The 87,473-nt window shown below is 67.8% G+C and carries 86 protein-coding genes and 1 pseudogene (1 of these 87 only partly in view); 53 read left to right on the forward strand and 34 right to left on the reverse strand.

The window, feature by feature from the left end; genetic code table 11:
• Positions 1–403, forward strand: the 3' portion of a protein-coding gene (locus ACQI5H_RS10255) for a CPBP family intramembrane glutamic endopeptidase (RefSeq protein ID WP_427079272.1). The gene continues 320 nt to the left of window position 1, outside the view; only the last 403 of its 723 coding nucleotides appear in the window; its start codon lies off the left edge, out of view; its stop codon occupies positions 401–403.
• Positions 404–411: 8 nt separating this feature from the next.
• Here ACQI5H_RS10255 and ACQI5H_RS10260 read toward each other — a convergent pair whose 3' ends face one another.
• Positions 412–1,221: an enoyl-CoA hydratase gene (locus ACQI5H_RS10260; protein ID WP_427079273.1), complete on the reverse strand. Its 810-nt coding sequence runs from the start codon at positions 1,219–1,221 to the stop codon at positions 412–414.
• 90 nt (positions 1,222–1,311) lie between these two features.
• Here ACQI5H_RS10260 and ACQI5H_RS10265 point away from each other — a divergent pair, with 90 nt between their 5' ends.
• A complete protein-coding gene (locus tag ACQI5H_RS10265; RefSeq protein ID WP_427079274.1) occupies positions 1,312–2,394 on the forward strand; it encodes a CaiB/BaiF CoA transferase family protein in 1,083 nt (360 codons plus the stop codon).
• Positions 2,395–2,438: 44 nt separating this feature from the next.
• Positions 2,439–3,191, forward strand: coding sequence for a 3-hydroxyacyl-CoA dehydrogenase (locus tag ACQI5H_RS10270; protein WP_427079275.1), 753 nt, complete (start codon positions 2,439–2,441; stop codon positions 3,189–3,191).
• Between the two features lie 130 nt (positions 3,192–3,321).
• Here ACQI5H_RS10270 and ACQI5H_RS10275 read toward each other — a convergent pair whose 3' ends face one another.
• The gene (locus tag ACQI5H_RS10275) at positions 3,322–3,453 is read right to left on the reverse strand and encodes a hypothetical protein (RefSeq protein ID WP_139329413.1); all 132 of its coding nucleotides are present in this window, start codon (positions 3,451–3,453) and stop codon (positions 3,322–3,324) included.
• A gap of 303 nt (positions 3,454–3,756) precedes the next feature.
• Between ACQI5H_RS10275 and ACQI5H_RS10280 the strand changes: the two genes are divergently transcribed.
• Positions 3,757–6,087: an MMPL family transporter gene (locus ACQI5H_RS10280; RefSeq protein WP_427079276.1), complete on the forward strand. Its 2,331-nt coding sequence runs from the start codon at positions 3,757–3,759 to the stop codon at positions 6,085–6,087.
• A 15-nt stretch (positions 6,088–6,102) separates the two neighbouring features.
• Complete coding sequence (locus tag ACQI5H_RS10285) at positions 6,103–6,747, forward strand: class I SAM-dependent methyltransferase (RefSeq protein WP_427079277.1); 645 nt, start codon at positions 6,103–6,105, stop codon at positions 6,745–6,747.
• A 12-nt stretch (positions 6,748–6,759) separates the two neighbouring features.
• Here the strand turns inward: ACQI5H_RS10285 and ACQI5H_RS10290 are convergent, their stop codons facing one another.
• Entirely contained in the window at positions 6,760–7,473 is a 714-nt protein-coding gene (locus ACQI5H_RS10290) for an NAD-dependent deacylase (RefSeq protein WP_427079278.1), read from the reverse strand.
• A gap of 37 nt (positions 7,474–7,510) precedes the next feature.
• Here ACQI5H_RS10290 and ACQI5H_RS10295 point away from each other — a divergent pair, with 37 nt between their 5' ends.
• Positions 7,511–7,888, forward strand: coding sequence for a GntR family transcriptional regulator (locus ACQI5H_RS10295; protein ID WP_427079279.1), 378 nt, complete (start codon positions 7,511–7,513; stop codon positions 7,886–7,888).
• 43 nt (positions 7,889–7,931) lie between these two features.
• Here the strand turns inward: ACQI5H_RS10295 and ACQI5H_RS10300 are convergent, their stop codons facing one another.
• Positions 7,932–8,453 (reverse strand): DUF1697 domain-containing protein, encoded by a 522-nt coding sequence (locus tag ACQI5H_RS10300; RefSeq protein WP_427079280.1) that lies wholly within the window; start codon positions 8,451–8,453, stop codon positions 7,932–7,934.
• Between the two features lie 32 nt (positions 8,454–8,485).
• On the opposite strand from ACQI5H_RS10300, the gene ACQI5H_RS10305 reads away from it, so the two are divergent.
• Genes ACQI5H_RS10305 through ACQI5H_RS10315 form a run of 3 tightly spaced genes read left to right on the forward strand, consistent with a single transcriptional unit; the run spans position 8,486 to position 9,588 of the window.
• Entirely contained in the window at positions 8,486–8,929 is a 444-nt protein-coding gene (locus tag ACQI5H_RS10305) for a PPOX class F420-dependent oxidoreductase (protein ID WP_427079281.1), read from the forward strand.
• Positions 8,930–8,965: 36 nt separating this feature from the next.
• The gene (locus ACQI5H_RS10310) at positions 8,966–9,142 is read left to right on the forward strand and encodes a DUF5302 domain-containing protein (RefSeq protein ID WP_139329411.1); all 177 of its coding nucleotides are present in this window, start codon (positions 8,966–8,968) and stop codon (positions 9,140–9,142) included.
• Positions 9,143–9,195: 53 nt separating this feature from the next.
• Entirely contained in the window at positions 9,196–9,588 is a 393-nt protein-coding gene (locus tag ACQI5H_RS10315; protein ID WP_427079282.1) for a VOC family protein, read from the forward strand.
• A 95-nt stretch (positions 9,589–9,683) separates the two neighbouring features.
• Here ACQI5H_RS10315 and ACQI5H_RS10320 read toward each other — a convergent pair whose 3' ends face one another.
• Together ACQI5H_RS10320 and ACQI5H_RS10325 are read right to left on the reverse strand one after the other, a co-directional pair.
• Positions 9,684–10,217, reverse strand: coding sequence for a hypothetical protein (locus ACQI5H_RS10320; protein WP_427079283.1), 534 nt, complete (start codon positions 10,215–10,217; stop codon positions 9,684–9,686).
• Positions 10,214–10,855: a TetR/AcrR family transcriptional regulator gene (locus tag ACQI5H_RS10325; RefSeq protein WP_427079284.1), complete on the reverse strand. Its 642-nt coding sequence runs from the start codon at positions 10,853–10,855 to the stop codon at positions 10,214–10,216. Before ACQI5H_RS10325 ends, ACQI5H_RS10320 begins: the two co-directional genes overlap by 4 nt.
• 166 nt (positions 10,856–11,021) lie before the next feature.
• Between ACQI5H_RS10325 and ACQI5H_RS10330 the strand changes: the two genes are divergently transcribed.
• Positions 11,022–11,600 (forward strand): HhH-GPD-type base excision DNA repair protein, encoded by a 579-nt coding sequence (locus tag ACQI5H_RS10330; protein WP_427079285.1) that lies wholly within the window; start codon positions 11,022–11,024, stop codon positions 11,598–11,600.
• Complete coding sequence (locus ACQI5H_RS10335) at positions 11,597–11,743, forward strand: hypothetical protein (protein ID WP_007169078.1); 147 nt, start codon at positions 11,597–11,599, stop codon at positions 11,741–11,743. Before ACQI5H_RS10330 ends, ACQI5H_RS10335 begins: the two co-directional genes overlap by 4 nt.
• Here ACQI5H_RS10335 and ACQI5H_RS10340 read toward each other — a convergent pair.
• Positions 11,740–12,171: a MarR family winged helix-turn-helix transcriptional regulator gene (locus ACQI5H_RS10340; RefSeq protein WP_427079359.1), complete on the reverse strand. Its 432-nt coding sequence runs from the start codon at positions 12,169–12,171 to the stop codon at positions 11,740–11,742. The two genes, ACQI5H_RS10335 and ACQI5H_RS10340, sit on opposite strands and share 4 nt — an antisense overlap.
• Before the next feature lie 51 nt (positions 12,172–12,222).
• On the opposite strand from ACQI5H_RS10340, the gene ACQI5H_RS10345 reads away from it, so the two are divergent.
• Positions 12,223–12,837 (forward strand): TIGR03086 family metal-binding protein, encoded by a 615-nt coding sequence (locus ACQI5H_RS10345; RefSeq protein WP_427079286.1) that lies wholly within the window; start codon positions 12,223–12,225, stop codon positions 12,835–12,837.
• A gap of 4 nt (positions 12,838–12,841) precedes the next feature.
• On the opposite strand, the gene ACQI5H_RS10350 is transcribed toward ACQI5H_RS10345, so the two are convergent.
• Positions 12,842–13,882 (reverse strand): hypothetical protein, encoded by a 1,041-nt coding sequence (locus ACQI5H_RS10350; RefSeq protein ID WP_427079360.1) that lies wholly within the window; start codon positions 13,880–13,882, stop codon positions 12,842–12,844.
• A 19-nt stretch (positions 13,883–13,901) separates the two neighbouring features.
• On the reverse strand, positions 13,902–14,594 hold the full coding sequence (locus tag ACQI5H_RS10355) for a hypothetical protein (RefSeq protein WP_427079287.1): 693 nt from the start codon (positions 14,592–14,594) through the stop codon (positions 13,902–13,904).
• A 94-nt stretch (positions 14,595–14,688) separates the two neighbouring features.
• On the opposite strand from ACQI5H_RS10355, the gene ACQI5H_RS10360 reads away from it, so the two are divergent.
• A complete protein-coding gene (locus ACQI5H_RS10360) occupies positions 14,689–16,017 on the forward strand; it encodes a mannosyltransferase (RefSeq protein WP_427079288.1) in 1,329 nt (442 codons plus the stop codon).
• Here the strand turns inward: ACQI5H_RS10360 and ACQI5H_RS10365 are convergent.
• The gene (locus tag ACQI5H_RS10365) at positions 16,014–16,298 is read right to left on the reverse strand and encodes a 4a-hydroxytetrahydrobiopterin dehydratase (protein WP_427079289.1); all 285 of its coding nucleotides are present in this window, start codon (positions 16,296–16,298) and stop codon (positions 16,014–16,016) included. The genes ACQI5H_RS10360 and ACQI5H_RS10365 overlap by 4 nt on opposite strands.
• A gap of 73 nt (positions 16,299–16,371) precedes the next feature.
• Here ACQI5H_RS10365 and ACQI5H_RS10370 point away from each other — a divergent pair, with 73 nt between their 5' ends.
• The 9 genes from ACQI5H_RS10370 (at position 16,372) to ACQI5H_RS10410 (ending at position 29,029) form a co-directional block, all read left to right on the forward strand.
• Entirely contained in the window at positions 16,372–16,872 is a 501-nt protein-coding gene (locus ACQI5H_RS10370) for a nitroreductase family deazaflavin-dependent oxidoreductase (protein WP_427079290.1), read from the forward strand.
• A 294-nt stretch (positions 16,873–17,166) separates the two neighbouring features.
• Positions 17,167–17,421: a hypothetical protein gene (locus ACQI5H_RS10375; RefSeq protein ID WP_427079291.1), complete on the forward strand. Its 255-nt coding sequence runs from the start codon at positions 17,167–17,169 to the stop codon at positions 17,419–17,421.
• Positions 17,422–17,474: 53 nt separating this feature from the next.
• Positions 17,475–17,879 carry a (deoxy)nucleoside triphosphate pyrophosphohydrolase gene (locus tag ACQI5H_RS10380; protein ID WP_427079292.1) on the forward strand — a complete coding sequence of 135 codons (405 nt, stop codon included), beginning with the start codon at positions 17,475–17,477 and terminating at the stop codon, positions 17,877–17,879.
• 402 nt (positions 17,880–18,281) lie between these two features.
• Positions 18,282–21,956 (forward strand): nitrate reductase subunit alpha, encoded by a 3,675-nt coding sequence (locus ACQI5H_RS10385; protein WP_427079293.1) that lies wholly within the window; start codon positions 18,282–18,284, stop codon positions 21,954–21,956.
• Positions 21,956–23,629 (forward strand): nitrate reductase subunit beta, encoded by a 1,674-nt coding sequence (gene narH / locus ACQI5H_RS10390; protein ID WP_427079294.1) that lies wholly within the window; start codon positions 21,956–21,958, stop codon positions 23,627–23,629. The genes ACQI5H_RS10385 and narH overlap by 1 nt, the downstream gene beginning before the upstream one ends.
• A gap of 2 nt (positions 23,630–23,631) precedes the next feature.
• Entirely contained in the window at positions 23,632–24,297 is a 666-nt protein-coding gene (gene narJ, locus ACQI5H_RS10395; RefSeq protein ID WP_427079295.1) for a nitrate reductase molybdenum cofactor assembly chaperone, read from the forward strand.
• Between the two features lie 11 nt (positions 24,298–24,308).
• Entirely contained in the window at positions 24,309–25,037 is a 729-nt protein-coding gene (gene narI, locus ACQI5H_RS10400; RefSeq protein WP_427079296.1) for a respiratory nitrate reductase subunit gamma, read from the forward strand.
• Between the two features lie 136 nt (positions 25,038–25,173).
• Entirely contained in the window at positions 25,174–27,060 is a 1,887-nt protein-coding gene (gene typA, locus ACQI5H_RS10405; protein ID WP_427079297.1) for a translational GTPase TypA, read from the forward strand.
• Positions 27,061–27,106: 46 nt separating this feature from the next.
• A complete protein-coding gene (locus tag ACQI5H_RS10410; protein WP_427079298.1) occupies positions 27,107–29,029 on the forward strand; it encodes an ABC transporter family substrate-binding protein in 1,923 nt (640 codons plus the stop codon).
• A gap of 7 nt (positions 29,030–29,036) precedes the next feature.
• Here ACQI5H_RS10410 and ACQI5H_RS10415 read toward each other — a convergent pair whose 3' ends face one another.
• Positions 29,037–29,648, reverse strand: coding sequence for a TetR/AcrR family transcriptional regulator (locus ACQI5H_RS10415; RefSeq protein WP_427079299.1), 612 nt, complete (start codon positions 29,646–29,648; stop codon positions 29,037–29,039).
• 87 nt (positions 29,649–29,735) lie between these two features.
• Between ACQI5H_RS10415 and mshB the strand changes: the two genes are divergently transcribed.
• From mshB to ACQI5H_RS10435, 4 genes are all read left to right on the forward strand, one after another.
• Positions 29,736–30,638 carry an N-acetyl-1-D-myo-inositol-2-amino-2-deoxy-alpha-D-glucopyranoside deacetylase gene (gene mshB, locus ACQI5H_RS10420; protein ID WP_427079300.1) on the forward strand — a complete coding sequence of 301 codons (903 nt, stop codon included), beginning with the start codon at positions 29,736–29,738 and terminating at the stop codon, positions 30,636–30,638.
• A gap of 92 nt (positions 30,639–30,730) precedes the next feature.
• Positions 30,731–31,192 (forward strand): hypothetical protein, encoded by a 462-nt coding sequence (locus tag ACQI5H_RS10425; RefSeq protein ID WP_427079301.1) that lies wholly within the window; start codon positions 30,731–30,733, stop codon positions 31,190–31,192.
• Positions 31,193–31,292: 100 nt separating this feature from the next.
• Positions 31,293–33,914 carry a bifunctional FO biosynthesis protein CofGH gene (locus ACQI5H_RS10430; RefSeq protein ID WP_427079302.1) on the forward strand — a complete coding sequence of 874 codons (2,622 nt, stop codon included), beginning with the start codon at positions 31,293–31,295 and terminating at the stop codon, positions 33,912–33,914.
• 30 nt (positions 33,915–33,944) lie between these two features.
• Positions 33,945–34,718, forward strand: a complete 774-nt coding sequence (locus tag ACQI5H_RS10435) for a maleylpyruvate isomerase N-terminal domain-containing protein (protein ID WP_427079303.1) — start codon at positions 33,945–33,947, stop codon at positions 34,716–34,718.
• 19 nt (positions 34,719–34,737) lie between these two features.
• Here ACQI5H_RS10435 and ACQI5H_RS10440 read toward each other — a convergent pair whose 3' ends face one another.
• Entirely contained in the window at positions 34,738–35,061 is a 324-nt protein-coding gene (locus ACQI5H_RS10440; protein WP_076057822.1) for a hemophore-related protein, read from the reverse strand.
• Positions 35,062–35,496: 435 nt separating this feature from the next.
• Here ACQI5H_RS10440 and fdxA point away from each other — a divergent pair, with 435 nt between their 5' ends.
• The 4 genes from fdxA to ACQI5H_RS10460 all read left to right on the forward strand — a co-directional run bounded on the left by fdxA (position 35,497) and on the right by ACQI5H_RS10460 (position 40,750).
• Positions 35,497–35,823: a ferredoxin gene (fdxA, locus tag ACQI5H_RS10445; RefSeq protein ID WP_427079304.1), complete on the forward strand. Its 327-nt coding sequence runs from the start codon at positions 35,497–35,499 to the stop codon at positions 35,821–35,823.
• 26 nt (positions 35,824–35,849) lie between these two features.
• Positions 35,850–36,962 (forward strand): succinyldiaminopimelate transaminase, encoded by a 1,113-nt coding sequence (dapC, locus tag ACQI5H_RS10450; protein ID WP_427079361.1) that lies wholly within the window; start codon positions 35,850–35,852, stop codon positions 36,960–36,962.
• Positions 36,963–37,090: 128 nt separating this feature from the next.
• Positions 37,091–39,469, forward strand: coding sequence for an amino acid permease (locus ACQI5H_RS10455; protein WP_427079305.1), 2,379 nt, complete (start codon positions 37,091–37,093; stop codon positions 39,467–39,469).
• A gap of 36 nt (positions 39,470–39,505) precedes the next feature.
• Entirely contained in the window at positions 39,506–40,750 is a 1,245-nt protein-coding gene (locus tag ACQI5H_RS10460; RefSeq protein WP_427079306.1) for an alpha/beta hydrolase fold domain-containing protein, read from the forward strand.
• A gap of 6 nt (positions 40,751–40,756) precedes the next feature.
• On the opposite strand, the gene ACQI5H_RS10465 is transcribed toward ACQI5H_RS10460, so the two are convergent.
• From ACQI5H_RS10465 to cysD, 3 genes are all read right to left on the reverse strand, one after another.
• Complete coding sequence (locus tag ACQI5H_RS10465) at positions 40,757–41,875, reverse strand: YeiH family protein (protein ID WP_427079307.1); 1,119 nt, start codon at positions 41,873–41,875, stop codon at positions 40,757–40,759.
• Between the two features lie 176 nt (positions 41,876–42,051).
• On the reverse strand, positions 42,052–43,968 hold the full coding sequence (cysC, locus tag ACQI5H_RS10470; RefSeq protein ID WP_427079308.1) for an adenylyl-sulfate kinase: 1,917 nt from the start codon (positions 43,966–43,968) through the stop codon (positions 42,052–42,054).
• Entirely contained in the window at positions 43,968–44,888 is a 921-nt protein-coding gene (cysD, locus tag ACQI5H_RS10475; protein ID WP_427079309.1) for a sulfate adenylyltransferase subunit CysD, read from the reverse strand. Before cysD ends, cysC begins: the two co-directional genes overlap by 1 nt.
• A gap of 214 nt (positions 44,889–45,102) precedes the next feature.
• Between cysD and ACQI5H_RS10480 the strand changes: the two genes are divergently transcribed.
• Entirely contained in the window at positions 45,103–46,020 is a 918-nt protein-coding gene (locus tag ACQI5H_RS10480) for an NHL repeat-containing protein (protein ID WP_427079310.1), read from the forward strand.
• A gap of 25 nt (positions 46,021–46,045) precedes the next feature.
• Here ACQI5H_RS10480 and ACQI5H_RS10485 read toward each other — a convergent pair whose 3' ends face one another.
• A complete protein-coding gene (locus tag ACQI5H_RS10485; protein WP_427079311.1) occupies positions 46,046–47,632 on the reverse strand; it encodes a PucR family transcriptional regulator in 1,587 nt (528 codons plus the stop codon).
• Positions 47,633–47,715: 83 nt separating this feature from the next.
• Between ACQI5H_RS10485 and pruA the strand changes: the two genes are divergently transcribed.
• Both pruA and ACQI5H_RS10495 read left to right on the forward strand, forming a co-directional pair.
• A complete protein-coding gene (gene pruA, locus ACQI5H_RS10490; RefSeq protein WP_427079312.1) occupies positions 47,716–49,347 on the forward strand; it encodes an L-glutamate gamma-semialdehyde dehydrogenase in 1,632 nt (543 codons plus the stop codon).
• Positions 49,347–50,315 carry a proline dehydrogenase family protein gene (locus tag ACQI5H_RS10495; protein ID WP_427079313.1) on the forward strand — a complete coding sequence of 323 codons (969 nt, stop codon included), beginning with the start codon at positions 49,347–49,349 and terminating at the stop codon, positions 50,313–50,315. The genes pruA and ACQI5H_RS10495 overlap by 1 nt, the downstream gene beginning before the upstream one ends.
• 71 nt (positions 50,316–50,386) lie before the next feature.
• On the opposite strand, the gene ACQI5H_RS10500 is transcribed toward ACQI5H_RS10495, so the two are convergent.
• The 6 genes from ACQI5H_RS10500 to ACQI5H_RS10525 are packed head-to-tail and all read right to left on the reverse strand — an operon-like array spanning position 50,387 to position 54,768.
• Positions 50,387–50,989, reverse strand: a complete 603-nt coding sequence (locus tag ACQI5H_RS10500; RefSeq protein ID WP_427079314.1) for a TetR/AcrR family transcriptional regulator — start codon at positions 50,987–50,989, stop codon at positions 50,387–50,389.
• Positions 50,986–52,155 (reverse strand): lipid-transfer protein, encoded by a 1,170-nt coding sequence (locus tag ACQI5H_RS10505; RefSeq protein ID WP_427079315.1) that lies wholly within the window; start codon positions 52,153–52,155, stop codon positions 50,986–50,988. Before ACQI5H_RS10505 ends, ACQI5H_RS10500 begins: the two co-directional genes overlap by 4 nt.
• A complete protein-coding gene (locus ACQI5H_RS10510) occupies positions 52,152–52,616 on the reverse strand; it encodes a MaoC family dehydratase (RefSeq protein ID WP_427079316.1) in 465 nt (154 codons plus the stop codon). The genes ACQI5H_RS10505 and ACQI5H_RS10510 overlap by 4 nt, the downstream gene beginning before the upstream one ends.
• On the reverse strand, positions 52,613–53,029 hold the full coding sequence (locus ACQI5H_RS10515; protein ID WP_427079317.1) for a Zn-ribbon domain-containing OB-fold protein: 417 nt from the start codon (positions 53,027–53,029) through the stop codon (positions 52,613–52,615). Before ACQI5H_RS10515 ends, ACQI5H_RS10510 begins: the two co-directional genes overlap by 4 nt.
• Positions 53,029–53,577: a MaoC family dehydratase gene (locus tag ACQI5H_RS10520; protein WP_427079318.1), complete on the reverse strand. Its 549-nt coding sequence runs from the start codon at positions 53,575–53,577 to the stop codon at positions 53,029–53,031. The genes ACQI5H_RS10515 and ACQI5H_RS10520 overlap by 1 nt, the downstream gene beginning before the upstream one ends.
• Positions 53,578–53,589: 12 nt before the next feature.
• A complete protein-coding gene (locus tag ACQI5H_RS10525; RefSeq protein ID WP_427079319.1) occupies positions 53,590–54,768 on the reverse strand; it encodes a cytochrome P450 in 1,179 nt (392 codons plus the stop codon).
• Between the two features lie 211 nt (positions 54,769–54,979).
• Between ACQI5H_RS10525 and ACQI5H_RS10530 the strand changes: the two genes are divergently transcribed.
• Entirely contained in the window at positions 54,980–56,449 is a 1,470-nt protein-coding gene (locus ACQI5H_RS10530; protein ID WP_427079320.1) for an aldehyde dehydrogenase family protein, read from the forward strand.
• A gap of 1 nt (position 56,450) precedes the next feature.
• Here ACQI5H_RS10530 and ACQI5H_RS10535 read toward each other — a convergent pair whose 3' ends face one another.
• Both ACQI5H_RS10535 and ACQI5H_RS10540 read right to left on the reverse strand, forming a co-directional pair.
• Entirely contained in the window at positions 56,451–56,858 is a 408-nt protein-coding gene (locus ACQI5H_RS10535) for a VOC family protein (RefSeq protein ID WP_427079321.1), read from the reverse strand.
• Positions 56,858–57,400: a carboxymuconolactone decarboxylase family protein gene (locus ACQI5H_RS10540; RefSeq protein ID WP_427079322.1), complete on the reverse strand. Its 543-nt coding sequence runs from the start codon at positions 57,398–57,400 to the stop codon at positions 56,858–56,860. Before ACQI5H_RS10540 ends, ACQI5H_RS10535 begins: the two co-directional genes overlap by 1 nt.
• Before the next feature lie 127 nt (positions 57,401–57,527).
• On the opposite strand from ACQI5H_RS10540, the gene sigI reads away from it, so the two are divergent.
• From sigI to ACQI5H_RS10570, 6 genes are all read left to right on the forward strand, one after another.
• A complete protein-coding gene (gene sigI / locus ACQI5H_RS10545) occupies positions 57,528–58,421 on the forward strand; it encodes an RNA polymerase sigma factor SigI (protein WP_427079362.1) in 894 nt (297 codons plus the stop codon).
• A 133-nt stretch (positions 58,422–58,554) separates the two neighbouring features.
• Entirely contained in the window at positions 58,555–58,926 is a 372-nt protein-coding gene (locus ACQI5H_RS10550; RefSeq protein WP_427079323.1) for a nitroreductase family deazaflavin-dependent oxidoreductase, read from the forward strand.
• A gap of 10 nt (positions 58,927–58,936) precedes the next feature.
• Complete coding sequence (locus tag ACQI5H_RS10555) at positions 58,937–59,818, forward strand: alpha/beta fold hydrolase (protein ID WP_427079324.1); 882 nt, start codon at positions 58,937–58,939, stop codon at positions 59,816–59,818.
• A 29-nt stretch (positions 59,819–59,847) separates the two neighbouring features.
• A complete protein-coding gene (locus ACQI5H_RS10560) occupies positions 59,848–60,756 on the forward strand; it encodes an alpha/beta fold hydrolase (protein ID WP_427079325.1) in 909 nt (302 codons plus the stop codon).
• A 33-nt stretch (positions 60,757–60,789) separates the two neighbouring features.
• Complete coding sequence (locus tag ACQI5H_RS10565) at positions 60,790–62,205, forward strand: acyl-CoA synthetase (protein WP_427079326.1); 1,416 nt, start codon at positions 60,790–60,792, stop codon at positions 62,203–62,205.
• A gap of 160 nt (positions 62,206–62,365) precedes the next feature.
• Positions 62,366–63,685 carry an MFS transporter gene (locus ACQI5H_RS10570; RefSeq protein ID WP_427079363.1) on the forward strand — a complete coding sequence of 440 codons (1,320 nt, stop codon included), beginning with the start codon at positions 62,366–62,368 and terminating at the stop codon, positions 63,683–63,685.
• A gap of 1 nt (position 63,686) precedes the next feature.
• Here ACQI5H_RS10570 and dapD read toward each other — a convergent pair whose 3' ends face one another.
• Complete coding sequence (dapD, locus tag ACQI5H_RS10575) at positions 63,687–64,640, reverse strand: 2,3,4,5-tetrahydropyridine-2,6-dicarboxylate N-succinyltransferase (protein WP_427079327.1); 954 nt, start codon at positions 64,638–64,640, stop codon at positions 63,687–63,689.
• Positions 64,641–64,684: 44 nt separating this feature from the next.
• On the opposite strand from dapD, the gene dapE reads away from it, so the two are divergent.
• A complete protein-coding gene (gene dapE / locus ACQI5H_RS10580; protein WP_427079328.1) occupies positions 64,685–65,761 on the forward strand; it encodes a succinyl-diaminopimelate desuccinylase in 1,077 nt (358 codons plus the stop codon).
• A 12-nt stretch (positions 65,762–65,773) separates the two neighbouring features.
• Here dapE and ACQI5H_RS10585 read toward each other — a convergent pair whose 3' ends face one another.
• Entirely contained in the window at positions 65,774–67,906 is a 2,133-nt protein-coding gene (locus tag ACQI5H_RS10585; RefSeq protein WP_427079329.1) for an AAA family ATPase, read from the reverse strand.
• A gap of 59 nt (positions 67,907–67,965) precedes the next feature.
• Between ACQI5H_RS10585 and ACQI5H_RS10590 the strand changes: the two genes are divergently transcribed.
• From ACQI5H_RS10590 to ACQI5H_RS10620, 7 genes are all read left to right on the forward strand, one after another.
• Positions 67,966–68,529, forward strand: a complete 564-nt coding sequence (locus ACQI5H_RS10590) for a TIGR00730 family Rossman fold protein (RefSeq protein ID WP_427079330.1) — start codon at positions 67,966–67,968, stop codon at positions 68,527–68,529.
• A 47-nt stretch (positions 68,530–68,576) separates the two neighbouring features.
• Positions 68,577–70,352: a long-chain-acyl-CoA synthetase FadD6 gene (fadD6, locus tag ACQI5H_RS10595; RefSeq protein WP_427079331.1), complete on the forward strand. Its 1,776-nt coding sequence runs from the start codon at positions 68,577–68,579 to the stop codon at positions 70,350–70,352.
• 146 nt (positions 70,353–70,498) lie between these two features.
• The gene (folP, locus tag ACQI5H_RS10600; RefSeq protein WP_427079364.1) at positions 70,499–71,323 is read left to right on the forward strand and encodes a dihydropteroate synthase; all 825 of its coding nucleotides are present in this window, start codon (positions 70,499–70,501) and stop codon (positions 71,321–71,323) included.
• Positions 71,320–72,294, forward strand: a complete 975-nt coding sequence (locus tag ACQI5H_RS10605; protein ID WP_427079332.1) for a glucosyl-3-phosphoglycerate synthase — start codon at positions 71,320–71,322, stop codon at positions 72,292–72,294. The genes folP and ACQI5H_RS10605 overlap by 4 nt, the downstream gene beginning before the upstream one ends.
• 33 nt (positions 72,295–72,327) lie before the next feature.
• Positions 72,328–72,714 (forward strand): DivIVA domain-containing protein, encoded by a 387-nt coding sequence (locus ACQI5H_RS10610; protein ID WP_427079333.1) that lies wholly within the window; start codon positions 72,328–72,330, stop codon positions 72,712–72,714.
• Between the two features lie 5 nt (positions 72,715–72,719).
• Positions 72,720–73,301, forward strand: coding sequence for a DNA-3-methyladenine glycosylase I (gene tag, locus ACQI5H_RS10615; RefSeq protein ID WP_427079365.1), 582 nt, complete (start codon positions 72,720–72,722; stop codon positions 73,299–73,301).
• Between the two features lie 166 nt (positions 73,302–73,467).
• Entirely contained in the window at positions 73,468–73,635 is a 168-nt protein-coding gene (locus tag ACQI5H_RS10620) for a DUF3117 domain-containing protein (RefSeq protein ID WP_003406247.1), read from the forward strand.
• Between the two features lie 25 nt (positions 73,636–73,660).
• Here the strand turns inward: ACQI5H_RS10620 and glgA are convergent, their stop codons facing one another.
• Entirely contained in the window at positions 73,661–74,824 is a 1,164-nt protein-coding gene (glgA, locus tag ACQI5H_RS10625; protein ID WP_427079334.1) for a glycogen synthase, read from the reverse strand.
• 178 nt (positions 74,825–75,002) lie between these two features.
• Between glgA and glgC the strand changes: the two genes are divergently transcribed.
• Positions 75,003–76,217: a glucose-1-phosphate adenylyltransferase gene (gene glgC / locus ACQI5H_RS10630; RefSeq protein WP_076064043.1), complete on the forward strand. Its 1,215-nt coding sequence runs from the start codon at positions 75,003–75,005 to the stop codon at positions 76,215–76,217.
• A 1-nt stretch (position 76,218) separates the two neighbouring features.
• Here the strand turns inward: glgC and ACQI5H_RS10635 are convergent, their stop codons facing one another.
• The 6 genes from ACQI5H_RS10635 to ACQI5H_RS10660 form a co-directional block, all read right to left on the reverse strand.
• Positions 76,219–77,916 carry a CocE/NonD family hydrolase gene (locus tag ACQI5H_RS10635; RefSeq protein ID WP_427079335.1) on the reverse strand — a complete coding sequence of 566 codons (1,698 nt, stop codon included), beginning with the start codon at positions 77,914–77,916 and terminating at the stop codon, positions 76,219–76,221.
• A gap of 18 nt (positions 77,917–77,934) precedes the next feature.
• Complete coding sequence (locus ACQI5H_RS10640; RefSeq protein WP_427079336.1) at positions 77,935–78,609, reverse strand: methyltransferase family protein; 675 nt, start codon at positions 78,607–78,609, stop codon at positions 77,935–77,937.
• Between the two features lie 13 nt (positions 78,610–78,622).
• Positions 78,623–80,266, reverse strand: a complete 1,644-nt coding sequence (locus ACQI5H_RS10645) for an ABC transporter permease (RefSeq protein ID WP_427079337.1) — start codon at positions 80,264–80,266, stop codon at positions 78,623–78,625.
• Positions 80,263–81,204 (reverse strand): ATP-binding cassette domain-containing protein, encoded by a 942-nt coding sequence (locus ACQI5H_RS10650; protein WP_427079338.1) that lies wholly within the window; start codon positions 81,202–81,204, stop codon positions 80,263–80,265. Before ACQI5H_RS10650 ends, ACQI5H_RS10645 begins: the two co-directional genes overlap by 4 nt.
• Complete coding sequence (locus ACQI5H_RS10655; RefSeq protein ID WP_427079339.1) at positions 81,194–81,832, reverse strand: TetR family transcriptional regulator; 639 nt, start codon at positions 81,830–81,832, stop codon at positions 81,194–81,196. Before ACQI5H_RS10655 ends, ACQI5H_RS10650 begins: the two co-directional genes overlap by 11 nt.
• 85 nt (positions 81,833–81,917) lie before the next feature.
• A complete protein-coding gene (locus ACQI5H_RS10660) occupies positions 81,918–82,592 on the reverse strand; it encodes an O-methyltransferase (protein ID WP_427079340.1) in 675 nt (224 codons plus the stop codon).
• A 216-nt stretch (positions 82,593–82,808) separates the two neighbouring features.
• Between ACQI5H_RS10660 and sigE the strand changes: the two are divergent.
• From sigE to tatB, 4 genes and pseudogenes are all read left to right on the forward strand, one after another.
• Positions 82,809–83,572, forward strand: a pseudogene (gene sigE, locus ACQI5H_RS10665) (RNA polymerase sigma factor SigE); the annotation flags it as partial.
• Between the two features lie 127 nt (positions 83,573–83,699).
• Positions 83,700–84,092: an anti-sigma E factor RseA gene (gene rseA, locus ACQI5H_RS10670; protein ID WP_427079341.1), complete on the forward strand. Its 393-nt coding sequence runs from the start codon at positions 83,700–83,702 to the stop codon at positions 84,090–84,092.
• A gap of 132 nt (positions 84,093–84,224) precedes the next feature.
• Complete coding sequence (htrA, locus tag ACQI5H_RS10675) at positions 84,225–85,739, forward strand: serine protease HtrA (protein ID WP_427079342.1); 1,515 nt, start codon at positions 84,225–84,227, stop codon at positions 85,737–85,739.
• Positions 85,740–86,114: a Sec-independent protein translocase protein TatB gene (tatB, locus tag ACQI5H_RS10680; RefSeq protein ID WP_427079343.1), complete on the forward strand. Its 375-nt coding sequence runs from the start codon at positions 85,740–85,742 to the stop codon at positions 86,112–86,114.
• Between the two features lie 4 nt (positions 86,115–86,118).
• Here the strand turns inward: tatB and ACQI5H_RS10685 are convergent, their stop codons facing one another.
• Entirely contained in the window at positions 86,119–87,276 is a 1,158-nt protein-coding gene (locus tag ACQI5H_RS10685; protein WP_427079344.1) for an Mrp/NBP35 family ATP-binding protein, read from the reverse strand.
• Positions 87,277–87,473 lie beyond the last annotated feature (197 nt).

The raw sequence follows: 87,473 nt of genomic DNA on the forward strand, positions 1-87,473 counted from the left end.
CGGCCTCGCCCTTGGCGCCGTCTTCGTGTTGGGTGGCTTCATCGCCCGGGAGATTCCGCCCGTCGCCGGGTTGATCAACCGGGTGCTCGCGTTCGCCCATCATGGATCGCTGTGGGCGATCGTGGCGATCACTTTGATCAACGGCGTGGCCGAGGAGGTGTTTTTTCGCGGCGCGCTCTACAGCGCGTTGGGCCGCCACCATCCGGCGGTCATTTCGACGCTTTTGTACACGGCCGCGATCATGGCCAGTGGCAACGCGGTGCTCGGCTTCGCGGCGATCGTTCTCGGGACCGTGTGCGCGCTGGAGCGTCGGGCCAGCGGCGGCGTGCTGGCCCCGATACTGACCCACCTCGTGTGGGGGTTGATCGTGGTGCTCGCGTTGCCCCCGCTGTTCGGCGTGTGACCGTCGGCTCAGCGGTCGGAGAAGTCGGGCGTGCGGCGCTGCTGGAATGCCGTTGCGCCCTCGACGAAGTCGGGTGATCGCAGCAGCACCGACTGGCCGCGGTATTCGCACTCGAGCGCGTTGTCCAGTTCGGTCAATGTGGCCGCGTTGATGGCGTGTTTGGTCTTGGAGTACGCAACGACGGGTCCCGCCAACAACTTCGAGATCACCTTGTCGACCTCGGCGTCGAACTCCTCGGCGGGATAGACCGCGGTGACCAGCCCCGCGGCCAGCGCCTCGGCGGCCGGCAACCGCTCGGCCAGCAGCGCCATGCGCATCGCGCGGATACGACCGATCGCGGCCGCGATCAATGCGGACGCTCCGCCGTCGGGCATCAACCCGATCTGGGTGAAGGCAAGCATGAAAAACGCTTTGTCAGAAGCCAATACGAGATCGCAGGCCAGGGCCAGGGAAACGCCGACGCCGGCCGCCGGGCCCTGGACGACGGCGACGACGGGCCGCGGCAGCGTGGTGATGGCGCGGATCATCCGGTTGACCTCCAGGACGATTTCGTCGGGCGGCATTCCGCCGCCGGACATGTCGTCGGCGCTGATGCCCGCTCCGGAGCAGAAGCCGCGACCGGCGCCGCCCAGCCGCACCACCTTGACCTCCGGGTCGTCGGCCGCACATTCCATCGCGTCGGCGAGCGCGGTGATCACCGGAACGGAGAGCGAGTTCAGGCTGTCGGGACGATCGATGGTCACCGACAGCACTCCGTCGGCCAGCGTGACGTCAAGACCTGCTACGGGGGTCAGCGTGTCGAGCACGGATTGCGACATGGGCACACCCTAGGTGACCGGGGTGCGCGGCCGAGAATCGCGGCTGCGAAGATGCGAACGACGTCAAAGCAGACGAAAGGTCGGTGGATCATGGCGGGACCGCTGAGTGGACTACGCGTTGTCGAGCTGTCGGGGATCGGGCCGGGCCCGCACGCCGCCATGATCCTGGGGGATCTGGGCGCCGACGTCGTCCGCGTCGACCGCCCGTCGGGCGCACCGGGCGGCGTGGTCAAGGACGCGATGAGCCGCAACCGGCGCATCGTGACGGCCGACTTGAAGTCCGACGAGGGACGCGAACTCGTGCTCAAGCTCGTCGCCAAGGCCGACGTGTTGATCGAGGGCTACCGTCCCGGCGTCACGGAGCGCCTAGGCATCGGCCCCGAGCAGTGCGCCGCGGTGAACGAGCGGCTGATCTACGCCCGGATGACGGGTTGGGGTCAAACCGGGCCGCGCAGCCAGCAGGCCGGCCACGACATCAACTACATCTCGCTGAACGGGATCCTGCACGCCATAGGCCGGGCGAACGAGCGGCCGGTGCCGCCGCTGAACCTCGTCGGCGACTTCGGCGGCGGCTCGATGTTCTTGCTGGTCGGCATCCTGTCCGCACTGTGGGAGCGACAGCGTTCCGGCAAGGGTCAGGTCGTCGACGCGGCGATGGTCGACGGGTCCAGCGTGCTGATCCAGATGATGTGGCAGATGCGCGCCTCCGGCATGTGGACCGACGAGCGTGGCACGAACATGCTCGACGGCGGTGCGCCCTATTACGACACCTACGAGTGCGCCGACGGCCGCTACGTCGCGGTCGGCGCGATCGAGCCCCAGTTCTATGCGGCCATGCTGGCCGGCCTCGGCCTGGATACCGCCAACCTGCCGCCGCAGAACGACACGACCCGCTGGCCCGAGCTGCGGGCGGCGCTCACCGAGGCGTTCGTGGCCCACGATCGCGACCACTGGACGAAGGTGTTCGCCGATTCCGACGCCTGCGTCACGCCGGTGCTGGCCTTCGGTGAGGTGCAGACCGAGCCGCACATCACCGAGCGGAACACCTTCTACGAAGTCAACGGCGCGCTACAGCCGTTGCCCGCTCCGCGGTTCTCGCGCACGGCACCCGGTACCCCGCGGCCCGCGTCGCCGGTGGCCGACGTCGAGGCCGTGCTCAGCGACTGGGTATAGTCCCCAACCAACTGGTTGGCGGAATGCGATAGGGAAGGACTCGGATGGAGATCAAGGATGCCGTAGCCGTCGTCACCGGGGGAGCGTCGGGTCTGGGCCTGGCCACCACCAAGCGGCTGCTCGACGCCGGCGCACAGGTGGTGGTGCTGGACCTGCGCGGCGAAGACGCGGTTAGCGAGCTCGGCGATCGGGCGCGGTTCGTCGAGGCCGACGTCACCGACGAGACGGCCGTCAGCGGCGCGCTCGACACCGCCGAGTCGCTGGGGCCGCTGCGCATCAATGTCAACTGCGCGGGCATCGGCAACGCCATCAAGACGCTGTCGAAAGACGGCCCGTTCCCGCTGGACGGGTTCAAGAAGGTGATCGGGGTCAACCTGATCGGCACGTTCAACGTGCTGCGGCTGGCCGCCGAGCGCATCGCCAAGACCGAACCAATCGGAGAAGAGCGCGGCGTCATCATCAACACCGCCTCGGTTGCCGCGTTCGAGGGCCAGATCGGGCAGGCCGCCTACTCGGCTTCCAAGGGCGGCGTGGTCGGCATGACGCTGCCGATCGCGCGCGACCTGTCGCGCGAGCTCATCCGTGTGGTGACCATCGCGCCGGGATTGTTCAAGACGCCGCTGCTGGGTTCGCTGCCCGAGGAGGCGCAGAAGTCGTTGGGCAAGCAGGTGCCGCACCCGGCCCGGCTGGGCGATCCCGACGAGTACGGTGCCTTGGCCCTCCACATCATCGAAAATCCGATGCTCAACGGCGAGGTAATCCGCCTCGACGGCGCCATCCGCATGGCGCCCCGCTGAGGTTCACGGGCAAAAAGAAAGCCCCCCGCATGCGGAGGGCTGTCTGGGAATCAAGAACGAAGTTATCGACGGAACCATCGAGTAATGGCGGGTTCGGCCATCAGTAGCCGCGCGAGCACGCTCATGGCGGTCAGCTTGCCGTAGGCAGCGGGTGCGAGTCTTCGAACTGCTCGGAGGTCTCACCTTCCACCAGCATGTCGCCGTGGTAAAGGGCCTCGAAGTCAGCCTTGATGACGTCGGCACTCGAGTCGTCGATCCACATGAGGATGAGCGTATGGGCCACCATTAAGGAATCTTTGAGTCACGATTCGGAAAATGGTGGCAATTTACTCGCCGGTAGGTTCGCCCGACGTCGGGCGACGGATTGGGCCAGGCAGGGGGCTTACCTGCGGCCCAGTTTTCTTTCTAGACTCTTAGTATCGCGCAGGTTTTGCACTGCGTTGAACCATGTGGGCGGGCGTATGCGTGCCTACAGAAGGTGTCGTTTGACACCGGTAACCCTGCCGGATGGTTGCCGCGGCTCTGGGTGCGGGCGAGCGTTGCCCTGCCCGGCGGAAGGACGATCATGCTGCAGGCGACCGCTCGGCTGGCCATCGCGGCACCGCGCCGCATAGTCGGAATTGGCATTCTGGTCTTTATAGCCGCCGCGATCTTCGGCGTTCCCGTCGCCAAGAGCCTGGCGCCCGGCGGTTTCCAGGATCCCGACTCGGAGTCGGCCCACGCCATCGCCGTGTTGACCGACAAGTTCGGGCAGAGCGGTCAGCAAATGCTGATCCTCCTCACGACGCCCGCGGGTGCCGACAGCGAAGCGGCCCACAGGGTGGGCGCCGAACTCGTCGACAAGTTGCAGCGGTCGCCGTTGGTGTACAACGTCTCCTCGCCCTGGACGGGAACTGCCGCAGGGGGCGATCTGGTCAGCCAGGACGGCAAATCGGGCTTGATCGTGATCAATCTCAAGGGCGGCGAAACCAACGCGCAGCAGAACGCCCAGACCCTGTCCGACGAATTCGTCCACGACCGCGACGGCGTCAGCGTCCGCGCGGGTGGCTCGGCGATGCAGTACGCCCAGATCAACAAACAGAACCAGGACGACTTGGTCGTCATGGAGGCGATCGCGATCCCGCTGAGTTTCCTCGTGCTGATCTGGGTGTTCGGCGGTCTGCTCGCGGCGGCGCTGCCGATGACCCTCGGCGCGCTGGCCGTTGTCGGCTCGATGTCGGTGCTGCGGCTGATCGCGCTCGGCACACAGGTGTCGGTTTTCGCGCTCAACCTGAGCACCGCGTTGGGCCTGGCGTTGGCGATCGACTACACACTGCTGATCGTGAGCCGCTATCGCGACGAGCTGGCCGAGGGCGGTGACCGAGACCAGGCACTCATCCGGACCATGGTCACGTCGGGCCGCACGGTGCTGTTCTCCGCGGTCACCGTCGCCCTGTCGCTGTCGGCGACGGCCCTCTTCCCGATGTACTTCCTGAAATCGTTCGCCTACGCGGGGGTGGCGACCGTGGGCTTCGTCGCGGCCGCGTCCGTCGTGATCACCCCGGCCGCCATCGTGCTGCTGGGCCCGCGACTGGACTCGTTGGACGCCCGCAAGCTGGTGCGTCGCGCGCTGCCTAAAAAGATGAGGCGCCCGGATCCGGTGCACAAACCGGTCAGGCAGCTGTTCTGGTATCGGTCGAGCAAGTTCGTGATGCGCCGCTGGCTGCCCCTCGGCCTGGCCGTCGGCGCCCTGCTGCTGGTGCTGGGGCTTCCGTTCATTTCGGTGAAGTGGGGGTTCCCGGACGACCGGGTGCTGCCGCGTTCGGCGTCCGCGCATCAGGTCGGTGACGAGTTGCGCACCAATTTCGCGCACGACTTTTCGACGTCGGTGCCCGTCGTCATTCCCGACGCCGCCGGCGCGAGCCCGGCCGACCTGGACCGGTACGCCGCGGACTTGTCCCGGGTTTCCGAGGTGTCGGAGGTATCGGCGCCGGGTGGGACGTTCGTGAACGGAAACCGGGTGGGCCCGCCGGCGGCGGCCACCGGCATGGCCGACGGCAGCGCCTTCCTGACGGTGAGCAGCGCGGCGCCGCTGTTTTCGGCGGCCTCGGACGCGCAGTTGAAGAACCTGCGAGCCGTGCCCGGTCCAGCCGGCCGACCCGTCGAGCTGGCGGGCGTCGCGCAAGTCAACCGCGACAGCGTCGACGCGGTGACGGATCGGCTTCCGCTGGTGCTGGGCCTGATGGCCGCCGTGACCTTCGTGTTGCTGTTCCTGCTCACCGGCAGCGTGGTGATGCCGGTGAAGGCCTTGATGTGCAACGTGTTGTCGTTGACGGCGGCATTCGGCGCGCTGGTGTGGATCTTCCAGGACGGCCACCTCGGCGCGCTCGGAACAACCCCGAGCGGCACGCTCGTCGCAAACATGCCGGTGCTGTTGTTCTGCATCGCATTCGGCCTGTCGATGGACTACGAGGTGTTCCTGATCTCCCGGATCCGCGAGTACTGGCTGCTGTACCGGCCGGCGAAGCCAATCGCCAAGCTGGCGCACGCAGCCAACGACGAGGCGGTGGCGCACGGCGTGGCCCGCACCGGGCGCGTGATCACCGCGGCCGCGCTGGTGATGTCGATGTCGTTCGCCGCGCTGATCGCCGCGCACGTGTCGTTCATGCGGATGTTCGGCCTGGGCCTGACCCTGGCGGTCTTCGCGGACGCGACCCTGGTGCGGATGGTGCTGGTTCCGGCGTTCATGCATGTGATGGGTCGGTGGAATTGGTGGGCGCCTAAGCCCTTGGTGCGGCTGCACGAGCGGTTCGGCATCAGCGAGGGGACGACGAAAGATGTCCAACTCGAACCCGTCGGGGTCGCGGCACAGCACAATGGTCACGAGGTCACGGAGTCGGTGACCAACGTCGGTTAGGGAGGGACTGCGAACATGACGGCTACGGCGCCGGCATCCACCGTCGACAATCCGTTCTTCGCCCGGATCTGGCCCCTGGTGGCCGCCCGCGAGGTCGAGGCGGTGCGGTCCCTGCGCCGGGAGAACCTGGCCGGGTTGTCCGGCCGGGTGTTGGAAATCGGTGCGGGCATCGGGACGAACTTCGCGCTCTACCCGGATTCCGTCGACGAAGTGGTGGCCGTCGAGCCCGAGCCGCGGCTGGCCGCGCGGGCCCGCAAGGCGGCCGCCGCCGCGGCCGTCCCGGTCGTCGTGACCGGCGAGACCATCGAGGCGTTCGGCGGCGCGACGCCCTTCGATGCGGTCGTGTGCTCGCTGGTGCTGTGTTCGGTGGAGGACCCCGCGATGGTGCTGGGGCGGCTGCATTCGTTGCTGCGGCCGGGAGGCGAGCTGCGCTATCTCGAGCATGTGGCCAGCGCCGGTGGGCGGGGCCGGTTGCAGCGTCTTGCCGATGCGACCCTGTGGCCCAGGCTGTTTGGGAACTGCCACACCCATCGCGACACCGAGCGCGCGATCATCGACGCCGGGTTCAAGGTGCAGAATTCTCGGCGGGAGTGGACGCTGCCGGTGTGGGCGCCACTTCCGGTGTCGGAGTTGTTATTGGGCCGGGCGCGCCGCGCCTAGCGTTCTGCGCCGTTAGCCCAGCAGGGCGGGCAGTCGCTGCAGCAGCTCCGGCAATGCCTGGCTCGCGGTCTCGCGCAGGCTGAGGGTGGCGGCGCCGCTGAGCGGCGTGGGTTCGGGGTTGACTTCGATCACGGCCGTGCCGCGGGCCAGCGCCAGTTCCGGCAGGCCGGCCGCCGGGTAGACGATCGCCGAGGTCCCCACCACCACCATCACGTCGGCGGCCTCGGTCGCCTCGAGCGCCCGCTGCCACGGCTCGTCGGGCAACGGCTCACCGAACCACACGATGTCGGGCCGAATCAGGCCGCCGCAACCGCAGACCGGCGGCTGGATCTCCAGCGCCGGTTCCGGCATCTCGGGCAATGCCTCCGTATACGGCATATCGCAACGCGCACAACGGAATTCGAAAAGGCTCCCGTGCAGATGATGCACGGTGGCGCTACCGGCGCGCTCGTGCAAGTCGTCGACGTTCTGCGTGACGACGCTGACCTCGACATGGTCCTGCCAGTCGGCAATGGCACGGTGCCCCGCGTTGGGTTCGACGTTGGCCACCAGGTAGTGGCGCCACAGATACCATCCCCAGACCCGTTCGGGGTTGTTGCGCCACCCTTGCGTGCTGGACAACTCGTAAGGATCGAAGCGGGCCCACAACCCGTTCTTGTCGTCGCGGAATGTCGGCACGCCGCTCTCCGCGGAGATACCCGCGCCGCTGAGCACCGTCACTCGCATCCCCCCAAGATAGCGGTGCCTGGGTGATACTGGATACGTGGAGCTGGCGGACTGGTTGAAGGTCGACCTGAAGGCGCGCAGGCCGTTGTTCGAGCAGCTCAGGACGCAGGTCATCGACGGAGTCCGCGACGGCGCGTTGCCGCCCGGCACCCGGCTGCCGACCGTGCGTGAGCTGGCCGGCCAACTCGGCGTGGCCGTCAATACCGTGGCCCGCGCCTACCGGGAACTGGAAACCGCGGCCATCGTCGAAACCCGGGGCCGCTTCGGCACTTTCGTCGCTCGCTACGACCCGACCGACGCGGCGATGGCGGCCGCGGCCCGGGAATACGTCCGAGTGGCCCGGGGACTGGGCCTGGACAAGGCCGACGCGTTGCGCTACATCGAGGACGTGCCCGACGATCAGGACTCCGGCTAGCCGATCGCCGGAAACCTCTTGGCGCACTGGGCCATTGGGCCGGTCATCGCAAGACCTTCTCCAGCGTGCGCAGGTTGCGGGTGGTCGTCGACGATTTGTAGCGCGGCTTACCCATCGTCTTGCCGATGGTGCTGTCCAGGGTGCTGCCCTTGGGCACCTGCCAATAGACGACGCCATCGCCGCGGCTGATCTTCTCGTCGGACCCGGCTTTGCCGCTCAGCGCGGCGAGTTCGCCGAGCACCGCCGCGTCGGCGACGAACGTGACATAGGACTGATAGCCCTCCACTTCGCGCTTGAAGGGATAGGCGTCGACGATGCCGCGCACCGTCTCGATGTCGTAGGTCAGCACCCAGGCGTCGTAGCCGAACCCCTCGCGGAGGGCGGATTCGGCTTTCTTGCGCACCGCGGCGACCTTGGCCGAAGACTCCAGCAGCACATTGCCGCTGGCCAGGATGGTGCGCACGTTGTCGAATCCCGCGTCGGTCAAGGCGGCCGCGACTTCGGCCATCTTGAGGTTGACACCGCCGACGTTCACACCCCGCAGGAAGGCCGCGTACTTGGTCATAGTGCGATTTCACCACGACGTAGGCTTTCGACATGGGACGCCAAGTCTTCGACGACAAATTGTTGGCCGTGATCAGTGGGAACTCCCTCGGGGTATTGGCCACCATCAAGCGTGACGGGCGCCCACAGCTGTCGAACGTGAGCTATCACTTCGATCCCCGCGAGCTAGCCGTGCATGTATCCATCACCGAGCCGCGCGCCAAGACCCGCAACCTGCGCCGCGACCCGCGCGCGTCGCTGTTGGTCGACGCCGACGACGGATGGTCGTACGCCGTTGCCGAGGGCACGGCGGAACTGACACCCCCGGCGGCCGCGCCCGACGACGACACCGTCGAGGCGCTGATTGCTTTGTATCGCAACATCGCCGGAGAACATCCGGACTGGGACGAGTTCCGCGAGGCGATGGTCACCGATCGGCGGGTGTTGCTCACGCTGCGGGTCTCGCACGTGTACGGCATGCCGCCGGGCAAGCGATAAAACGACGAGCCAGGCGCGGGGGGCTAAGCTGCGGTCATGGCCGAATCGAACTCTCAGCAAGAGGACGAGACCAAGCGCAGGTTCCGCGAAGCGCTCGACCGCAAGAAGGCGAAGTCGTCGGGCGGATCCGACCACAAGGACGGCGGCGATAAGCAGCCGCGGGCGCACGGTCCGGCCGAGAGCCGCCGGGAATTCCGCCGCAAGAGCGGCTAGAGCCGAAGGTAGCCCGCTCTGGCCAGCACTCGGCCCCTGAGGAGGAATGAATCATGGCGATCGCGTCCACCGAAATGGCCAGCGTGCGTTATCTCGTCGACGACGTCGCGCGAGCGACCGATTTCTACACCAGCCATCTCGGATTCGCCTTGGGCCATAACGCCGCACCGGCTTTCGCCGAAGTCACGCGGGGACCGTTGCGGTTGTTGCTGTCCGGACCCACCAGTTCCGGAGCGCGTCCGATGCCCGACGGCGCCACACCGGTGCCGGGTGGCTGGAATCGCATTCATCTGATCGTCGATGACATCACTGCAGAGGTTGCGCGGCTCCGCGCCGCCGGGGTCACTTTTCGCAACGACATCGTCAAAGGCCCTGGTGGGCAACAAATCCTGTTGCTAGACCCGGCAGGTAACCCGGTCGAGTTGTTCCAGCCCGCCGGCCGCTAGGGAGGCAAGCCGGTGCCGGTCGTTCTTCGGTCCGCCAACGCAGAAGTGTCATCATCGAAATCCTCCGGGTCAGCCTCTGACGGTCAGCGATTCACTCATTGGGGCCGCGTTGGGGTGGTTGCCGGCTGGTATCGGAAGTAGGCGACCACCGCCCAAACCAGGCACACAAAGATCGCCGCGAAACAGATGCCGCGCACGTAAACGCCCCAGAGGGTGAAGGTTTGGAACGCGTCGTGCAAAGCGGCGGTGTCGGTGTCGCTGAGCTGGCCCACGTGCATCATCACCGGCGCCGCGATGATGGTGGTGGCGATGGCGCCGATCGCACTCAGCGCCGCGAGATAAATCGGCAGTCCGGCTTGCCGGGGGGCGGATCGATCGAGGCGATAGGCCAACGCCGCGGCAAAAACCAGTGCCCAGCATGAGATCCCGCCGATCGAGTAGACGATAAGGCCGTTGTGCAGATCTGCGTGGCGACTGTAGTTGGCCCATGCCTGCACGCCCAGGTCGCGCCACGCGGGAGTGGCGACGACGGCCCGATCCAGGAGTGAACCGAACAGCCCGGCGACCACGGTGGCAGCAATGATCAACATGGGAGTGACCGAGATGCGGGGCAGCGGTTGTGTTGTCATACGGTGCTTCTCCTTGCCGTTCTTCGTGTCGTCGCTGCGGTCTTGGGCTCGGCTTCGGTGACCACGAGTTTGGCGGGTGCCGCAGTCAGTCCGGCTACCAATGCCGTGATCGCGTCGTCGAGTTCGGCAGCTGGCGCGTCGGTTAGCCGCCACATCACTACGGTCGACAGCAGCATCCGCGCCACCGAATGCGGGTTGTGCTCGTGGAGTTCACCGGCCTCGATGCGGGCGCGCAGGTAGCGCGCCAGCAGTGTCTGAGCCTCGCTGTTGAGCGCATCCATCCGCCTACGCATCTCCGGGTGGGTCTGCGAGGTCGCCATCACCACCCGCACGAGATCCGCCCGCTCGGTGAGCAGCTCATACATCTGGCGCACGATCAGCGGCAGCACCTCGACCGCGGGCGCTGTCGGCGGCACTGTCAGCATTCGCCGCAGCTGCGGAAGGAAGCCGTGCCGCTCCACCACCGCCGCCAGCAATGCTTCTTTGCTTTCGAAGTAGTGATAGATCAGCGCAGGGGCCACCCCGGCGGCTCGACCGATCTTCTTGATACTGGCCGCATCCACCCCTTCCTGGGCGAACACCGTCAACGCGGCACGCACCAGACGATCCCGACGTGACGTCGTCGATGTAGCAGCCACTCTGGATCCCTGATTGATCGTTCAATCAATATTGTGGCACCGGCGAAGCTAGGCATGCAATGACGAACGTGAGCCAGATTGCCGCCGGGTGGCTGCGTACGTGTGCGGTCGCAACGACACTGCACGGAGCCTTCACCGTCCCCAGGCCTTGTGGTTGAGTGTGTCTGTGAAGCTCTGCTTGGCGCAGGAACCCGAGGCCGATCGACTTCTGTCGTCGAACCCGTTCGCGTTGCTGATCGGCATGCTGCTCGATCAACAGGTGCCATTCGAGACGGCCTTCGCGGGGCCGAAGAAGATCGCGGACCGACTGGGCGGCCTGGATGCCGGCCAGATCGCCGCCTACGACCCGGACAAGTTCGCCGCGCTGTGCGCGGAAAGGCCTGCGATACACCGCTTTCCGGGGTCGATGGCCAAGCGCATCCAGACCCTTGCCCAGATCATCGTGGATCGCTACGACGGCGACGCGGCCGGGTTGTGGAAGGCCGGTGAGCCCGACGGGAAGGAGCTGCTGCAGCGGCTCAAGGCGCTGCCCGGCTTCGGCGAGCAGAAGGCCAAGATCTTCCTGGCGCTGCTGGGCAAGCAATACGGCGTGACGCCGCCGGGCTGGCGGGCCGCGGCCGGGGAGTTCGGCAAGGCCGGCGCCCACCTGTCCGTCGCCGACATCGTCGACGCGCAATCAATGGGCAAAGTGCGGTCCTACAAGAAGCAGATGAAGGCAGCAGCGAAGGGAAAGGCGGCAACGTGAAGACACACCTGACGTGTCCGTGCGGCGAAGCCATCGTCGGCAAGGACGAGGACGAGCTGGTCGAACTGACCCAGGCCCACCTTGCCAGCGTTCATCCGGGCCTGGAGTACGACCGCGACGCCATTTTGTTCATGGCGTACTAGCCGCCATCCGCGGCCGACAGCTGACGCAGCACGCGCAGAAAATGGCGGCGATCGTCGGCCGATAGCTTCCCCAGCCAGCGTTCTTCGCCGAGCTGGATGTCTTTCTGCGCCGCATCTTTCGCGGCACGGCCCGCTTCGGTGAGCGCAAGCAGTCGCACACGCCGATCGTCCGGATCGGGACGGCGCTCGATATAACCCTGGTTCTGCAGGTCGTCGAGTGTTGGGATGATGCGTGTCTTGTCGGCGCCGATCGCCTCCGCGAGCGTGGCCTGGCTGCGTATCGCCGAGCGATCAAGCGCGCTTAGCACGATGTAGCCCCACATCGACAATCCGTGCGCTTCCAGCACGGGGACCTCGGCGGCGATCATTTCGCGGACCAGCGGCGCCATCATCGCTGCGAGATCGGGACGCCTTGCCCTCGGTGCCATGCGGGCAGCGTAGCCGTTGACAGATAATATGCAGACGCATACGGTAAGCGAATGCATACTATTCCTGATGTCCGACCTTTTCACCGAGCCGCCGTGCTGGCGTCGGTCGACGTCGTCGCAGAGGTCACGCGCGACGATCTGCGCCGGCCGACGCCGTGCGCCGGCTGGAACCTCCTCGACCTGCTCGCCCACATGACGGTGCAGCATCAGGGATTCGCGGCGGCCGCGCGTGGCTGCGGCGACAGCCCGGCCATCTGGGCGCCGGACCGGGTGGCCGACGCCGTAGCTGCCGATCCCGGCGGTACCTACGCGGCTGCCGCTGCCGAGGTGCTCGAGGCGTTCGCCGCCGACCGGGTGCTCGGCGCGACCCTCGCGCTGCCCGAGTTCGGCCCCGGGGCGACCTTCCCCGGCGCGATGGCGATCGGCTTCCATTTCGTGGACTACGTGGTCCACGGCTGGGACGTCGCCCGGAGCATCGACGCGCCTTATGTGCTCCCGGACGATGTCGTAGCTGCCGTGCTACCGCTCGTGTTCGTCGTTCCAGACGGCGAGTTCCGCACCATGGACGGCGCTCCGTTTGGTCCCGCCATCTCTGCGCCTGACGGCGCAACCGACCTCGACCGCATTCTCAGCCACCTCGGCCGCTCACCCGACTGGAAGTCCTAGAGCCCTAGGGCACCACCGTCGAGCCGATGGTGGGCATGAACTGGCACTGCTTTTCCTTGGTAGTGACCTGCCCGAAGATCGTCGACATGATGCTGCCCGACCCGGTGTCGGCTATCGCTGTCAAGGTGGTCGGCCCGTCCGGGTTGATGTCGGTGCGCGGCTTGAGGGTGACGCTCCCGGACTTCCCCGTGGTCAGGTTCACCCAGGTGACGTTCAACGGCAGCTTCTGCACCTCGGCGGGCCCGGGGGTTCCGACGGCGGTGAACACATAGGCGGTCTGGCCGGGCGCGGGGCCGGGTGTCGGAATCTTGGCCGGCCCGGCCACCGAGAGCGCGGTCGCGATCGAACTGCTGCCGTCCGCAAGGCAATTGGTGCCGATCGAGGGGTACATGAAGTCCTGCGTCGGCGGGGCGTCAGGGCCGAAACCGGGAGCCGCCGCGGGCGCGGCAGGCGCAGCAGCCGCTGCCGGTGCGGGGTCGGGGGCCGGCGCCGCTGCGGCGTCGGGCGCCGGTGAGGCCGGTGCCGCCACGGGCGCTGGCGATGCCGGTGCTGCCACCGGCGCGGGCGGGGTGGCGCCGGGGCCCGCGGCGCGGGCGGGATCGACGCCCGTCGGCAGGTGCGCCTGCACGCCGGGCACTACGCCTTCCGGTGGCACGTGTGGCACCGGTCCGGCGTCTGGCGCGGTGACGGCTTCCGGCGCGCCCGGCTCGCGGAGGAATTGGTTCACCGACGCGGCCACGTTCTTGGACTCGGTCGGTGCGGTCGGATTGTGGGTGAATGCCTGTGCCGCGGCCATGAGCAGTTGCGTCGCTTGCGCGGGATTGCCGGCGGCTTGCTGGATGATCGGACTCAGCTCCGACAGCGCCGGCAGGCCGGGCAGCTGCTGAGCGGAATTCGGTTGCGGGGTCGGCTGTGGCGCCGCCGGGTCGGCCGCCGCGCCCGGGCAGAGCCCGAGCGCGGCAACCGATGCCGTGGCGACAGCGGCCAAACCTTTGGACAGATTCCAAGTGCTAGCCACGGTGTCCTCCGGTCCTGGGTAGTGGATTAGCTGTCTAGTGGGCTGCTCAGGGCAGGGCGGAAAGCAGCGACGGCGGGGTAAGCGCTGCCGGCGCTGCCGGTGCTGCCGCTGCTGGCGCTGCCGCTGCCGGTGCACCCGGGACGCCGCCGTTGGCCAGCGCCGACAGGTCGCCCGGAAGCGAAAGCTGCGGTGGCACATTCAGCGGTAAGCCCGGCAGCGCCGGCATGTTCACCCTCGCCGCCGGAGTCGCCGGCGCCGCCGGAACGGCCGGAGTTGCCGGCACGCCCGGGATCGAAACCGGCAGACCCGGAATCGTCGGAGTCGCCGGAACGGCGGGCGCCGCCGGTGCCGACGGTGCCAACCCTGGGATCGAGTTGAGCCCGGGGAGTGCGGAGGTGGCCGCGGGGGCTAGGGGTGAGGTGGCTGCCGGCGCCGTGATCCCGGGAAGGGACGGGATAGCAGCCGGAGAGGAAGCCGCGGGCGCGGCCGCGGCCGGGGTCAGTCCCGGAAAGGTGATACCGGGAGCCGCCGGTGTGGCCGGCGGGGTCGCCCCGAGTGCGGTCGCGAGGTTTTGCAGAATCTGCGGCGCGTTGGCTGCAGAAGCGATCAGCTGCTGCGGAATGTTGGGTACCGGGTCCACCGGCACGGGGTCGGCGTGGGCGATACCGCCCGTGAGTAGCGCGGCGGACGAACCGACCAGAACGGCGGATGCCCGCATGTAAGTCCAGATGGTTGGCATGACTCTCCCTGAGTTATCGACGACAGGTCCCGGCCTGAAGGTACGTTGATGCTGGTGTGACTCAAGTGACACGTGTGGCATTTATTCGATCGTTATGGATACGTGTGACGGCGGTGATCGAGCGTCTGCATCGATCGCTAAAGTCGGGCGGATAGACGCCACCTCGGCCGCCCCGGCGGCATCGAACACCCGGCGGCTGGCGAATCTGCTCGTCTCGGCCGCGCCGGTGCTGCTAGCCGTCAGCGTCGCCGCGCGACTCGCCTGGACATACCTGGCACCCCACGGCGCAAACTTCGTCGACTTGCACGTCTACCTCGGCGGCGCGGCGGCTATCGACCCTCCCGGCAGCCTGTACGGCTACACCTACGCCGATCAGACGCCGGACTTCCCGCTGCCGTTCACCTATCCGCCGTTCGCGGCCGTCGTCTTCTACCCGCTACACCTACTGCCGTTCGGCTTCGTGGCTTTCCTGTGGCAGATCGCGACGATCGCGGCGTTGTACGGCGCGATTCGGATCAGCCAACGGATGTTGGGGACGGCCGGCGGCGCGAGCAGCCGCCGCGTGGCGATGGCGTGGACGGCCGTCAGCATCTGGATCGAGCCGTTGCGCAGCACCTTCGACTACGGGCAGATCAATGTGCTGCTGATGATCGGGGTGCTGTGGGCCGCCTGCACCCCCCGGTGGTGGCTATCGGGACTGTTGGTCGGCCTGGCGTCGGGAATCAAGCTGACTCCCGCGATCGCCGGTGTCTACCTCCTCGGCGTCCGGCGCGTTGGCGCGGCCTTGACGTCGGCGGTCGTCTTCCTTGGCACCGTCGGGATATCCGTGCTCGTCGTCGGCGATCAGGCGCGCTATTACTTCACCGACCTGCTGGGCGACGCGCGCCGGGTCGGACCCATCGCCACCTCGTTCAATCAGTCCTGGCGTGGCGGCATTTCGCGGATCCTGGGCCACGACGCGGGCTTCGGTCCGCTTGTGCTGGCCGCCATCGCCGTCACGGCGGTCCTGGCCGTCCTGGCGTGGCGCGCGCTGGACTCCTCCGATCGGCTCGGCAAGCTGCTGGTGGTCGAGTTGTTCGGGCTGCTGCTCTCGCCGATTTCGTGGACCCATCACTGGGTGTGGTTGGTCCCGCTGATGATCTGGGCGATTCACGGGCCGGTGCGCCGACGGCCCGGCGCATCGATCGTGGGCTGGGGTTGGTTGGCGCTCACCATCGTTGGCGTGCCGTGGCTGCTGAGCTTCGCGCAGCCGACCATCTGGCAGCTCGGCCGTCCGTGGTATCTGGCGTGGGCGGGGCTGGTGTACATCGTGGCCGCGCTGGCGACCCTGATCTGGATCGCCGCCACCGGCCGCCGCACCGATCGGTCCGTCGGGCAGCCTTCTTCGCAACCCGCCGAGCGGGCCGCGTCGTCGCCGGGTTAGTCCGCCACGATCCCGTCGATATCGTGCGCCATGTCGATGTCGTTCTTGGTGATACCGCCCTCGGAATGCGTCACCAGAGCGAAAGTCACTGTCCGCCAACGAATATCGATATCCGGGTGATGATCCTTGCTTTCCGCGTGTTCGCCCACTCGACGCACCGCGTCGATGCCGGCCAGAAAGCTCGGAAACTTTATCGACCGGCGCAGGGCGCCGTCGGCACGCTCCCAGCCGTCGAGGTCGGGCAGTGCGGCGTCCACTTGCTCATCCGTTAACACAGCCATACCCCGAACATACTCCGCGCGCCAACCGTTGTTCGGGGTCGTAACGGCGCTGGGTTTGGGCAAGAATGTGACCATGCCCCAGCGGTCGTTCGACGATGCCAGCGCCTTCCATCGGGTGATGCGAACCTTTGCGGCCACGAAAGTCGGTGTGGCCCTTCTCCGGCCGACCGCGAACCGCCTCGACCAATTCATCACCAAGGCCACCGGCGGCCGACGGAGTTTCGCCGGGATCGCCACCGGCGTGCCGGTCGTCATCCTCACCACGACGGGCGCCAAGTCCGGCGAACCCCGCACCGTCGCGGTGTACGGAATCCCGCATCCCGACGGCCTTGCCCTCATCGCCTCCAACTGGGGTGGCGCAAAACACCCGGCCTGGTATCACAACCTGAAAGCCAACCCCCAAGCCACGGTGTCCATCGAGGGCGACACCTGGCAGGCCACCGCACGACGCGCGACGCCACGCGAGCGAGACGAGATCTGGGCCAGAGGCGTTGAGCTGTATCCCGGCTGGGCGAAGTACGAAGCGCGGGCCGGCGATCGCCACATCGAGGCGTTCGTCCTCACCCGGCAGTGACCAACGCGCGCATTCGCCACGCGTAGCCGCCTGCCCGTTTCTCTCGTAAATGCGTTGCGGCGCAGGCCCGTTTGCCCTGCTTGTCCCGTGACACTTTGCGTTTTCTCAGGATTCGGAACCATCTCGCTGCACGGGCGTCGAACCAATCAAAAGCATGAAGCGTCTATGTAAACGGTCAATCGCGTTGCACACCAACAAAGGACACGAAATGGTGGGTTCATGGGGTGTGGCCCGGCAACGGAGCATCCGGGCGAGGCGAACTGATCCACCGAAGACTTTACGAAAGAGGGTGACATGACGACCCATCATCACCGGGTGATCACCAAAATTATCGTCGGCGCCGCCATCGTTCTCGGCGTCGGCGTCGGGGGTGCGGCGACCGCCCGGGCCGACTCGAATCCGGCCGGCACCGACCCGAATCCATTCGGCGCGCTCAGCTGTGGCTGCCAACAGACGGCTCCACCCGGGGGCCCGGCGATGGAGGGACAGCTAGAGCAGGGAATCTGGGCGGGTCTCACGGCCACCCCGGCCAACCGCAACATCAGATAGGCGCGGCCGCCAGTCGACCTGCGCGTCTGACGGACGGTATACCGTCACTGGCCATGCCGACCCAGATCGTCGTTGCCGGGGCCGTCATCGCCGGCTCGACGCTCCTGGTGGCGCAACGCGTCCGGCCGCCGGAGCTGGCCGGCCGCTGGGAGCTGCCCGGCGGTAAGGTGGCGCCCGGCGAGACGGAGCGCGTCGCGCTGGCCCGCGAGTTGGCCGAGGAGCTGGGTCTCGACGTCAGCGATGTGGCGGTGGGCGACCGCCTCGGCGACGACATTCCGCTGGACGGCATGACGACGCTGCGGGCTTATCGCGTGCGGCTGCTCGGCGGGGAACCGCACCCGCACGATCATCGGGCGCTGCGCTGGGTGACGGTGGACGAACTGCACGACGTCGATTGGGTGCCGGCCGACCGGGCCTGGCTGACGGATCTAATGGGAGCGCTCCGAGCAAGCTCCTGACGAGTCCACAGTTTCTCCGCAGGGAACGTACAGCGCTATTGCAGCAGACACGCGTGAAACTGGAAGCTAACAAGCTCAAATAGACCCTAACCTCGATTTGCATGCCGGTAGCGATCCCGATGGTTGCCCCGACGGCGTGGGCGCTGTTTCCACGCCGTGATCCGGCGTCCGCGAATACAGAAACCCCACGTCGATGGCAGTAATTTTTACTCACAGGCCCCGCGTGGTCGATGTGGTAGGACGGTCATCCGGGACCTACGCTGAGGGTCGATTGCCGCCCAGAGCGCGGGTCGCCGGCGCCGTCGGCAATGTTTTTGCCGATTCTGCGGATCGCGCGGGCCGACTACTGCATTCGAACCCAGCAGCGAGGCGCGCCGTTGGTTTGAGTAGGGGGTTTACCGTTTGACTGCCACACCTCACGTTGGTGGACCGCTCGAGGAGCTGTTGGAGCGTAGTGGGCGTTTCTTCACGCCCGGCGAGTTCTCCGCCGATCTGCGCACCGTCACGCGCGAGGGCGGCCGCGAAGGTGATGTGTTCTACCGCGATCGGTGGAGCCACGACAAGGTGGTCCGCTCCACGCACGGGGTCAACTGCACCGGATCGTGCTCGTGGAAGATCTACGTCAAGGACGGGATCATCACCTGGGAAACCCAGCAGACCGACTACCCCTCGGTGGGCCCGGACCGCCCCGAATACGAGCCGCGTGGCTGCCCCCGCGGCGCGTCGTTCTCCTGGTACAGCTATTCGCCCACGCGGGTGCGCTATCCGTATGCCCGGGGCGTGCTGGTCGAGATGTTCCGTGAGGCGAAGGCGCGGCTCGGTGACCCCGTGCTCGCCTGGGCGGATATCCAGGCCGACCCGGAACGTCGTCGCCGCTACCAACAGGCCCGCGGCAAGGGTGGGCTGGTTCGGGTGAGCTGGGCCGAGGCGACCGAGCTGATCGCCGCGGCCCACGTGCACACCATCAAGACATACGGCCCTGACCGGGTCGCGGGCTTCACGCCGATTCCGGCCATGTCGATGGTCAGCCATGCCGCGGGTTCGCGATTCGTTTCGCTGCTGGGCGGGGTGATGACCTCGTTCTACGACTGGTACGCAGACCTGCCGGTGGCCTCGCCGCAGGTGTTCGGAGACCAGACCGATGTGCCCGAGTCCGGCGATTGGTGGGACGCATCGTATTTGATGATGTGGGGCTCCAATGTCCCGATCACCCGAACCCCCGACGCGCACTGGATGGCCGAGGCCCGCTACCGCGGCACCAAAGTCGTTGTGGTCAGCCCGGATTACGCCGACAACACCAAGTTCGCCGACGAGTGGATGCGCTGCGCCGCCGGCACCGACGCCGCGCTGGCGATGGCGATGGGCCACGTGATACTCACGGAATGCTATGTGCGCAAGCAGGTTCCGTTCTTCGTCGACTACGTTCGCCGCTACACCGACCTGCCGTTCCTGATCAAGCTGGAGAAGCGCGGCGACTCGCTGGTGCCCGGGAAGTTCTTGACCGCGGCCGACATCGGTGAGGAAGTCGAGAATGCGACGTTCAAACCCGCGCTGGTCGACGAGGTCACCGACCGGGTCGTCGTGCCGCACGGCTCGCTGGGATTCCGGTTTGGTGAGGATGGCGTCGGGAAATGGAACCTCGACCTGGGCCCGGTCGTCCCGGCGCTCAGCGTTGCGGGCACGCAGGACGTCCAACTCGTCGAGCTGCCCAGCTTTGACACCATCGACGGCCACGGGGAGACGGTGCACCGCGGCGTTCCGGTGCGCCGGGCCGGCGAGCACCTGGTGTGCACCGTGTTCGACCTGATGCTGGCCCATTACGCGGTGCAGCGCGACGGCCTTCCCGGCGAATGGCCGACGGGTTACGACGACCCCAGCCAGCAGAACACCCCGGCCTGGCAGGAACCGATCACCGGGGTGCCGGCCGCGCAGGCGATCCGCGTCGCCAAGGAATTCGCCCGCAACGCAGAGGAATCCGGTGGGCGTTCCATGGTGATCATGGGCGGTGGCATCTGTCACTGGTTCCACAGCGACGTCATGTACCGCTCGGTGCTGGCGCTGCTGATGTTGACCGGGTCGATGGGCCGCAATGGCGGCGGGTGGGCGCACTATGTCGGTCAGGAGAAGGTGCGCCCGTTGACCGGCTGGCAGACCATGGCGAATGCCACCGACTGGGCGCGGCCACCGCGGCAGGTACCCGGCGCGTCGTACTGGTATGCGCACACCGACCAATGGCGCTACGACACCTACGGGGCGGACAAGCTGTCGAGCCCGTTGGGCCGCGGCAAGTTCGACGACCAGCACACGATCGATCTGTTGGCCTCGGCGACGGCGATGGGCTGGAGTCCGTTCTATCCGCAGTTCGACCGCTCCAGCCTCGACGTCGCCGACGAGGCAACCCAGGCCGGGCGCGACGTCAGCGAGTACGTGGCCGAACAGCTCGCCCAGCGAAAGCTGAAGCTATCGATCACCGATCCCGACGATCCCCTCAACTGGCCGCGAGTGCTGTCGGTCTGGCGGTCGAACCTGATCGGCTCGTCGGGCAAGGGCGGCGAGTACTTCCTCAAACATCTGCTGGGCACGGACTCCAACGTGCAATGCGAGGCCCCCGCCGACGGCGTGCGGCCCGTGGATGTGGCCGCCCACAGGGAAATTCCCGAGGGCAAGCTGGATTTGATGATGTCGATCGACTTCCGGATGACGTCGACGACACTGGTGTCGGACGTGGTGTTGCCCGCCGCGACATGGTACGAGAAGAACGACCTGTCCAGCACCGACATGCACCCCTACGTGCACGCGTTTTCCCCCGCGATCGACCCGCCGTGGGAAACACGGTCGGACTTCGACGCATTCGGCGCCATTGCCCGTGCCTTCAGCGCCATGGCCCGGCAACATCTGGGCACGCGCAACGACGTCGTGCTGACCGCACTGCAGCACGACACGCCTGATGCGATGGCGTACCCCGATGGCGCCGAACGCAATTGGCTGCATACCGACGAGGTGCCGGTACCGGGCAGGACGATGAGCAAGCTCACCGTGGTGGAGCGCGACTACGCCGCGATCTACGACAAATGGGTGACCCTGGGCCCGCTCGTCGAGAAGTTCGGCATGACCGTCAAGGGCTACACCGTCCATCCCTTCCGCGAGATCGGCGAGCTGGCCGCGAAGTTCGGGGTGATGAATTCCGGTGCGGCAGCAGGCCGTCCGGCGATAACCACGGCGACGCGGATGGCCGACGTCATCCTCGCCCTGTCCGGGACGTGCAACGGGCGCCTGGCCGTCGAAGGTTTCCTCGAGCTGGAGAAGCGCACCGGTCAGCGGCTGGCACACCTGGCCGAGGGGAGTGAGGAAAGGCGGATCACTTACGCCGACACCCAGGCTCGCCCGGTCCCGGTGATCACCAGCCCGGAGTGGTCCGGTAGCGAGACCGGTGGCCGCCGCTATGCGCCGTTCACGATCAACATCGAGCACCTCAAGCCGTTCCACACGCTCACCGGGCGGATGCACTTCTATCTCGCCCACGACTGGGTGGAGGAGCTCGGCGAACACCTGCCCGTGTACCGACCGCCGCTGGACATGGCGCGGCTGTTCAACCAGCCCGAGCTCGGATACGACGGAATCGGGCTCACCGTGCGCTATTTGACGCCGCACTCGAAGTGGTCGTTCCATTCGACCTACCAGGACAACCTGTACATGCTCTCGCTGTCTCGCGGTGGCCCGACGATGTGGATGAGTCCGGGCGATGCGGCGAAAATCAAAGTGCGCGATAACGATTGGGTCGAGGCGAGCAACGCTAACGGCATCTATGTGTGCCGGGCCATCGTCAGCCACCGCATGCCCGACGGCGTGGTGTTCGTCTACCACGTGCAGGAGCGCACGGTCGACACGCCGCGCACCGAGACCAACAACAAGCGCGGCGGCAACCACAACGCGCTGACTCGGGTGCGGATCAAGCCCAGTCACCTGGCCGGTGGCTACGGCCAGCACGCGTTCGCGTTCAACTACCTCGGCCCCACCGGCAACCAGCGCGACGAGGTGACCGTGGTGCGCCGTCGCAGCCAGGAGGTGACCTACTAGTGAAGGTCATGGCGCAGATGGCGATGGTGATGAATCTCGACAAATGCATCGGCTGCCACACCTGCTCGGTGACTTGCAAGCAGGCGTGGACCAACCGCGCGGGCACCGAGTATGTGTGGTTCAACAACGTGGAAACGCGTCCGGGAGTGGGCTATCCGCGCACCTACGAGGACCAGGATCGGTGGCGCGGCGGGTGGGTACGCGACAAGAGGGGCCGGTTGCGGCTGCGCGATGGCGGCCGCATCAACAAGTTGCTGCGTATCTTCGCCAATCCCAAGCTGCCCACCATCGACGACTACTACGAGCCGTGGACCTACGACTACGAAAACCTGACTCAGGCCCCGGCCGGGGACACCTTCCCGACCGCCGCGCCGCGCAGCCAGATCACCGGCGAACCGATGAAGGTTTCCTGGGGATCGAACTGGGACGACAACCTCGCCGGCTCGCCGGAGATCGTGCCCAACGACCCGGTTTTGAAGAAGGTCAGCCAAGAGGTCAAGCTCAAGCTCGAAGAGACCTTCATGTTCTACCTGCCGCGGATCTGCGAGCACTGCCTGAACCCGTCGTGCGTTGCCTCCTGCCCGTCGGGTGCGATGTACAAGCGCAGCGAGGACGGCATCGTTCTCGTCGACCAGGACCGCTGCAGGGGCTGGCGGATGTGCGTGTCCGGATGTCCTTACAAGAAGGTGTATTTCAACCACAAGACCGGTAAGGCGGAGAAGTGCACCCTGTGCTATCCGCGCATCGAGGTCGGCCTGCCCACGGTCTGCTCGGAAACCTGCGTGGGACGCCTGCGCTATCTGGGGCTGGTGCTTTACGACGTGGACCGTGTGCTGGAGGCGGCGTCGGTGGAACACGACACGGACCTCTATGAGGCGCAGCGCCGAATCCTGTTGGACCCCAACGATCCCGAGGTGATCGCCGCGGCGCGGGCCGAGGGCATCTCGAGCGAGTGGATCGAAGCCGCGCAGCGCTCACCGGTGTATGCGCTGATCAACACCTACCGGGTGGCGCTTCCCCTGCACCCGGAATACCGGACCATGCCGATGGTTTGGTACATCCCGCCGCTGTCGCCGGTGGTCGACGCGGTCAGCCACGACGGCCACGACGGCGAGGACCTCGGCAACCTGTTCGGCGCCCTCGAAGCGCTTCGCATCCCCATCCAGTACCTGGCCGAGCTGTTCACCGCGGGCGACACCGAAGTGGTCGCCGGGGTGTTGAAGCGGCTGGCCGCGATGCGGTCCTACATGCGCGACATCAACCTCGGCCGTGAGACGCAGCCGCACATCCCGCATGCCGTCGGGATGACCGAAGAACAGATCTACAACATGTACCGGCTGCTCGCGGTCGCCAAATATGAAGAGCGCTACGTGATTCCGACGTCGTACGTGGCGGACGTGCCCGCCGCCGCGATGGCCGACGAGATGGGGTGCTCATTGTCGTTCGAGGGTGGACCGGGCATGTACGAATCCGGCCCGTTCGGGGAGGGCAGCGGCGCGCCGGTCCCGATCGCCGTGGAGACCTTCCACGCCCTGCAACAGCGCCAGACGGGTGCCGCCGCCGGGACCGGTGGCACGGGCGGCGGCGGCCGCTCCAGGATCAACCTGCTCAACTGGGACGGCCACGGCGCACCCGCGGGCCTGTTTCCGGATTCCAACGAAGATCCGGGGTAGCGATGAGGTTGTTGCCCAAGATCTCCGACCGCGGGACCTCCCGCGAGATGCAGGACCGACTGGTGTGGCAGGCGGCCTCGCTGCTGCTGGCCTATCCCGACGATGGGCAGGCGCAGCGGTTGGCCACCGTGAGCGAGCTGCTGGACCACATCAGCGGGCCCGCGGCGGCGATGCTCGAACGGACGCTTGTCGCGCTGCGCGCAAGCGACCCGATGACCGCTGCGGCGGAGTATGTCGAGACCTTCGACTTGCGCCGCCGCGCCACGATGTACCTGACCTACTGGACCGCCGGCGATACCCGTAACCGCGGCAGGGAGATGCTGGTGTTCGCCAGCGCATACCGGGACGCGGGTGTCGAGCCGCCGCGCAAGGAGTCCCCGGATTACCTGCCCGTCGTGCTGGAATTCGCCGCGACCGTCGATCCCGAGGGCGGCCGGCGGCTGCTCACCGAGCACCGGGTCCCCATCGACGTATTGCACGGGGCGCTGGCGCAAGCCGAGTCGCCGTACCGGAACGCCGTCGCGGCGGTTTGCGAAACGCTGCCGGGCGCAACCGATCAGGAGGCGCGCCGAGCGGAACGGCTGGCGAAGGCCGGTCCTCCCGCGGAAGCCGTTGGGCTGCAACCGTTTACCCTGACCGTCCCGCCGAAGCGCACCGAAAGAGGCTGACCGTGGTTCACATGAAATTGGTCGAGATCTTCTGGGACGATGTGCCTTACGTCGCGCTGTCGGTCGCGGCGGTCGGCACCTGGTGGCGGTACCGCTACGACAAGTTCGGGTGGACCACCCGTTCGTCGCAGCTTTACGAGTCGAAGTTGCTGTCGATCGGCAGCCCGCTGTTTCACTTCGGCAGCCTGCTGGTCATCATGGGCCACGTCATGGGGCTGTTCATTCCGGAATCGTGGACCCGCGCGATCGGGATGAGTGATCACATCTATCACCTGCAGGCATTGCTGCTCGGTGTGCCCGCCGGCTTTGCCACCCTGATCGGCATCGGGTTGCTGATCTACCGGCGGCGCAGATACGGGGCGGTGTTCTTGGCCACCACCCGCAACGACAAGCTGATGTATCTGGTGCTGGTGTGCGCGCTGGTGGCGGGGCTGTGCTGCACCCTGGCCGGTGCCACGCACTTCGGCGAGCTGCACGACTACCGGCAGAAGGTGTCGGTCTGGTTCCGCTCGATCTGGATCCTCGATCCGCGCGGGGATCTGATGGCGCACGCGGCGTTCTATTACCAAATCCACGTGCTGATCGCGCTTGTGCTGTTCGCGCTGTGGCCGTTCACCCGCCTGGTGCACGCCTTCAGCGCGCCGGTGGCCTACCTGTTCCGCCCCTACATTGTCTACCGCAGCCGTGAACTGGCCGACAAAGAACTGATCGGCGCCGCACCGCGCCGCCCCGGCTGGTGAGTGCGCCCGGGCTCCGGGTGTGCGGCTAGGGCGACGCCACCGCACACTCAACGGCGTCACCGCACACTCAACGCCGCGGAGCGGTCCAGCGTCCGCCAGTTCGCTATCTGAAGCGCCCGCTGCCAGAATCACCGACGTGCCATTTCGCAATGTCGCCATCGTCGCCCACGTGGACCACGGCAAGACCACGCTGGTCGACGCGATGCTGCGGCAGTCCGGCGCGCTGCATGAACGCGGTGAAGTGCAGGAACGTGTGATGGACACCGGCGACCTGGAACGCGAAAAAGGCATCACCATCCTGGCCAAGAACACCGCCGTGCACCGCCACGACCCGGATGGGACCGTCACGGTCATCAACGTGATCGACACCCCGGGCCACGCCGATTTCGGCGGAGAGGTGGAGCGCGGGCTGTCCATGGTGGACGGGGTGCTGCTGCTGGTCGACGCGTCCGAGGGCCCGCTGCCACAGACGCGGTTCGTGCTGCGCAAAGCGCTGGCCGCCCACCTCCCGGTGATTCTCGTGGTCAACAAGACGGACCGGCCCGACGCGCGCATCGACGAGGTCGTCGAGGCCAGCCACGACCTGTTGCTCGACGTCGCCTCGGATCTCGACGACGAGGCCGCCGCGGCCGCGGAGCACGCCCTGGGCCTGCCCACGCTGTACGCGTCCGGGCGCGCCGGGGTGGCCAGCACCACGCAGCCGCCCGACGGCCAGGTTCCCGACGGGTCGAACCTGGACTCGCTGTTCGAGGTCCTGGAAAAGTACGTGCCGGAGCCCAAGGGCGACCCGGACGCGCCGCTGCAGGCTCTGGTCACCAACCTCGACGCGTCGAGCTTCCTGGGCCGGCTGGCGCTGATCCGCATCTACAACGGGCGCATCCGCAAGGGCCAGCAGGTCGCGTGGATCCGCGAAGTGGACGGCCAAGAGACGACGGCAACCGCGAAGATCACCGAGCTGCTGGCCACCGAGGGCGTCGAACGCAGCCCGACCGACGAGGCCATCGCGGGCGATATCGTCGCCGTGGCCGGCCTACCGGAGATCATGATCGGCGACACGCTGGCCGACTTGGCGAATCCCGTTGCGCTGCCGCGGATTACGGTCGACGAGCCGGCGATCTCGGTGACCATCGGCACCAACACCTCGCCGCTGGCGGGCAAGGTGTCCGGGCACAAGCTGACCGCGCGGATGGTGCGCAACCGGCTGGACGCCGAATTGGTCGGCAACGTGTCGATCCGCGTGGTCGACATCGGCGTTCCCGACGCGTGGGAGGTGCAGGGGCGCGGCGAGCTGGCCCTGGCCGTGCTGGTCGAACAGATGCGCCGCGAGGGCTTCGAATTGACGGTGGGCAAGCCCCAGGTGGTCACCAAGACCATCGACGGCAAGCTGCACGAGCCGTTCGAGGCCATGACCATCGACTGCCCGGAGGAGTACGTCGGGGCGGTTACGCAACTGATGGCCGCGCGCAAGGGCCGCATGGTGGAGATGGCCAACCACACCACCGGCTGGGTGCGCATGGATTTCGTCGTTCCCAGCCGCGGCCTGATCGGCTGGCGCACCGACTTCCTGACCGAGACCCGCGGCACCGGCGTCGGCCATGCGGTGTTCGACGGGTACCGGCCGTGGGCGGGGGAGATCCGGGCCCGGCACACCGGGTCGCTGGTGTCCGATCGTTCCGGCACCATCACGCCGTTCGCGCTGCTGCAGCTCGCCGATCGCGGGCAGTTCTTCGTCGAACCCGGGCAGGACACCTATGAAGGCATGGTCGTCGGAATCAACCCGCGCCCAGAGGATCTCGACATCAACGTCACCCGCGAGAAGAAGCTCACCAACATGCGGTCATCGACCGCCGACGTCATCGAGACGTTGGCCAAGCCGCTCGAGCTCGATCTGGAGCGGGCCATGGAATTCTGCGCGCCCGACGAATGCGTCGAGGTGACTCCCGAGGTCGTGCGAGTGCGAAAGGTCGAGCTGGACGCCACCTCCCGGGCCCGCGGCCGGGCGCGGGCGAAGGCCAGGGGTTAGGCCGCTCGTGGTCGGGCGCGTTGCTGGGCGGGTGCTCGATACCCTGATGGGCGTGCCGAGACGCCCCCGCCGTTTCTTCGCGAAGCTCGGCGTGATGGTCTCGCTGGCCGGGTTGGCGCTGGCGGCGTGCACGGTCAGCCCGCCGCCGGCGCCGCAAAGCACCGATACGCCGCACAACTCGGCGCCGCCGCCGCAGCGGCCCACCCAGATCATCATGGGCATCGACTCGATCGGCGCCGGGTTCAACCCGCATCTGCTGTCCGATCTGTCCCCGGTGAACGCGGCGATCAGCTCGCTGGTGCTGCCCAGCGCATTTCGGCCGGTGCCCGATCCCGGGACGCCGACGGGTTCGCGCTGGGAGATGGATCCCACGCTGTTGGTGTCGGCGGAGGTGACCAACCAGAACCCGTTCACGGTCACCTACAAGATCCGGCCCGAGGCGCAATGGACCGATAACGCCCCGATCGCCGCCGACGACTTCTGGTACCTGTGGCATCAGATGGTCAGTCAGCCCGGGGTCGTCGATCCCGCCGGCTACGACCTCATCACCGGCGTGCAGTCGCTCGAGGGCGGCAAGCAGGCGGTGGTGACCTTCGCGCAGCCCTACCCGGCGTGGAAGGAGCTGTTCAGCGACATCCTGCCCGCGCATATCGTCAAGGACGTGCCGGGCGGTTTCGCGGCCGGCCTGGCGCGGGCGCTGCCGGTCACCGGCGGACAGTTCCGCGTCGAGAACATCGACCCGCAGCGCGACGAAATCCTGATCGCCCGCAACGACCGCTACTGGGGTCCGCCGGCCAAGCCGGCGCTGATCCTGTTCCGCCGGGCCGGGGCGCCGGCGGCGCTGGCCGATTCGGTGCGCAACGGCGATACCCAGGTGGCCCAGGTGCACGGCGGGTCCGCGGCCTTCGCGCAGTTGTCCGCCATCCCCGATGTGCGGACGGCGCGGATCGTCACACCGCGGGTCATGCAGTTCACGCTGCGCGCCAACGAGCCCAAGCTGTCCGACACGCAGGTCCGCAAGGCGATCCTGGGGCTGCTCGACGTCGACCTGCTCGCCGCCGTCGGCGCCGGCAGTGACAACACCGTCACGCTGGCGCAGGCCCAGATCCGCTCGCCCAGCGACCCGGGCTATGAGCCGACCGCGCCTCCCGCGATGACGACGCCCGCGGCGCTGGCGTTGCTGACGGCGTCGGGTTACCAAATCGAGAGCAGCACCTCGGCGTCGCCGGTGCCGCCGCCGCCCAGCGCGACGCCGCCGGTGAGTACTGGCCCGCCGGAAGTCATTCGGGGGCGGATCAGTAAGGACGGCCAGCAGCTGTCGCTCGTCATCGGGGTGGCCGCGAACGACCCGACCGCGGTCGCGGTGGCCAACACCGCCGCCGACCAGCTGCGCAACGTCGGCATCGCCGCGACGGTGCTGGCGATGGACCCGGTGACGCTGTATCGCGATGCGCTGAACAACAACCAGGTGGACGCGATTGTCGGATGGCACCAAGCGGGCGGAAATCTGGCGACCCTACTGGCCTCGCGCTACGGCTGCCCCGCACTGCAATCGACGACGGTGCCGACCGCCAACACGCCCACCAATGCGGCCTCCACCGGTCCTTCCGGCCCTGCCGGGCCCACGTCGTCCGCCGGGCCGAGCCCCACCGCCACGACGCCGACGTCGACCCCGCCCAGTCGGGCACCCGACCCCGGCGCGCTGGTGCAGGCGCCGTCGAACCTCACCGGAATCTGCGATCGCAGCATCCAGTCGAACATCGACGCCGCCCTCAACGGCACCAAGAGCATCAACGACGTGATCACGGCGGTCGAACCGCGTTTATGGAACATGTCGACCGTGCTGCCGATCCTGCAGGACACGACGATCGTCGCGGCCGGCCCGAGCGTGCGGAACGTCAGCCTGTCGGGCGCGGTCCCGGTCGGCATCGTCGGCGACGCCGGCCAATGGATCAAAACCGGGCCGTGACGACCTTCTAGTCGACGGCTGCCGCCGGTGCCCGCGCCGGGATCACGGTGTCGACGATGAGTGCCAGCTCCCGCCGATTCGGGGGCTCCCCGGTGAGCAGGAAGTGTTGGTTGATCAACGCCGGTCCGATCCGGGCGGTCAGCGGGGTGATCGTTGCCGGGTCGATGTCGCCGGAGTCGACGGCGGCTTGCAGGATCGACTCGATGATTTTCAGCCGCGGGCTCACGACGGCGTCGGCGAAGATGGCCCGCATCTCCGGTTCGTGGAGCAACTGCTGGACGACGTAGAGGCCGGGAAAGTCGGTCTTGCCGGCGAGCATGTCGCGGTGGGAGGTGAACATCGCCAGCAGGTTGTCTCTGGCCGGGCGGCCCGAGCGCGGCTCGGGGACCGGCGGCAACGCGAAAACCAGCGCGGCGTGTACCAGCTCGCACTTGGTGGCCCAGCGGCGGTACAGCGCCGCCTTGCCGGTGTGGGCGCGCGCCGCTATCCCTTCCATCGTCAGCCCGCCGTATCCGACTTCGGTCAGTTCGGCCAACGTGGCCTCGTAGAGGGCACGTTCCAGGACTTCGCCCCGGCGGCGGCTGCGGCTGCCGTTGCGGGCTGGTGTGAGCTGCGGCATTCCTCGATAGTAGCCGTTCGCGTTCCTATTCACCGCGGCCAGGTGGAACATCGGCTATCGACACGGTGCCGCGGGTAGGGTGCGTCCATGCCTGAGACCCCGCGGCTGCTGTTCGTCCACGCGCATCCCGACGACGAGAGCCTCAGCAACGGGGCCACGATCGCCCACTACGCCGCCCGCGGCGCACAGGTCAGCGTCGTCACCTGCACGCTCGGCGAGGAGGGCGAGGTCATCGGCGACCACTGGGCCCGCCTCGCCGTCGATCATGCGGACCAACTCGGCGGCTACCGAATCGGCGAGCTAACCGCGGCGCTGCGCGAGCTCGGCATCGGCAGGCCGGTCTATCTCGGCGGCGCGGGCCGCTGGCGCGACTCCGGGATGGAAGGGACGGCAAAGCGGCGACAGCAGCGGTTCATCGACGCCGACGAAGGCGAAGCGGTCGGGGCGCTGGTCGCGATCATTCGCGAGCAGCGACCGCACGTCGTGGTGACCTACGACCCCAACGGCGGCTACGGGCATCCCGACCACATCCGTACTCACACGGTCACCTCGGCCGCCGTCGCGGCGGCGGGGACCGGCGACTACCCCGGCGAGCCATGGACCGTCCCGAAGTTCTATTGGGCGGTCATCGCCGCGAGCGCGTTCGTGGCGGGCTGGCGCGCCCTGCGGCCCGATGATCTGCTGCCCGGGTGGACGATCCCGCCCGCGGAAGAGTTCGACTTCGGATATGCCGATTCCGACATCGACGCCGTGGTGGAGGCCGGCTCGGACGCACTCGCGGCCAAGTCGGCGGCGCTCGCCGCGCACGCCACCCAGGTGGTCGTCGGCCCGACCGGCCGGGTGTGTGCCCTGTCGAACAACATGGCGCTGCCGATACTGGCGCACGAGCACTACGTGCTGGCCGGAGGATCCGCGGGGGATCGCGATGACCGCGGCTGGGAGACGGATCTGCTCGCGGGACTGGGTTTCAACGGATTCGGCACGCGGTAGGCTGCCAACCAGGCAGCCACGGAAGGAATTCGCATGGACCCCGACCTGGACCCTAACCTGCAGCACTGGCAGGACCGCCTCGACAGCCTGCAGTGGGTACTCGGCTCCATCCTCTCCAATATCGACAGCGTCCCGACCTGACCGAAACCAAGCCGCGCGCCGCGTCTGTCGAAGACAGCGGCACGACTGACCCCGCTATTCGCGTCGTTGTCCTGGCGCTGTTGGCTGTCGACGGGGTGTTGTCCGCGCTAGCCGGGGCCCTACTGCTGCCGTTCTATATCGGCACCGTTCCATTGCCCATCAGCGGATTGATCAGTGGGCTGGTGAACGCCGCCCTGGTCTGGGCCGCGGGGCGCTGGACGAGTTCGCCACGGGTGGCCGCGTTGCCGCTGTGGACGTGGCTGCTCACCGTGGCCGCGATCAGCATGGGCGGCCCCGCCGACGACGTCATCCTGGGCGGCAAGGGGTTGATGGCATACGGGGCGTTGATCCTGATCGTGCTGGGCGTGGTGCCGCCGGTATGGGTGCTGTGGCGGTACAGCGTGCACCGCTGAGCGTTGTGGAGATTCCGGCCGGGAATGCGAGCGCGAGCCGGGCGGCGCCTGGCGCTACTGTTGCGCAAAGGGCACCCGCCATGGTTGCCAAGCTTCCAAAATGTTGGGACGCGCGGATGAAATTCGATCGTGGGGAAGTTACACAAACGTGCCACTGACACCGGTGCCTCCGGAGCCCACCGCTCTGCCCAGCCCCGTCATTCCGCCCAAGGCCAATCGGTCGGCGCTGCGGCGGGTGTTGCGGCGGGCCCGGGACGGGGTCGCGCTGAACATCGACGAGGCGGCCGTCGCGATGACCGCACGCGGAGCGGACCTGGCGGACTTGTGCGCCAGCGCCGCGCGGGTGCGTGACGCGGGACTGGAGTCGGCCGGTCGGCATGGCCCCGGCGGCCGGTTGCCGATCACCTATTCGCGGAAGGTGTTCATCCCGGTCACCCACCTATGTCGGGACAGCTGCCACTACTGCACGTTTGTCACGGTGCCGGGCAGGCTGCGCGCCCAGGGCGCCGGCATGTATATGGAGCCCGACGAGATCCTCGACGTCGCCCGCCGCGGGGCCGAACTCGGTTGCAAGGAAGCGCTATTCACGCTGGGGGACCGGCCCGAGGACCGCTGGCCCGAGGCCCGCGACTGGCTCGGTGAGCGGGGCTACGACTCCACCCTGTCCTACCTGCGGGCGATGGCGATCCGGGTGCTGGAGGAGACCGGGCTGCTGCCGCACCTGAACCCCGGGGTGATGAGCTGGTCGGAGATGTCGCGGCTGAAGCCGGTGGCACCGTCGATGGGCATGATGCTCGAGACGACGTCGCGGCGGCTGTTCGAGACGAAAGGGCTTGCGCACTACGGCAGCCCGGACAAAGACCCGGCGGTTCGCTTGCGCACGTTGACCGATGCGGGCCGGCTGTCCATTCCGTTCACCACTGGGCTGCTGGTGGGCATCGGGGAGACGCTGCCCGAACGGGCCGATACCTTGCACGCGATTCGCAAGTCGCACAAGGAGTTCGGGCATGTCCAGGAAGTGATCGTGCAGAATTTCCGGGCCAAGGAACACACCGCGATGGCCGGCTTCCCCGACGCGGGGATCGAGGACTACCTGGCGACGGTGGCGGTCGCGCGATTGGTGTTGGGTCCCGGCATGCGCATCCAGGCGCCGCCGAATCTGGTGTCGCGTGAGGAGTGCCTGGCACTGGTGGGCGCCGGGGTCGACGACTGGGGCGGGGTGTCGCCGTTGACGCCCGACCACGTCAACCCGGAACGGCCCTGGCCCGCGTTGGACGAGCTGGCCGCCGTCACCGCCGAAGCCGGATACGACTTGGTGCAGCGATTGACCGCGCAGCCCAAATACGTACAGGCGGGGGCCGCGTGGATCGACCCACGGGTGCGCGCACACGTTGTGGCGCTGGCCGATCCGGCCACCGGCCTGGCCCGCGACGTCAACCCCGTCGGCATGCCCTGGCAGGAGCCCGACGACGTGGAGTCCTCCGGTCGGGTCGACCTCAATGCGGCGATCGACACCGAGGGCCGCAACAGCGAGTCGCGCAGCGATCTCGAGAGTGCGTTCGGCGACTGGGAATCGATCCGCGCGCACGTGCACGAGCTCGCCGCGCACGCGCCCGAGCGGATCGACACCGACGTGCTTGCCGCGCTGCGGTCGGCCGAACGCGATCCCGCCGGGTGCACCGACGACGAGTACCTGGCGTTGGCGACGGCCGACGGTCCCGCGCTGGAAGCGGTTGCCGCACTGGCCGATTCGCTACGTCGTGACGTGGTCGGCGACGACGTGACGTTCGTGGTGAACCGCAACATCAATTTCACCAACATCTGCTATACCGGCTGCCGATTCTGCGCGTTCGCGCAGCGCAAGGGCGACGCCGACGCGTACTCGTTGTCCACCGACGAGGTCGCCGACCGCGCCTGGGAGGCGCATGTCGAGGGCGCCACCGAGGTCTGCATGCAGGGCGGGATCGACCCTGAGCTGCCGGTCACCGGGTACGCCGATCTGGTGCGCGCCGTCAAGGCCCGCGTCCCGTCGATGCACGTGCACGCGTTCTCCCCGATGGAGATCGCCAACGGCGTGACCAAGAGCGGGTTGAGCGTCCGCGAGTGGCTGATCGGCCTGCGGGAGGCCGGGCTGGACACCATCCCCGGCACCGCCGCCGAGATCCTGGACGACGAGGTGCGTTGGGTGCTCACCAAGGGCAAGCTGCCGACGTCGATGTGGATCGAGATCGTGACCACCGCACACGAGGTGGGGCTGCGGTCGAGCTCGACGATGATGTACGGGCACGTCGACAGTCCCCGGCACTGGGTCGGCCATCTCAACGTGTTGCGCGAAATCCAGGACCGCACCAGCGGTTTCACCGAGTTCGTGCCGCTGCCGTTCGTGCACCAGAGTTCGCCGCTGTATCTGGCCGGCGCCGCCCGTCCCGGGCCCACCCATCGCGATAACCGGGCGGTGCACGCGCTGGCGCGGATCATGTTGCACGGCCGCATTTCTCACATTCAGACCAGCTGGGTCAAGCTCGGTGTCGCACGCACACAGGTGATGCTCAACGGCGGCGCCAACGACCTGGGCGGCACGCTGATGGAGGAGACGATCTCGCGGATGGCCGGCTCCGAACACGGCTCGGCGAAAACGGTGGCCGAACTGACCGCGATCGCCGAGGGCATCGGCCGCCCCGCCCGACAGCGCACCACCACGTACTCTCCGCTCGCCGCGTAGGTGTCGGGGGCAGCGGGTATACCCGAGGCCGTGAAACGACAGATCGATACCGACCGATTCCCCGAATGGCAGCCCTTCGCGGACGCCGTGCAACAGCGCAGCCCCGATACCGGGACCTGGTGTGAAGCCTGGACGGTACGCGACATCGTGGCCCATCAAGCCGGCAACGCCGAGGAGCTCGCCCGGGTGCTGGGCGCACATCTGGAGGGCGAACCCGTCGGCACACGCGGTTTCGAAGAACGGGAAGGCCCCTTGCGCGCGCTCAACGATGCCGACCTGTGGGATGCCCTGCTGGACCGCATGGCCAACTTGAACGAGGTCGTCGTCGCCGCCGAGGGGGTTCCCGCCGACACCGATGTCGCCTGGACCGGACGCACCATGAAGGTGCCCTGGTTCGCCGAGCACATGCGCGAGGAGCTCGTCCTGCACGGCTGGGACATCACCGGCGACTGCGATAAGAGCGTCGCCTTCCAGACCGCGCTGGCGGAGCCGTGGATGACGACGCACAGCGTCGTCGCGGTGGGACGCCCGCTGCTCGCCAAGGGCGCCAAGGAGCTTGGAGCGGGGGAGCGAATCGAGGCCCGGCTGCGAGTTCCCGAAACCGACGACGTCGTCCTCAGCGCGGACGCGGACCACACCACGGTCGGATTCGCCGACGCGGTGGGTCCGGCCACGCTCGAAACCGATGCGGCAGCACGGGTTTTGCTGCTGTGGGGCCGCCGACCCGGCGACCCGTCCAGGATCTGCAGCCGCGTCGGCGCCGAAACCTTAGGTCGCGTGCGCCGACTACTCAGCGGCTACTGAACTATCTGGGCCTGTCGGCTCAGTAGTTGTTGCAGACGCCGGCGACGTTCTCGATGGTGCCCATGAACTGGGCGGCCTGCGGCATCGCCCGGATCTGCGCGGCCATCTGCTGGCGCTTCGGCGGCGGCGCGGCGAGGAACTGACGCAGGTAGTTCTGCGCCACCGGCGATGAGTTCAATTGCGCGGCAGTTGCCGGATCCGTGGCGTTAAGCGCCGCCATCACCTGCCCGTAGTTGCAGGTCGTGTCGACGATCGGATCTGCGGATGCGACCCCGGTGGCAGCGCTCAGCGCCACTGCCACGCCGCCAACTGCGGCTGCCAACTTGCCCAACGACAGCGTCATCATTTCTATGGACACCTTCCCCAGTTAGTGCACCGCTGTTGACGGCGACGACATCTCTGCCCAGCGGTTTGCCGTCCTCTGCGAGGCTACCAGGCACCGTGGGCGTTCCCTTTCGCGTGACTATTCGTACGCCGCCGACGGAATGTAACTATCGGCAGGTCACCGGCTTGGCGGCGTTCGTCATCGCCGTTGAACGCTATACCAACTCACAGTTTTGACCCCGCGACTTGGGCACGGACCGCGGCCATGCTTTGCTATGGCGACTAGGTTTATAGAACGCCAGTCCTCCAGTGCCTCCCCGGTGGTTGACGTGTATGTGCAACGTCTAGTATCAGTAACCGAAAGCTTTGCGTATTGCGGGGCATGGAGCGCCGCGGCGAGGCAAACGGCAGCCCACACCGAGCAGTACATGGAGGAGACCTTGAGGAGACGTCCGTGACGTACACGATCGCCGAGCCTTGCGTCGACATCAAGGACAAGGCATGCATCGAGGAGTGCCCCGTCGACTGCATCTACGAGGGCGCTCGGATGCTCTACATCCACCCCGACGAGTGCGTCGACTGTGGGGCCTGTGAACCGGTCTGCCCCGTCGAAGCGATCTACTACGAAGACGACGTGCCCGAGCAATGGAGCCAGTACACCCAGATCAACGCGGACTTCTTCGGTGAGCTGGGTTCGCCGGGCGGCGCGGCCAAGGTCGGCATGACCGAGAACGACCCGCAGGTGGTCAAGGATCTGCCGCCGCAGGGCGAAGGCGACTGAGCGGGCCGGTGCCGCGTAAGCCCGGGATGGCCCGGCTTGTTTCGGCTTCCCTGCCGGAATTCCCCTGGGACACCTTGGCCGACGCGAAGGCGCTGGCCGGGGCCCATCCCGACGGCATCGTCGACCTGTCCGTCGGCACCCCGGTCGACCCGGTCGCCCCGGTGATCCGGGAGGCGCTGGCGGCCGCCAGCGCGGCGCCGGGATATCCGGCCACCGCCGGGACCTCGAGCCTGCGGGAATCGGCGGTCGCCGCGCTTGGCCGCCGCTTCGGCATCACCGGCCTGAGCGAGTCGGCGGTGCTGCCGGTGATCGGGACCAAAGAACTCATCGCCTGGCTGCCGACCCTGCTGGGTCTGGGCGCCGCCGACGTGGTTGTGGTGCCGGAGCTGGCGTACCCCACGTATGAGGTCGGCGCGCGCGTGGCCGGAGCGCAGGTGCTCCGCGCGGACTCGCTGACCCAGCTCGGCCCGCAGTCACCGGCGTTGTTCTACCTGAATTCGCCGAGCAACCCGACCGGGCGTGTGCTCGGCCTCGACCACCTGCGCAAGGTGGTCGGATGGGCGCGCGAGCGGGGCGTCATCGTGGCTTCCGACGAGTGCTACCTGGGATTGGGCTGGGACGCCGAGCCGTTATCGGTGCTGCACCCGTCCGTCTGCGACGGCGACCACACCGGGCTGCTGGCGGTGCATTCGCTGTCCAAGAGTTCGTCGCTGGCCGGTTATCGGGCGGGTTTCGTCGCGGGGGATCCGGGGCTGGTCGCCGAACTCCTGGCGGTGCGCAAGCATGCCGGGATGATGGTGCCGACGCCGGTGCAGGCCGCCATGGCGGCCGCGCTGGATGACGACGTCCACGACAAGCTGCAGCGCGAGCGATACGCCCGTCGGCGGGCCGCGCTGGCGCCGGCGCTGCGCTCCGCCGGTTTTGTCATCGACCTTTCCGAAGGCGGCCTGTACCTGTGGGCCACCCGCGGCGAACCCTGCCGGGACAGCGTCGCGTGGTTGGCGCAGCGCGGCATCCTGGTGGCACCCGGCGAGTTCTACGGCCCCGGCGGTGCGCGGCACGTGCGCGTCGCGCTGACCGCCACCGACGAGCGCATCGCGGCGGCGGTGGGCCGGCTCACCGCACCGCCCGGGTCCTGATCGTCGTCGCGTCCGGTTCGCCGATATGGCCGTCCGCCTGCCGTGCGGACGGGGTGGGCGGCAGAATGCATCGCAGGCGTTACCCAAGTGCTTCCTAAGTGTTTCGACCTCGGGTAAGGAATGTGGTTGTGACAACTTCTTCGGCCAAGCCGCGCATCCCACTGACGGTAGGTGACGTCGCGAAGCGAGTTTTTCTGGGAAAGCCGCTGATTACCGAGGAGCTGTCAAGCGAAAAACTGTCTAACCCGGTTGCGCTCGGCGCACTTTCGCCGGATGCGATCTCGTCGACCGCGTACGGTCCGGAGCAGATCCTCATCGAACTGTTGCCGCATGCCGGGTTGGCGGCGTTCGCGTTGCTGCTTCCCGTCACCGGCGTCATCCTGCTGATCCTGGTATTGGTGGCCGCGTCGTATCGGCAGGTCGTCATGGCCTACACCCGAGCCGGCGGTTCCTACATCGTGGCGCGGGAGAACTTCGGGCCCCGGGTGGCGCAGGTCGCGGCCGCGGCGCTGTTGATCGACTACGTCGTCACCGTCGCCGTGCAGTCGGCGGCCGGGACGGTCGCGGTAGTGTCGGCCATCCCGGTGTTGGGTCCCTACAGCCTGGAAATCACGGTCGCCGTAGTGCTTTTCATCTGCTACGCGAACCTGCGCGGCTTGAGGGAAGCGGGCATGCCGTTCGCGGTGGCGACCTATGGGTTCGTCGTCATGATCGGCCTGACCATCGTGGTCGGCGTAGTGCGCGTAATATTCGGCGATTTGCCGGTATACGATCCGCATCAGCTGCCGGGAACGGTGCCGGTCCACCAGGGCAACGGATTGGTAATGGGCGCAACAATTTTGGTGTTGCTGCGTGCTTTCGCCAATGGGGGTTCGTCGCTGACCGGGGTGGAGGCGATCTCCAACACCGTCGACGTCTTCCGAAAGCCGCAGGGCCGCAACGCACGTCGGGTTCTCACCGCCATGGCGTGTATTCTCGGGTTCCTGCTGGCCGGTGTCGCCTATCTCGCGTATGTCACTCACTCCACGCCGTATCTCACGGAGTATCCGTCGGTCTTGTCGCAGGTCGGCCGCGCGGTCTTCGGCAAGGGACCAATCGGCGACATCTTCTTCGTCCTCGTCCAAACCGCAACCGCCGCAATCTTGTTCACCGGTGCGAACACGAGTTTCAACGGATTCCCGGCGTTGGCCAGTTTCGTCGCCGAAGACCGATTCCTGCCGCGACAGCTGACGAAACGCGGTCACCGCCTGGTGTTCTCGAACGGAATCATCGCGCTCACCGCCCTGTCGGTGGCGTTGCTGCTGACGACCGGCGGTTCGGTCAACGCGCTGGTCCCCTTCTACGCGATCGGGGTATTCACGGGATTCTCGATGGCCGGCTACGGCATGACCAAACACCATCTGACCCACCGGGAGCCGGGCTGGCGATACCGCTTGGCGATCAACCTGTCGGCGGCCATCCTGTCGACGATCGTGGTCGGCATCTTCGCGGTCGCCAAGTTCACCGAAGGCGCGTGGCTGGTGGTCGTCGTCTTCCCGGTGCTGGTCTTCATCCTGATACGGCTGAACCGCGAATATCGCGCGGAGGCAGCCATTCTCGAGATGTTCCGCACCGACCGCCCCGAGCTGGTGAAGTACGCCCGGCACCGGGTGTTCGTGTTCGTGAACTCGGTTGACCTCGCGGTGCTCGAGGCGCTGCGCTACGGCAAGGGACTGCGGTCCGACGAGCTCATCGCCGTGCATTTCATGGTGGACGCCGCCCACGCCGCGCAACTGCGAAAGCGTTGGGATCACTACGAACTCGACACCCGGCTCCGGGTCGTGGACTGTCCGGATCGGCGAGTCAACCGGGCCGCGCAGATGCTGGTCGCCAAGGCACGGCAAGAACAACCCGACACCAACGTGACCGTGCTGTTGCCGCGCCGCACGTATGCGCCACTGCTGGGGCGCCTACTGCACGACCGCACCGCCGACAAGATCTCCCGGGCGGTCAGCCTGATCCCCGACGCCGCCGCCACGATCGTGCCCTACGACGTGCAATCCCGGATCAAGGAGGCATTCCCGGAACGCTTCGAACAACGGATCGGGCGCGAACTCGACAAGGTCGAAGCGTGGGTTTCCGAGGAGGAGGACTCCGACGTCGACGCCTACGAACATCCCAAGCCCGAGCGGCCGCCCTCGGTGATCACCGTGGCGGGCCTCATCCCCGGACAGCGCGCCACCTTCGAAGGCCGCGTCAGTCAGGTCGAGGACATCAGCAAACGGCGGCGAACCCTGCGCTCGATCGTCGTCGGCGACAACAGCGGCGAGATCAGCGTGACATTCCGTCCGGGACACGGTGGCGATGACGTCCAGCCCGGTCAGCTGCTGCGGATCACCGGCAAGCCCAGGCAGAGCGGTAATCGGCCCATGTCGTTGGTCGACCCGACCTATCAGGTGATCGAAGACCCGGCGACGGCCGGCAGGGCCGGCGATTCGGGGAAATCCCGGGAACGCGACACCACCTAATCGGACACCCCAGCCCGCCCGACAGAAAGGACCGCCGTGAAGCGACTGGCAGCCGTATTGATCTCGGTGTTGAGTTTCGCATTCACCGCCAATGGCTACCGCCCGCTGACGAAGCGGCCGTACGGCGCCATGTATGCGTTCGGCTACGGCGTTTTCGCGTCGGAACTTCCGATGCAATCGCTCGGCGTGCAGTTCGCGGCGCTGGCGTCGGTCGCACGCGGCCTGCCGCCGCGGGTACGCCGATTCAGCTGGCTGCTGTCGGCGCTGTCCTGGCTCGGGCTCGTGGGCCTGCGCCATGTCGGGCGCAACGCCAACGAGCCGCTGACCGCCGCGCTGGACGCCGGCCTGGGCCCCGACCGTCGCACCGAGTCCGGCGATCTGTGGCGGCGGCCCGCGCCCGGCGGTGCGACCGCGAAGAAGCCCGGTGTGGCCCGAATGCTGCGGATCTACCGCGACTACGCGCACGACGGCGACATCAGCTACGGCGAGTACGGCTCGCGCAACCATCTCGACATCTGGCGACGGCCCGATCTCGACCGCGGCGGTCGCGCCCCGGTGCTGCTGCAGGTCCCCGGCGGCGCGTGGGTGACCGGAAACAAACGGGGACAAGCACATCCGCTGATGAGCCATCTGGCCGAGCTCGGCTGGATTTGTGTCGCGATCAACTACCGGCTCAGCCCGCGCTCCACCTGGCCCGATCAGATCGTCGACGTCAAGCGCGCGATCGCGTGGACGAAAGAGCACATCGCTTCCTACGGCGGTGACCCGGACTGGATCGCGATCACCGGTGGCTCCGCCGGCGGGCACCTGTCGTCGCTGGCCGCACTGACGCCGAACGATCCGCGGTTTCAGCCGGGTTTCGAGGAGGCCGACACCCGCGTGCATGCGGCCGTCCCGTTCTACGGGGTGTACGACTTCACCCGAAACGACGATTCCATGCATCCCCTGATGGTGCCGATGGTGGCGAAGCAGGTGTTCAAGCTGAGCCGGACGGAGATAGCCGAGCCCTTTCGCATCGCCTCGCCGATCACCCACGTCAGCGGCGATGCGCCACCGTTCTTCGTGCTGCATGGGACCAACGACTCGCTGATCCCGGTCGAGCAGGCTCGCAGCTTCGTCGCACGGCTCACCGAGGTCAGCCGCCAGCCCGTCGTCTACGCCGAATTACCCTACGCACAGCACGCTTTCGACATCTTCGGGTCGGCACGCGCGGCACACGCCGCGGTGGCCGTCGAGCAGTTCCTCGCCGAGATCTACGCCAAGCGTGCGGTTTACGTCTAGGCGGCGTTAAGCGCTGACACCCCAATGGAACACGCGGGAGGTCAGCAGCACGATCCCCAGCGACACCGACGCGACGACCACGAGCCCGATGACGGCCACCAGCAGGGGCCGCCATCCGGTCCGCGCGAGCTGCCGGATGTCGGTGTTGAGTCCGACCCCGGCGAACGTCAGTAGGAACGCCCACTTCGACACGTTGGCCAGGTTCGCGGTTTGGCCCTTGGTCAGCCAGCCCGCGGTCGCGATCGCCGAGACCGTCAGAAAGCCGAGCACGAATTTCGGGAATTTGTGCCAGACGAACTCCGCCTTCGCTTTGGCGCCACGAGCGATCTCGTCGGCCTGCCCGCGCGCGGCCCAATACAGCGCGAAGCCGAGCACGACGAACCCGATCAGCGCGTTGCGGGTCGACTTGACCAGCACGGCGATCTTGCCGGCGTGATCGGAAAACAGGTAGCCGGTGGCGGTGGTCTCGGCGGTGTTGTCCACCGCCAGGCCCGCCCACAGCCCGAACTCGCGATCGGTCAGCCCGATCGCGTGCCCCAGCGGTGGCAATACGAACAGCGCCACCGCCCCCAACGCCAGGATCGCCGCGATGGCGTAGCCGACGTCGGAGTTACGTGCCCGGATCGCGCCCTTGGCTGCCACGATCGCCGATACCCCGCAGATCGACGTACCGATCGCCAGCAAGGATCCGAGCTTGCCGGATAACCCGAAGGCGCGCGCGGCGGCGATGATGATGGTGCCCGCGACCGCCATGTCGACCAAGATCTGGAGCAGGCTCAGCCCGCCGAGTTTGGCGATGTCACCGAGCACGAAACGCGCTCCGAGCACGACGATCCCGGCCTTGAGCCAAAACTCGTAGGTCTGCACGCCCGGCCGAAATATCCGGTGCAGGCGGACGGTGTTGGCGATGACAAGCCCAATCACGATGGCCCACAACACGTATTCGATGTCGGGCACCCGCCAGTGTTCGTGTTTGGCGAGTGCGTTCGACCAGATCTGGGCGTATTTGCCGAGCAGTCCCACGGCGATCAGCAACAGCACGCCGGGTACGTAGTCCAGCGGCCGATTGCTGGTGAAGGCCGGCTCGTCCAGCGTCGCGTCGCGCTCGAGTCCAGTGGTGCTCACGCGATCACCACGGAATCTTCGGCAGCGCGTCGGCCACGGCCAACGCGACGATCACCCCGGCGACCAGGGTCGCCCACCAGTCCACCGATATCGAGCCGACTCGCTCGCGCCAATCACTCACGCGCTCACATTTGCGTGCGCGGCGCCGGCGGCCAAGTGATTAGATCGTGCTGAATCTAGGCGGGCGGGCGCGGGCTGCGTTCGTTGAGCAGATCGATGACCCGCGCGGCGAGGTCGTCGATGCCGGCGCTGGTGGTGTCGAGCAGCAGGTCCGGATTCTCCGGCGCCTCGTATGGTGCGTCGACACCGGTCATGCCGGACAGCTGGCCGCTGCGGGCGCGGGCGTAGAGGCCTTTGGGATCCCGCTTTTCGCACTCGGCCAGCGACGTGGCGACGTAGACCTCGATGAAGGGCAGCTTGGCGGCTTCGTTGAGGGCGCGGGCGATTTCGCGGTCCGACTTCAGCGGTGACACCAGCGATGCCAGCGCGACGACGCCCGCGTCGGCCAGCAGCCGAGTCAAATGCCCGACCCTCCTGATGTTTTCGGCGCGGTCGCCGGGGGAGAAGCCCAAATCGTCGGATAGCCCGTGGCGCAGGTTGTCGCCGTCGAGCAGGTAGGCCACCCGCCCCGACTCCACGAGTGCGCGCTCGACGGCGACCGCGATCGTCGACTTGCCCGACGCCGGCAGGCCGGTGAACCAGATCGTCGCGCCCGGCTGTCCGGTGGCCTGCCAGCGGTAGCCGCGGTCCAGTGACGACGGATGCCAACGGATGTCGGTGCGCGGATGCGCGCCCGGCTTGACCTCCCGTGCCTCGACGATGGTGCCGGCGCCGACGGTGTCGTTGGTGGTCTCGTCGATCAGGATGAACGCGCCGCTGTCACGGTTGTCGGTGTAGTTGTCGGCGATGACCACCGAGCTGGTCCGCAGCGTGATGGTGCCGATGTCGTTGAGTGCCAGTTCAACCGGGCCGTCGAGCTCGTCGAGCGTCTCGGGGTCCAGCCGCGTGTGCAGTGCCTGCACGGTTGCCCGCACGGTCTTGGTGGTTTGTTTGAGGGCCAGCCGATCGCCCGCCCGCAGAGGTGAGTCCACGAACCAGCACACGGTCGCATCGAGTTCCCGGGCCAGCACCGGCGGGACCGCATCCTGCGCACCACTGACGAAGACGTCACCGCGGCCCACGTCGATGTCGTCGGCCAGCTCGATCGAAACCGACAGCGGGGCAACGGCGGTCGTGCGTTCGTCGTCGAGGGTGTCCACAGCAGTGACCGTCGAGCGGGTGCCGGCGGGCAGCGACACCACCGGGTCGCCGACGCTGAGCGTTCCCGCCGCCAGGCGCCCGGTATAGCGACGGCGCACATCGGCGGTCGGTCGCGACACCCACTGCACGGGGAGGCGCAGCCGTGCCGGCTCGGCCTGCGGCGCGGCGAGCTCGATGCCCTCCAGGTACTCCAGCAAGGTGGGCCCGCTGTACCACGGGGTGCGCTCGGAGCGGTGCACGACGTTGTCCCCGTGCTTGGCGGCGATCGGGATGACAGTGATGTCCACGCCGCCGAGGCGTGCCGCCAACTGTGCCAGCTCGTCGGAAACCTCGGTGAACTTGCCCTGGTCGAAGTCGATGAGGTCGATCTTGTTCACCGTGGCGACAAAGTGCTTGATGCCCAACAGCTTTGCGATGCGGGCGTGCCTGCGGGTCTGGCGCAGCACCCCGGCGCGTGCATCGACGAGCAGGATGGCCACGTGCGCGTTGGAGGCGCCGGTGAACATGTTGCGGGTATAGCGCTCGTGGCCGGGGGTGTCGGCCAGGATGTAGCTGCGGGTGTCGGTGGCAAAGAAGCGGTACGCGACGTCGATCGTGATGCCCTGTTCGCGTTCGGCGCGCAGACCGTCGGAGAGTGCAGCCAGATCCGCGATGCCCTCGGTGTTGGTGACGGCTTCCAGGTGGTCCAGCGGCAGGCTGTCGGTGTCGTGCAGGAGCCGTCCGATCAGGGTGCTCTTGCCGTCGTCCACGGAGCCCGCAGTGGCGATGCGCAGCAGTTGGCGAGTTATGCCCTTGGGAGGCAAGGGCTTTTCGGCGTGTTGCTCGGCCGTCATCAGAAGTAGCCCTCTCGCTTGCGGTCTTCCATTGCGGCCGCCGACGTGCGGTCGTCGGCGCGGGTCTCGCCGCGCTCGGACACCGTTGCCGCTGCGATCTCGGCGATCACGCGGCCGATATCGGTCGCCGTAGAGCGCACCGCGCCCGTGATGGTCAGGTCGCCGACGGTGCGGTATCGCACCCACTCGACCGCCGAAGTCTCGCCGAGCCGCGGTCCGGCGTACTGCGACACCGCCAGCAGAATCCCGTCCCGTTCGAACACCTCGCGTTCGTGGGCGTAGTAGATCGACGGCAGTTCCAGGTTCTCGAGCTCGATGTAGCGCCACACGTCGAGTTCGGTCCAGTTGCTCAGGGGGAACACCCGCACCTGCTCACCCTTTTTGATGCGGCCGTTGTAGAGCGACCAGGGTTCCGGTCGCTGGGCGCGGGGATCCCACTGGCCGAACTCGTCACGGAAGCTCAGGATCCGTTCCTTGGCGCGGGCGCGTTCCTCATCGCGGCGCGCACCCCCGAAGGCCGCATCGAAGCCGCCGGCGTCCAGCGCGTCGAGCAGCGTGCGCGTCTGCGCTCGGTTGCGCGAGGCCCCCGGACCCGGGTCGGGCACCCGCCCGCTGTCGATGGATTCCTGCACCGAGGCGACGATCAGCGTGTGCCCATGGCCGGTGACCCTGCGGTCCCGGAATTCGATCACCTCGTCGAAGTTGTGGCCGGTGTCGACGTGCATCACCGGAAATGGCAGCGGCAGCGGACGGAACGCCTTTTCGGCCAGCCGCAGCAGCACGATCGAGTCCTTGCCGGCGGAAAACAGCAGGACCGGGCGCTCCAGCTCGGCGACGACCTCGCGGATGATGTGGACCGCTTCGGCCTCCAGCAGGCGCAGTTCGTCGACGCGCCGTGCCCCGTTCGTACCAACCGCCATTGAGCAAGACTAACTGTAGGGAAAACCTATGGAACACCGTGAATTACGTTCACGTTGAACATAATTCTTGTGCCCCGCCGGCCGCTCTCGTGCCGCGGTTGGCGGGTGAATACCCCAACCCCCGGACAAGTCGTACACTCCTCGCATGACCGAGCTGCGGGTGGGTGTAGCAGACCTGCAGATCAGCTGAGTCCGGCGTTAGCGGTATCGGCAAGTGCACGTTTTACCACGAATCGGCCGCAACGGGATTCGTATCGGCCTGCTAACGCTGACCGCGATCATCGCGATACTCGCCGGGTTCCTGGTGTACGACCACCAGCAGGCCCGCCGGCCCTCGGACGGCAACCAGCACCCCTCGCGAACCCCGGTCCAGTCGCAGACCGTGTTGCCATTCACGGGGCTCTCCGGACCAGAAGGCCTGACGGTCGATTCGGCCGGCGACGTGTACGTCGCCGACGGCGCCAACAACCGGGTCGTGAAGATAGCGCCCGAATCGGGGGCGCAGCAGGTGCTCCCGTTTACGGACCTCAACAAACCTTTCGCGGTAGCGGTCGATTCGGCCGGAAACGCGTACACCTTCGACAAAAACGATCGGGTGGTGGAGTTACCGGCGGGGCACAGCGCCCAGCGGGTGATGCCATTCGCCGGTGCCGAGTCGCCCACCGGCTTGGCCGTCGACTCGGCGGGGAACCTCTATGTCGCCGAGTGCCTTCTTCATCGGGTGGTCAAGTTGGCGGCGGGATCCAGCACCCAGCAAGTGTTGCCATTCACCGGACTCGGCTGCCCCGGAGGGCTGGCGGTTGATCCCTCCGGCAACGTCTACGTCGTCGAGCAACTCACCGACCGCGTGGAGGTACTGGGGGCCGATTCCGCCGAGCGGCGGACATTGCGCTTTCCGGACCTGTTCAACCCCGGTGCGATAGCGGTCGATTCCGCCGGCAACCTGTATGCGACCCAGTCCTTTGACCATAAGGGTTATCAGGTAATGGAATTGGCGACGCGGACAGGCCAGCAGCGGGTGCTGCCGTTCACCGGTCTCGATGGCCCGAGCGGTGTCGCGGTTGATTCCGCAGGAAGCATCTATGTCACCGATTACGGCAGCAATCGGGTGGTGAAATTGACGGCTGGATAGCGCTTGCGTGCGGCGCCGAACGGACTCAGGGCGAGCGCTCCAGCACCCGCAACCCCAGCGAAAACAATAGTCGCACATCGGGATCGGCCAACGACGTCGACAACAGCTTTTCGATCCGCCGCACTCGGTAGCGGACCGTGTTGGGATGAACTTGCAGCCACTGAGCGGCGGCGCCGATATCGCCGAAGCTGTCCAGGTAGGCCGCCAGCGTCTCGGCCAGCACTGCATCCCGCGCGTGCAGGTCGCGTATCCGCGGATCGACCAGCCGCTCGTCGGCGCCAACCAGGGTGACGATCTCGTCGAGCAAAACGGTCGTGCGTGCCTCGGCCAGCGACGTCACCTGCCCGATCGAAATCGGGTGTCGCTCAGCGCTGTCGAGCACCCGGTCGACCTCGATGCGCGCCGCGGCGGCCTCCGCCAGGCTCGCGATCGGCGCGGCGATGGCGGCCCGCAGCTCGACACCGAGCTCGGTGCGCAGTGAGCCGATGGTGCCGCGAACCCACGAGGTGACCGACCGCGTCGTCGCGGTGTGTGGCAGCAGCACGTAGATCCGTGAGCCATTCGACGCGACCTGCGCGTCACGCCGAAAAGCACTGGCGCTCAGGGCCAAGACGTCGGACAACCGCGCATGGCGGGTGTCGCCGGTGTCCCAGCCGATCACCGCGGCGTTCCCGTGCGTGGCGAGGCCGAGTTCGGTCGCGACGGCAGCCACGTCGGCCGGTTCGGTGTCGATCAGGCCCAGAACCTGCTGCACCCTCCGCGCATGCGTCGACGGCCGGGCCAGCAGCCGCGACATGATCCTCGCGGCCAGCACCGCCGCGCCCCGCAGCATCTCCTCGGCGTCATCGGCCAAGGGTTGCGATCCCTGCTGTACCCAGATCGTGCCGGCGAACGCCGGCGGCCTGCGCGGCCCAGGTTGATGGATTCCGATGGCCAGCCGTGGCCGCAGACCCAGTTCCGGACGCTCGGCGACGCGCACCACCTCGTCACCGGATCGCAGAGCATCGAAGATGCCCCACTGGCCGATCCACTCCAAATGCTCGGGCGGCCCGGCGCGGCCCAGGATAGAAAGGCGGCGCAGCTCGTCGGCCTCGTCGTTGGAGGCCGAATAGGCGAGCACGTGCGACTGGGCGTCTTCGATGCTGACCATGCCGTGGATGCGGTCGGCGAGCGACTGGGCCAAGCCGAACAGGTCGGTGCCCGAGTCGTCCACCGGATCGCCGCGGCCGCCGTGATGTTCCAGGACGTGATTGACCAACTGGTAGAGCCGCTCCCACCGGGCCCGCGGCTCCACGGCGACGACCGCCGACCCGGCCTCGACCGCCTTGGTCACCAGCGCGTCCGACGGTTCCTTGACGAAGATCGCCACCGGCGCCCGCTTGTGCGCCTGACTGTCCACCCACCGCAGCGCGTCGTCATCGGTCACTCCCAGCAGGAAGAACACGTCGGCCGATCCCGCCGCGGCCGCCAGGCCCAGCCGCACATCGTCGGAATCGATCAGCGCCGCCGAGCCCACCGGAAGGTCCAAGCCGCGCGGCGCGTCCACCAGGCTGACCAGGGTCGCGTCCAGCGCGAGCAGCAGCTGACCCAGACCGACGCCAGGCACCCGCATGTTGTCCGATTTTACTATCAAAACGACTCGATGTTGTCTGATCAGCCAATACGAACCGAGGCCGCGCCGAGGATCCTGGCAAGATGGACGCGATCACCCAGGTGCCACTGCCGGCCAACGAGCCGGTCCACGACTACGCCCCGCAATCCCCCGAACGCACCCGCCTCCGTGCCGAACTGGCCGCCCTGGCCGACCACCCGATCGACCTCCCGCATGTCATCGGCGGCGAACACCGCATGGGCGACGGCGAGCGCATCGACGTCGTCCAGCCGCACCGGCACGCGGCGACGCTGGGCACCCTCACGAACGCCGTGCACGCCGACGCGACCGCCGCCATCGAGGCCGCGACCGCGGCGAAATCCGATTGGGCCGCGATGCCGTTCGACGAGCGCGCCGCGATATTCCTGCGCGCCGCCGACCTGCTGGCCGGGCCGTGGCGGGAAAAAATCGCCGCCGCGACGATGCTCGGCCAGTCCAAGTCGGTCTATCAGGCCGAGATCGACGCGCCCTGCGAGCTAATCGACTTCTGGCGCTTCAACGTCGCGTTCGCCCGGCAGATCCTAGCCCAGCAGCCGGTGAGCGGACCGGGGGAATGGAACCGCAGCGACTACCGCCCGCTCGACGGCTTCGTCTACGCGATCACGCCGTTCAACTTCACCTCGATCGCGGGCAACCTCCCGACGGCGCCGGCACTGATGGGCAACACCGTGGTGTGGAAGCCGTCGATCACCCAGACCTTGTCGGCGTACCTACTCATGCAACTGCTCGAGGCCGCCGGGCTGCCGCCCGGGGTGATCAACATGGTTGCCGGCGACGGCTTCGCGGTTTCCGATGTGGCACTGGCCGATCGGCGGCTGGCCGGCATTCACTTCACCGGATCGACGGCCACCTTCCAGCGGCTGTGGTACCACGTCGGCACCCACATCGGTCACTACCACAGCTATCCGCGCTTGGTCGGCGAGACCGGCGGCAAGGATTTCGTGGTCGCACACGCCTCGGCGCAGCCGGATGTGTTGCGCACGGCCTTGATTCGCGGAGCCTTCGACTACCAGGGCCAGAAATGCTCGGCGGCGTCACGGGCGTTCATTCCCCATTCGGTGTGGCAACGGATGGGGGACGACTTCCTTGGCGAGACGGCCGCGCTGCGCTACGGCGACATCACCGACCTGACCAACTACGGCGGCGCGCTCATCGATCGGCGCGCCTTCCTCAAGAACGTCGACGCCATCGAGCGAGCCAAGGGCGCGCCGGCCATCACCATCGCGGTGGGCGGCGAATACGACGACAGCGTCGGGTATTTCGTGCGCCCGACCGTGCTGCTGTCCGACGACCCGACCGACGAATCGTTCGCGACGGAGTACTTCGGCCCGCTGTTGTCGGTGCACGTATATCCCGACGAGCAGTACGAACGAATCCTTGAGGTCATCGACACCGGATCTCGCTACGCGTTGACCGGCGCGGTCATCGCCGACGACCGCGCGGCCGTGTTGACCGCTCAGGACCGGCTGCGGTTCGCCGCCGGAAACTTCTACGTCAACGACAAGCCGACCGGCGCCGTCGTCGGGCGCCAGCCATTCGGCGGGTCGCGCGGCTCGGGCACCAACGACAAAGCGGGATCGATGCTGAACATGTTGCGCTGGACGTCGGCACGCACAATCAAGGAGACCTTCGTCCCGGCGACGCGGCACACCTACCCGCACATGGGGCCCGACTGATGGCCGGCGTTTTCGCGCATACCGTGCGCCCGACGCTGCTCGCGGCGAGCCGTGCCGACAGGTTGCGCCGCGCGGTAGAACGCTCCGCGATCACCCGTAAAGTGGTGCGCCGCTTCGTGCCCGGCGACACGCTGGACGACGTCCTGGATACCGTTGGTGCACTGCGGGATTCCGGTCGCTACGTCAGCATCGACTACCTGGGCGAAAACGTCACCGATGCGGATGGCGCAGCGGCGACCGTGCGGCAATACCAGCGGCTGCTCGATGCGCTGGGCCGGCGGGCCGATGCCTCGAGCGGTCGGCTGCGGCCGCTCGAGGTATCGCTGAAGCTGTCGGCGCTTGGGCAGGCGCTGGATCGTGACGGGGACAAGATTGCGCTGGAGAACGCCCGCATCATCTGCGAGCGCGCCGAGCGCGTGGGTGTCTGGGTCACCGTCGACGCCGAAGACCACACCACCACCGATTCGACGCTGTCGATCTCGGGTGATTTGCGGGTCGACTTCGCTTGGCTGGGAACGGTTTTGCAGGCCTACCTCCATCGCACGCTCGGCGATTGCTCGGACTTGGCTGCCGCCGGCGCGCGAGTCCGGTTGTGCAAGGGCGCCTACGACGAACCGGCGTCGGTGGCCTATCGTGCCGTCGGAGACATCGCCGATTCCTACCTGGCCTGCCTACGGGTGCTGATGGCCGGAAAGGGCTATCCCATGGTGGCCTCGCACGACCCGGCGATCATCGATGCGGTGCCCGCCTTGGCCCGCGAAACCGGCCGTGGTGCCGGTGATTTCGAATACCAGATGCTGTACGGCATTCGCGACGGCGAGCAGCGACGGCTCGCCGATGCCGGCAACCAGGTCCGGGTGTACGTGCCGTTCGGCGCGCAGTGGTACGGATACTTCATGCGGCGCCTGGCCGAACGGCCGGCCAACCTGACATTCTTCCTGCGGGCGCTGGCTCAACGCGGCCGTTGAGTGTGCGCCCAGGCACGCGAGTGTGCGCTCAGGCCGCCGTGGCCGCACACTCGATGGGCAACGCGTGGCCGCTACCCGCGCCGCGGCCGCCCCCGCTCACTCGCGAACCCGCGCACCACGTGTGCCCGCACGAACTGTGCCACCACGTCGGGGTCATCCATATCCAGTGTTGACGACGGCGTGCTGAACAGAGAAAAAAGTATGCGCGCAAACCATTCACCGGCGGCCTCCACATCGAGGTCCTTGCGTACCTCGCCGGTGAGCTTGGCCGCCGAGAGATACGGAGCGAAGAAGTCGACACATTCGCGCAGCAGCACGGCCGCATCCTTGGTCAAGAGCAGGCTGATCGCGTCCTCGTCGAAGTACTTTCCCGACGCGATGACCCGCCGCGCCTGCGTCACGAAAACGGCGGCGTGGCTGAGCTTTTCCTCCAGCGAGGCGCCTCGGTCCATCGCTTGGGACATCTCGCGATAGAACTGCTCCGACGCATGCTCGGCGCACGCCTCGAGGACCGCGCCCTTGTCGCTGAAGTACTCGTAGACGGTGCTCCGAGACACGTCGGCGGCCCTGGCGATGTCGACGATCGTCGTCTTCTGCAGCCCTTGGCGGCAGAAGCATTCGTACGCGGACTTGACGATCAGTTCGCGGGTATCGGTGGCGGTCGCGTGGGTCATCCGGCCCGCGCGAGAATGAGCCCGCTGGTAGGCACGCCGGTTCCCGACGTGACCAACACGTGCTCGACGTTGTCGACTTGGTTGTGTGAAGTGCCGCGCACCTGACGAACCCCCTCCGTGATCCCGTTCATGCCGTGGATGTAAGCCTCGCCGAGCAGCCCACCGTTGGTATTGATCGGCAGCTCGCCCCCGAGCGACAACCTTTCGACCGTGGCGAAGTCCTTGGCCTCGCCGCGCCCACAGAAGCCCAGCTCCTCGAGCTGCGTGAACACGAACGGCGTGAAATGGTCGTAGATGAAAGCGGTTTGGATGTCTTGCGGCTTCAGGCCCGAATCGCGCCACAGCTGGCGCGCCACCACCCCCATCTCGGGCAGCCCAGTGATGTCCTCGCGGTAGTAACTGGTCATCATCTCGCCGTTGTAGGCCGCACCCTGGGCGGCCGCGGTGATGATCGCCGGCGGCTGCCGTAGGTCGCGGGCGCGTTCGGCGCTGGTGACCACCAGCGCGACCCCGCCATCGCTTTCCTGGCAGCAATCCAGCAGCCGCAGCACGGGTTCGACGATCCAGCGCGAATTCTGGTGATCCGCCAACGTGATGGGGCGCTCGTAGAACCACGCGTCGGGATTGCGGGCCGCGTGCGCGCGGTCGACGACGGCGATGCGGCCGAAGTCCTCGTTGGTCACCCCGTAGGTCGACATGTAGCGCTGCGCATGCAGCGCGACCCAGGCCGCGGGCGTGAGCAATCCGAACGGCGCGTAATGCGCCATGAACAACGGGGTTTCCGCGCTGGTGCGTCCGCTGCCGCCAAACCGGAAGCCGGAACGCTCGTTGAACGCGCGCCAGCACACCACCACGTCGGCGACCCCGGTGGCGACGGCCATCGCGGCGTGCACCACGGTGCCGGATGCGGCTCCACCGCCGTGGTGAACACGGCTGAAGAAGCTCAGGTCTCCGATGCCCACGTTGCGGGCGATGTCGATCTCGTCAGTGGCGTCCATGGTGAAGGTGACCATGCCGTCGACGTCACCGGGGGTCAGGCCGGCATCGTCGATCGCGGCGCTGACCGCCTCGCAGGCCAATTGCAGCTCGCTGCGCCCGGATTCCTTGGAGAATTCGGTCTGCCCGATGCCCGCGATCGCGCAGCTGCCGGGCAGCCAGCGACTCATGGGCGCTCCCCGTCGAGCAGGCTGAGCACCGCGGTGCCGGAGACATGATCGCCGAGGCTGTTGGACGCCTTGAAGGTCACCTCGACGAAGTTCTCGCCGCCGGACCCCTCGGTCTTGGACGTCACCGTGCCGGTGAAGCGCAGCGGATCGTCGGGGAAGCAGGGCACCCCGAGGCGGATCGACAGGTTCTTGACCATGGCCTCGGGCCCGGCCCAGTCGGTGAGGAAACGTACGCAATACCCGTTGCTGGTCAGGATGTTCATGAACAGGTTCGGCGATCCCTGCTCGTTGGCGAAATCGCGGTCGTGATGCACCGGCATGAAGTCGCGCGAGGCGATCGCGCCGGCGACGATCATCGTTGTGGTGATCGGGATCTCGAGCGGGACCACCTCGTCGCCGACGTCGATGTCCGCCCACCGCAGGGTCTCGAAATTCTCTGTGCGGTCTTTGGCGGTCGTCATCGGTTGCCTTCCGTCGGGCGGAATTGGTGCAGCACAAGGTCTCCGTCAGCCCCGTCGAAGCTCTGGTAGTAGACCTCGACCGGCATGCCGACCGTGACATCCACCGGGTCGATCCCGCACAGGTTCGAAACCAGCCGCACGCCCTCGTCAAGTTCCACCAGCGCGACGATGTAGGGATAGTCGAAGAAGGGGAACCGGGGTTCGTGCGGCATCACGTAGCTGTAGACGCTGCCGCGGCCCGACGATTCGACCGCTTCCCAGTCCAGGGAACGGCATTGGGGACACATGGGGCGGGGCGGGTGGCGCAGCGCCCCGCATCCGGCGCAGCGCTGGATCAACAGCTTGTGTTCGCGCAGTCCGTTCCAGAAGAACTCGGTGTCCCGGCTGATCGCCGGCGCCAACCGGGGTGCCATCAGCGTTCCGGCCTGAATCGCAGGACGCGAAATCGCTGTCGCCCCAGCACCTCACCGTGCTGATCGGTGTAGGTGATCACCCAGGTCAGGAAGTAGCCGGTTCCCAACGCCGTCTTCTTCAGATCGGAGACGTCCTCGAAAACCGATGTCGCGCTGATGATATCGCCCAGCCGCGGATACCGCTCGATCTCGAATTCCGAGTTGGTCGCCACGGTGCTGGTGTATCCGGCCTCGTCGAGGAACGCGGTGGGGTTGCCCTCGATCTCGACCGGGGCGCCGCCACGCTCCTTGATCCCTTCCAGTTTCGGCGACGGCATTATCCAGGTTTGCAGCATGACCGGAGGCGACACGATGCCGCCGAACCGCGACGCCGCCGCGAATTCCGGATCGAGATACGCCGGGTTCATGTCGTCGAGCGCGTGAGCCCAATGCCGGATCATCGGTTGATTGACCGGATCCGGTGCGACCGAAGGCCTTCCGGCGCCGCCGGTGCTCTGGCCGACGAGCGCCCGCAGCTTGTCGCGCAACTCGGTTTCTGAAACGGCCACTAGATCTCCAATCTATCGAGGCCCGAGCCGTACGGGCATTCGCTTCACGCCGGGAACCATCGTTGCCCGCATCCGGTCCACGTCACCGACCAGCTCGAGCCTGGGGAAGCGACGCAGCAGTTCGTCGAAAAAGGCGCACGCCTCGAGGCGCGCCAATTGCGCACCGAGGCACGAATGCTCGCCGCATCCGAATGCGATGTGCGGGTTGGGGTGTCGGGTCACCTTGAACTCTTCGGAGTCCGCGCCGAAGATGTCCTCGTCGCGATTGGCGGACCCGTACAGCATCACCACCACCTCGCCTTCGCGGATCAGCTGACCGCGAATTTCGACGTCCCTCGTTGCGGTGCGCGCCATCTGGACGACGGGGCTGTTCCACCGCAGCATTTCCTCCACGGCACCGGGAATCAGCGACGGATCGTCGACCAGCAGGCGTAGTTGGTCGGGGTGGGTGATCAGCGCGCACGTGCCCAGAGCGATGAGGTTGCGGGTGGTTTCGTTGCCGGCCACCAGCAACAGGAACGCGAACTTGAGGAGGTCGTCGTCGCTGAGTCGCTGTCCGTCGATCTCGGCGTGCACGAGCGTCGACAGCATATCGTCGCGCGCGGCGGCGCGCCGTTCGGCGATCAACTTCTGGAAGTACTCGTAGAGCTGACCGATGGCCACAAAGGTGTCGAGTTCGATCTCGGGATCGGCGGTTCCCGTCGTCGCGTCGGACCAGGCGCGAAATTGCTCCCAGTCGTCGGGCGGGGCACCGAGCAGCTCGGCGATGATGCGGGTGGGCAGCGGGGCGGCGATCTCTTCGGCGAACTCGTGGGTCGAGTCGGGCTCGATGCCGTCGAGGATGCGCCGAACGATGTCGCGGATTTGCGGCTCGAGAATCCCGACCTGGCGCCTGGAGAACCCCGTGTTGATCAGCTTGCGCAACTGCCGGTGCCGCGGCGGGTCGGTGAAGATCAGGCTGCCTTCCTGCGCCGGGTTGGGAACCGCCGGGTCGGGGATGGTGACGCCCTTGGTGGAGGTGAACAACGCCGGATTGCTCGACACGAAGCGGATGTCTTCGTATTTCAGCAGCGCCCAGAAGTTGGTGACGTCGTTCCAGCAGACCGGCGAATTGGCGCGCAGCTCTCGGTACGCCGGATAGGGATCACCGGCGTAGAAATCGGGGGAGTGCAGTGGAAAAGTGGTCCGCACGGCAAACCTCCCTCAACCGACCCGCCGGGTCGCGATCGGACACATTGCCCTGATGTGTCGTGCCGTTGTGTCTACCCTGGGCCGACCATGCCTGTCAATACACCGGCAACGCGGTGAAATAGCGCAGGATTCGCCATATTCGTGATTGACGCGCCGCGGGCGTGGGTGAACACTGGCTCACTAGATGACTGACGTTCGGGTGAGGAAGCGCATGACCGAGCTACAAACTCCGCGGCCCCTTGTCGACACCTACCGGCTCTTCATCGACGGCAGATGGGTCGAGCCCGAAGGCGGTCGCTACGACGACATCGACCCCGCCACGGAAAGCACCATCGCCACGGCGCCCGACGCGAGCGTCGCCCAGGTCGACGAGGCGATCGCGGCGGCCCGGCGAGCCTTCGACGACGGGCCGTGGGCGCGGACGGGCCCCGAGGAGCGTGCCGGCTGCCTGAATCAACTCGGCGAGGCACTGATGAAGCACGCCGACGAGTTCTTCGCCCTGTCACAGACTGAGTGGGGCTGCGTGGCCAACGAGCGCATGATGCAGATCGACGGCACCGGATACATGTCGATGCACGCGGCCCAGCTTGCAACGCAGTTGACCGACGAGCCGGTCACCGGAGTTGGTGCCGGGACGACGTTGCTGCGTCGTGAGCCCCTCGGTGTCGTGTCGATTCTGACGCCGTGGAACTTCCCGCACTGTCTGAACGTCATGAAGGTGAATAATGCTCTGGCGGCGGGCAATACCGTCGTCCTCAAGCCCTCGCCGCTGACGCCGCTGGCGGGGCTTGCGCTTGCCCGCATCATCGACGAGGAGACCGACATCCCGCCGGGCGTGGTCAATGTCGTGACGCCGTCGGGTCTGGAGGCCGCGCGGCTGCTCACCACCGATCCGCGCATCGACATGATCAGCTTCACCGGCAGCTCGGCCGTCGGCTGCGAGGTGATGCGCGCCGCGGGCGACGCCATGAAGCGCCTGCTGCTGGAGTGCGGCGGCAAGTCGGCGAGCATCGTGCTCGACGACGCGCAAGTCACGGATGACATGCTGCGGCAGATGCTGTTCGACAGTTGCTCGCTGCACGCCGGGCAGGCCTGCATCCTGCACAGCCGGCTGCTGCTTCCGGACTCGCTGCACGACGACGTCGTCGACCGGCTCGTCGCGCTGGCTCGTGACGTGAAAGTCGGCGACCCGAAAGACCCTGCGGCGCAGATGGGTCCGCTGATCAGCGCGGCGCAGCTGCAGCGCGTGCAGGCACACGTCGACGGCGCGATCAACGACGGAGCGAAGCTGGTGACCGGCGGCGGCCGCCCGCCCGGCCTGGATGTCGGCTTCTACTTCGAACCGACAATCCTCACCGACGTCGACGCGGATTCGACGATCGCCCAGGAGGAAGTGTTCGGCCCCGTGTTGTCGGTGCTGCGCTACCGCGACGACGACGACGCCATCGCGATCGCGAACAACTCGCGCTACGGGCTGTCCGGCGCCGTATGGGGCGCCGACGTCGACCGGGCCGTCGACGTGGCCCGCCGCATCCGCACCGGCCAGGTCGCGGTCAACGGCGTCGGGCCGGGCGACGCTCCGTTCGGCGGGTTCAAACTCAGTGGGTTCGGCCGGGAAAGCGGCGGCGTGAGCGGAATCCACCAGTACATGGAAGTGAAGGCCATCGGGGTCCCCGCCTGAATCACCGTGTGGCACAAGAGGACACGGTGATCAGCTGACCGTTGGGATCGCGGAAGAGCATCGAGCGTCTGCCCCATGGTTGGTTCCTGGGCGGCATCACCCAGCTCACGCCCAGCGCGTCGATACGCGAATATTCGGCGTCGACGTCGTCGGCGGTGAAATCGAGAATGATTTCTCCTTCCTGGGGCGCCAGGCCGGGTGCGCACACGGTGTGTGGACCCCGGTCCTCGGTGAACCCGGCTTTGGAGAATCCGACCGAGGACGGACCCGCCGGCACTTCGAGGTAGTGCTCGTTCAGCGGCACCGAAACGCCCAGCAGCGCGGCGTAGAAACCGGCGATCGGTTCGATCGCCGTCGACACGAATCGCAGTTGTGCCAGGGACAGCCGCGGGCCGTCGGGTCGGGTCATCACGCACCCGCCGGAACGTCGAGATCGGTTTGCGCATAGTTGAGGAAGTACGCGGTGAACACGGTCAGGCCCAGATAGGCGAAGGCCTCCGTGAGTTGTTCGGCGTTCCAGCCGGACTCGACCGCGCTGGCCCACGCGGTGTCGCTGACCTTCCCGGAGTTGACGGTCGCTTCCCTCACGAGTGCGACGATCGCGTCCACCTTGGCGTCACCGGTCGCGGTTCCCGCGCGCAGGGCGCCGACCTGCTCGTCGGTCCATCCCGCGAGCTTGGCAAGCCGGCCGGTGATCCCGACGACGTAGTCGTTCCCGACGGCGCTGCCCGTTGCGAGCATCAACGCGGCGGACAGCTGGGGACCGAGGGTGCCATGCTCGGCGGTCGCCGCGCGCAGCGACGTGTACGCGACGAGCACCGCCGGGGAGTGCGCCATTTGGCCGTGCAGGTTCAGCGGCCGTCCCGTCGGGGAGAACTGGATGACGTTTTCGAGCAGGCCGCGGCTGGCTTGCGGGGCATCGTCGACGGTGTGGGTGGGGATCCGGCTCATGGTTCTCACTTCTCTCGGACTCGATGGTTGGGGTGTCTGGAAGGACGGCACAGCGGCTTAAAACGTGACGGGAATGCGCGACACCCGCGCGTGTCACATTCGGCCGGGCTATCGCGTCCTTAACTTCATGAATGCCCAGCACGACCAGGTGAGCGACGCGTGGCGCGCCCATCGCGCCTATCTGGTGGACCTCGCCTTTCGAATGCTGGGCGACGTCGGGGCGGCCGAGGACGTGGTGCAGGAGGCTTTCTTCCGCCTGCTGCAGGCCCCGATCGGCGACATCAACGACGAGCGGGGTTGGCTGATCGTGGTGACCAGCCGGCTGTGCCTGGACCACATGAAATCGGCCACGTCGCGTCGCGAACGCGCGCAGGACATGGCCGAGCCCCGATACGGCGACCGCGCCTCGTCGTCCATCGATCCCGCCGACCGGGTGACCCTCGACGACGAGGTCCGGCTGGCCCTGCTGATCATGCTCGAACGCCTCAGCCCCGCCGAGCGAGTGGTGTTCGTTCTGCACGACATCTTCCAGGTGCCCTACGACGCCATCGCCGCGACCGTAGGCAGCCGCGCGCCCACCTGCCGGCAGCTGGCGCATCGGGCCCGGCGCAAGATCAACGAAGCCCGCCCTGCAAGCCCGGCCCGATCCGGGAAAGTGGAACCGGCTCAGCACCACGTCGTCACCAGGGCCTTCATCGAAGCGTGTGCCACGGGAGACCTGGACGCCCTGCTCGAGGTGTTGGACCCGAACGTCTCGGGTGAGGTCGATGCGCGCAGGGGCGCCGTCGTCGTCGGCGCCGACCAGGTTGGCGGGAACATCCTGCGGTTCTGGGGCCGGCCCGAAACCGTCCTGGTGGCCCAGCCGGTGTGCGGCCAACCCGCGGTCCTGGCATTCGTCAAGCGCAAACTCGTCGGCGTGCTGGCCCTGACGATCGGGGACGGCAAGATCACGAAAATTCATGTGCTGGTCGAGCATTCGACGCTCGGTCCGCTGCGCGCCGAGCTCGGCGGCGCGCGCTAGGCGTCACATTCCCGCGAGCTGCGTCGTCCTCTAATGCATGAGTACACCCGCAGCACAACCACATTCGCGCACGACGAATTCGCCGTTCGTACCGGTGGGGCCGTCGCTTTTCGTCCGGCTGGTCCTCCGGCCAATGTCCAGAGCGCTCAACCCGCTCGTCGGCATGCTCGCCGGGCGGCGTTTCGTCCCGCTGATCGCACGGGTCCACCACGTGGGCCGGCGGTCCGGCAAGCCCTACGTGACCTCGACGGGTGCCCACATCACCGGCGACACGATTGTGATTCCGCTGTCGTTCGGCAACCAGTCCGACTGGGCGCGCAACGTTCGGGCCGCTGGGCGCTGCGACGTGCAGCTGGGTGGCCGGCTTTATCGCGCGACGCAACCGCGATTCGTCGACGCGGAGGACGCCAAACCCGTTGTCAGACAGTCCTTCAACGCCGTCAACCGCGTCAGCTTCAGGCTGTTCGGTATCAGGCAGTACCTGCTTCTGCACACCACCAATTGAGAGGAAGACCATGAAAACGCTTGCTACACTTGACCGGCCAAGCTGGCTGCCGCCGTCGTCCTGGCCCTGGCCGACCTACGCACTGCGCCACGACCGGGGCCGCATCGCGGTCACCGACATCGGCGAGGGACCGACCCTGCTCTTCGTTCACGTCGGCACCTGGAGCTTCGTCTGGCGCGATGTATTGCTGCGCCTGCAGAACGATTTTCGATGCGTCACGGTGGACGCGCCCGGCAGCGGCCTGAGCGACCGGCAGCCGGGCCCGCCGACGCTCGCCCAAGCCGGCGACGCCGTCACCGCGGTCATCGATGCGCTGCAATTGCGCGACGTCACCCTGGTCGCCCACGACCTGGGCGGCCCGGCCGGATTCCTGGCCGCGGCGCGCCGTCCCGATCGCGTTGCGGCATTCGCGGCGGTCAATTGCTTCGCGTGGCGGCCGACGGGTCCGGCATTCCGGGGCATGCTCGCGCTGATGGGCAGCGCCCCGGTCCGCGAACTCGACGCGGCCACCAACGTGCTCTCCCGCGTGACGTCGACGAGCTTCGGCGTCGGCCGGCACCTGAGCCGCGCCGACCGCGCGGTCTTCCGCGCGGGCATCGACGCGCCGGCGCGCCGGGCCTGGCACGGCTACTTCCGCGACGCGCGCCGCGCCCACGCCCTCTACGCCGAGGTCGGCGACGCCTTGCGGGGAAAGCTGGCCGACCGGCCGGTGCTGACCATCTTCGGCCAGCTCAACGATCCGCTGCGGTTCCAGCCGCGGTGGAAGGCATTGTTTCCCGCGGTACGCCAACTGAAAGTTCGACGCGGCAACCACTTTCCGATGTGCGACGACCCGGACCTGGTAGCCGGGGCGCTTAAGGCCTTTGTGCGGGGGGCCGTGCGCCTTTCGTAACCGGCGCGTGACATGCAAAGCTGCTGGGCATGGTTATCGCGATTGCCCGCCCCAAGCTCGAAGGCAACATCGCGGTCGGAGAGGACCGCCAGATCGGTTTCGCCGAGTTCGGTGCCCCCTGGGGTCGCGCGGTCTTCTGGTTCCACGGAACTCCCGGCGCCCGCCGGCAGATCCCGGTCGAGGCCCGGGTCTACGCCGAGGAACACAACATTCGCCTGATCGGCATCGACCGGCCGGGCATCGGTTCGTCGACACCCCATCGGTACGCGAACATCCGGGCGTTCGGGGACGACCTGCGGACGATCGCCGACACGCTGGGCATCGACAAGATGGCGGTTATCGGCCTGTCCGGCGGCGGCCCGTACGCGCTCGCGTCCGCCGCCGTGCTGTCAGATCGCGTGGTGGCGGCCGGGGTACTCGGCGGCGTCGCGCCGTTCCTTGGCGACGAAGGGATCACCAGCGGTCTGATGAACCTGGGTAAGCGGGCGGCGCCGCTGCTGCGGCTGGGAGGTGACCCGCTGCGGATCGGCGCAAGCTTGGTGATCCGGATGATCCGTCCGGTCGCGAATCCCGCGCTGTATCTGTATGCCGCGATATCGCCCGAAGCCGACCGGCGCCTGCTCACCCGGCCCGAATTCAAGGCGATGTTCCTCGACGACCTGCTCAACGGCAGCCGTAAGCAACTGGCGGCCCCGTTCAACGACGTCATCCTGTTCACGCGGGACTGGGGTTTCCGGCTCGATGAGGTCAAGGTGCCGGTCCGCTGGTGGCACGGCGACAGCGACCACATCGTCCCGTTCGCCCACGGCGAGCACGTCGTGTCCATGCTGCCCGACGCCGAGCTGTTCGTGCTGCCCGGTGAAAGCCATTTGGCCGGGCTGGGCCGCGGCGAGGAAATCCTGTCCACCCTGATGAAGCTCTGGGACGAGCAGGCCTGACCGACGCGCGCGGCCGCCGGGTAACCTGCTGACGTGCTGCTGGCCTCGCTGGACTCCGCTGTCACCACGGACATTCCCGACGCGGTGAGTATCGATGGCGCCGTGCTGAGCCGCAGCGGCTTGGTCGGCGCCGCAACGTCGGTGGCCGAGCGCGTCGCCGGCGCCGGCCGCGTTGCCGTGCTGGCCACCCCGACCGCGTCCACGGTGCTGGCGATCACGGGGTGCCTGATCGCCGGTGTGCCGTTCGTCCCGGTGCCGTCGGACGTCGGCGCGGCCGAACGCCGGCACATGCTCACCGACTCTCGGGCGCGGGCGTGGTTGGGGCCGCAGCCCGACGACCCAGAAGGCTTGCCGCACATCCCCGTTCGGCCACACGCCCGGTCCTGGCATAGCTATCCCGAGCCGGCGCCGGAGTCCACCGCGATGGTCATCTACACCTCGGGCACCACGGGGGCGCCCAAGGGGGTGGTGCTGAGCCGCCGCGCGATCGCCGCCGACCTGGATGCGCTGGCCCAGGCCTGGCAGTGGAGTGCCGACGACGTGTTGGTGCACGGGTTGCCGCTGTTTCACGTGCACGGCCTGGTGCTTGGCCTGCTCGGGTCGCTGCGGATCGGAAATCGCTTCGTGCACACCGGAAGACCGACGCCGGCGGGCTATGCGCAGGCCCGGGTCGAAGCCGGGGGCACGCTGTTTTTCGGGGTCCCCACCGTGTGGTCACGGGTGGTGGCGGACGAGACCGCCGCCGAGGCGCTGCGGCCGGCGCGGCTGCTGGTGTCCGGGAGCGCCGCGCTGCCGGTGCCGGTGTTCGACCGGCTGGCACGGCTCACCGGGCACCGGCCCATCGAACGCTACGGCGCCTCGGAATCGTTGATCACGGTTTCGACGCGGGCCGATGGCGAACGGCGAGCGGGCTGGGTGGGCCTACCGCTCGCCGGCGTGGAGACCCGGCTGCTCGACGACGACGGCGGCCCGGTACCAGCCGACGGGGAAACCGTTGGCAAGCTTCAGGTTCGGGGCCCGATGATGTTCGACGGTTACCTGAATCGGCCGGAGGCCACCGCCGAGGCCTTCGAGCCCGACGGCTGGTATCGCACCGGCGACGTCGCCGTCGTCGACGGCGCGGGCATGCACCGCATCGTCGGCCGCGAATCGGTCGACTTGATCAAGTCGGGCGGATACCGGGTCGGCGCGGGGGAGATCGAAACGTCGCTGCTCGGGCATCCGGGCGTGCAGGAGGCGGCCGTCGTCGGCCTGCCCGACGAGGACCTGGGCCAACGCATCGTCGCGTTCGTCGTCGCCTCGTCCGACCTGCAAGCCGACGACCTGATCAGCCATGTCGCCGGGGAGTTGTCCGTGCACAAGCGACCGCGCGAGGTGCGCATCGTGGATGCGCTGCCCCGCAACGCGATGGGCAAGGTCCTCAAGAAGCAGTTGCTGGCCGAGGGCTGAGTTGCTGCCGGCCCGAATGCCCCCGGACCACGACACGCAGGATGTTGCCAGGTTTTCTAGCGGGCGCGACCGCGAGCCTTCACCTACCGTCGTAGGCGTGACTCGGCCCAATCGCGCGGTGGACGCCGCTATGACGACCGCGGGACCGGACGTCACCACGATGCGGCGGGTAGCTACCGCGTGCCTCGTCGGCTCGGCCATCGAGTTCTACGACTTCCTCATCTACGGCACCGCCGCGGCGCTGGTGTTTCCCGCCGTGTTCTTCCCGCACCTCAGCCCCACGGTGGCCACGATCGCTTCGATGGGGACATTCGGCGCCGCCTTTCTGTCCCGACCCGTCGGCGCGGCCGTGTTCGGGAACTTCGGCGACCGGCTGGGCCGGAAAAAGACACTGATCGCGACGCTGCTGATCATGGCCATCTCCACCGTGGCCGTCGGCATGATTCCCAGTGCGGCGGCGATCGGTGTGACGGCCCCGCTGCTGCTGGTCGCGCTGCGGCTGCTGCAAGGGTTTGCGGTGGGCGGCCACTGGGCCGGATCCGCGCTGCTGAGCGCCGAGTATGCGCCGGCGGGCCAGCGTGGCAGGTACGGGATGTTCACCGCGCTCGGGGGCGGTACCGCGCTGGTGCTGAACAGCTCGACCTTCCTCGCGGTGAACTACACCATCGGCGAAGACAGCTCCACGTTCATGCAGTGGGGGTGGCGGCTTCCCTTCCTGATCAGCGCGGCGCTGATCGTCATCGCCCTCTACGTGTGGTTCAAGATCGACGAAACCCCGTTGTTCGCCGAGGAGAAGGCTCAACACGCGGTACCGAAGGCGCCGCTCAAGGAGGTGCTGCAGCTGCATCGCCGGGAGATCGTCCTGGCCGCGGGCAGCGTCATCTGCGGTTTCGGCTTCGTCTACATGGCCGGCACCTACCTGACCACCTATGCCCACTCGCATCTGGGGTACTCGCGCAACGTCATCCTGTTCGTCGGCGTGCTGGGCGGGGTGGCGAGCATCGTCGCCGTCGCGTTCTCGGCCACCCTGTCCGATCGCGTCGGACGCCGCCGGATGATGTTGGTGGCGTGGGTGGGGTGTCTGTCCTGGTCGTTTGCGGCGATCCCGCTGATTGATACCGGCAACCCCGTTTTGTACGCGGTGGCCGTCGTCGGCATGTACGCCGCGGCGGCGGTCGGTTCCGGACCTACCGCGGCATTCATCCCCGAGCTGTTCTCCACCCGCAACCGCTACAGCGGATCGGCGCTGTCGGCGAACCTCGCCGGTGTCATCGGCGGCGCCTTGCCGCCCCTGATCGCCGGAACGCTGCTGGCCACCTACGGCAGCTGGGCGATCGGCCTCATGTTGGCCGCCCTCGCGTTGACCAGCCTGGTGTGCACGTCGCTGCTTCCGGAGACACACGGAACGGCGCTTCGAACCACGCAGGGCGTGCACGTGGGGCACGGGCCCGCTGAGGTGGAGCTGCCGACCGGCCGTTAGCTCAGTTGGCGTGCAGGTCCTCGTTGAGCGCGATGCCCTGACCGTCGCGGGCCACCACTTCGACCGCCCCAGTGAGCGAATTGCGCCGGAACAACACGTTATTGGCGCCGGAGAGTTCTCGGGCCCTGACCGCCTTGCCGTCCGGCGTGGCGACCTTGGTGCCCGCGGTGACATAGAGGCCGGCCTCGATGACGCAGTCGTCACCCAGCGAGATGCCCAGGCCCGCGTTGGCGCCGAGTAGGCACCGTTTGCCTATCGAAATCACTTGCGTACCACCGCCGGACAACGTTCCCATGATCGACGCCCCGCCGCCGATGTCGGACCCGTCGCCCACCACCACGCCGGCCGAGATGCGGCCCTCGACCATCGACGCGCCCAGGGTGCCGGCGTTGTAGTTCACGAAGCCCTCGTGCATCACCGTCGTGCCCGGCGCCAGGTGGGCGCCGAGCCGCACCCGGTCGGCGTCGGCGATGCGCACGCCGGTGGGCATGACGTAGTCGACCATCCGGGGAAACTTGTCGACGCCGTAGACCGTCACCGGACCCTTGCGGCGCAGCCGCGCGCGCACCGCCTCGAATCCCTCGATCGCGCAGGGGCCGTGATTGGTCCACACCACATTGGTCAATACCCCGAACAAGCCGCCGGCGTTCAGCCCGTGCGGCGCCACCAGCCGGTGTGACAGCAGATGTAGCCGCAGGTAGGCGTCGTAAGCGTCGGCGGCGGCATCGTCTAGGGAGCCGATGACCGTGCGCACCGCGATGGTCTCGGTGATGCGGTCGTCGTCGCGGCCGATCAGCGCCGCCAGCTCCGGAGGAACGTCGGAGAGCGCCAGCCGCGACGTGCCGCTGGTGCCCGGTCCGGTCAGTTCCGGTGCGGGAAACCAGGTATCGAGAATCGATCCGTCGGAGGCGAGGGTCGCCAATCCGATGCCTGCAGCTCCAGTCACGCTCGCCACGCTACTTGCCCGGCATCGCGCGCCGAACCACTACCCTTGTTGGCGTGCTGGACTTGCATGGCGATCCGATCGAGCTGACCGCGGCGCTGGTTGATATCCCCAGCGAGTCCCGCGACGAAGCGCGCATCGCCGACGAGGTGGAGGCCGCCCTGCGCGCCCAGACGTCCGGCTTCGAGATCATCCGCAACGGCAACGTGGTGTTGGCGCGCACCGAGCGCAACCGGCCGTCGCGCGTGCTGCTGGCCGGGCATCTGGACACCGTCCCGGTGGCCGACAACCTGCCCAGCCGACGCTCGACCGAACCGGACGGCGATGTGCTGCACGGCTGCGGCACCGCGGACATGAAATCCGGCGACGCGGTCTTCCTGCATCTGGCCGCCACCATCGCGGAACCGGTGCACGACCTGACCCTGGTGTTCTACGACTGCGAGGAAATCGACGCGGCCGCAAACGGTTTGGGTCGCATCGAACGGGAGCTCCCGGACTGGTTAGCCGCCGACGTGGCCATCCTGGGCGAGCCGACCGCCGGCTACATCGAAGCCGGCTGCCAGGGCACGCTGCGCGTGGTGATCAGCGCGACCGGCACCCGCGCGCACTCGGCGCGTTCGTGGTTGGGCGACAACGCAATTCACAAACTCGGCGCCGTGCTGGACCGGCTGGCCCGCTACACCGCGCGCACGGTCGACATCGACGGCTGCACCTACCGCGAAGGCCTGTCGGCGGTGCGGGTCGACGGCGGCGTGGCCGGCAACGTGATTCCCGACGCGGCCTCGGTGACCGTCAATTACCGCTTCGCTCCCGACCGGTCGCTGGACGCGGCGCTGCAACACGTGCACGACGTGTTCGATGGGCTCGACGTGCGGATCGAGCAGACCGACGCCGCCGCGGGCGCGCTGCCGGGCCTGTCACAACCCGCCGCCAAAGCCCTGGCCGAAGCCGCCGGCGGGCAGGTCAGGGCGAAATACGGGTGGACGGACGTGTCCCGGTTCGCCGCGCGCGGCATCCCGGCGGTGAATTTCGGGCCGGGCGACCCGAATCTGGCGCACCGGCGCGACGAACGGGTGCAGGTCGCCGCGATCACGGCCGCCGCCGCGATGCTGCGGCCCTACTTGGGAGGTTGACCGTCGGCGGGATCAGCCGCAGCGTTGTGCCTGCGCGGCGGCGTCGGCGGCCGCCGCGCGCATCCCCGCGGCCTCCAGCTCGTGCGACACCGCGAGCAGCGCCGCGCTATCGCGCGTCGCCAGCGCTCGGGCATGGGCCAGCGCGATTCGTCCTACGGCGCAGTCGATCTCGCCGCCGAGCCGGGCCAGCGGGTCCGCGGCCCGGGCGTCGCCGAGCCGGACGGCCTCGTACCACGCATGCAGCGCCGCCGCCGACTGACCGCCGCGTTCGGCCATCCGGGCGGCATCGCGGGCCGCGGCGACCGCGCCGTGCGCATCGCGCACCGAGGCCAGCCGCCACGCCCGCGCCACACCGAGTTCCGGCGCAAATAACGCCGACTTGGTTCCGTGCCGAGATTCAGCTCTGCTCAACGCCTTTGCCGCGGCAGCGGTGTCGCCCTGTTGCGCCAGCGCGGTGGCCAACAGTGTCAGCGACAGCGGCCCCCACGAGTAGCCGGTGCGTTCCAGCGTGGCGGCCGCGGGGACGAGAAGCGCTGCGGCTTGGGCGAATTCGCCGCCGGCGATCAGCACATGCGCCAGCAGCACCTCGCCGATGGCGCGGCCGGGCTGCTGCAGCTCGGCGAAGTCGGTGAACTGTTGCGCGAGCTTTCGCGCCGCGTCGAGTTGACCCGCCATCAGCAGCGCGCTGGTTTGGCCCAGCCCGATCGTGAAGCGCAGCAGCCCGGGATGCTCGGCGGCCAGGGCGCGCTGGGCCAGCGGCTCGACGTCGTCGAAGCGGCCCTGGCGCGCCGCACACAGCGCGGCGGCGCTGGCCGCCCAGGCCACCGCCTGGTCATCGGCCGAGGGTGAGGCCAGCACCTCCCGCGCGACTTTGACGGCGTGCCCGACGTTGCCCGCGTTCATCGCGAAGGTGGCGCTCAGCGCGTCGAGGGTGGTCCGCGGGCCCGTGTCGGTGACCCGATTGCGGGTGGTCCGCAGGAACGCGGTGGCCCGCTCCGGCTCGCTGAGCATCCAGAACTGGTTGGCCGCCCGCAGCAGCGCCCAATCCATCAGCGCGGCTTCGGTCAACGCGGTGGAGTCGACGACGTCCAGCAGTGCGTCGGCCTCGCGGCCACGTCCCTGCCACGCCAGGGCGTGCGCCAGGGCCAGGCGCGCGGCCAGGCCGCCGGAGCGCTCCAGCGCCGACCGGGCCAGTCGTTCGCCCAGCGCGAGATCGCCCAGGCGCAACGCCTGCCGCGCGGCGTCGGCGACCTCGGCGACGCGCTGGGGAGCGTCGCTGTCCAGCGCCAGGGACGCCAGCCGTAGCCGGTCGACGAGGTGATCCGACGGATGCTCCGACAACCGCGTGACCAGCTCGGTGCGCCGCCGTCGCGCGCCCTCGCCGCCCAGCGCCGCCCGCGCGCGTTCGGCGAACAACGGGTGCGCCGTGTAGACCACCGGGTCGTCCGCGCGCTCGTCGCGCACCCGGGTTTCCGCCGCGCCCCATTCGGCCGCCTCGCTGACCGCGCCGTCGCCGGCAAGGACGGTGAGATCGGCGAGCGACAGCGGCTCGGCGACCGCCAGGTAGTCCAGCACCGCCCGCGCCGGCGCGGGGAGCTCGGCGAGGAACTCGTCGACCTCGCCCGGCGTGGTCGCCCCGCCGGGCGCCTCGATGTCGATCCGATCCAGCAGAGCGTCGGTCCACAGCGCCGCGATGGCCTCTGGTGCGGCCCCAGAATCTTGGGCGGTGACGATCAGGCGGGCGGTTCCGGCCAGCGCCAATTGGTACACCAACGTGGCGGACAGGATGTCGAGGTCGTGGGCATCGTCGACGATGAGCAGCAGCTCGCCCTGCGGGTCGTCACGGCCCAGCGATGCCCGCGCCGCGCGCAACAGCGCGGCCGGTTTGCCGATCTCGTCGATGTCCACCAGGTGGCTGAAGGCGCCGAAGGGCACCGCCCGCTCGGTCGGCGTGCCGGTGACCCAGCGGGTGATGGTGCCCGGGTGCCGGCCGGCGAACTGTTCTGCGGCCAATCGGGCCAACGTGGATTTGCCGCAGCCGTCCGGTCCCAGCACTACCGCACCGGCCCGCGCCCCGTCGCCCAGCGCGGCGTCGAGCCGTTCCAGGGCGCCCGCATGCTGAGGGACATTCCATCGAATCGGCACCGCCGGATTTTAGTGCGCGCGGTGTGCGCGCCGCACCGGGCGTGGTCTACCTTTCGGTTATGCCGGCGGAACGCGATTCATCGAGCGAGTGGGCGGTGTGTGTGTACTGCGCGTCCGTCCCGACGCATCCCGAATTGCTGGAGCTGGCCACCGAACTCGGCGAGGCGATAGCCGACCGCGGCTGGACCCTGGTGTATGGCGGCGGCCACGTCTCGGCGATGGGTGCGGTATCGAGCGCGGCGCGGGCACGCGGCGGCCGGACCGTCGGGGTGATCCCCCAGCAGTTGATGAGCAGGGAGCAGGCCGATACGGAAGCGGACGAGCTGGTCGTAAGCGAGACCATGCGCGAGCGCAAGCAGATCATGGAGGACCTCGCCGATGCGTTCATCGTGCTGCCGGGCGGTGTCGGCACCCTCGACGAGTTCTTCGAGGCGTGGACGACTGGCTACCTCGGCATGCACCGCAAACCCGTGGTGATGCTCGACGCGTGGGGCCACTACGAGGGCTTGTGGATCTGGTTGAACGGCTTGCTGGACAGCGGGTACATCTCGCAGGTCGCGATGGACCGTATGGTGCTGGTCGATAAGGTGGGTGCCGCAATAGAGGCGTGCGCCCCCACCTGAGGTCGGCGGGCTGAATGGGACGGCGCCGAGGGGAATCGAGGGATCACGTGTCGAAAGACGGGGGAACGCGCGCAGCGGTCGGTCTGGCCGATATCGCGGTTCGGGCGCCGCGCGTACTAGCCGATCTGCCATCGATCGTGCGGGGTGTGCGCACCGGGCTGCTGGCGTTTCCGAACTCCAAGAAGTCGATCGGCACGGTGTTCCAGGAGCGGGCCGCTCGCTACGGCGACCGGGTCTTCCTCAGGTTCGGCGACCAGGAACTGACCTACCGCGACGCCAACGCGGCCGCCAACCGGTACGCCGCCGTGCTGGCCGCCCGCGGCGTCGGCCACGGCGACGTCGTCGCGATCATGCTGCGCAACTCGCCCAACGCCGTGCTCACGATGCTGGCGACGGTCAAGTGCGGCGCGATCGCCGGGATGCTCAACTACCACCAGCGCGGCGAGGTCCTGGCACACAGCCTGGGCCTGCTGGACGCCAAGGTGTTGATCGCGGAGACGGACCTGGTCAGCGTCGTCACCGACTGCGACACCACGGCCGGCACCGAGACGCTGACCATCGAAGACGTGGAGCGATTCGCGGTGAGCGCCCCGGCCACCAACCCGGCATCGGCCTCGGCGGTGCTGGCCAAGGACACCGCGTTCTACATTTTCACGTCGGGCACCACCGGATTCCCCAAGGCCAGCGTGATGACCCACCGCCGCTGGCTGGCGGCGCTGGCCGCGTTCGGCGGGCTGGGGTTGCGGCTGAAGAGTTCCGACACGCTCTACAGCTGCCTGCCGCTGTATCACAACAACGCGCTGACGGTCGCCGTGTCGTCGGTGATCAATTCCGGGGCGACGCTCGCGCTGGGCAAGTCGTTTTCGGCGTCGCGGTTTTGGGACGAGGTGATCGCCAGCCGGGCGACGGCTTTCATCTACATCGGTGAGATCTGCCGCTATCTGCTCAATCAGCCGCCCAAGCCCACGGACCGCGCGCACAAAGTGCGCCTGATCGCCGGCAACGGGCTGCGCCCGGAGATCTGGAACGAGTTCACCAAACGGTTCGGCATCGCGCGGGTGTGTGAGTTCTACTCGTCCAGTGAGGGCAACACCGCGTTCATCAACATCTTCAATGTGCCTCGGACGACGGGAATTTCGCCGACACAGCTGGCCTACGTGGAGTACGACCCCGACACCGGCGCCCCGTTGCGCGACGAGAACGGACGGGTGCGCCGGGTGTCCGCCGGTGAGCCCGGTCTGCTGATCAGCCCGGTGAACCGGCTGCAACCCTTCGACGGCTACACCGACCAAGAGTCGACCGAAAAGAAGTTGGTGCGCAACGCTTTTCGTGAGGGCGACTGCTGGTTCAATTCGGGCGACGTGATGAGCCCGCAGGGCATGCGGCACGCCGCGTTCGTGGACCGGCTCGGCGACACCTTCCGCTGGAAGGGGGAGAACGTCGCCACCACGCAGGTCGAAGCGGCGCTGACGTCGGAGGGTTCCGTCGAGGACTGCACCGTCTTCGGTGTGGAGATTCCCCGCACCGGCGGCCGCGCCGGGATGGCCGCGGTCAAGCTGCGCGACGGCGCCGAGTTCGACGGCAAGTCGCTGGCCGGTGCCGTCTACGGCCAGCTGCCGGGCTATGCCCTGCCGCTGTTCGTGCGGGTGGTCTCGGCGCTGGAGCAGACCACGACGTTCAAGAGCCGCAAGGTCGAGCTGCGGGAGCAGGCCTACGGCCCCGACGTGGACGACCCACTGTTCGTCCTGGCCGGCCGGGACGAGGGCTACGTGCCCTACTACGACGAATATCCGGACGAAGTCGCGGCGGGCAAGCGACCTTAGGGCTGACAGCACGCCGAGCGTGCGGCCAGCCGCACGTTGGCGTCGAGTGTGCGGCTGGCCGCACGTTCGCGAGCAAGGCCAGGCACCATGTACGTGTGCAGTCAACCCTGTGCGGCCGACCGGTCGCCGCGGATCGCCCGCTGATCATGGCGATCGTCAACCGCACGCCGGACTCGTTCTACGACAAGGGTGCGGCCTTCAGCGACGACGCGGCCAGGGCCGCCGCACACCGGGCCGTCGAGGAGGGCGCGGACGTCATCGACGTCGGCGGCGTCAAGGCGGGCCCGGGCGACAACGTCGACGCGGACACCGAGATCGCCCGGCTGGTGCCGTTCATCGAATGGCTGCGCGACGCCTACCCCGACCAGCTGATCAGCGTCGACACCTGGCGCTCGGAAGTGGCCAAAGTGGCCTGCGCGGCGGGCGCGGACCTGATCAACGACACCTGGGGCGGCCACGACCCCGCCCTGGCCGAGGTGGCCGCGGACTTCGATGCGGGCCTGGTCTGTTCGCATACCGGCGGGGCGCTGCCACGCACGCGTCCCTTCCGGGTGAGCTACGGCACGACCACCCGGGGCGTGGTCGACGACGTGATTCGCCAGGTCACCGAGGCCGCCGAGCGGGCCGTCGCGGCCGGCGTGGCCCGCGACCGGGTGCTGATCGATCCGACCCACGATTTCGGCAAGAACACCTTCCACGGGCTGGCGTTGTTGCGCCACGTTGGCGATCTTGTTAAGACCGGATGGCCTGTCCTGCTCGCTTTGAGCAACAAGGATTTCGTCGGGGAGACTTTGGGTGTGGAACTGACCGAACGGCTGGAGGGGACGCTGGCGGCCACCGCGCTGGCGGCGGCGGCGGGCGCCCGGATGTTTCGGGTGCACGAGGTCGCGGCCACCCGCCGGGTGCTGGAAATGGTGGCCTCGATCCAGGGCATGCGGCAGCCGGCGCGCACCGTGAGGGGACTCGCATGACGGCATCGGAGCTGGTCGACCTCGCCAGCGATGGCCTGCTGGCGGCGCGGCCCGGCGACATCTGGCTGTCCAACCGCAGCTGGAACCGTCCCGACTGGACGATCGGGCGACTCGAAGAAGCCAAGGCGGGGCGGACGATTTCGGTGGTGCTGCCCGCGCTCAACGAGGAAGACACCATCGAATCGGTGATCGACAGCATCTCGCCGCTGGTCGATGGATTGGTCGACGAGCTGATCGTGCTGGACTCCGGCTCGACGGACGACACCGAGATCCGCGCCATCGCCGCCGGCGCCCGCGTCGTCAGCCGCGAACAGGCCCTGCCCGAGGTTCCGACGCGGCCCGGCAAAGGCGAGGCGCTGTGGCGTTCGCTGGCGGCCACCAGCGGCGACATCGTGGTGTTCGTCGACTCCGACCTGATCAATCCGCACCCGATGTTCGTGCCGTGGCTGGTCGGCCCGCTGCTCACCGGCGACGGCATCCACCTGGTCAAGAGCTTCTACCGGCGGCCACTCATGGTCGGCGATTCCGGTGGCGACGCAGGTGCCACCGGGGGCGGGCGGGTCACCGAGCTGGTGGCCCGGCCGCTGTTGGCGGCCCTGCGCCCGGAGCTGGGCTGCGTGCTGCAGCCGCTCGGCGGCGAGTACGCGGCCAGCCGAGAGCTGCTGACGTCGTTGCCCTTCGCCCCGGGCTACGGCGTGGAGATCGGTTTGCTCGTCGACACCTTCGACCGCTTGGGCCTGGACGCGATCGCCCAGGTCAATCTCGGCGTGCGGGCCCATCGCAACCGGCCGCTCTCGGAGCTGGGTGCGATGAGCCGGCAGGTCATCGCGACGCTGTTCGCGCGGTGCGGCCTGCCCGACTCCGGGGCCGGGTTGACGCAGTTCTTCGCCGATGGCGACGGCTACACCCAGCAGACCTCTCCGGTGTCGCTGGCGGACCGCCCGCCGATGAATGTGTTGCGGCCACGCTGATCCGTGTCGGCCCGATAGGGCAATATCGTTCCCGTGGCGTTGGTTCTGCTCTATCTGGTCGTGCTGGTGTTGGTGGCGATCGTGCTGTTCGGCGCCGCCAGCCTACTTTTCGGTCGCGGTGAGCAGCTGCCTCCGCTGCCGCGCGGGACGACCGCGACGGTGCTGCCCGCTTACGGCGTGACGGGCGCCGACGTCGACGCCGTCAAATTCACGCAGGCGTTGCGCGGCTACAAGACGAGCGAGGTGGACTGGGTGCTCGATCGGCTGGCCCGCGAGCTGGAGGCGTTGCGCGGTCAGGTGGCGGCCGCCCACGCCGCGCCCGCCGCCCACGCAGCGCCGGCCGCCGAGGTCGCCGAGAAACAGGCCGAGGGCGATGCGGTGGAACCCGAGGACGGCGAGGATCGTCAGGACACTGTGTGAGCGACTTGAGCGATCAGGATCTTGTTCGCTGCGGCTGGGCGGACCTTCGACCCGGAGCCGACTTCGAGCTGTACCGCGACTACCACGACCAGGAGTGGGGCCGCCCAACCCGCGACGGGGTGGCGTTGTTCGAACGGATGAGCCTGGAAGCCTTCCAGAGCGGCCTGTCGTGGCTGATCATCCTGCGCAAAAGGGACAATTTTCGGCGCGCCTTCTCCGGGTTCGACGTCGAGAAGGTCGCCCGCTACACCGACGCCGACGTGGAGCGGCTGATGGCCGACTCCGGCATCGTCCGCAACCGCGCCAAGATAGACGCGACGATCGCAAATGCCCGCGCCGCGGCAGACCTGGGCTCTCCCGAGGACCTTTCCGAGCTGCTGTGGTCGTTCGCGCCGCCGCCTCGACCCCGGCCCGCCGACGCGTCTGAAATCCCCTCGGCCAGCGAAGAATCGAAGGCCATGGCGCGCGAGCTCAAACGCCGCGGGTTCCGCTTCGTCGGGCCGACCACCGCCTATGCGCTGATGCAGGCGACCGGCATGGTGGACGACCATATCCGTGCTTGCTGGGTGCCCGCGCAAGGCCGGTGACGTGCCAGAGCCGGGTCTTTGTGTAACTGCCGACCCGAATAGGGAACAATGGGGGAGTGATTTGGCAGTTCAATGTCGGGTATGGCTGGAAATCCACTGGCGGGGCGTGCTCGGCGCCGACCCGGTCCGCGAAGGCGGGTCAGCTCGAACTTGGAGGGAGCATTCGATGGCGGCGATGAAGCCCCGGACCGGCGACGGTCCTCTGGAAGCAACCAAGGAGGGGCGCGGCATCGTAATGCGGGTACCACTCGAGGGTGGTGGCCGCCTTGTCGTCGAGTTGACGCCCGACGAAGCCGCCGCTCTGGGCGACGAACTCAAGGGCGTCACCAGCTAGACCCGCTACGGTCTGCCGGGCGGAGTCACGCACCCACCTTCCGGTAGATGTCCAGCGTTTGCTCGGCGACGCGGGCCCAGGAGAATTCCTCGATACAGCGTTGGCGCCCCGCGCGGCCGTAGCGCTCCGCCCGTTCCGGGTCGGCGACCAACGCATTGACCGCTTCGGCCAACCCGGCCTGGTAACGGCCTGCGTCGTCGGGGTCGTAATGCACCAGCGACCCGGTGACCCCGTCGACGACGGCCTCGGGTATTCCGCCGACGTCGGAGGCCACCACCGCGGTGCCGCAGGCCATCGCCTCCAGGTTAACGATGCCCAACGGCTCGTAGACCGACGGGCACACGAAAACAGTTGCCGCCGAAAGTATTTCGCGTAGCTGACCAAGAGGAAGCATTTCCCGGATCCAGAACACGCCGGTGCGGGTGCGGGCCAAAGCGGCCACGGCCGAGCGGATCTCGTCGGCGATCTCCGGGGTGTCGGGAGCGCCGGCGCACAGCACCAATTGCACGTCGGGGCTGAAGCGGTGCGCGGCCGCGAGCAGGTGAGCCACGCCCTTCTGCCGGGTGATCCGCCCGACGAACGCCACGCTGGGGCGGCCCGGGTCCACGCCGAGGCCGGCCAGCATCGAGCCGGTGTACCCCGGCCCCGCCGGATACCACACGTCGGTGTCGACGCCGCTCCGAATGACATGCACCAGGCTGGGATCCAGCGTCGGGTAGACCCGCAGCACGTCCTCACGCATGGCGGAGCTGACCGCGATCACCGCGTCGGCGGCCAGCACCGCGGTTTGTTCCACCCACGTCGACACCCGGTAGCCGCCGCCGAGCTGTTCGGCCTTCCACGGCCGCAGCGGCTCGAGCGAATGCGCGGTCAGAACGTGCGGGATGTCGTAGAGCAGCGCGGCCAGGTGCCCCGCCAGGCCGGTATACCAGGTGTGCGAATGCACGACGGTGGCCGCCGACGCCGCATTGGCCATCACGAGGTCGGCGGACAGGGTGGACAGGGCCGCGTTGGCGCCATGGATCCGCGGGTCGGGCTGATAGGCGAGGGCACCGGGGCGCGGTGCGCCCATGCAGTGCACGTCGACCGCGCACAGCCGGCGCAGGTGTGCGACCAGTTCGGTGACGTGTACCCCGGCCCCGCCGTAGACCTCCGGTGGGTACTCCCGCGTCATCATCGCCACCCGCATACTCCGCACCGTAGTTCGCTGACGGCACCCTCCGCGAGTCGGGCGGAGCGATCCCTCGTCGCGGCGTCCATTCGAGCCAAATACCTTGACGGACAGCCCGTCAGGGCCTGCGCGATCGGGAGGGCAATAGGGCGCTTCCCCCTGGCAGCACTGCGCGGCTGCCGTTAGGTTTGAAGCCATGAGGGAAGCGCCACACGTGCTGGGTGTCGTCCTGGCCGGCGGCGAAGGCAAGCGGCTGTATCCGCTGACCGCGGACCGGGCCAAACCCGCGGTCCCCTTCGGTGGCGCCTACCGGCTGATCGACTTCGTGCTCTCCAATCTCGTCAACGCCCGCTATCTGAGGGTCTGCGTTCTCACCCAATACAAGTCGCATTCACTGGACCGCCATATATCGCAGAACTGGCGGCTGTCCGGCCTGGCCGGTGAGTACATCACCCCCGTGCCGGCGCAGCAGCGCCTGGGCCCGCGCTGGTACACCGGGTCCGCCGACGCGATCTATCAGTCGCTCAACCTGATCTACGACGAAGACCCGGACTACATAGTGGTTTTCGGCGCCGACCACGTGTACCGGATGGATCCCGAGCAGATGGTGCGGTTCCACATCGACAGCGGCGCCGGCGCAACCGTGGCCGGCATCCGGGTACCGCGTGCCGAGGCCACCGCGTTCGGTTGCATCGACGCCGACGACTCCGGCCGGATCCGCGCCTTCGTGGAGAAGCCGCTGGATCCTCCGGGAACTCCCGACGATCCGGACACGACGTTCGTGTCGATGGGCAACTACATCTTCACCACCAAGGTGCTCATCGACGCGATTCGCGCCGACGCCGACGACGACCACTCGGACCATGACATGGGTGGCGACATCGTCCCGCGGCTGGTCGACGACGGGATAGCCGCGGTGTACGACTTCTCCGACAACGAGGTGCCCGGGGCCACCGACCGGGACCGCGCCTATTGGCGGGATGTCGGGACGCTGGACGCGTTCTACGACGCGCACATGGACCTGGTGTCGGTGCATCCGGTGTTCAACCTGTACAACCGGCGCTGGCCCATCCGCGGGGCGACGGAGAACCTGGCGCCGGCGAAGTTCGTCAACGGCGGCTCGGCGCAGGAGTCGGTCGTCGGCGCCGGCAGCATCATCTCGGCGGCCTCGGTGCGCAACTCGGTGTTGTCGTCGAACGTCGTGGTGGACGACGGCGCGATCGTCGAGGGCAGCGTGATCATGCCGGGCACCCGGGTTGGCCGCGGGGCCGTGGTTCGCCACGCGATCCTGGACAAGAACGTCGTCATCGGGCCCGGCGAGATGGTCGGGGTGGACCTGGAAAAGGACCGCGAGCGGTTCGCGATCAGCGCCGGCGGCGTGGTCGCGGTCGGCAAGGGCGTCTGGGTTTAGCTCACCGTTCGGCGATCTCCGGGACCAGCAGATGCGCGTCGTGACGCGGGCCCCAGTGCAAGGTGACCCGACCGCGCGGTGATTCCCGGTACGCCGCCGGCATCTGACCGATTAGCGGGTTGCGCGGCCAAAGCCAGCGCCCCGCGACGACCAGCCGCAGCTGCTCGCCGCCGCGAAACAGCGTCGCCGACGGCCCCAGTGCGACATCGACGGCGACCACCTCGCCGGCCGACAGCGGCTGCGGCTCGGCGCATGTCGGGACAGGCTCCCACGGCCGCGACAGCTCGTAGTCCAGGGCGCGCAGCGCGACGCGCTGCCAGCCCGTGGTGACCCGGTCACGGCCGTAGCCGTAGGACCCCTCGAATGCGACGAACCGTCCGTCACGCCACTTCTCAACGCCGACGAACAGGTTCGCGTCATCGCAGCCGTCGAGTTCTACCCACAACCGCGCGACCATCGGACCGGTCAGCTCGGTCTCCGCGGGAAATGTGTAGCTGAATGCCGCTGCGCGGGAGAGGGTTTCGAACGCGATGCGGCCAGCCTCGGTCGGCCGCTCCGGTGCCAGCGCTCCGGTGCCGTCCAGATACTCACCCAGATATAAAGGCCGCCAACGGGTTCGGGCGAGCGGCCAGTCGGCTTCTTCGCGCACCGCGGCGATGGTGTCGCGGTCCTCGCGCACCTCGAGGCGAACGCTGCGCGAAGCGGGCGCGCCGTCCAGCACGCCGCGGAAGAAGCTCAGCTGCTCGTCCAGCGCGGCCTCGGAATAGAACGTCGCCCATTTGCCGCCGCGATGGGTGTAGAGGCGGGCGTGGGAGGATGCGGCGTGCGTGAAGGCCCGGACCGAGCCGCGGGAGTGCAGGTTGTTGTCGGAGAAGCTGCCGCAGACCAGCATCGGAACCGTGATGGCCGACAGATCGGGTGCCAGCGAGCGCCAGAAATCATCGCGCAGGGGATGCTCGTCCTGCATCGACACGAGGGCATAGGCCTGCCGGGTATCGCGATTCAGGTTGCGCGACCACATCCGGGTGAAGCCGCACTCCCGCACACCGCCCGGATAGGTCAGGTCGCGATACGCGTCGGTGAACCCTTCCCACGGACAGATCGCCCGCAGCGCGGGCGGCCGCAGCGCGGCGACGGCGTACTGGCTGATGGCCAAGTAGGACACGCCGAGCATCACGACGTTCCCGTCGCACCAAGGCTGGTCGGCGATCCACTGCACGAGGTCGTAGGTGTCCTCGGCTTCCCTGCGCGAGAGCACCTTTCCGGTGCCGTCGGAATGGCCGCAGCCGCGCGAGTCGGCGTTGACGACGGTGAAGCCCCGCGCCGTCCACCACACCGGGTCGGGTGCCTCCCAGCCGGTCAGGGCCGAGAAGCGCACCGGCGTCGGCTGGCGCAGTATCCGGTACTGGATCGAGAACGTCCACTTCCTGCCCCGCCGTTTCGGCAGATTGTCCTTGCCGTACGGGTGGATGCTGAGGATGACGGGACGGGTGTCGTCGGAATCTCGGAAGACGTTGATCCGCAACACTGTTCCGTCACGGGTCGGCACCTCGACGTCGGTGTCGACGAGGAGGTCTCGCGGCGGATCGGTGACCGTTACCGGCGGTTTGGCGATGCCGCGTAGCCGGCCTAGCGCATACCGCAGGGAGCCGGGACGTCGCCACGGCCGGTCGAGAGCAGGTGCCGGATTGCGGGCCACGGCCATACCCTAGGCCCGTTACCAGACATTCGGTATCAACCGATAGCGCACCCGCTGCGTGTACTCGCGGTATCCGGCCAATTGCTGGGTGAGCAGCTGTTCCTCGTCGAGGATGCGAAGGACGAGCGCCAGGAGGCCGACGGTGAGACCCAAGAGCCCCCAGTAGGAGCCCAGCGACAGGGGGATGCCCACCATCAAGATCACGTTCCCGGAGTACATCGGGTGTCGCACCAGTTTGTAGAGGCCGCGGGAGGCCAGCTTCTGACCTTCCTCCACCCGGACCGTGGCGGCGGCGTAGCTGTTCTGGATGACCACCGCCATCGCGATGGTCAGCCCCGCCACCACGAGGACGTCGCCGATCACGCACACCGCGGCCGGCACCGACGACCAACCCATCCGGTGGTCCAGCGCGCTTAACGCCATCATCCCGAAGAGCCCAAGAAAAGCCATGATGATGACGAACTTCTGGACCGCCCTGCCCTCGGCCAGCGGCCCGCCATGCATGCGCCGCTGCAGGGCCGCCGGATTCGTCCGAGCCAGATACACGCTCGGGACCAGCGTCGCGATCGTGAAGATCGCGATGAAAACCCACGCCTGCCAATAGTGGAACGTGCCCGCCGGATAGAACAGGATAAGGCCCACGACGGCGAGCCCGATAATGCTCGAAACCCCCAACTTCACAGCGGTTTTCACGATTGTGTCCTTCCTACTGCCGTAGATCACGCCGTCGAAAAGCGATGACTCCCACGATGATCAGTGCTGCGTCGATGGCCAGCAGCCACAGCAGCGGCACCGCGGTGAAGTCGCTGCCGACCCGGGGAATGTGGGCGAACGGCTCGAGATCGAGCACCCACTGCCCGAACCCCGCCAGCGAACCGATCAGGTACAGGGCGACGAATCCGACCAGCACACCCCACGCCAGCGGCGTGAATCGCGGTGCGATACCGAACAATGCGAGCGTCACCGAAGCCAGCAGCCAGACCGCGGGCAGTTGCACCGCAGCGGTTGCGACGACGGTCGCCAACTTGCCGCCGACGTCGCCGGCCGCGGTGCCGTACACGAGTCCCGCCACCACGCCGCAGGCCAGCATCGCAAACGCGGAGCCGGCCAGCGCGGCGATCAAATGGCTGGCCAGCCAACGGGTGCGCGAGACCGCACCGGCCAGGGTGGTCTCGGCTCGCTGGGCGGATTCCTCCTGGTGCAACCGCAACGTGAGCGAGACCGCGAACGCGGAAGCCGCCATGCCCAGCATCGCGAACGCCACCGCGACGAACGCCTCTTCCAAGACGCTGGTGCCGCCCATCCGCGCGACGATGTCGCGCGCGACGGTGCTGTCGCCCAGTTGGTCGCCGATGCCGTGCACCACGCTGCCCATCACTAGCCCATACAGGCACAGGCCCACGGTCCACAGCACCAGGGCGCCGCGGTCCAGCCGCCACGCCAGCCCGAAGACGTTGCCCAGCGCCGGCGCGGCCCTATCCGGGCCGGCGCGTTCGGCGACGAGCCCGGCGCCGACGTCGCGGCCGGCCAGCAGCCGATACGCCACGACCGTGAGCGCGGCCGCCGTCGCCAGGTGCAGCAGCAGCACCCACCAGCGTTCGCCCGCATAGGGCCGAACCTGCAGCGACCAGCCCAGCGGCGAGAGCCACGACAGCGTGCCGGAGCCGGCGTCGCCGATGGCGCGCAGCGTGAATGCCGCCGCCAACACGGAGAACGCGGCACCGCGGGCGAATCGCGCGCTCGGCGACAGCTGCGCGGACACCCCCGCGACGGCGGTGAAGACCACGCCGGAGCCGGCCAGCGCCGCCCCGAAAGCCAATGACCCGCCGGCCGGGACGTGGGTGCTGAGCAATCCCGCCGCACCGATCGCGCCGGTCGCGATCGAGGCCCCGAACGACAACATCAATGCCGCTGTGAGGCTGGCGTAGCGGCCGACCGACGTCGAGTCCATCAGCTCCGTCCGGCCGGTCTCCTCGTCGGCACGGGTGTGCCGGATCACCGTGAGGATGACGGCCACCGCGATCAGCACATGGAACATGCCCGCTTTCCAAATGCCAACTGCGCCAAGGCTGTCGTTGTAGATCTGCCCGTAGAGCGCACGCTGGGCCGGGCTGGCCATGATGGAGGCCGCAAATCCGGCGCGGCCCGCCTGGGTGGGATAGACCTTTTCGATGCTGCCGACGTACACCGTCGCCAAGGGAAGCGACAGCAACAGCACCCACAGCGGCAACGAGATCCGGTCGCGGCGCAAATACAGGCGCAGCATCCCAAGCGTTCCGGAGAAATTCGAACTGCGTTGCGGCCCATGGTGCGCCGGAGGGCGTGGCCGATCCAGAACCGCGGTGCTCATAGCGCCGAAACCTTCCTTCCGCTGCGTTCACGCTGACCGTCGCCCGCCGTGTCGTAGTGGCGCAGGAAGAGCTCTTCTAGGGTCGGCGGCTGACTGACGAGGCTGCGCACGCCGGCGTCGCCGAGCACCCGGATGAGTTCTCCCAGGCTTTCGCTGTCGACCTGGGCATGCAACGTGTTGCCGTCGATGCTGATGTCTTCGACGCCTTTGATCCGCGTGAGATCGCCTGGATCACCGGTCATTTCGGCCTTGATCGAGGTGCGGCTGAGGTGACGCATCGAGTCCAGCGAACCGCTCTCGATGGTCCTGCCGGCCCGAATGATGGTCACCCTTTCGCACAGCGCCTCGGTTTCTGCCAGGATGTGGCTGGACAACAAGACAGTCACACCGCGGTCTCGGGCCTCGGCGACGCACTGCTGAAATACGTTCTCCATCAACGGGTCCAGGCCGCTGCTGGGCTCGTCCAAGAGCAGCAGGCCGGCCCGCGACGAGAAGGCCGAAATCAGGGAGACCTTTTGGCGGTTGCCCTTCGAGTACGTGCGCGCCTTCTTGTGCGGATCAAGGTCGAAGCGCTCGATCAGCTCGTCGCGGCGTTTGTCATCGATGCCGCCGCGCATCCGGGCCAGCAGGTCGATGGTCTCGCCGCCGGTCAGCGAGGGCCACAGCGTGACATCGCCCGGCACGTAGGCGATCTGGCGATGCAACTCCACGGCATCGGTCCACGGGTCGCCGCCCAGCAGCCGCACGGTTCCGCTGTCGGCCTTCACCAGGCCCAGCAGGATGCGGATGGTGGTCGACTTCCCGGCGCCGTTGGGTCCGAGGAACCCGTGCACCTCTCCCGCGCGCACCGTCAGGTTCAGGCCGTCCAGCGCTCGCACGGCTCCGAAATTCTTTGTCAGATCCCGGATTTCGATGGGTGCGGTGTTGTCAGCTGCCATGTGATTCTCCTTGATCATCTGCGGCCAGAAATGCGTCGTACATGGTGCGGTCGGCCATCAACCCGTCGGAGTAGATCTCGAGGGCGGGTAGCACCATCTCGCGGGCATAGTCGCGCAGGACCGCCCGCAGATCCGTGGGGTTTTCGTGCATTTGCAGATACAGCAGAAGTCCGCCGCCGCCGGTGATGCCCAGATACTTGGCCCTGGCTTTCGGATCGCGGCTGGGTTTGATCGTCCCGGCCCGCACGCCGTCTTCGAGGTATCCTTCGGCGTTCTCAATCATCCTGTGCCACAGCATCTTCGCCAGATCGCCGCCGGTCTGCATGCTGCGCAGCAGGTAAGCGATCAGCGGAGCGAATTCCTCGATTTCGGCCAGTTGCCCAAACCACACGGCGGGGTCGTTGGACTGCATCGCCTCGGACTTGCTCTCGCGGATCTCTTCGGCGATGAAGTCGTCGCACGCCTTGCGCAGGCCGTCCTTCGATCCGAAGTGATGGATGACCAGCGCGGCGCTCACCCCCGCGGCTTCGGCGATCGCGCGAAGCCCCACGTCGAAGCCGCGCTCACCGAACTGCTCGATCGCCGCGTCGCGGATCCGGGCGGCGGCGGTCAGGTCGGCTGAACGCATGTTCAGTACACTAAACACGCGTTCAGCCCTACGTCAACGAGGCACGCCGTTAGGAATCCGTAAAGAAATCAGCGACGCGCGCCGGTCAGTCCCGGACCGCGGCGAGCACGCCGTCGCCCAGGGGCACCAGCGCGGGGGTGAGCCGTTCGTCCTCGGCGATCAGCCGGGCCGCCTCGCGAACCGCGACCACCTCGGCGTCGCGCGCCGCGGGATCGCCGGCGCGGCCGCCCAGCCCGGCGCGGTGCACCACGATGACGCCGCCGGACCGCAGCAGCCGCACGCCCTCGACGACGTAATCGGGTTGGTCGATCGGGTCGGCGTCGACGAACACCAGGTCATACGACTGGTCGGCGAGCCGGGTGAGCACCTCTTGGGCGCGGCCGCTGATCAGCCTGGTGCGCGACGGCCCGATCCCGGCTTCGGCGAAGGCCTGCTTGGCGAGCCGCACATATTCGGGCTCGATGTCGATCGTGGTTAAGACGCCGTCGTCGCTCATGCCCGACAGCAGCCAGAGTCCGCTGACTCCCGCGCCGGTGCCCACCTCGGCGACGGCCTTGCCGCCACTGAGCTTGGCCAGCAGGCTCAGGAGCGCACCGACCGCGGGCGTGACCGCCCCGGCGCCGATGTCCATGGCGCGCTCGCGGGCGCCCGCCAGGATCGCGTCTTCTGATATCGACCCCTCGGCGTGCGCGGAAAGTGCCTCGGCTCGGCTGGGGGCCGCATGGCCGGGGGCCGCCGAGCCGTTATCGGTACCGTCCATGACCGGCAGCGTATGCCGGATTCGCGGTGCAGTAGGTCAGGCGCGCCTGAGCCGGGCAGCTGAGGCGGATGGGGCCGACACGCCCGGACGCCGCGGCGCGACGAAGCTCACTGCGCGGTGGATACGCCCTGCGTAATGCAGGTAACGATCTGGTTTCTCAGCCAAACCTCAGTGTGCTCCTATGCCGCGCATACGCCGATGCGCCACGGTTTGCCTATGGAACGCGGCGGGTACGGGACCGGGAATACACAGTGGCGACTGCGCGTTGCCGCTGACGAATTATCAGACCCTGATGCCAGGGCAAACCCGGAGGACGCAATCATCACCACGCTTTTGAGCCCGAGCAGCATGTCTCACGCGCAGGAGTGCCGAGACGACGAGTGGGTGGCAACGCCCGACGCGTTGCAGGGAACGGCGGTGTTCGATGCGACCGGGGACAAGGCCACCATGCCGTCGTGGGACGAGCTGGTGCGTCAGCATGCCGACCGCGTCTACCGGCTGGCCTACCGGCTGTCGGGCAATCAGCATGACGCCGAGGACTTGACGCAGGAGACGTTCATCCGCGTCTTCCGGTCGGTGCAGAACTACCAGCCGGGAACCTTCGAGGGCTGGCTGCACCGCATCACCACCAACTTGTTCCTCGACATGGTCCGCCGGCGCGCCCGCATCCGGATGGAAGCGTTGCCCGAGGATTACGACCGGGTCCCCGCCGACGAACCGAATCCCGAGCAGATCTACCACGACTCGCGGCTCGGGCCCGACCTGCAGGCCGCCCTGGATTCGCTGCCGCCGGAATTTCGTGCCGCGGTGGTGCTGTGTGACATCGAAGGTCTGTCCTACGAGGAGATCGGTGCCACCCTGGGCGTCAAGCTGGGTACCGTGCGCAGCCGCATCCACCGCGGGCGTCAGGCGCTGCGCGATTACCTGGCCGCGCACCACGAAAACGGCGGTGCGCTGCACACCAAGTCGGCGTAATACGGCGGGTCATCCCCGGCCCGAGTCGGCTCACGCGCGGTGACAATAGTGCAGCGTTGGGGTCTCGAGGCGGGTGTTCGGCGCTTCGTCGCGCTACATTCGAGGGGTACGTAGCAGCGAAAGGAGCTGGTGATGTCCGAGCGAGGACATGTGTTCCGCCGCGCGTTCTCCTGGCTCCCCGCCCAATTCGCCTCCCAAAGCGATGCGCCCGTCGGCGCGCCGCGCCGGTTCGGCTCCACCGAGCATTTGTCCGTCGAGGCGATCGCGGCTTTCGTCGACGGCGAGCTACGGATGAACGCCCATCTCCGTGCCGCCCATCACCTCTCGCTATGCCCGCAATGCGCGGCCGAAGTCGAAGATCAGAGCCATGCGCGCTCCGCGCTGCGCGACTCGCAGCCGATCCGCATCCCCAGCGGGTTGCTCGGAATGCTGGCCGATATTCCGCACAGTTCGCCCGATGACACAACCCAGATGCCGGACGGATTCGCTCACCGCGACGCGCGCGACCGGCGCAAGCGCTCCTAGCTTGAGTCCCCGCAATCAGGAAACCGTGGATACTAGGGTGGACACGGACAATGCCGTGCCTGGTGCTCGCCCGGTAAAGGGCCCTGTATTAGGCGGTTTTCGAGCGCTCAGACGAGGATTTAAGAGGATCACGTGACCTCCGACCAAGGCAACGACAGCGGCGGTAATGGTGGCAACCGCCTAGCGCCGCGCCCGATATCCCGGCCACCGGTCGACCCCGCGTCGCGCCAGGCGTTCGGTCGCCCCGCAGGGCAGCAGGGGTCCTTCGTGGCGGAGCGCGTGCGCCCGCAGAAGTACCGGGAACAGTCCGAGTTTTCGCCGCACGATCAACCGGCCGACCCCGTTTTGGAAGAGGCGTTCAGCCGGCCCGTCGGGGTGGGCGAGTCGCTGCAACGCCACCCCGTCGATGCCGGCGCGCTGACCGCCGAGACGGACGGCGCCGGACCGGACGAGCTCGACGACCCGTGGCGGGACCCCGGGGCCGCGGCCGGGCTGGGAACCCCCGCGGTCACCCCGCCGGCACCGCACTCCGCTCTCGGCTACGGCGGCAAGCTGGGCGTGCGCGACGTGCTGTTCGGCGGCAAGGTGTCCTACCTCGCGCTGGCCGTGCTGCTGCTGATTGCGCTGGTAGTCGGGCTGATCGGCGGAGTGATCGGCCGCAAGACGGCCGAAGTCGTCGAGGCGTTCACGACCTCAAAGGTGACGCTGTCGACCCCTGGCAACAACGAAGGGCCGGCGGGCCGGTTCGCGAAGGTGGCCGCCGCGACCGCGGATTCCGTGGTGACTATCGAGTCGAAGAGCGACCAGGAGGGCATGCAGGGTTCCGGGGTCGTCATCGACGGCCGTGGCTACATCGTCACCAACAACCACGTGATTTCCGAGGCGGCCAACAACCCGAGCCAGTTCAAGACCACGGTGGTGTTCAACGACGGTAAGGAAGTGCCCGCCAACCTCGTCGGGCGCGACCCGAAGACCGACCTGGCCGTCGTCAAGGTCGACAACGTCGACAACCTGACCGTGGCCCGGCTCGGCGATTCGGACAAAGTGCGCGTCGGCGACGAGGTCCTTGCCGCGGGTTCGCCGCTGGGGCTGCGCAGCACCGTGACGCACGGCATCGTCAGCGCACTGCACCGTCCCGTGCCGTTGTCGGGGGAGGGCTCCGACACCGACACCGTCATCGACGCCATCCAGACCGACGCCTCGATCAACCACGGCAACTCCGGCGGCCCGCTGATCGACATGGATTCCCAGGTGATCGGCATCGACACAGCGGGTAAGTCGTTGTCGGACAGCGCAAGTGGCCTGGGCTTCGCGATCCCGATCGACGAGGCCAAAGAGGTCGCCCAGACCCTGATCAAAGACGGAAAGATCGTGCACCCCACGTTGGGGGTCAGCACCCGGTCGGTGAGCAACGCGATCGCGTCCGGCGCCCAGGTCGCCAATGTGAAGGCGGGAAGCCCCGCGCAGAAGGGCGGAATCCTGGAAAACGACGTGATCGTCAAGGTCGGTAACCGCAAGGTCGCCGACGCCGACGAGTTCGTCGTCGCGGTCAGACAGCTCAACGTCGGGCAGGACGCCCCGGTTGAAGTGGTCCGCGACGGTCGGCACGTCACGCTGACCGTGAAACCGGACGGAGACAACGGCTAGGTGTTCGCGAACCTCAGCTGGGAACACATCCTGGTCCTCGTTGTGGTAGGGCTGGTGATCCTTGGGCCGGAGCGGTTGCCGGGCGCCATCCGGTGGACCTCGAACGCGCTGCGCCAGGCCCGTGACTACCTCAGCGGCATGACGAGCCAGCTGCGCCAGGACCTCGGACCCGAGTTCGACGATCTGCGTGCCCCGCTGAGCGAGCTGCAGAGGCTACGCGGTATGACGCCCCGCGCCGCGCTGACCAAGCACCTGCTCGACGGCGACGACTCTTTCCTCACCGGCAATTTCGACCGCCCGGTCAACGGCGTCCCCGCCAAGCCGGCCGAGCCGCAGGCGCCCGGTCACACGCCGTTCGACACCGACGCGACCTGAGTACTCAGCGCTTGGTCGGATCGAGGCCCAGCGACACTCCGGCCAGGCCGCGCCGCCGCGTCGACAGGCCGTCGGCGACACCGCGCAGCGCCTTGCCCACCGGCGAATCGGGCGCGCTCAGCACGATCGGCAGGCCTGCGTCACCGGCGGCCACCAGCGCGGGGTCCAGCGGGATCTGGCCCAGCAGCGGCACGTCGGCGCCCGTGGCTCGTGACAGGCGTTCCGCGACCTGCTGGCCGCCGCCCTCGCCGAAGACTTGCAGCGTCGAGCCGTCCGGCAGCATCAGGCCCGACATGTTTTCCACCACGCCGGCGATGCGCTGACGGGTCTGCAGCGCGATGCTGCCGGCCCGCTCGGCGACCTCGGCGGCGGCCAGCTGGGGCGTGGTCACCACCAGAATCTCGGCGTTCGGGATCAGCTGGGCCACCGAGATGGCGATGTCGCCGGTTCCCGGCGGCAGGTCGAGCAGGAGCACATCCAGATCGCCCCAGTAGACGTCAGCCAGGAACTGTTGCAGGGCGCGGTGCAGCATCGGTCCCCGCCACACCACTGGCGTGTTTCCCTCGGTGAACTGCGCGATGGAGATGACCTTCACCTCGTGGGCGATCGGGGGCAGGATCATCGACTCGACCTGGGTGGGCCGGGCGGTGGTGCCCATCATCCGCGGGATGGAGTGGCCGTGGATATCGGCGTCGAGCACACCCACCGCCAGGCCGCGGGCGGCCATCGCCGAGGCGAGGTTCACCGTGACGGTCGACTTGCCGACTCCGCCCTTGCCCGACGCGACGGCGTAGACCCGGGTGAGAGAGCTCGGCTGGGCGAACGGGATGACGGGCTCGCGGGCATCGCCGCGCAGCTGCTTGCGCAGCTCGGTGCGCTGCTCGTCGTTCATCACGTCCAGGCTGACTTGCACCGCGCCGGTGCCGGGCACGTCGGCGACGGCCTTGGTGACACGTTCGCTGATTTCGCTCTTCTTCGGGCAGCTGGCGATGGTCAGGTAGATCGTCACGTGCACGCCGCCGTCGGCGGCGACGTCGATGCTCTTGACCATCCCGAGTTCGGTGATGGGACGCCGCAATTCGGGGTCGATCACCTTGCTCAGGGCGGTGCGGATGGTTGCGCTCAGGTCGGCTTGCGAACCGGCGGGGTCATGACGGGACATCACCGCCGAGTGTAGGCGGCTCGCGTTGCGGCCGGTCGGCCGACGGGTCAGCCCGCCGGGGCCACTGCGGGCTGGTTGGCCGCAGCGTTCGACGCCGGGCCGGCCGGCCTGGGTGACGCCGAGGCGCTCGCCGCGGCGGGGCCGGCCAGCGGCGGCGCGGCCGGCTGCACGCCATCGGGCGGCGGTGGGGCTGGCGG

It is taken from the genome of Mycobacterium heidelbergense, assembly GCF_050205645.1.
In the GTDB taxonomy this organism is placed as follows: Bacteria; Actinomycetota; Actinomycetes; order Mycobacteriales; family Mycobacteriaceae; genus Mycobacterium; species Mycobacterium heidelbergense_A.

Coding starts and splice junctions, on each gene's coding strand:
- rseA (WP_427079341.1), top strand. CDS start 83,700: ATGTCCGAGCGAGGACATGTGTTCCGCCGCGCGTTCTCCTGGCTCCCC.
- ACQI5H_RS10500 (WP_427079314.1), bottom strand. CDS start 50,989: ATGACCCACGCGACCGCCACCGATACCCGCGAACTGATCGTCAAGTCC.
- ACQI5H_RS10660 (WP_427079340.1), bottom strand. CDS start 82,592: ATGGACGGTACCGATAACGGCTCGGCGGCCCCCGGCCATGCGGCCCCC.
- narJ (WP_427079295.1), top strand. CDS start 23,632: ATGAGGTTGTTGCCCAAGATCTCCGACCGCGGGACCTCCCGCGAGATG.
- ACQI5H_RS10560 (WP_427079325.1), top strand. CDS start 59,848: ATGGTTATCGCGATTGCCCGCCCCAAGCTCGAAGGCAACATCGCGGTC.
- ACQI5H_RS10345 (WP_427079286.1), top strand. CDS start 12,223: ATGCATACTATTCCTGATGTCCGACCTTTTCACCGAGCCGCCGTGCTG.
- pruA (WP_427079312.1), top strand. CDS start 47,716: ATGGACGCGATCACCCAGGTGCCACTGCCGGCCAACGAGCCGGTCCAC.
- ACQI5H_RS10505 (WP_427079315.1), bottom strand. CDS start 52,155: ATGAGTCGCTGGCTGCCCGGCAGCTGCGCGATCGCGGGCATCGGGCAG.
- ACQI5H_RS10685 (WP_427079344.1), bottom strand. CDS start 87,276: ATGTCCCGTCATGACCCCGCCGGTTCGCAAGCCGACCTGAGCGCAACC.
- ACQI5H_RS10365 (WP_427079289.1), bottom strand. CDS start 16,298: ATGGCTGTGTTAACGGATGAGCAAGTGGACGCCGCACTGCCCGACCTC.
- ACQI5H_RS10375 (WP_427079291.1), top strand. CDS start 17,167: ATGACGACCCATCATCACCGGGTGATCACCAAAATTATCGTCGGCGCC.
- ACQI5H_RS10570 (WP_427079363.1), top strand. CDS start 62,366: ATGCGGCGGGTAGCTACCGCGTGCCTCGTCGGCTCGGCCATCGAGTTC.
- ACQI5H_RS10430 (WP_427079302.1), top strand. CDS start 31,293: ATGTTGGGACGCGCGGATGAAATTCGATCGTGGGGAAGTTACACAAAC.
- ACQI5H_RS10265 (WP_427079274.1), top strand. CDS start 1,312: ATGGCGGGACCGCTGAGTGGACTACGCGTTGTCGAGCTGTCGGGGATC.
- ACQI5H_RS10540 (WP_427079322.1), bottom strand. CDS start 57,400: ATGAGCCGGATCCCCACCCACACCGTCGACGATGCCCCGCAAGCCAGC.
- ACQI5H_RS10270 (WP_427079275.1), top strand. CDS start 2,439: ATGGAGATCAAGGATGCCGTAGCCGTCGTCACCGGGGGAGCGTCGGGT.
- sigI (WP_427079362.1), top strand. CDS start 57,528: ATGAATGCCCAGCACGACCAGGTGAGCGACGCGTGGCGCGCCCATCGC.
- ACQI5H_RS10645 (WP_427079337.1), bottom strand. CDS start 80,266: ATGAGCACCGCGGTTCTGGATCGGCCACGCCCTCCGGCGCACCATGGG.
- ACQI5H_RS10280 (WP_427079276.1), top strand. CDS start 3,757: ATGCTGCAGGCGACCGCTCGGCTGGCCATCGCGGCACCGCGCCGCATA.
- ACQI5H_RS10310 (WP_139329411.1), top strand. CDS start 8,966: ATGGCCGAATCGAACTCTCAGCAAGAGGACGAGACCAAGCGCAGGTTC.
- folP (WP_427079364.1), top strand. CDS start 70,499: ATGGCGATCGTCAACCGCACGCCGGACTCGTTCTACGACAAGGGTGCG.
- cysC (WP_427079308.1), bottom strand. CDS start 43,968: ATGACGGCCGAGCAACACGCCGAAAAGCCCTTGCCTCCCAAGGGCATA.
- ACQI5H_RS10300 (WP_427079280.1), bottom strand. CDS start 8,453: ATGACCAAGTACGCGGCCTTCCTGCGGGGTGTGAACGTCGGCGGTGTC.
- cysD (WP_427079309.1), bottom strand. CDS start 44,888: ATGGCGGTTGGTACGAACGGGGCACGGCGCGTCGACGAACTGCGCCTG.
- ACQI5H_RS10360 (WP_427079288.1), top strand. CDS start 14,689: ATGGATACGTGTGACGGCGGTGATCGAGCGTCTGCATCGATCGCTAAA.
- ACQI5H_RS10555 (WP_427079324.1), top strand. CDS start 58,937: ATGAAAACGCTTGCTACACTTGACCGGCCAAGCTGGCTGCCGCCGTCG.
- ACQI5H_RS10370 (WP_427079290.1), top strand. CDS start 16,372: ATGCCCCAGCGGTCGTTCGACGATGCCAGCGCCTTCCATCGGGTGATG.
- glgA (WP_427079334.1), bottom strand. CDS start 74,824: ATGCGGGTGGCGATGATGACGCGGGAGTACCCACCGGAGGTCTACGGC.
- ACQI5H_RS10410 (WP_427079298.1), top strand. CDS start 27,107: ATGGGCGTGCCGAGACGCCCCCGCCGTTTCTTCGCGAAGCTCGGCGTG.
- ACQI5H_RS10590 (WP_427079330.1), top strand. CDS start 67,966: ATGCCGGCGGAACGCGATTCATCGAGCGAGTGGGCGGTGTGTGTGTAC.
- ACQI5H_RS10305 (WP_427079281.1), top strand. CDS start 8,486: ATGGGACGCCAAGTCTTCGACGACAAATTGTTGGCCGTGATCAGTGGG.
- ACQI5H_RS10650 (WP_427079338.1), bottom strand. CDS start 81,204: ATGGCAGCTGACAACACCGCACCCATCGAAATCCGGGATCTGACAAAG.
- ACQI5H_RS10260 (WP_427079273.1), bottom strand. CDS start 1,221: ATGTCGCAATCCGTGCTCGACACGCTGACCCCCGTAGCAGGTCTTGAC.
- ACQI5H_RS10620 (WP_003406247.1), top strand. CDS start 73,468: ATGGCGGCGATGAAGCCCCGGACCGGCGACGGTCCTCTGGAAGCAACC.
- ACQI5H_RS10275 (WP_139329413.1), bottom strand. CDS start 3,453: ATGTGGATCGACGACTCGAGTGCCGACGTCATCAAGGCTGACTTCGAG.
- ACQI5H_RS10340 (WP_427079359.1), bottom strand. CDS start 12,171: ATGGCACCGAGGGCAAGGCGTCCCGATCTCGCAGCGATGATGGCGCCG.
- ACQI5H_RS10535 (WP_427079321.1), bottom strand. CDS start 56,858: ATGACCCGACCCGACGGCCCGCGGCTGTCCCTGGCACAACTGCGATTC.
- ACQI5H_RS10515 (WP_427079317.1), bottom strand. CDS start 53,029: ATGGCACCCCGGTTGGCGCCGGCGATCAGCCGGGACACCGAGTTCTTC.
- ACQI5H_RS10530 (WP_427079320.1), top strand. CDS start 54,980: ATGACCGAGCTACAAACTCCGCGGCCCCTTGTCGACACCTACCGGCTC.
- ACQI5H_RS10655 (WP_427079339.1), bottom strand. CDS start 81,832: ATGCGTTCAGCCGACCTGACCGCCGCCGCCCGGATCCGCGACGCGGCG.
- ACQI5H_RS10285 (WP_427079277.1), top strand. CDS start 6,103: ATGACGGCTACGGCGCCGGCATCCACCGTCGACAATCCGTTCTTCGCC.
- ACQI5H_RS10380 (WP_427079292.1), top strand. CDS start 17,475: ATGCCGACCCAGATCGTCGTTGCCGGGGCCGTCATCGCCGGCTCGACG.
- ACQI5H_RS10355 (WP_427079287.1), bottom strand. CDS start 14,594: ATGCCAACCATCTGGACTTACATGCGGGCATCCGCCGTTCTGGTCGGT.
- ACQI5H_RS10440 (WP_076057822.1), bottom strand. CDS start 35,061: ATGACGCTGTCGTTGGGCAAGTTGGCAGCCGCAGTTGGCGGCGTGGCA.
- dapC (WP_427079361.1), top strand. CDS start 35,850: ATGGCCCGGCTTGTTTCGGCTTCCCTGCCGGAATTCCCCTGGGACACC.
- ACQI5H_RS10605 (WP_427079332.1), top strand. CDS start 71,320: ATGACGGCATCGGAGCTGGTCGACCTCGCCAGCGATGGCCTGCTGGCG.
- ACQI5H_RS10510 (WP_427079316.1), bottom strand. CDS start 52,616: ATGACGACCGCCAAAGACCGCACAGAGAATTTCGAGACCCTGCGGTGG.
- mshB (WP_427079300.1), top strand. CDS start 29,736: ATGCCTGAGACCCCGCGGCTGCTGTTCGTCCACGCGCATCCCGACGAC.
- ACQI5H_RS10320 (WP_427079283.1), bottom strand. CDS start 10,217: ATGACAACACAACCGCTGCCCCGCATCTCGGTCACTCCCATGTTGATC.
- ACQI5H_RS10485 (WP_427079311.1), bottom strand. CDS start 47,632: ATGCGGGTGCCTGGCGTCGGTCTGGGTCAGCTGCTGCTCGCGCTGGAC.
- ACQI5H_RS10290 (WP_427079278.1), bottom strand. CDS start 7,473: ATGCGAGTGACGGTGCTCAGCGGCGCGGGTATCTCCGCGGAGAGCGGC.
- glgC (WP_076064043.1), top strand. CDS start 75,003: ATGAGGGAAGCGCCACACGTGCTGGGTGTCGTCCTGGCCGGCGGCGAA.
- ACQI5H_RS10315 (WP_427079282.1), top strand. CDS start 9,196: ATGGCGATCGCGTCCACCGAAATGGCCAGCGTGCGTTATCTCGTCGAC.
- ACQI5H_RS10495 (WP_427079313.1), top strand. CDS start 49,347: ATGGCCGGCGTTTTCGCGCATACCGTGCGCCCGACGCTGCTCGCGGCG.
- ACQI5H_RS10415 (WP_427079299.1), bottom strand. CDS start 29,648: ATGCCGCAGCTCACACCAGCCCGCAACGGCAGCCGCAGCCGCCGCCGG.
- narI (WP_427079296.1), top strand. CDS start 24,309: ATGAAATTGGTCGAGATCTTCTGGGACGATGTGCCTTACGTCGCGCTG.
- ACQI5H_RS10550 (WP_427079323.1), top strand. CDS start 58,555: ATGTCCAGAGCGCTCAACCCGCTCGTCGGCATGCTCGCCGGGCGGCGT.